A 108736-nucleotide genomic window follows, 5' to 3' on the forward strand; every position below is an offset into this window, starting at 1 on the left:
TAGACTTGCTAAATTATATGCTTAAATATAAAATACCTCAGATTGTTACGTTGACCCGTTTTTACGTTGGTCCCAGATTGTTACGTTGCCCCCCCCTCTCTTATGGTCGGGAAACCGGAGGAGAGGAGGGATGAAATAAAAAAGGCTTAACTTCTAAAAGTTAAGCCTTTTCTGTCGGAATGAGGCGACTCGAACGCCCGACCCCTACGTCCCGAACGTAGTGCGCTACCAACTGCGCTACATTCCGATTGCTTTTGAAAAGTGGTGCCACCAGGAATCGAACCGGGGACACAAGGATTTTCAGTCCTTTGCTCTACCAACTGAGCTATGGCACCTTTTTCGTTTGCGGGTGCAAAGATAAAGAGTTTTTTTTATACCGCAAGGCTTTTTGAGGAAAAATATCTAAAAAAGGTGCCTCTTGCTCTATGGAGCGAGGCACCTTACTTCTAAAAATCATTTGCTATCGAAGACATCAGTCGATATTCGGATTGATGCTGTGCCAGTCTTTGATGGCAGGCAGTACTCCCATTTCTATCACTTCGTCACGAAGTTTGCAGAGGTGGGCATAGCTTTCTTTCAGTTTGGCTTCTTCTTCGGGTGTGCCGTTCAGTTCCTTGTAGTGTACACCGTCTTTGGTAATTTCAGTTTCCATTGCCATCATGATGTGGTCGAAGCCGTGGCTGTGTACATATGTACCGGCAGGCCAGCGGAACGGTTTGCCACCCATCGCTGCAGCTATCATTTCGATAGAGACGTATGCCGGACTCTGGAAGGAAGAACGTCCACGGAGGGCGATGATGTTGGCACCGCCTTTGGTTACCTTAGTCTGGATTTCGACCCACTGCTCTTTAGTCAGGGCAGGGGTACCGATGATATCAAGTAACGGTTTACCGTCCACCTTGGCGGTAGAGGCATATACAGCCATCTGTTCACCATGACCGCCGTAGGTACGGCAATTTTCGATTTTGTCGGGGGCAATGCCGAAGTGCTTGGAAAGTTCACTGCGCAGGCGGGTGCTGTCGAGGGCAGCCAGTGTGGTCACTTGTGAAGGTTTCAGGCCGGAATACAATAGGGTAATCAGACCGGTGATGTCGGCAGGGTTGAAAATGACAACCACGTGCTTCACATCCGGACAGTAGGCTTTTACATTCTTACCGAATTCTTCGGCAATAGCGGCATTGCCTTTCAAAAGGTCTTCGCGGGTCATGCCGGCCTTGCGGGCGGCACCGCCTGATGATACCACATACTTGGCACCGGTCAGCGCTTCTTTGATATCGGAGGTAAATGTGATGTTCATTCCTTCGAATCCGCAGTGGAACAGCTCTTCGGCCACACCTTCCAGTCCGGGAGCATAAGGGTCGTACAGACATAGGTTGGGAGTGAGATGCATCATGATTGCAGTCTGTGCCATGTTTGAACCGATCATGCCGGCTGCGCCGACGATTGTCAATTTGTCATTTGTCAGAAATTCCATAATCTTTTTTATTTAAAGGTGAGTAATATCTTTTCTTGCTGATTGTCACGATACAAAGATAACCCTTTTTGAAGAGAGTTGTTCATAGAAAAAAGTTATCTTTTAGAGCAAAAAGTTATTTCTTCTTTCCGAACTGCTGTATTGTACCTAAATTACTTATCTTTGTTGGGAAAATGAAGATAAGTAAGAAACTATGAGCATTAAGTTAGGAAAGTACAATACGCTGGAAGTGGTGAAGGAGGTAGCCTTCGGCATGTATCTGGACGGTGGCGAAGAAGGTGAAATTCTGCTTCCGTCGCGTTATGTCCCCCAAGACTGTAAGGTGGGAGCCAAACTGAACGTTTTTATATATCTTGATAACGAAGAACGCCTGGTAGCCACTACTCTGACACCATTAGTGCAGGTCGGGCAGTTTGCCTGCTTGGAGGTGGCGTGGATAAACCAGTATGGCGCTTTCCTTAACTGGGGATTGATGAAGGATCTTTTCGTCCCCTTCCGCGAACAGAAAATGAAGATGCAGGTGGGAAAGAAGTATGTGGTTCATGCCCATTTGGATGATGAAAGCTATCGTATCGTGGCATCGGCCAAGGTAGACCGTTATCTTTCCAAAGAGAAGGCCGCCTATGAGTCGGGGCAGGAGGTGGATATCCTGATTTGGCAGAAGACGGATTTGGGATTCAAGGCGATCATCAACGATGAATATAGCGGCTTGCTATATGAGAGCGAGATATTTCAGCCACTGCACACGGGCATGAGGATGAAAGCCTATGTGAAGCAGGTACGTGAAGACGGCAAGATAGACCTGCTGCTTCAAAAAACGGGGCAGGCTAAAGTAGAAGATTTCTCAGCTACGCTGCTGGACTATATCCGTGAACAGGGCGGACGGATAGCTTTGAATGACAAGAGTCCGGCAGAAGAAATCTATGCAACTTTCGGTGTCAGCAAGAAAACCTTCAAAAAGGCTGTGGGAGATTTGTACAAAAAACATCTGGTTGTATTGGAGGAAGATGGAATCAGGATTAGGAATTAGTCCCAGTCATTAGGAATTTCCCTACTTGTAAATAGAGACAATCATTAGGGAGGGGAATTTCCTCTCCCTATTTTTGTCGTACAATAAAAAAGAAAAGTCATGATACGTCATTTGATATTAAGTGTTTGTCTAGTTCTGGTAGCGTTTCCCGCAATAAAAGCGGCGCCCATAGACGGAATCCGTATAGAAAGTCCATACCGTAGAGTGGTGGTATTGGTTGACGGACAGCAGGTTTGCCTGCCTACTTTCAGTTGTTTTGTAGCCAATCTGCGTGGTAGTTGTCGGGTGGAGGTTTATGAAGCGCCATCCCGTGGGGGGAATCCTCGAAGAGGAAAACTCCTATATGATGAACGTGTGCATTGCTCCATCAATGAAGTGGAAGATATTTTCATTCCAGAGGACAAAAGACCTGGTGGAAACTGGGGTACTTCTAATCATCACAAGCCTGGCAGACCCGGTGACAGACCGTCAGGGGGCGGGCAGTATGAACGGGTAATGTCTCCCTCTGCCTTCGAACAGTTTATGGGGCTGATGGAAAAACAGAGTTTCGATTCAGACCGTAAGGAAGTGCTCGACCATGCCTTGCTGACCTCTTGGTTCACTACTGACCAGTGTATCCGTCTGATGGATTTTTATCGTTTCGACAGTGAAAAGAAGCAGTTGATGAAGAAGATTTATCCTAAAATAGTCGATAAACCGAATTTCTATTATGCGATAGACAAGCTGACCTTCTCGTCGGACAAGAACGAGATAAATGCCTTCATCAAACAATATCATGAGAAGAATAACTAAAAAAAGGAGGGATTATGAAACGGATTATATTTATATTTCTTGCCGCTATGATGAGTACAGCTGTTTGTAGTGCGGCAATGAGCAACAGCAAAGTGCGTAAAGAGACCCGTTTTCTTACGGACAAGATGGCCTATGAATTGAACCTGAGTACAGAACAGTATAATGACGTGTACGAAATAAACTATGATTTCATTTCCGGTATACGTTATCTGATGGATGACGTTCTTCGGGGGGAGGAATGGGCCTTGAATCGCTATTACGATTATCTGGATGTGCGCAATGACGACCTTCGATGGGTGCTGAATAACCGGCAGTACGGCCGTTTCATGCAGGCCGCCTATTTTTACCGTCCGGTTTATGTAAGTGGTGGTCGTTGGTCTTTTAGGGTTTACATCACTTACACCAACCATAATCATTTCTATTTCCCGCGGCCGTATCATTACCGTACATATTGCGGTGGGCATTATCGTACGCACTATCACAACAGCTATTATCGCGGTCGTTACCATCATCCGCACTATACTGGTTCGTGGAGTATTCGGAATGATAAGTCGTACCACACTAGCCGCCGTTCAGATTTCGGTTCGGTGAACATCCGCCCTAATTCGCATAAGCGTCCGGCAGGCAGGGATGATGTATATACCACGCGACGTAGCAACAGTAGTAATAATCGCATTAGCACAGGTACACGTAACAGCAGTACGCGACGTAGTAGTGTGGATAGTGGCAGAAAGTCGAGTAAAGAGAAAATAGAAACCACAAGAACTAAAAATAATGATAAGAGCCCCAGCCGTAGCAGGGTAAAGACGGCAAGCAAGGAAAGAAGAAATGCTTCCGGCGTACGGAGTTCCGAAAGCCGTCGCAGCAGCTCTTCAAGCACTACCCGCAGTTCTACCGGCAGTAGCTCTTCCCGCTCTTCGGAAAGGAGATAGAAGAACAAAAAACTCCCCTCTTGTCAGCCTGGAGGCAGGGAGAGGGGAGAATCAAACACAACAACTAAAATTATACTTCTTTTTTTATTCAATCGGTTCTCCCTTATAGAAATCCAGAATCTTGGTACGGAACAGATAGTCATACTTGGCTTGCAATTCGTCTGATTGGGATTTCATAAGGTTCTGTTTTGCTTCATTGTATTCTACGGCATTTGCTTTTCCGTTCTCATACTTTTCGCTCATCAGCTTGAAAGACTCTTCGCTGGCAACGGTGGCTGTATGGCTACTGGTATATTTGCTTTCGGCAGCAGCGGCGTTGTACCATGCTTGTTGGATTTCTTTATAAAGTGTCTTCTTGGCATTATCCAATTGCAAGGCATAGTTTTCACGTTGCAGGCGTGCCGTGCGTACCCGGTTACGGGTAGAGAGACGGTTGAAAATAGGTACGCTGAGGTTGAATCCTACATATTTGTTGAAGTTATCGTTCATCTGCTGGCTGAAAGTACGGTCGATGGTAGAATAGTAATTCGTACCGAGACTACCGTTCAGGCTCAGTTGCGGGTAGTAGTTGCTCTGGGCAATACGGATATTGTGTTTACTGCCTTCCAAGCGGAACTGTGCAGCTTGTATGGAAGCCTTACTCACCATGGCTGTTTGGAATATCTCATCCGGAGGAGTGAGAGGGACTAAATCCAGATTGACTGCCGGAGATTCCAGATTGAACCCTTCCGGTGTTGCCAGTTCGATAAGCTGGCTAAGGTCGAGCAGGGCCAACTTATAGTTGTTGTTTGTCTGCACTACATTCATCTCGTCTTGTGCCACACGTGCTTTGGCTTCTGCCAGTTCTGCCGGAGAGGCTTTTCCCAAGTCGGCAAGCCGGCTGATGCGGACATATTGCTCTTTGCTCAATTGCACTTGCCCCAACGCCACCTGGTGGAGCTCTTCATTGAACAGCACCTGAAGGTAGGCCGAAGCTATATTGATGGCAATGTCTTCCTTGGCTTTGTCCAGGTCGGCAATGGCAGCTTTGAGGTTTAGTTTGGCCAATGCATACTGGTGGGGAATTTCCAGACCGGTAAAGATAGGTATGCTGGTATTGACAGACATATTAGTGCCGTGGCTGCTGGTGTTGACGTATACAGTGGAATAGTCTCCCGTATCCTCATTTTTGATGGCTGTTTGCGTACGTCCCCAGTTCCAGCTCTGGCCGGCACTGGCATTCAGGTTCGGCAGTCGTGCCCATTTGGCTGTATTTACTTCGACAGCACTCTGTTCGGCAGCGTTGGCTGTCTGGCGGATACTGATGTTATGCTCGATGGCATAGTCTATGCATTGGCGTAAAGACCATCGTTCCTGCGCCTGCACTGAGATACTGCCGAATATTGCGAGGTATAAGAATATCTTTTTATTCATATCGTATATCTTTTTAAGCTATTCCGTTTGTTAATCCTTTTTCTCTGCACCGCGAATCTTATCCTGGGCACTGATACCGCTTTTGATGGCAATCTTTATGCCGTCACTCATGCCGACCTGGATGGGGCGGCGTTCGAACTTCTGTACCGGTACGCTGTCCGTCATTACGTATACAAAGGTGCTGTCACCATTGAATTCAATGGTACTTTCCGGTACGGCAAGCGTTTTCTGGGCACGGTCCAATACGATTTCTGCGTTGGCAGAATAGCCGGAACGTATCTGTACGCTGTCCGGTGCGGCAATGGCAGCTTTGATTTCAAACTGGTTGGCACCGTTTTCTTCCACACCCTTCGGAGATATGTATTCCAGTGTGGCATCGAACGAAAGATTCTGCAGGGCGCCGATTGTTAGTTTCACCGGCATGCCTTCGTGCACACGGCCCACTTCCGTTTCGTCAATGTTGCCGCGGAAAATCAAATCGTTCATGTTGGCAACGGTAGCGATGGTGGTTCCGTCATTGAAAGTGTTACTCATGATAACCGAGTTACCGACTTTGATGGGTACATCCAGAATCAGACCGGTAATGGTGGAACGGATCAGGGTACTACTGAAAGAGGCGCTGTTCTTGGTGATGCCTTCCTTTACAATTTCCAGGTTATCTTTTGCTGTCTGCAGTTCCTCGCGTGCCTGCTTCACGCTTACTTCCCCTTTTTCGTACTCTTCAGCGCTGATAAGCTTGTCGTTGTACAGTTTCTGGGTACGGGCGAAATCCGTTTCGGCTTGGGCAGCGTTGATTTCCGCCAATCGTACGCGGCTTTCGGCAGAGTTCAATTGTCCCAGTTCGGGTATCACCTTTACTTTGGCAAGCACTTCCCCTTGCTTCACACTTTGTCCTGCTTCCTTGTATACTTCGGCAATGATACCGGAAATCTGCGGCTTGATAAGGACTTCATCTCTCGGTTCCACTTTGCCGGTGGCTACGGTAGTCTTTTCAAGGTCTGTCACTTCCGGAACTATCGTTTCGTATACTGTTACTTTAGGTTGGGACTTCTGGTACAGAAAAACGAATGTCCAAATGAATAAGGCAGCAATTACTACCAATAATGCGATTTTCAGAAACTTCTTTGTTTTCATCTTATATTTACGATTTAATTATTTACGATTGATATAGCCATTATTTCATGGCTTACGGTTAGTGGTCTCTCTATAAGTTTATTCATCCCTGATGGCTTCAATTGGCTTGATTGCCATGGCGCGATAGGCAGGTGCCAGTCCGGCAAGCACTCCTAATGCGATGAGGAGGATGCAGGTTCCGATAGCCAGTCCGAATGAAACCTGGTAGTGGGTTTTGATAACTCCAGGGTCATTGGCGGCCTTTTCAAGTATTTGCAGTACAAATACGGCAAAAGAAATACCTGCCATACCCGCTATAGTGGTCAGCACCATGCTTTCCGAAAGAATTTGTTGCAGAATGTCTTTAGGACGGGCACCTATGGCGCGGCGTATGCCTATTTCCGTTGTGCGCTCCTTGACGGTTACCATCATGATATTCGATACGCCGATAGCTCCGGCAAACAGCGTCCCCAAACCTACCATCCAGATTAGAAAGCGCACTCCAATCATCAGGTTGTCCATCATGGAGAACATAGCTTCCGCATTCAGAAGCATGACGGCTTGTTTGTCATCGGGAGCAATGTAGTGCGCTGCTTTTACAAGACGTTCCACTTCGGGCTGCACGTCTTTCACTTTTACTCCCGGTTTCATGATGAAACATACTACATGCAGTTTCTTTCCGAGGTTGTAGGTCTGTTGCATGGTGGAAAAAGGCAATGTAATGGCTTCAGAGGCCTGCCCTTGTATATTGACATTGCCTTCGGATGAACACATTCCGATAACCCGGTAATAGATACCATTTACCCGGATATATTTGCCGCAGGGGTCTTCACCGGGTTTGAAGAGGCTTTCATAAACACGTTTGCCGATTACACACACTTTACGCGACTCTTTAATGTCGACATCATTGATGAAACGTCCATAGGTCATCTCTTGATGTTCTATCTGTTCATATTCGGGATACAAGCCTTTCACACTACAGTCGTACTTGTTGTCTCCGTAGACAGCCACTTGTCCCCATAAGGCAATGGAAGGCGTGGCAAGCGCCACACCGTCCACATTGCGTACACGGTCTACATCTTCCATCTCCAAATCCCACCATCGTCCTTTGCGAAAACCTTTATAAGCCTCGCTTGTCTTTTGTGCAGCGATAAAGCCCGAGTTGGTTGCAAATCCTTCGAACTGGGATTTTAGTTCTTCCTGCATGCCCTGGCCGCCACCGATAAGCGCCACCAGCATAAAGATACCCCAGAATACGCCGAACGCCGTAAGCAGGCTTCTCGTTTTGTTCCTTGTTATTGTGATGAGGATTTCCTCACACGTATCTATGTCTATTCTCATAATCTTTAATCTGCTCTAAGTGCTTCAATAGGACTGATACTTACCGCTTTCTTAGCCGGGAAGAACCCAGCCAACGTACCCGCTATGATAAGGGTCAGGGTAGCTTGGATAGCAATACTGAGGTCTACGGTGGGATCGGAGAACATGGTCTGCTGGAACATGCCGGCATCCATCGTCTGGCTACCGAAAGCAGAGTTCATCCATTCCGTCACCCCGATGCCTGCCACCATACCGATATAACCGAATAGCGTAGTGATAGTCACGCTTTCCACAATAATCAGCCAAAGGATGGAGAAAGGTTTTGCTCCCAATGCCTTACGGATACCAAATTCCCGGGTACGTTCTTTCACGGTAATCAGCATTATGTTCGACACGCCGACAATCCCACTCAACAGTGTAAAGATACCGATAACCCAGATTGCAGTCCGGAGGATACCCATTGCATTCTGTGTCTGCAGATAGTTGGTGAAACGATTCCATATCCATATGGCGCTCTCATCTGTGGGGTCAAAGCGGTGATTGGTGGCAATAGCCTTGCGGTATTCTTTTTCAAAGGCTTCGTTACTTTCTATGCTGTGCAGGTTCTTGGTTGTAAAGATGATGTTATTCAGCTTGTCTCCTTTATTATAGATGGTCTGCAAGGTGGAGAAGGGGATATACGCTTCGTTTGCCTCGCGGTCTCCCTGGTCATTGTAGAGGCCTACTACTTGATAGGCCACTCCACTGGCATTGACAAATTGTCCGATGGGTTCAGTATGCGTTTTTCCGAAAAGGATATCTGCAGATTTCTTATGGAGGATGATGACTTTACGTCGGTCTTTCAGGTCGTTGTAGTTGATGAAACGTCCGTCCGCTGTTTTCACGGTTTCCACTTCGGTGTAGTTGGGATATACGCCCAGCAGAGAGATATTGATATATTCTTGTCCGAAGCTGACGTTTACATTACTTTGACGCACGGTGGCACCGGCACTGATGACATTTTCGGTGAATTGCTTCTCCGTGTCATCCATGTCCCGGTTGTCCAGTTGGACGCGGCGTCCTTCTTTCAGACCGTCGTATGACTTGGTGGTCCAGCCGGGGAAGATGCGGATAGAGTTCAAGGCACGCTCCGACGCATTTTGCTCGAAGGCATGTATGATACCGTTTCCGGCTCCGAGCAGCACGATGAGCATGAAGATTCCCCATGCCACGGCAAAGCCCGTCAGGAATGTACGCAGTTTGTTGCGTTTGATGGTTCCGTATATTTCTTGCCAAAGGTCTATCATTGATAATTAAAAATTAAGAATTAAGAATTAAAAATTAAAGGGGGAGGGGCTCTTCCTTTATTATTTCATGAGTCCGTCTTTTCCGAACGGGCTTGCATCGTGGTTCAGATTCGTCTCGATGCTACCTATGATACCGTCTTTGATATGGATAATCTTGTCCGTCTGGTTGGCAACACCGCTTTCGTGGGTCACGACTACGATGGTCATGCCCGTATCGTGCAGTTCCTTTAGAATCTGCATCACCTCTACGGAAGTCTTGCTGTCGAGCGCGCCGGTAGGTTCATCGGCAAGGATAATCTGCGGTTGGGTAATGAGGGCACGGGCGATGGCTACACGTTGTTTCTGTCCACCGGACATCTCATTTGGCATGTGGTGTGCCCACTCTTTCAGCCCCAGGCGGTCCAGATATTCCAGTGCCAGCGCATTACGTTTGCGGCGGCTCACTCCTTGATAAAAGAGAGGAAGCGCCACATTCTCCACTGCATTCTTGAAGGAAATGAGATTGAAGGACTGGAAGATGAAACCAATCATACGGTTGCGGTACTCGGCTGCCTTCGTTTCGCTGAGGTTCTTGATGAGGGTACCGTTCAGATAATATTCCCCCGTGTCGTAACTATCCAGAATACCCAGTATATTGAGTAAAGTGGACTTTCCCGAACCCGATGAGCCCATGATGGAAACAAATTCGCCTTTCTGAATGTCGAGGTTGATACCTTTGAGCACATGCAGCGGTGCTCCGTTGTTGTAGGTCTTGTTAATGTCTTTTAGTTGTATCACTGTTTTCCCTGTTTATTGCTTTACTCTTATTAATTTTCACTATTAGACGCAGCAATGCTACGAAAAGTTGCAAAAGTTGCAAACTTTTTTAAAAAAAGATTTTGCAGTGTCGTTTTTCTTTGTGATTTTTGTAACCATGAATGTGATTAACTAACCCTTTAAACAAAAGTAATATCATGAATTCAAACATGGAAAAGCCCTATGTAGTGGGCATTGACATAGGCGGAACAAACACCGTCTTTGGTATTGTAGACGCACGCGGAACTATTATTGCAAGCAGTTCCATCAAAACCGGAGCTTATGAGGACGTCAATGATTACGTAGACGAAGTTTGCAAGAATCTGTTGCCGCTCATTATTGCCAACGGTGGAGTAGACAAGATAAAAGGTATCGGTATCGGTGCTCCTAACGGAAACTATTACAGCGGTACTATTGAGTTTGCCCCGAACCTTCCCTGGAAGGGTGTAATTCCTTTGGCTGCCATGTTTGAAGAGCGCTTGGGTATCCCTACCGCTTTGACAAACGACGCCAATGCTGCCGGTATCGGTGAAATGACTTACGGTGCGGCTCGTGGTATGAAAGACTTTATCATGATAACTCTTGGCACCGGTGTAGGTAGCGGTATCGTTATTAACGGTCAGATGGTATATGGCCATGACGGTTTTGCCGGAGAGTTGGGACATACTATTATCCGTCGTGAAAACGGACGTCTCTGCGGATGCGGACGTCACGGCTGTCTGGAAACTTATTGTTCGGCTACGGGTGTGGCGCGTTCTGCACGTGAGTTCTTGACCAAGAGTACCGAACCGAGTTTGTTGCGCGACATTCCGGCAGAAAACATTACTTCCAAGGATGTGTATGATGCAGCGGTGAAGGGTGACAAGATTGCTCAAGACATCTTTGAGTTTACCGGAACCATCTTGGGTGAGGCTTTGGCTGACTTCATCGCTTTCTCCAGTCCGGAAGCTATCGTGTTGTTCGGTGGTCTGGCAAAAGCGGGAGACTATATCTTCAAGCCTATCCAGAAAGCTATTGACGACAATGTATTGAATATCTACAAAGGTAAGACCAAGTTGCTGGCTTCCGAGTTGAAGGACTCTGATGCTGCAGTGCTGGGTGCCAGTGCGTTGGGCTGGGAGCTGAGAGATATCAAGTAATCAATATTAGGGAAACTGATAAAGGAGGGGATATGTCAAAACTCCCCTTCTATCGAAGTCACCCTCGCTACACCTATCTGTGGCGAGGGTGATTTTTAGTTTATGAGAGTTTCGACACACCTTTTTTTCTTTGGTGGCACATATTCCTCAGCAATAAAGTTATGTCACAAGTTGCTTCCACACTTCCACCCATTCTCTGTATCCCTTTATTCATCGGGGTTGCGGATGCTGTGGAAGCAACTTGAAAAGGTGGAAGCAACTTTTGCTTCCACCTTAAATTTACGCCAAATAATCTATTAATGTCTTGTAGTACAATAAATTAATAGGATATGGGGCAATTTGCCAATATCGTGTAAACAAGCTATTGGTTTCCTGCAAACACGGTATTAACTTCGTAAAAGCCCGTGCGATAATAGGTGGAAGTCAGGTTTTTGGTATGGATAAGATAGGTATTCAGTATAGGCAAGCTATGCATATGAGAGCTGTTTAACGGCCGTGAGGCGTTCGCCTAACGGCCATAAAGCACCTTGTTGACGGTCGTTAGCAGAGCGTCTCACGGCCGTTGGGCGCTGATAAACTAACATATCAGCAAGAAGGAAGGCTTATGTGAAAGGAAAGGAGCGCAGGCTTACAATGTTTTGAATGAGGGAGTAGCAGTAGAGTATCGCATGGTGTGTATGCCTACTGTGTATATCACTAAAAAAGGGAAACTGACAATGTCGGTTTCCCTTTTTTATTTCGAAATAGGAGTCTGGAATTAACCGTTAACTCTTTTTTCTTTGATTCTTGCTTTCTTACCGGTAAGAGCGCGCAGGTAGTACAGTTTAGCGCGACGAACTTTACCCACCTTGTTCACTTCGATGCTGTCGATAGCCGGTGATTCAATCGGGAAAATACGTTCTACGCCTATGGTTCCTGACATCTTACGTACTGTAAAACGCTTCTTGTCTCCATGTCCGGCAATCTTGATAACAACACCACGGTACAGCTGTACACGTTCCTTGTTACCCTCGACAATACGATATGCTACTGTTACAGTGTCACCTGCCTTGAAGCTCGGGTGCTGTTTTCCGGTAGCAAATGCTTCTTCTGCAATTTTAATTAAATCCATTGTTTTTATTATTAAATTGTTTCATCGTTACAACGCAACATACCAGGCTTCTCTCTTGGTGTCCTGACAGCGATTGCGCGAAAGCGGTGCAAAGGAACGAATTATTTGCCAGATACACAAGTGCTTCAAGCTTTTTTTCGCCAGTTGGGATGATTTTTGAGCGTTTCATTCTGCTAAACGCAAGTCTAAATAATCGGTTAATTGTGTGGCTCAGTCGCAAAAGAAAAGTATATTTGTAGCAATTTAAAACTAAATGAATATGAAGAAACAAACTTTCAGTCTCCTTGCGGGGGCAGTGTTGGCGGTTGCGCTTCTATTGGTTTCCTGCCATTCTTCCTACGAAGTGACCAAGGTAGAGGGAGGCAGAATTCCCATGAACTCTGTCTGGGATGCCGAGCCGGATGCCGAAGCCGTGGCTCTGCTGGCGCCTTACAAGGCCCGGATGGACAGCGTTATGTATCATGTGGTGGGAACCGCAGAAATGTCGATGGACAGATTCCGGCCCGAAAGCCTTTTATCCAATCTGATTGCAGATGTACTGCGTGAGGCTGCGGTGGAAGTGCTGGGCAAACCGGCCGATATGGGGCTAATCAATATCGGTGGAATCCGGAACTCCCTGACGGAAGGAGACATCACTACCGAAAACATCTATGAGATATTGCCTTTTGAGAATTCGCTCTGTGTGCTGACGATGAAAGGCTCTGCCATGAAGCACTTGTTTGAAAACATTGCGGTGAGACTTGGTGAAGGGGTGAGTGGTATACAGTTGGAAATCAGCAAGGATGGCAAGCTGCTCCAGGCTTCCATTGCCGGCAAGCCGGTGGAGGATGACCGTGACTATACGGTTGCCACGATTGATTATCTGGCTGATGGAAACGATGGAATGACGGCTTTCCTGCAGGCGGATAAAAGGGAGTGCCCGGATGGGGCTACACTGCGTGGTCTGTTCATGAAGTATGTGGAGAAGCAGACGGCAGCCGGCAAGAAGGTGACTTCGCGCATGGAGGGAAGAGTGGTCGTTAAAGAGTAAGCATTAAAAAAACAGAAGTTCTATGAAACATATGTATTCCTTGGCAGCCCTGCTGCTTTTCATGCTCCCCGCATCGGCACAGCAAGAGGAGCGTGTCATTACTGAAGAACCCCTTTGCCTGGTGTCCGCCGATTCTGTATCGTCCGGCCAATCCGGAAAACAACTGTTTATCCTGCACACCAGCGATACGCACAGCCGTATAGAACCCATCAGCGCCGAGGCTGCCGACGAGTATGCCGGGATGGGCGGTGTGGTGCGCCGTGCCGGTTTTGTAAAGCAGTTTCGCGGCAAGCATCCGGATATGTTGCTGCTGGATTGCGGAGACATCTCGCAAGGCACCCCTTATTATAACTTTTTCAAAGGCGAGCTGGAGGTCAAGATGATGAACCTCATGGGCTATGATGCCATGACGATAGGTAATCATGAATTTGATTTCGGACTTGAGAATATGGCGGAATTGTTCCGTATGGCGGATTTTCCCGTGGTCTGTTCCAATTATGACGTGACGGGTACGGTACTCGAAGGGCTGGTGAAGCCTTATATCACCTTGGTGCGCGAAGGGGTGAAAATCGGAATCTTCGGCCTGGCCCCTAAGATGGAAGGGCTGGTGCAGGCGGATAAATGCATAGGCATTGTCTACAACGACCCGATAAAGGTGGCCCAAGAAATGACAGACTTTCTCAGGGAGAAGGAGAATTGCGAGGTTGTGATTTGCATGTCTCATTTGGGTATCCGCAGTGCAAATCCCGAAGGCGCTTCCGACGAGAACCTGGTAGGCAAGACGCGTGGCATTGATGTCATTTTGGGAGGACATTCGCATACTTTTATGGAAAAGCCTGCCGTTTATCTGAATGCGGACGGCAAGAGCGTTCCCGTGCTGCACACCGGAAAGAGTGGCATCTACGTAGGAGAAATGGTACTTACTTTAACTGAAAAATAGCATGATGAAAAGACTCACCCTCCTTTTATGGGTTGCAGGATTGTTTATATTGGGATTATCTTCACTTCACGCCCAGACGGGAGGCCCGTTTCTTCCTTCGGCTGCAGACAACCGGTGCCGGCAATGGGTGGACTCCGTGTTGTCAGGTCTGAATGTACACGAAAAAGTGGGGCAGCTCATCGTTGCCACCATTCCGGCCAGAGCAGACAAGGCCACGAAAAAGCAGATGCGCGAGCTGGTAAAGAAATACAAGGTCGGTGGCTTGCTGTTTTCCGAAGGTACTCCGGAAGAGCAGGCTATCTTGACCAATATGGCCCGGAAGGATGCCAAGATTCCCGTTATGGTTACTTTCGATGGAGAGTGGGGACTGTCAATGAGGCTGAAAGGCGCTCCGGACTATCCCCGTAATGCCGCCTTGGGATGTATCGAGGACAATGGCCTGATTGAAGAATATGGACGTGAGGTGGCCCGCCAGTTCCGCGAATTGGGGGTACACGTCAATTTTGCACCCGATGCGGATGTCAATACGAATCCGCTGAACCCGGTGATACACGTACGCTCCTTTGGCGAGAACCCGCAGCGGGTGGCGGAAAAGGTGGTGGCATACAGCCGTGGGCTCGAAAGCGGGGGCATACTTTCCGTTTGCAAGCATTTCCCCGGGCATGGCGATACGGATGTGGATTCTCATAAGGCGCTTCCTGCCTTGCACTACGACCGTGCACGCCTGGACAGTGTGGAACTTTATCCCTTCAAGGAAATGGTACGTGCCGGATTGGGGGGTGTCATGGTAGGCCATCTGCAAGTGCAGGCGCTGGACCCGGACGGGGTGACTCCTTCTTCCTTGTCGCGGAATGTGGTGACCGGGTTGTTGAAGGATGAACTCGGCTTTAAAGGGCTGGTGTTTACCGATGCCTTGGACATGAAGGGTGTGTCTGCCATTCCGCAGGTAACTACCAAAGCGCTGCTGGCGGGAAATGATATGGTGCTGGTACAGTTCAATACGAAGAATGCGGTGCAGGAGCTGGTAGATGCAGTGGAGTCGGGACAACTGAGTAAGGACGAACTTGATGCCAAGTGCCGCAAGGTATTGATGTACAAGTATATGCTTGGTTTGAGAAACCGCCAGCCGCAACTTCGGGTCAGCGGAATGAGCTATCGCATCAATACGGAGGAAGCGCAGGCGTTGGCTGCCAAGTTGCGCCGTTCGGCAGTGACTGTATTGAACAATTATTTCGATGTCCTCCCGCTGGCACCGGTGGAAGGTGATATTGCCGTGCTCAGCATCGGAGAGAAGGAGGCAGATGCTCCCTTTGTGGAAGCTATGAAAAAGAATGCAGGCATCGTCCATTTCCACTTGCCTTGGAATGCCGATGAGGCTCTCTGGCAGGAAGTGCAGGGGCAGTTGGCTGCTTTCCGTCGCGTGGTTATCAGCATCACCGGTTCGGCTTATGTCAGCGACCGTGATGTGGCCTTTCTGGAAGGCTTGAACCTGCGTGCTCCGCTGGTCTATACTTTTTTTACCTCTTACCGTACATTGCAACCTCTGATGCCCGCACTTGCCAAATCCAGCGCTGTGGTGCTGGCACATTCGGCAGAGACGGATTTGCAGCAATACGTGGCTGATGTTCTTTTTGCCAAAAAGCCGGCCAGTGGCAGAATGTCGATGAGTATCGGTAAACTGTTTCCAGCGGGAACGGGCTGTATGATTGAGCCGGGCATGAAACCGGGGAAGACTGTTCCGGAAGATTACGGCATGAAATCGTATGTGCTGCAAAGTATCGATGCCGTTGCCCGGAAGGGACTGGAAGCGGGAGCTTATCCCGGTTGCCGCGTGCTGGTGTGGAAAGACGGACTGCCGGTATATGACAAAGGCTTCGGAACCCACTCTGATAAGGATACCACTACTGTCCGTTCTTCGGACCTTTTTGATTTGGCTTCGCTGACCAAGACTACGGCTACGTTGCTTGCCGTCATGAAACTGTATGATGAGGGCAAGATAAAACTGGATGACAAGGTTTCCGCTTATCTGCCCTTCTTGCGCAATGGCAACAAGCGGAGCATTACCATCCGCGAACTTTTGTTCCACGAATCGGGGCTTCCTCCCTATATCCGTTTCTACCTGGACATCATAGACCCGAATTCGGTGCACGGCCCGTACTCCCAGAGTTGGGTGGACGAGTGGCATCGTACGCAGGTAAGCGAGCATAGCTATTATTGTTCCGATTTTAAGTTCCGGAAAGGGATGGTGTCCGACAAGAATACACCGGTCTATACCCTGCACATGGCAGATGGCATGTGGCTGAACAAGAGTTTCAAGAATTCTATCCTTCAGCGGATAGCCAAGTGCGAGTTGGATGGTAAACGTTATGTTTACAGCGACCTTGGCTTCGTGTTGCTGCAGCAGGTGGTGGAGAAGGTGACGGAGCTGCCGATGGATTTGTACCTTGCCCGTGAGTTCTATGCCCCGATGGGATTGCAACGTACTATGTTTCTGCCTTTGACGAAGTTCACCAAAGCGGAAATCATGCCCACGGCATCCAATGACTTCCTGCGTCGCCAGGATATATGCGGATATGTGCATGACGAGACTGCTGCCTGCATGGGTGGGGTGTCCGGTAATGCAGGACTTTTCTCTACGGCCGAAGAGGTGGCAAAGGTTTATCAAATGTTGCTGAACGGCGGTGAATTCAATGGCAAGCGTTTCTTGAGTGAGGCAACCTGCCGTTTGTTTACGACGGAGAAATCTGCCATCAGCCGTCGCGGTCTGGGATTCGACAAGCCGGATGTATCCATTGTGAAGCGCAGCCCTTGTGCTCCTTCCGCTCCGGAAGCGGTATATGGACATACCGGATTTACCGGTACTTGTGCTTGGGTGGACCCGGAAAACAAGACGGTGTATGTATTCCTCAGCAACCGCTTGTGCCCCAATGTATGGAACACGAAACTGGGTGACATGAATATAAGAAGAGATATCCAGGAATTGATTTATAAAAGTATTATTCCGCAAATCCCCTAAAAACAATCTATCTATAAGGAATGAAGAGAATATACCTGCTTGCCATCACTATATTGTGTTGTCTTTGTCCGCTTCTGAAAGCGCAGCTTGGCCCGATGCCGTTTACTCCGGTGCCGCCGAACGACCCTTCGCTTGTACGTCTCTTGAACAGTGACGTGCGGTGCAGGCAGTGGGTGGATTCCGTCATGCAGCGTCTGACTCTGAAAGAACGCATCGGACAACTGTTCATCTATACGATTGCCCCCCGGCAGGACAAGGCCAACAAGGAACTGCTGCGTAAGGTGGTGGAGGACTATAAGGTAGGCGGTCTGTTATTCTCCGGCGGATTGATGCAGAACCAGGTGATGTTGACCAATGAGGCGCAGCGGATGGCGGAAGTTCCGCTGATGATTACCTTTGACGGTGAATGGGGACTGGCTATGCGCCTTCGCGGTACCCCGAACTTTCCGCGAAACATGGTGCTGGGCTGCATACAGAACGATACACTGATTTATGAATATGGGCGCGAGGTGGCCCGCCAATGCCGTGAACTGGGGGTGCAAGTGAATTTTGCTCCTGTAGCGGATGTGAATATCAATCCCAAGAATCCGGTTATCAATACCCGTTCCTTCGGTGAAAGTCCGTTCAATGTGGCGAACAAGGTTGTTGCCTACTCCAAAGGGTTGGAGGATGGTGGTGTACTTTCTGTCAGCAAGCACTTTCCGGGGCATGGGGATACGGATGTTGATTCTCATAAGGCGTTGCCCGTGCTGCCTTTTACCCGTGCCCGTCTGGACAGTATAGAGCTTTATCCTTTCAGAAAAGCCATTCGTGCCGGATTGGGAGGAATGATGGTGGGGCACTTGGAGGTGCCTACCATAGAGCCGCAAAAGGGGCTCCCGTCTTCGCTTTCGCGTAAGGTAGTTTCCGGTCTGTTGGTGAATGACCTCGGCTTTCAGGGGCTTGTCTTTACGGATGCCCTTGCCATGAAAGGGGTATCGGGCAATGAAAGCATCTGTTTGCAGGCGCTGAAAGCCGGCAATGATTTGCTGCTTGTCCCCCGGCGTATTAAGGAAGAAGTGGAGGCTGTGCTTGCCGCTGTGAAAAAAGGGGAGCTGACAGAGAAAGAGATAGAGGCGAAATGCCGTAAAGTACTGAAATATAAATATGCCCTTGGGTTGGAAAAGAAACCCCATGTACAGCTTTCAGGTTTGGGGACCCGCATCAATACTCCGAAAACGCGTGATTTGATGCGCCGGCTGAACTTGGCGGCCATCACTGTGCTGGATAACCGGGACGAGGTACTTCCGCTGGACCCTTCCATCGGTGAAGTTGCCGTGCTCAATGTGGGAGAAGCGCAGGAAATCCAGCCGTTCCTCAAGGAACTGTCGCAGTATACCCGTCCTGTGGAGTTCCGTTTGGGCAAGAATCTGCCGGAGGCTGACGGGAACCGTTTGAGAAATGCGCTGGCCAAGTACAAACGTATTCTGGTCTGTGTCACCGAACACCGTTTGACGCCCTATCAGAATTTCTTTGCAAAGTTCGCTCCTGACGTACCGGTGGTTTATCTGTTCTTTATTCCTGGCAAGCAGGTATTGCAGATAAAACAAGGGGACGCTGCTGCTGAAGCGGTGATTTTGGCACACTCCTCCAACGAGGAGGTACAGCGGCAGGTTGCCCGGATTGTTTATGGCAGCGCTTGTTCAGAGGGACGCTTGTCTGCCAGTATCGGTAGTCGGTTTGCTGCCGGTGCGGGAGTGACGCTGACTCCTCAAAGCGCCCCCCGCTTTGTACCCGAAGAGCATGGTATGAATTCCCGTCTGCTGGCTGAAATAGACAAGATAGCTGAAGAAGGCATTCGTGAAGGGGCTTACCCCGGCTGCCAGGTGGTGGTGCTGAAGGATGGTAGGGAGATGTATAATAAAGCTTTCGGTACCCACGTCTGGAACGAGGCCGGAAGCAAGGCGCTTCCCGTAAAGAAGACGGATGTATACGACATCGCTTCGCTGACAAAGACCACAGCCACGCTGCTTGCTGTGATGAAGTTGTACGATGGCGGACGCCTCAATCTTACAGACCGGGTGTCGGATTATCTGCCTTTCCTACAGGATACGGACAAGAAGAATATTACGGTACGCGAACTGCTGATGCATGAATCCGGTCTACCTTCTACCTTGCTATTCTATCAGGAAGCGATTGATGAAGAGAGCTACACCGGCACTTTGTTCAAGGCACGTCCCGATGCCCGGCATTCCGCACGCATCGGACGGCAGACTTGGGCGAACCCTAAGTTCCGCTTCCGTCAGGGACTGACGTCGAAGGTGCAGACACCGGAATATACGATGCAAGTGTCCGACAGCCTTTGGCTGAACCGTTCTTTCAAGCAGGAGTACTTGCAGAAGATTGTGGATACTCCGCTTAGAGATAAACGTTACCGTTATAGTTGTGTGGGCTTTATCTTGTTGCAGCAGTTGGTCGAGGCGCGCACCGGCATGTCTATGGACGAATATTTGGCCAAGGAATTCTATACTCCGATGGGATTGGAGCGTACGGGGTATCTTCCTCTGCGCTTCTTGAAGAAGGAAGATATTGTACCTTCATCAACAGACCCTTTCTTGCGTAAGACTACCTTGCAAGGATTTGTACATGATGAATCTGCAGCTTTTCAGGGTGGTGTTTCCGGTAATGCCGGGCTGTTCTCCACTGCCGGAGAAGTGGCAAAAGTCTATCAGATGTTGCTGAATGGGGGTGAGCTGGACGGTAAGCGCTATTTGAGCAAGGAGACTTGCAGGGTATTTACTACCACCGTCTCAAGGATAAGCCGCCGGGGGCTGGGATTTGATAAGCCCGACCAGCGTAATCCCCAGAAGAGTCCCTGCGCAGAGTCTGCCCCTGCTTCTGTCTACGGCCATACCGGTTTCACGGGCACTTGCGCCTGGACAGACCCGGAGAATGGCTTGGTTTATGTCTTTTTGAGCAACCGCACCTATCCGGATGTGTGGAATAACAAGTTGATGAGGCTGGATATAAGGACGAGGATTCAGGAAGCTGTATATAAGGCGATGCTGGGAGGAAAAAAATAACTGGTAGAATTAAAAAGAGCCTCCCTTGCTCACGCAGGAAAGGCTCTTTTCTTCTTCAATTTTGAAACAATTAAATTCTATCTGTTAAGCTTTAAGTGTGTGTCTTATCAGAACGCAATACCTACGCGCAGACCGAAATTGCTCAAACCGTCTACGCTGTACGTAAAGAGGTCACCTTTGTTCGTACCGTAGCTGTAATAGGCTGCGAAATGCAAGCCCGGTCCATAAGCCCAAGGATACACATTGAAACCAATTTCAGGAGATACATAGAAACCCCATGTATCTTTGTTGGCTTCGAATACGTTGAAAGTTGACTTCAACTGTGCATATTCAGCACCCAGTTTTACACCGGCATACGGCTGGAATGCACCTCCACGGTTCCATACATAGCGGGAGGCCAGACCGAAAGGCAACTGGAATGCAGTGTGCTGCTGGTCGGTATTCAGACTGCCGCCTTCGCCTACGGGAAGTGTCTGGCGACCGAAATACTCATGGTTGCTATGGTAGTTCAAGAAAGCTCCCAATGCAAAATTGTCTGTCAGGAAGTAACCGCCTTCAAAATTCATACCCCAGCCGCTTGATTTGTCGGCGAAGTTGTTGCTGAGGGGAAAGTTATATTGCCAGTCGATATTGGCATAACCGTTATCGGTCATCTGTGCCTTCGTCGGTAGGGCGAAGACGAGAGCAAGAGCGGCAACCGCAAGTACTCTCAAGGAAAGATATTTTATTGTTTTCATACTTTGTTCTTGTTTTTTGGTTCAATGGCAACTTCCCAGTCCGGAAAGGATGCTGCCGTATTATTCTTGTTACCTTAATATTGGGTAACCCGTCATTTGTCACTTATAGCTCGTAGCTTGTCACTACTTGTTAGTCAGGTAAGTTGATTGAGTGAAAGCTTGGTTCACACCTTGCACGGCAAGTTTGGTATTGACAGAAGTAGAACCACTCAGCAAGCCGCTCATATAGCTGGTCCACAGAACAGGAAGTTTCTCGCTCTGGCCTTGCGGCGCCTCCAGATTCAACAATTCGCTGATAAAGGAACCGGTGCTGTAGGAATAGTTCACGGCATAGGGATAATACCATCCGCCCCAGTTGCCCCAGTAAGGAGCATCCCAGTAGCCTGGATAGTTCCACCACCATTCGGGACGTCCGTAGTCGGTGAAGTAATAGGTACTTCTGACATAGCTTACCTGCAAGCCAAGGTCGGCTTCTTCCCGGTCCTCCACACGGGTGTAGCCGCGGCTGTTCATGTTAGCAACATAAGCGCTGAGAATTTCCTGGGCATTCTCATCTTTCCAGTATTCGGCGTTTTCCTTATCACCGATAACCAGAATGCTGTCCGGCAAGTAATAAGTTTCGAAGGTTTTGAAATCCGCCTTCTTGTCATAGTTGGTATAAACCAGATAATTATTGTCCAGCTTATCCATGTCAGGGTCTTTTTCGCAAGATGCAAGCGTCACTGCAAAGACCGCTAATAATAGGGGAATAAATTTCTTCATACTTTTATAATTGTTTAGGTTTAATATAAATTCCTGCCCTATGGTACCTTAGGCTTTTGTGAGAAAAAACAAGATAGGATATAAAAGGTTCACGTAGAGGTATGTTAAAAGTGATAAAGGAATAGGGTGACAGCACTTTTAACGTAACTGTCACCCTATTGCACTTATCATGTCATTACTTTATCACCCTATCATCTTTTCCATATCCGTGCTGTCCATCCTCCTCCGGGTGCCATGTGTATGTTCAGCTTGTCTCCCGAGGTCACGGTGCGTACTTCTTTCTTGTAGTCGGTTGCTTCCCGGTCGGCATTGATGCCGTCGGAAAAGATTTCGGCTTCGTAACTTCCTTCTCCGAGGAAGGAAAGGTCGATGGTACAGTCGCGTGGTGTCCAGTCGGTCATGGAGGCGATGTACCAGACGTCTCCCTTGCGGCGTGCCAGTGTAAGGTATTCGCCTACTTCACCGTCCAGTGCCACGGTCTCGTCGAAAACGGTAGGCACTTTGGCAATGAAGTCCGTGCATTCCTGCTCCTTCATATATTTGCTGGGGCTGTCGGCAAGCATTTGCAGCGGGGCTTCGAAGAGGGTGTACATCGCCATCTGGTGGACGCGCGTACCCTGGCTCATCGGATGGTCGTTGACGGCACGGAAGGTTTCGCGGGTTGCGTTCATTGTGGCTCCCGGTGTGTAGTCCATCGGGCCTATAAGCATACGCAGGTAGGGAGCAGTCACGTCATAGCGTGGGAAGTTGTGGAGGGGGGCTCCGTTCACTATCGGTTCCCATTTGGCGTTCTCCAATCCCTTTACACCTTCAAAGTTCAGGACGTTGGGATAGGTGCGCTGTATACCGTATGGCTTGAGGCCATGCAGGTCCAATACCAGGCGGTGCTCGGCGGCGCAGGCTACAATACGTTCTACAGACTGTACCAGTGGCTGGTCGTCACGGTCGAAGAAGTCTATCTTGAAGCCTTTGATACCCATCTGTGCATAGTGGCTGAATGCAGCTTCCGTATCTTTGGCAGAGTTTCGCCAGCTTGCCCAGAGAATGATGCCGACGCCCTTCTGGTTTCCGTAGGCTACCAGTTCCTTTAAGTCGATATCCGGATTCAGGTCTTTCAATAAGGATTCGTTTCCGCTCCAGCCGTCATCGATGATGATATATTCCAGGTTGTTGTCGGCGGCAAAGTCGATGAATGCCTTATAAGTCGGGGTGTTCATGCCGGCTTTGAAGTCTACTCCAGTCAAGTTGCAGGTGTTCCACCAGTCCCAAGCCACTTTGCCGGGTTTAATCCAGGAAATGTCTTTGATGCGGCAGGCGGGGGCAAGACGCTGTGCCATGTCGTTGTCGGCAAGCTGCGTGTCCTTTTCGGTGACGAGTACCACACGCCAGGGGAGTTCCTGCTTGGCACAACGGGCGATGTAGTCTGCACGCTTGGTCGGTATCAGGTTCAGCCGGTTGTGTCCGCCGATTATTTCTTCCAGCGGATAGGGAGCAAATGCTGCCTGCACTCCTTGACGTGTCTGGGGATTTACAGTGAGGAACATGCCGGGATAGTTTTCCAATCCGGCTTCCATGATAACGGCTTTCTTTCCTCCGTCCAGGCAAACCATCAGTGGGGTGATGGAGAGTGAGTCGGTGTGCATTTTGGACAACGGGGCTTCGTCGTAGTAAGACTCGAAGGAGAAGCAATAGCGCTCACCGTTGCGGTTGTCGTTTATGTAAGGTACAAATGCCTGGTAATCCTTGTCGAAATTGAAGTCCGCTGTTTCGTTGAGGACGATAAACGGCTTGTTCTGTTCGGAAATGAAGCGATAGGCAGCGCCGTCATCGTATGCGCGGAACTGTACACTGTAGCCTCCGCGGCATTTCAGTGTCAGCTGGTTGTAGACATCCTCCACACTTGCCTTTTTGTAGAGGGGAGTGGGGAAGGAGGACTCCACGGACTTGCGTTCTGCACGGATTACTTTTACATTTTTACCGAAAGTTATTGCTTTCTTGGCTGATTTTTCATCTCTGCCTTGCAGGGCGATGGCAGAGGGTTGCAGCACCGTGGTTCCGTCGTGTGCTATCTGCCAGGTGAGGGCTTCTCCGGCATCTACCGTAACGGATAGTTTTCCGTTGGGTGATGCAAGTTGGTATTGCTGTGCACGGACCGTGCCCAAGCAAAGGAATAATAAACAAAAGGTTTGAATAAGGAGGCTTTTCATGTTGATTTATTTTTGAATGATTTTCTTTATCTTCTCCAGTTCCTCGGCAGAGAAGTCTGTATTTTCAGTCGCTTTCAGGTTATCTGCCAGTTGGGCAACGGAGCTCGCTCCGATGATGACGCTTGTCACCAGGTCGTCCTTCAACAGCCAGGCAAGTGACATCTCGGCAAGGGTTTGCCCGCGTGAGGCAGCAACCTCGTTGAGTGCCTTGATTTTTTGCAGCGTCTCGTCGGTCAGTGCTTCTTTCTTTAGGAAAGCCCCCTTTGCCATGCGCGAATCTTCGGGAATACCATTTAGGTAGCGGTTGGTCAGCAGGCCCTGCGCCAGCGGGGAGAAGGCGATGAAGCCGGTTCCGTTCCCTTTGGCTTGCTGCAGGATACCTTCTTCTTCCGGTTCGCGGTTGAAGAGATTGTATCTGCCTTGATAGAGCAGGCAGTGTACATCCCGTTCTTCCAGGTATTTGTAGGCAAACTCGGCCGCCTCTTTGGGATATTTGGAGATTCCTACATAGAGTGCTTTGCCTTGCCGTACGATATCAACCAGTGCTTGCAGGGTCTCTTCAAGCGGAGTATCCGGGTCGTAGCGGTGGGAGTAGAAGATGTCCACATACTCCAGGTTCATCCGTTTCAGACTTTGGTTGAGGCTGCTCATCAGGTACTTGCGTGAGCCCCACTCCCCGTAGGGGCCGGGCCACATGTCGTGTCCGGCCTTGGTGGAGATGAATAGTTCGTCCCGATAGGGCATGAAGGATTTCTTCATAATCATTCCGAAAGTCTCTTCGGCGGAACCGTAGGAAGGACCGTAATTGTTGGCGAGGTCGAAATGTGTGATTCCACGGTCGAAGGCATAGTGCGCCATGGCCTGGGAATTGGCAAATGTGTTCACGTCGCCGAAGTTGTGCCACAATCCGAGTGATATTTCCGGCAGCAGGATGCCGCTTTGCCCGCAACGGCGGAATTTCATGCCGTTGTCATAGCGTTCGGGCGCTGGAGAATAAATAGGGTTTATCATGATATTGTATTTTGTGGGTTATCCCATTATTACTTCTACTGTATGCGTGCCCGGCAGATGGTTCACCACATTGCCTTCTATCGGCTGGCCGTCTACTGTGACGGACTTGATGCCTTTGCACACACCATCGGGATTCTTCACGGTAATATGATATTCTGCCCCGCGGAACCTACGCTTCACGTTGAAGCCTTTCCAGCCTGCCGGGATACAAGGATTGATTTCCAGACCTTCATACGAAGGCTTGATGCCGAGTATGAATTGCGTGATGGCATACCACATCCAGGCAGCCGTTCCAGTCAGCCAGCTGTTCTTGCCTTCGCCGGGGCGGGCGGCGTCCTTGCCGGCCACCATCTGGCAGCATACGTAAGGTTCTACTTTATGCAGGGCACTGTGCTCTTCGGTGTACGACGGGCATATCTTGCGGAAATACTCCCAGGAACGGTCACCCCGTCCCAGTACGGTTTCTCCGATGATGACCCACGGGTTGTTGTGGCAGAAGATACCTGCGTTCTCCTTGTAGCCGGCGGGATAGGTGGAGATTTCTCCATACTCCACAACATAGCGGGTGAAGGGTGGATTGTTGAGTACAATACCGTGTTCGCAGTCCAGGCGTTCCTTTACGGAGTCCAGCGCTTTTTTTACCATGCCTTCTTCCAGTCCGATGCCTGCCATGGTGCACCAGCCTTGCGATTCGATGAAGATTTGTCCTTCTTCGTTCTCTTTGGAACCTACCTTGTGGCCGAAGTAATCGTAGGCGCGCAAGTACCAGTCACCGTCCCAGCCATGTTTTTTCACGGCTTCCACCATGTTCTCTATATAGGTTTGCGCTCTGTTTGCTTCGTCGTCTTTACCCAGGTGGCGGCACAGCTCCACATAGTCGCGTCCGCATACCACGAACAAGCCGGCAATCATCAGCGATTCTGCTTGGCTGCCTTCCGTTTGGTTTTCCGTGGTCTGGAAGGATTCATTCGGGTCCCAGGAGAAGCAGTTCAGGTTCAGGCAGTCGTTCCAGTCGGCACGGCCGATGAGGGGCAACATGTGGGGGCCGAGGTTCTCGATGACGTGGTTGAAGGAGACGCGCAGGTGCTCGAACAGAGACACTTCCGAACCTTCTTTGTTGTCGAAGGGGACGGGCTCATCCAGGATACTGAAGTCTCCCGATTCCTTGATGTATGCCACCGTACCGAAGATAAGCCACATGGGGTCATCGTTGAAGCCGCCGCCGATGTCGTTGTTGCCGCGTTTGGTCAGCGGTTGGTATTGGTGGTAGCATCCTCCGTCGGGGAATTGGGTAGAAGCTATGTCGATGATTCGTTCGCGGGCTCGTTCCGGTATCTGATGCACGAAGCCCACGAGGTCCTGGTTGGAGTCGCGGAAACCCATTCCACGACCGATGCCGCTCTCGAAGAAAGAGGCGGAACGGGACATGTTGAAGGTAATCATGCACTGATACTGGTTCCAGATGTTCACCATGCGGTCCAGTTTTTCTTCGTCGGTCTTCACGACGTAGATGTCCAGCAGGCGGTCCCAGTAGGCTTTCAGTTCGGCAAAGGCAGCATCTACTTTGGCGGTAGTGTCGAAGGCCGAAATCATCGCCTTAGCCTTTACCTTATTTATAATAGGTGAAGAGGGTACACTCTGCTTGAACGCTTCATGCAGAGATTCTTCACGTTCCTCGAACTTTGCCTCCTGCTTGTTTTCCACATAGCCCAGCAGGAAGATGAAGTCGCGGCTTTCGCCGGGTTGCAGTTCTACTTCCAGATAGTGCGAGGCGATGGGACTCCAACCGTGGGCAATGCTGTTGCCCGGTCTGCCTTCTACTACCCGTTCCGGGTCGGCAAACTCGTTGTAGAGTCCCACGAATGTTTCGCGGTCGGTATCGAAACCGTCTACGGGTGTATTGACACTGTAGAAGGCGTAGTGATTGCGGCGTTCCTTGTATTCCGTCTTGTGGTAGATGACAGACCCGTCCACTTCCATCTCTCCCGTGGAGAAGTTACGCTGGAAGTTCTCCATGTCCGTAGCGGCATTCCACAAGCACCATTCGGCAAAGGAGAATAGTTTGAGTTTTCTCACTTTGGCAGAAGTATTCCGCAAGGTCAGCTTCTGCACCTCTCCCCAGGTCTTCAGTGGGACGAAGAAGAGCAGGCTGGCTTCGATGCCGTCTTTGGCTCCGGTGATACGGGTATAGCTCATGCCGTGGCGACACTCGTAGCTGTCGAGTGCGGTCTTGCAGGGCTTCCAGGTGGGAGACCATACGTTGCCGCCTTCATTGATGTAGAAGTAGCGTCCCCCGTTGTCCATCGGCACGTTGTTGTAGCGGTAGCGGGTGATGCGGCGGAACTTGGCGTCCTTGTAAAAGGAATAGCCTCCGGCGGTATTGGAGATGAGTGAGAAGAAATCTTCATTGCCCAGGTAGTTAATCCATGGCCAAGGTGTCTTGGGATCGGTAATGACGTATTCGCGGTTGTCGTCATCGAAATATCCGAATCTTTTGTCTTGCATATTATTTCTTGTATTTAGTTTGATACATTCTTCGTTAGTTGTGGCATCCGGCCATTTTCCCGGAAGCACGCTTCAAATTTAAAAACTTTTCTCCTATCACCCTTGTTTGCCCAGCGTGTTTTTTCCCCTCGGAAACATGAAGTACCGGAAAAAGATACAAAAGTATCACTGTACGAGTCTATTTCGCCCTATCTTTGTAAACACATTTTATGATTAACCGATATGAAACACTTATTCGCATTTCTGTTCCTTCTTGGAATTACCTTTTCTCTTTCCGCCCAATCTGTCCGCGAACGTATTTTGCTGGATGATGGCTGGCAGTTTGCTTTTGGCAATGCTTCCTCACCGGAGAAAGACTTCGGCTGCGGAACGGAGTACTTCAATTATCTGACCAAGGCAGCCTCTATCCATAATGAGGGCCCTTACTCTCCCAAGTTCAATCCGGAGAAGTGGGGTGTGGACTGGAAGACGGTCAATCTTCCGCATGACTGGGTGGTTGATTTGCCTTATGCCAAAGAGGCGAGCCACAGTCATGGCTATAAAGCCGTCGGCTATAAATTTCCCGAAAACTCTGTGGGATGGTACCGAAAGACCATCACCGTGCCACAAGAGGACCTCGGCAAACATCTTTATCTTCAGTTCGACGGTATCTTCCGTGATGCCCGTATCTGGATAAACGGTTTCTACCTGGGACACGAACCGAGCGGCTATGCCACGCAGGTGTATGACATTACGGAATACTTGAATTACGGAGAAGAGAATCTTATCTGCGTCCGTGCGGATGCCACGCTCGAGGAGGGCTGGTTTTACGAGGGTGCGGGCATCTACCGCCATGTATGGCTGAACAAGACGGCGCCGTTACATGTAGCTCCTTTCGGAACCTTTGTGCACAGCACGCTGGCCGCACCTTTTGACAAGGCCAAGCTGACGATAGAGACCACTGTTGAAAACTCCGGTCTGCAAACGGAGGATTACCGCCTCTGCCATATCCTCCGGGATGCCGACGGCAAGGAAGTGGCACGCTGCGAAACGGCCGGTAAGCCGGTGCTGCCGAAAGACCGCCAGCTCACCGTCGGTGAAATAGCGCTGGACAAACCTCATCTTTGGAGTGTGGATACACCTTATCTATATACACTGCTTACGGAAGTCTATCAGCATGGCAAGCTGGTGGATGCTTATACCACTACTACGGGTATTCGTGACATCCGCTTCGATGCCGACAAGGGCTTCCTCTTGAACGGACAGCCTCTGAAACTGAAAGGTGTGAACATGCACCAAGACCACTCCGGAGTAGGTGCCGGCATTCCCGATGCCCTGCAAGTGTACCGACTGAAGGAACTGAAGAAGTTCGGCTGCAATGCCTACCGTTCTTCCCATAACCCGATGACTCCCGAAATGCTCGATGCCTGCGACAGCCTCGGCATTCTTGTAATAGAGGAAAACCGTCTGACGGGCGTCAACGAGGAACATACCCGCCTGCTGAAACGTATGATAGACCGCGACCGCAACCATCCGTGCATCATCCTTTGGAGCGTAGGCAACGAGGAGTGGGGCATCGAGTGGAAAGAAAGCGGTACACGCATTGCTGCCACGATGCGCGAATATTGCCACCGTTTCGACCCTACGCGCCTCATGACCGTTGCTTCGAGCAGTGGCCCTGCCATTTTGATTCCCGCAGACGTGGCCGGTTATAACTACATCCTTCAGAACCCTGTGGAGCAGCACCGCAAGGATTATCCCGGTCGCCGGGCGCTCGGTTCGGAAGAGACCACGGGCTGTGGTACGCGCGGCATCTACTTTGATGCCCACGGCAAAGGCCACATGGTGGCGCACAACCGTAAACCGAACGGGCCTGACAGCCTGCTGAACTGCATCGAGCGTGGCTGGAAATTCTATGACGAACGCCCCTATCTGGCAGGTCTTTTCTATTGGACGGGTTTCGACTACCGCGGTGAACCCAACCCCATGAAGTTCCCGGCTACGGGCTCACAATTCGGCATTCTGGACTACTGTGGCTTTCCCAAGGACGAAGCCTGGTATCTGAAGTCCTGGTGGACGGATGAGCCGGTGCTGCACATCCTTCCCCACTGGAATCTGCAAGGTCACGAAGGTGATAGCATCGACATTTGGGTATACAGTAATTGCGATGAAGTGGAACTGACTGTGAACGGCAAGAAACTGGAGCGCAAACCGATGCCCCGAAACGGCCATCTTTCCTGGAAAGCCGTTTTCCAGCCCGGTGCAGTGAAGGCTGTAGGCTATAAGAACGGCAAAAAAATATTGGCCCGTACTGTGGAGACTACCGGTGCTCCTGCCCGTATCTCCCTGACGGCAGACCGTTCCGTCATTCAGGCAGACAATCGGGATGTGGCAGTGTGTAACATTGAGTTGCAGGACAAGAAGAAACGTTTTGTCCCCACTGCCTGCAACGACTTGACAATAACCGTCTCCGGTCCGGTACGCATCCTTGGGGTGGGGAATGGAGACCCCGCTTATCGGGCTACGGAACGTCCGGCCGACGCTGATGCACGCACCTATCAGGTAAAGGCATTCAATGGACTTGCACAGGTGCTGTTGCAAAGTACCGGCGAAGTGGGAGAAGCCACAATGACGGTCGTTTCGGAAAACCTGCCGGAAACTTCCTGCGTCTTGAAGCTGCAGAAGTAAGCGACTTATCATTCATATCATCCGGCGAAGCGGAGACCTTTCTTTTGTTTATGGGGCAAGAGAGGGATCTCCGCTTCTTTCTTCCTCAAACTATAGTGTGTAAGTGTACGAGATGCGCATCTCATACATCCTTACATTAGAGCCTGAGGGGGAGAAGAACGGAAGTTTTGCTTTTCCGGGTGGGACTTTCCCGGGTATCTGCTCATATATAACAATTATTACCTCTAAATGTAACAAATGGTACTGTTGTGGGATTAAAAAGAATGAGTATATTTGTGGCATGATATTTTTTTAACCAATGCCTATGGAAAACCAGAACTATATCATGAGGGAAATAACCCCTCTGTCGGAACGTGACTGTTTCTATATTGCCGATCGTCGCAAAACAGAATTTACCTACCCCATCCATTGTCACGCAGAGTATGAACTGAACTTCACGGAACATGCTTCCGGCGTACGTCGTGTGGTGGGCGATTCTGCCGAGATTATCGGTGATTATGACCTGGTGCTGATAACCGGTAAGGAGTTGGAGCATGTATGGGAGCAACATGAATGTACCTCCGGGGATATTCGGGAGATTACCATTCAGTTCTCTCCCGACTTGTTCTTCGGGAACGTTGTCAACAAGAACCAGTTCGACAGTATCCGTCGGATGCTGGAGCGTGCACAGTGCGGACTTAGTTTCCCCATGCAGGCCATCATGAAGGTGTACAACTGGCTGGATAAGCTGGCTTCCGAGGAGCAGGGCTTTTATGCCGTGATGAACTTTCTCCGTATCCTTTACGAACTTTCCCTCTATGACAATGCCCGGGTGTTGTCCAGTTCTTCGTTTGCCAAGATAGAGACTTTCTCTGACAGCCGCCGGGTACAGAAGGTGCAGAAATACATTTCTACCCATTATCAGGAGGATATCCGGTTGGCTTCATTGGCCGATATGGTGGGCATGACCCCGGTCTCTTTCAGCCGTTTCTTTCGCCTGCGCACCGGCAAGACGCTTTCCGACTACATTATTGATATCCGTCTGGGCTTTGCCACGCGTATGTTGGTAGATTCCACGCGTACCATTGCAGAGGTGTGCTATGACTGCGGCTTCAACAATCTGTCCAATTTCAATCGTATGTTCAAGCGGAAGAAGGGATGCTCGCCGAAGGAATTCCGTGAGAATTATCGGAAAAAGAAGCTGGTGATATGATAAAAAAGTATTGGTATTCTTCATTGAAAGTGCCTATTTTTGCACCGATGATTAATACTAATATCTGATATCATGAAAAGAGTTTTTTCCTTATTTTTATGTCTGCTGTGTGTATGTGCTGTGACGGCGCAGATACGCGGCAATGAAATCCGTGTAGTCGTTTCACCTGACCATAGCGATTGGGTGTATCGTCTGAATGAGAAGTGTACGTTTACCGTCCGGGTGCTGAAGGCACAGAACCTCTTGTCCGATGTCAAGATTGACTATGAACTGGGCCCCGAGATGTATCCTACTGAAGTAAAGAAAGACGTGGTGCTGAAAGATGGTACCTTGAAGTTGCAAGGCACGATGAAGACTGCAGGCTTCTTGCGTTGCAAGGTCAAGGCGCATGTGGACGGCCGGACTTATGAAGGGCTGGCTACATCGGCCTATGCTCCCGAGCAGCTGCAACCTGTGACGAAACTTCCTGCCGATTTTCGGGATTATTGGGCCAAGACCTTGGAAGAGGCGCGCAAGACTCCGTTGAATCCCCTTATGACGCTGCTTCCCGAACGCTGTACGGAAACGGATAATGTATATCAGGTCAGCTTCCAGACAAAAGCTTGGGGAGGACGTTTTTACGGTATTCTCAGTATTCCCAAGAAAGAAGGGAAGTATCCGGCTTTGCTGCGTGTGCCCGGTGCGGGTGTCCGCCCTTATGCGGGAGATACGTATACGGCTCCTGGAAAGGTGATTACATTGGAGGTGGGTATCCACGGCATTCCCGTCACGATGCAGCAGTCTGTATATGATGCGCTGGCAGGTGGGGCGCTGAGCAATTACTGGACGTTCGGCCGCGACAGCCGGGATGCTTCTTACTATAACCGTGTGGTGGTAGGCGCTTTGCGTGCTGTGGATTTTATCTGTTCGCTGCCGCAGTACAACGGGAAGGCGCTGGGCGTTACGGGCTCCAGCCAGGGCGGTGCCTTGTCTGTGATTACGGCGGCTCTTGATTCGCGCGTTACTTTCCTGGCGGCTGTTCATCCTGCCTTATGCGACCACGAAGCGTTCTTCAAGAAGCGCGCTTGCGGCTGGCCCCATTATTTCTATTATTACGGTGCTCCCGATGAAAAGCAGCTTGAAACGGTGCGCTATTATGATACGGCAAACTTTGCCCGCCTGCTGAATGTGCCCGGTTGGTTCAGTTGGGGGTATAACGATGAGGTCTGTCCTCCCACTTCCATGTATGCAGCCTACAATGTGATTTCTTCTCCGAAGGAACTGCATCCTTATCTGGAAACCGGGCATTACTGGTATCAGGAACAGTGGGATGAATGGCTGGACTGGATACGGAGACAACTTAATGTGCCAATGTGATTAATCACATTGGCACATTAATCTGATAATATAGTATCATTTTTTATGATATGAGCCGCGTATCTTTGTGTATCGCTTAAAAACTGATAATATGAAGAAACAATTCCTTTTGCTGACAGTACTTTTATTCCTTTTGGGGGCATGTGCCCCTAAGCCTGCGGAGCATTCGTTTATTAAGGTCAATGCCGATGGACAGTTCGTTCGCGACGGAAAACCCTATTATTTTGTAGGTACCAATTTCTGGTACGGTGCCATTCTTGGTTCCGAAGGTGAAGGCGGCAATCGTGAACGGTTGCATAAGGAGCTGGACTTTCTGAAAAGTATTGGCATCAACAACCTGCGCGTATTGGTGGGTGCTGACGGTGAAAATGGCATAAAGACGCGGGTAGAGCCCTCTTTACAAGTGGCACCGGGCGTCTATAATGATACTATTTTAGCCGGATTGGATTATTTTATGAATGAACTGCGTGAACGTGATATGACAGCTGTCCTCTATTTGAACAATTCCTGGGAATGGAGCGGTGGCTATTCCGTTTACCTGCAATGGTCCGGACACGGTGATGCCGTGGTACCTGCCGTAGACGGATGGCCCGCCTATATGGAGTATGTCAAGCAGTTCCCCCAATCGGACAGCGCGAAGGCCTTGTTTGCCAATCATGTCAATTATATTGTTTCACGCACCAATAGGTATAATCAGATAAAATATGTGGATGACCCCACTATTATGTCTTGGCAGATTGGTAACGAGCCTCGCGCTTTCTCTGACGAGAACAAGGAGCCGTTTGCCCGCTGGATGGCCGATATGGCTGCACAAATCAAGTCACTCGACCCGAACCACATGGTGTCTTCCGGCAGTGAGGGCTCGTGGGGATGCGAAATGGATATGAATCTTTTCGAGAAGATTCATGCCGACCCCAACATCAATTATCTGAATATCCACATCTGGCCTTACAACTGGAGTTGGGTGAAGGCGGACAGCCTGAAGGAACTTCTTCCGCGTGCCAAGGAAAATACTAAGAAGTATATAGATGACCACATGGTCATTGCCCGGAAGTACAGCAAGCCGATCGTTTTGGAGGAATTCGGTTTTCCCCGTGACGGTTTCAGCTTCTCCAAAGAGGCACCGACCACTGCCCGCGATGAATATTACCGTTATGTATTCGACCTTATCCGCCAGGACCGTGAGAGCGGCGGACTCTTTGCCGGATGCAACTTCTGGGCATGGGGCGGTTTTGCCGGACAAAATCCCGGCCATGTATTCTGGGAAAAGGGAGATGACTATACCGGTGACCCGGCTCAAGAACAACAAGGACTGAACTCTGTCTTTGCCACAGACAGCACTATTGAAATAATTAAAGCGGAAAACCGGAAGCTGCAAAATTGAACCTATCCGTGCTTTTCCGTGTAATCCCTGCCTGAAAATTAGAATGTAAGCGTGTACAAAGCGTTTGTACCGTTATATAAGAAAGATTATTACTCTAAATACTAAGTATGATATGAAAAGCATATGGAAAGTTATGTTGGCGGTTTGTTGCCTAGGTATGACCATTGGTTGTGGAACAAACCCGTCGAAGAATGAAAATGTAAAGGAAACGCTACCGGCATTGGTGGTCAATGGTACGCAGTTGATGAATACCGAAGGAGACACGGTGGTATTGCACGGTGTCAGCTATGGCTGGCATCAGTTCTGGCCCCGTTTCTACAATGCCTCTTCGGTTGCTTATCTGGTCAATGACTGGGGCGCACAAGTGCTTCGGGCCTCTATGGGAGTGGATTTGGATAGCGCCTGCTATGTGAACAAGCCCGAATTCGGTATTGAGTGTGTTACGAAAGTGGTGGATGCTGCTATCGAGAACGGCGTTTACGTCATCATCGACTGGCATAGCCACAATCTGCGGCAGGAAGAAGCAAAGGAGTTCTTCACCCAAATGGCTACCCGTTACAAAGGGGTTCCTAATGTCATCTATGAGGTTTTCAACGAACCGGTGGAAGACAGTTGGGAGCAGGTGAAGTCATACTCTGTGGAGGTTATCAAGACGATTCGTGCCATAGAACCGGATGCCGTTATCCTCGTTGGTTGTCCGCATTGGGACCAGGACATCCATTTGGCAGCGGACGATCCTATTACCGGATATAGCAATATAATGTATACACTCCACTTTTATGCCAACACCCACGGACAGTGGCTGCGCGACCGCGCCGACTATGCTCTGGGCAAGGGCTTGCCGATTTTCGTTTCCGAATGCGCCGGTATGGAGGCAAGTGGGGACGGCCCCATCAGTAAAGAAGAGTGGGGGAATTGGCTGGAGTGGATGCAGCGGCATTCCATCAGTTGGGTGGCTTGGTCCTTGTCGGACAAAGACGAGACTTGTTCCATGCTTTATCCGTCGGCTTCTTCCGAGGGAAACTGGAAAGATGCAGACATGAAAGAGTGGGGGAGAATGGTTCGTGACGAATTGACGACACTGAAAAAATAGCCCTTTAAAAACAATATGATTTAACCATTAATAATTAAGAAAAAAGAATTGTGCTTATGGAAGAAAAGAAGAATGATGCTGTGAAAACATGAATTGTTTGGAAGTAATTTTAAGTGTCAACGCCTTGATTGCATGTCACGGTTTCTTGACTTACTCTCATTTTGTTAACTAAAAAAATCTTCTTTTGGGAGGTTTTGTGTTTGTTTTAAATCTAAGAAATACAGTATGAATTTGAATTTTAGAAAGACAGCGCTGCTTGCGGGGATATGCTCGGTGTTCAGTCTGGGTTATGCTCCTCAGCTTTTCGCAGTATCATCGACGGATACCGTTGAGGCAGTGCAGCAAACAAAGAAAATTACGGGTGTCGTCAGTGATGCTATGGGCCCTATTATCGGTGCCAATGTATTGGAAAAAGGTACAACGAATGGTGTAATTACCGACATTGACGGTAACTTTGCCTTGAATGTGAAACCGGGAGCTACCATTGTAGTCTCCTTTATAGGCTATGTCAGCCAGGAAATAAAGATAACGAACCAGACAACAGTGAACATCACGCTGAAGGAAGACTCCGAGATGTTGGACGAAGTGGTGGTTGTGGGGTACGGTACGATGAAGAAAAGCGACCTTTCCGGTGCTTCCGTTTCCATGAGTGAAGACAAGATTAAGGGTTCTATTATCACCAATCTCGACCAGTCCCTTCAAGGGCGTGCTGCCGGTGTGACGGCAGTCAGCACTTCCGGTGCTCCGGGTTCTTCCTCCTCTATCCGCGTACGTGGTCAGGCCACTATCAATGCTAATGCCGAGCCGTTGTATGTAATTGACGGTGTGATTGTACAGAGTCAGGGACAAAGCGGTTCATCTTATGGTTTGGGCGATGCACTGGGTAATGGCTCGGTTTCCACCATTTCTCCGCTTTCCACCATCAACCCTGCTGATATCGTCAGTATGGAAATTCTGAAAGATGCTTCGGCAACCGCCATTTACGGTGCGCAAGGTTCCAATGGTGTGGTTTTGATTACGACCAAACGTGGTAAGGCGGGTGAGGCTAAGTTTACTTATGACGGTATGTTTGCCGTTCAACGCCAGACAAAGCGTCTGGATATGATGAATCTGCGTGAGTATGCCACTTATTATAATGATTTGGCAAACATGGGTGAAATCTCTGACCCTAGTAATTATTATGCCGATCCTTCTCTGCTGGGAGTAGGTACAAACTGGCAGGACGCCATCTTCCAGACTGCTTTGCAGCATCAGCACCAGATTTCGGCACAAGGTGGTACAGAGAAGATACAATACTACGTATCAGCTTCCTATATGGATCAGGACGGTACCATCATCGGTTCAAACTTTAACCGTTACAGCTTCCGTGCCAACTTGGATGCCCAACTGAAGAAGTGGTTGAAACTCGGTTTGACCGCCACCTATACAGCAACGGGTGATGACCTGAAACTGGCAGACAGTGATGAAGGTTTGATTAACTACTCGTTGACCACTCTTCCTGATATACCTATCTATAATCTGGATGGCAGCTATGCCACCGTTGTTCGCGAAGGCTACACGAATCCTAACCCGATTGCCCTTGCCATGATGGATGACATTCTGCTGGACCGTCAGAAACTGACGGGTAATATTTTCTTTGAGGTTACTCCGATTAAAAATCTGGTATGGCATGCCGAATTGGGTTATGACATCAGTTCCAGCAAAGGTGAGCGCTACAAGCCGATGGTTGATTTGGGTGGATGGGTACGTTCCAGTAATGAAAGCAATATCCAGAAAAACAGCAGTACATTCTGGCAATTGAAGAACTATGTGACCTATTCCGGAAACATAGGCGACAAGCATCATTATACAGCCATGGTGGGTCAGGAGTGCTGGGAGTCCAGCTATGACTTCACGAGTGTGTTCAATAGCGGTCTGCCTTCGGATGAAGTGCACAATCCTGCCTTGGGTACGGGAACCCCGACTATCAATGCAGGTTTTGGAAGCTCGTCTATGGCATCTTTCTTTACACGTCTGACTTATAACTATGCCGACCGTTATCTGGGTACTTATACCTATCGTTATGACGGCTCTTCAAACTTCGGTCCCGAGAACCGTTGGGCAGGCTTCCATTCATTGGCTACTTCCTGGCGCTTTTCCAACGAAACGTTCTTTGAACCGTTGAAGAAGGTCATCAGTAACGGTAAGTTGCGTCTGGGATGGGGACAAACTGGTAATGCCAACATCGGTGGTTATGCTTGGGGTACATCCATGAGTCGTATGCCTTCCGGTCTGGGTATGGGGTATCGCCCCTCCAATATACCGAATACTTCCATCAAATGGGAGTCCCAGGAGCAATGGAACGTCGGTGTGGATTTGGGATTCCTGCACGACCGTATCAACCTGACGGTAGAGTGGTACAAGAAAACTTCCAGTGATATGTTGATGCCGTTGCAGTTGCCTTCTTATATGGGTACTTCCGGTAATGCCTCTTCTGCATTGGCTGCTCCGAAAGGTAACTATGGTGACATAGAGAATACCGGTTTTGAAATCTCTCTGAACACACATCCTATTACGGGTAAGTTTGAATGGGATTCTGACTTCCAGATTTCTTTCAACAAGAACAAACTGAAAGGATTGGCTGGTACAGCCAATGCGCAGATTGTGGGTTACGGACAGTGGACCGATGTAGTCAGTGTATCCAGTGTAGGCGAATCACTTTATAACTTCTATGGATTTGTTTGTGATGGTGTTTACAAGGACCTGGAGGATCTTCAGACTTCTCCGAAACCTGCCAAGTATCCGGCAAACGGTGTATTCGACCGTACCAATACCGTATGGGTGGGTGATGTGAAATATAAGGATATCAGTGGTCCTGACGGTGTGCCCGATGGCGTTATCGACGACTATGACAAGACCAATATCGGTTCTCCGATGCCTAAGTTTACTTTTGGCTGGACTAATACTTTCCGTTACAAGAACTTCGACTTGTCTGTTTTCATCAACGGTTCCTATGGCAACAAGGTGTACAACTACCTTTCCATGAAGCTGACACATATGAACTCTCCCTGGACTAACCAGCTGAATGCTGTAAACGGACGTGCACAGCTTGTTCCTATCAATCCGAACAAGGTCTACGAAGATGGAACGATGTGGTATAATGATGTGTCTAACGTCATGGTGGCAAACCCGGGAGCTTCCATTCCACGCGCCACTATCAATGACCCGAATGACAACGACCGTATCAGTGACCGTTATATTGAAGATGGTTCTTATATCCGTCTGAAGAACATCTCTTTGGGATATACTTTCCCGAAAAAGACGATTGATAAACTGGGACTGAGCAACTTGCGTATCTATGCCAATATCCAGAACCTGCTGACCATTACCGGTTATGACGGCTATGACCCTGAAATTGGTGCCAGCACTTCAAGCGTCAATGTCTATGGTTTGGACAACGGACGTTATCCGTCTCCTACAGTTTATTCATTCGGCTTGAATGTTTCATTCTAACACTTTAAATTGAAGAAAACATGAAAATCAGATATATTAAATATTGGGCGTTTGCAGCTGTACTCGGTATGGGAACAGTTTCATGCGAGGATTTCCTGAACCGTCCTACCGAAGACAATTATAACGAATCGAACTTCTATCAGAATGACGAACAATGTGTGCAGGGGGTTAATTATCTTTATAACTCACCTTGGTATGACTTTCAGCGCGGTTTTATTAAAGTCGGTGAAATCTTGTCCGGAAACGTATACGAGGGAAACAGCCCTTACTTGAATTTTACGGTGAATGGTACGGATGAAAACCTTGTGAACATGTCCTATTCTCTATGGGCAGTGATTGGCCATGCCAATACTGTATATACTCGTTTGAAGACGGCAAATGCGTCAGAAGCAGTGAAAAATCAGTGTATGGGCGAGTGTCTGGCATGGAAAGCCATGGCTTACTTCTATTTGGTACGTAGTTTTGGCGCAGTACCCATTATCCATGATAATACGGACGAATTGAATTCCGGTAATTATAACTCCAAATTCAAAGTGGAGGCAGCAGATGTGTACGAATATATCATTATGACTCTGGAGAAAGCTATGGAGTTGCTTCCGGCCAGAGGTGAAACGGGACGTATTGACCGCTATTGTGCCGAAGGTCTTTTGGCTAAGGTGTATCTAACTAAGAGTGGCCTTTCCGGTACCCGCAATGCGGATGATTTGGCGAAAGCGGCAGAATATTCCAAGGATGTAATTAATAATTCCGGCCGTAACTTGCTGGCTAACTATTCCGATGTTTTCCGTTTGGCAAACAACAAGAATGAAGAGTGTCTCTTCTCCTGGCACTGGTCGGCAGGACGTGACCCCTGGACACAGCAGAATACGTTGCAGTCGGACTTGGCAATGGTGGGATTCGATGAATTTGGTGATTGCTGGGGCGGCTATGCAGGTCCGTCGGTTGATTTGCAGGATGCATTTGGAATTTCCGCTTTGGAAAGTCCTGAGACGCGTTCGGATACGGATACCCGTCGTAAGGCTACTATGATGATGGCAGGTGATGTATACGATTATTTCTGGCAGGACAAGGGCGGATTTGATTATCTGCGGTTTATTTATGATGCCGAATATGGTAAGGGAGGACCTAATGGCGATTACCAGTCTCCTACCGGTGCCAATCACGTGAAGCATCTCTATGGTAACAATAATGACCATGTATTGGGCCTGGGCGTATCGGCTGGTAATATGTACAGCGGCCTGGCAACCCATATCCTGCGCCTGTCCGATATCTATCTGGTATATGCCGAGGCGAAAATGGGACTGGCTACCTCTACTACAGACCAGAGTGCACTGGATGCTTTCAATGCAGTACGTGGCCGTGCCATTCCGGGAGTTACTCCGAAAACCTCCATTACTTGGGAGGACGTCTGGAAGGAACGCCGGCTGGAACTGGCTTGCGAAGGCGACCGTTGGTATGATTATGTACGTTTGGCATATTATGATTCCCAGCGTGCTATCAATGAGCTGAAGGCACAGCGCCGTGATGTTTATTATAGTCTGGGTACTACTTATAAGGCTTATTATGAAAACGGCAGTTGGACGGTGAATCCGGATGAGACCCGTTACAATCCGGATGCAAAGGCGCCGAATGTGACAGTTTCCAGCTTTACATTGCCGTTTCCGACAGAAGACGTGGTGTTCAATCCTAATTTGATGAAAGACCCGGTACACGTAGATGTACGTTCTGAATTCAGTTATTAATTTAATGCTTGAAAAGATGAAAAATAATAGATATACGAATTGGTTCTTCGCGGCAGCTGTTGTTGTAGCAGGCTTTTCCATGGCGGCTTGTGAGGATGAACCGGATAAATATGAAGTGGCAGGGGGAAAGCCTACCTTGAAATATGTTCGTGTCCCTGATCCGGCAGCGGCAGACTCTTTGCTGACGGGGGCTTATATGGCGAATACGATTTGTCTGGTCGGTGAGAATCTGCGGAGTGTTTACGAGCTCTATTTCAATGACCAGAAGGCGATACTTAATACCAGTTACATCACTGACCATACACTTATGGTAGATGTTCCGAAAGAGATTCCTTCGGTAGTGACCGATAAGATTTATATGGTGACCAAAGCAAAGGATACCATAGATTATGATTTCAAGGTGTTGGTTCCGGCTCCTACCGTGAACTCCATTTCTTGTGAGTTTGCAAAGCCGGGTAGTGAGGTGACACTGATTGGTGACTATTTCATTGATGACCCGAATGTGCCGCTGACCATTACGATGGCCGGTAATGTGGAAGTGACTAATATTACGAACATAACCAAGACTGCGGTCAGCTTTATTCTTCCGGACAATGCTCCTGCAGGCTATATCAACGTGAAGTCCATTTATGGTACCGGACGTTCCAAGTTCCGCTATTATGATACACGTAACATTCTCTTTGACTGGGACGGTTCTCATGGCGGTATGGCTATTGCCCACGGTTGGCGTGATGGTAGCAAGGTGTTGAGAGAAGCCGATGAAAACAGTATTGACGGTGCTTATATCTGTCTCACCGGAGCACTTGACGGTGCTATCGGAGCTACTTGGGCAGAAGATGAGTTCTCGTTCAACTATTGGCCGGAACCGTCTGCCGGTTATCCCGAACTTTCTGCACGTCCTGAGTTTGCAGAACTGCTCGAGGAGTATGGCGTCAATGGCTTGCAACTGAAATTCGAGGTGAATATTCCTTCTTCCAATCCGTGGCAGTCTTGCGCTCTACAAGTGATGTTTACGGGTAATGATGTGGTGACTTATGCGACGGGAACTAATGCTTATTTTAGTGATACGAATGTGCCGCGCGGTTTGTGGTTGCCTTGGAAGAATACGGGTTCGTATGATACGGGTGGTAAATGGACAACCGTTTCCATGAATCTGTCCGAGTTCAACAAGACGCATGAAGGTAATAAGTGTGATAGAACTTTTGACAAGACTATGCTGACCGGATTGACATTCTTTGTCTGGGCAGGTGGTGTGGAAGGTAAGGATTGCAATCCGGTGATTATGATTGACAACATCCGTGTGGTACCTATTGAATAACCTTTTAAATAGAATACTGATATGAATAAAACATATAAATTTCCGGCACTGTGGATGATGTGCCTGATGCTCTTCAGTTGCTTGACGTTTACGGCCTGCGACAATGGGGATGATGAAGATACCAACCAATATAAAGGGGGAATCAGTCTGAATGTATTCGGACCGAGTCCCGTATCCCGCGGCGGTGTACTCCGTTTCCTAGGCAGTGGCATGGATAAAGTGACTGCGGTCGCTATTTCCGGTTGCGACGATATAACAGACATCGAAGTAGTCAGTGATACGGAAATCCGTGTCACTGTACCTCAGACAGCCCAGCCGGGGTTGGTTGTCTTGAAGACTCCGAAAGGGGATATTACAACAAAAACCGAGTTGACATTTACGGAGCCGATTGCTTTGGAGGCTTTTGCACCGGCAGAAGTAAAGCCTGGTAGTGAATTGACCATTACTGGTGAATATTTGAATTTGATTAAAGAAGTGATATTTGCTGACGAGGTAACAGTGCCTGCTGATGAGTTTGTCAGTCAAAGCCGTCAGGAGATTAAAGTTATTGTTCCTGATTCTGCTCAGACCGGTAAGTTCATCTTGTCTGATGGAGCTGAAATCCCCAATTGGATTTATTCTGAAGGGGAACTGGAGGTTACTTTGCCATCGGTAGAGGCTCCACTCGACCTGGTAGATAAGAAGCCGGGGGATGTCATTCGAGTTTCTGGTGAAAACTTTGATTTGGTGAAGAAAGTGCAGATGCCGAATGGGGATGAAGTTGAATTTACGATGACTGCCTCTTCCGAAGGAGATGAACTTACTTTTACATTGCCGGATAATGTCTCGGACGGAGAAGTTATGGTACTTCCTGCTTCGGATGTAAAAGTTGTGGTTGCTACTGTTGTAGTAGCTACGCCTTCGAACGTAGTGGCTGTTCCTGCTGTAAACTTGCGTGGTGGAGATATGATTACCTTGAAAGGTACCAATATGGATTTGGTGACTGATGTAACGTTCCCTGGTGTAGAAGAAGCAGTAAGATTGGAATCACAAAACTCGACTGAAATAAAGGTCTTGATGCCGGCTGCGGCTATTAGTGGTGATTTGCAATTGAATACAAATAGTGGAAAAGCAACTGCCGTATCTATTGCAACGGCAAAGCCGGAAAACATTTCTTATAGTGCGGCGACGGTCCCGGCAGGAGAGGCTTTGACTGTCAAAGGAGTAAATATGGATGTAGTTTCGGCTGTTGTATTCAGTGGTAATGTGGAGGTTACCGTATCCGATGCCACCGCTACTGCCATTTCCTTGACTGTACCCACAACTGCTGAAACCGGGGCCTTACTCTTGAAGATGGCCAATGGTGAATCTGTGGAAGCACCGTCTTTGACAATAGAGAAACCGGTATGTGCCTATTTGCCGGCATTGCCTGACAAATTGGTTCGGGGACGAATTGTGGAACTTGAGATTGTTAATGCTGATAAGCTGACAAATGTATTGCTGAATGAGGCTGCTGTTCAGTATATCAATGATGCAGCTAAAGGGGTATTGATGTTGAATGTACCGGCTGAGCTGGATGGAACTTATAGCCTAAAACTGATTTCTTCAAATGGTGAAATTGCTTATGATGTTCTTGTGGTTGCTAATGAAGAAACAGTTTGGGCTGGTCCGCTCGATATTAGTTGGGGTGATGGAGGACGTGTGTTGGTACCGGCTGTATCTTTTGCCAAGGTAACGGCAGGCACTGTCATGAAAGTCTATTTCGATCAGAAAGACCAGACTTGGGCACAGGCTCAGTTTAACTATGGCGATTGGAGTGGCATAGCTTTCTCTTTGTTTGATACGACTATGGTACCGACAGACATTTACGGCTGGAGTTTCGAGAGCCGTGTGATGGAGTTGACGTTGACTCAGGAGATACTTGATAATATTCAAGCTAAACAAGGAGATTGTGAAGACCAGATAAATGTAGGTATCATTATTCAGGGCAGTGATTTGACGTTTACAAAAATAACGATTGTAAATTGATGAATTGTGGCTTGAAGAATGTGACTATGGATGCCCTGATTAAGAATGAAATAAAATCATAATTAAGATGAAGAAACTGAATATAAAATGGATGCTTTCGTTGATAGCAGCTTTTACTTTTGCCTCCTGCGATACTGATGTCGATCATGATATCCCAGCAGTGGATGCACCGGTATTGGTGTCTACTACTCCTGAAAGTGGAGCAGCCAAAGTGAAAACGGGAGAAATCACTATTGAGGTGAAATATGACAAGAATATATTCTTTGCAACAGACAATCTGAGCGAAATCAAGTTTACCGGTGGTGAACTGATAAGTGCCGATGTACTTGGCGCAAGCAATATACTGACTGTAAAAGTGAATGTTCCCGGGAGAGAGACGGCTTGTTCTCTCTCTATCCCCGAGGGAATAGTAACCGGACCGAACCAGATGCCTGCTCCGGCTGTATCGGTTCAGTTCTCTACTGTTGCTTTGGACAAGACGCTGGTTGCTGCCACTTCGGCCAAAGCTGTGAAACTGTACAATTATCTACTGGATAATTTTGAGACGAAGACACTTTCAGCTATGATGGCCAATGTTGCCTGGAATACGGAAATGTCCGAAAAGGTGTATGGATGGACCGGAAAATATCCGGCTATCAACTGTTTCGACTATGTTCATCTGCCGGCATCTGTAGCTGGAGCAGACTGGATTAATTACGGTGACATTACTCCTGTTAAGGATTGGTCTGACAAAGGTGGCATCGTAGCTGCCATGTGGCATTGGAATGTACCCAAGAAAGCTGTAGGCGAAGCTTCTTCTACCCAAATATGGGAAGGAGAGACAGTAATGCCGGGTGATTGGAGTGGAAATGTACAGATGACGGATGATGCTGCAAAAGTTGTCTTTGCTGATGCACAAGTGGGTCAGGTGATACGCGTGGCTGTGAAGGATGTGGCAGCGGGTGCACAAGGTTCGTTCAAAAACAGTGGTTGGAGCGAGATTGCTTCAGGAACTGATTATTTTGACATATCCGGGGACTATACATTGGTGATTACCGAAGATGTTTTGAAATCCCTGCAAGAAGGTGGTCTCATCATTGGTGGACATGATTATACAGCAGTTGCTGTTTATCTTGAAAATAACGGTACAGCTCTCGACCCGAATAAGGATTATGCCTTTTATAAGGCAGATACGGAGTTTGATGCTACCAATGCCACAGTGGAAGGCACTTGGGAAAACAAGGTGTTTACCGAAGATTTGAAAAATGCTGCCGCTTACTTGAAGCTATTGAGAGATGCGGATATTCCGGTATTGTGGCGTCCATTCCACGAGGCAGCCGGTGGCTGGTTCTGGTGGGGTAAGGATGCTGCCAGCTTTAAATCTCTGTGGATTGCTATGTTCAATTACTTCAAGACTGAAGGATTGGATAATCTTATCTGGGTTTGGACTACCGAGGGCAATGATGCCGATTGGTATCCGGGAGATCAATATGTAGACATCGTGGGACGTGATGTTTATAATAAGGAAACTGCAGATTGTGTTTCAGAATATACTTCCATTGCCGAAAATTATGGAAACAAGATTGTTTCGCTGAGTGAATGTGGTACGGTCGGACTTATTTCCGAACAATGGGCATCTGGTGCACGTTGGAGTTGGTTCATGCCGTGGTATGACGGGACAAATGAGGATGGTAGCCCGGTAGTCCATGCTGATGAAGCATGGTGGAAGGATGCTATGAGCCAGGAATTTGTTGTTTCCCGTGAAGAGCTTCCTTCTATGGAATAGCAATTTTTAATAATAAAATAGAAAGGGTTGTCTCTGGTTAGTATCGGGGCAACCCTTTCTGTCTTTTATAGCTTTTAGTTGTTGGTTATAGAATTCATGCTTTATACTTTTTAGGAAAAATAGTAATGGATGTTAAATGAGTGTCGTTATTTGATAAAATAGTATTATAAGGTTTGCTGCTAAAAGTCTACTTTTGTCAAGCCTAATTAAAATTTGATAATAATCATATAATGTTTAACCGCTAATGAAATGAAAAATGCCTATGAGAAAGGAGTGATATGTATACCAACCACTTTATAGAATAAGGTATATCTAATTTTTCCTCAAAAAGAGAAGTTTAACCTTATATTAAACGGTAGATGCCGCCAGGCAATACCAATTCATTAATCTAAGAAAAATACAAGTATGAATTTAAATTTCAGAGGAACCGCGCTGCTCGTGGGTATCTGTTCGGCTGTCAGCCTGACTTATACTCCGCAACTTTTCGCCGCATCGGTCGATGCAATAGATGCTGTGCAGCAAGCAAAAAAAATCACAGGTACTGTAACAGATGCAATGGGACCGGTCATCGGTGCCAATGTATTGGAGAAAGGAACCACAAATGGTGTCATTACCGACATTGACGGTAATTTCACATTGAATGTTCAGCCGGGAGCAACGATTGTTGTGTCTTTTATCGGTTATCAGCCGCAAGAAATAGTGGTAGGTAACCAGACTAGTTTCAAGATTCAGCTAAAGGAAGATACGGAATTGTTGGATGAAGTAGTCGTAGTGGGTTACGGTGTACAGAAGAAGAAACTGGTGACAGGTGCTACGGTTGAGGTAAAAGGCGAAGACATCGCAAAATTAAATACTACGCAGGCATTGGGCGCTTTACAAAGCCAGTCTCCGGGTGTAAATATTCAGGCCGTTTCCGGTCAGCCGGGTGATGGGTTTAAAATTAATATTCGTGGTGCTGGTACTAACGGAAATACAGCTCCAGTTTACGTTATTGATGGTGTAGCCGGTGGCGATATTAACGCCTTGAATCCTGCCGATATTGAACGTATTGACGTGTTGAAAGATGCTGCATCTTGTGCAATTTACGGTTCGAGCGGTGCCAACGGTGTTATCCTTATTACTACGAAGCAGGGTAAGGTAGGAAAGGTTTCTGTATCTTATGATGGAAACATAGGTTGGGCAAATATATATAAGATGCCTGATATGTTGAATGCCAAAGAATATATGGCGGTAATGGATCAAGTGGCCTATAATAATGGAGGCCAACCGTATGATTGGTCAAAATTCGTAGATGCTGATTTGCTGACTGCTTATCAGAATGGTACCAATCCTGGTACAGATTGGGTAAAAGAATTCCGGAATAAAAATGCTGTGGTTACTAATCATGCGTTGAATGTAACAGGTGGTTCTGAATTCTCCAAATTTTCGACAGGTATAGGCTATCAGTATCAGGATGGTGCATTCGGTGGTCCGGTGAAGACTGACTATCGTCGTTTTACTTTCCGCATTAATTCTGAGCATGTGATATATCGTAAGGGAGATGTGGATGTGATAAAGTTTGGTGAGAATATATATTATCAGCACAAACAGAATCAAGGTGTGCAGTTAGGTAATCAATATTCGAATGACCTTTCTAATGCTTTGCGTGCTATTCCTCTGATTCCTGTATATAATGAAAATGGTGATTTCTTCATGTATGATGATTTGAAGAATTTTGGAACGAGTGCTAATGGTATACTTGATTATACTGCATATGCTTCTAATCCGATGGCTCACATGGTATATAATCAGGCTGGGAATAATAAGAATAAGAATTTTAATCTGAACACAGCGGCATATCTGGAAGTACAACCACTTAAGAATCTTATTTATAAAGGTCAGGTTAGTTACAAACAATGGTCAAGTTCATGGCGTTCATATCTTCCCGTTTACCAAATTAATAATCAGGGAGATAGCCGTGATAAAGACCAAACGATAAATAACGTGTCTTTGGGTTGGAACTGGAGTTTGACTAATACGTTGAGTTATCGGTTTGATATTACAGACTTACATCATTTTGATGTTTTGGCTGGTACAGAGTATTCTAAATCAAGACCAACTTATGGCGAATCAGTAGAGGCAACCGGTTATAATAGTGCTTTTGGTGACTTTACACATGCTTATTTGCATAATACAGAACGTAAAGCTACTGCTACAGTAAATGGTTATCCCTCGGATTATGGTTCTAAGATGTCTTATTTTGGACGTTTGAATTATGACTTTAAGGAAACTTATATGTTTTCTGCTATCATTCGTGCCGATGGCTCGTCTAAGTTTGCGAAAGGCAATCAATGGGGATATTTCCCATCATTCTCTGCTGGTTGGGTTATTTCAAACGAGGCTTTTATGAAGAATACTGCTTCTTGGCTTGGTTTCTTGAAAGTCCGTGCTGGTTGGGGACAGAATGGTAATGACAATATCCCTAATTCAAATTGGCGTGCCGGTTACGAGTTTGGCGATTATGGTCTTTATACATTTGGCTCGGATAAGAATGGAGGTACAACCGGAGCTTACCCGAATCGTTTGGCTAACCCCGATTTGACATGGGAAACTTCAGAACAGACCAATATCGGTATTGATGCCCGTTTCTTGGATAACCGTCTGAGTTTTACCATGGACTGGTATAGCAAGCAGACGAAAGACTTGTTAGTGGAAGTGGGTACCAATGCGGCTTCCGGTTTCGCTACTCAATATCAAAATGCTGGTACGGTAAAGAATACTGGCCTTGAACTTTCAATGGGCTGGAGAGATCAGATTGGTAAGGAGTTCAAGTATGGGGTGAATGTCAATATGGCCTATAATAAGAATGAAGTAACGGAGGTTAATAACGCCAATCATTTTATTGAAGGCGGTAATGATTTGTTGGCTCAAAGTACGGGTCGGTTTGTCCGTATGGAAGAAGGACATCCTATTGGCTATTTTTATGGTTATAAGACGGATGGTGTCATTCAGAACCAGAATGACTTGCAGGCATATCTTGACCAGAATTGTAAAGGAAATGCGGCAAACTCTAAGCAAGGTGCAAGTATTAAACCGGGTGATTTGAAGTTTGTGGATGTTGATGGAAATGGGGTGATTAATGATGACGATAAGACTGATTTGGGTAATCCTCATCCTGACGTGACAATGGGTCTTACGTTAAGTGCGGAATATAAAGGATTTGATTTCTCTGTAACAACCTATGGCGCTTTTGGTGCACAGGTAGCTCGCTCTTGGCGAAAGTTCTCAGATGGACAGTATGAAAACTATACGACAGAAGTTTACGATTACTGGCATGGCGAAGGAACCTCAAACAGATATCCGCTGCTTGCGCCGGGAAATAGTGGACAGAATTTCCAGGCCATTTCAGATATTTATATTGATGATGCCGACTATGTTCGCATTCAAAATCTGACTATAGGATACGATTTCAAGAGAATTTGGAAGAACTGTCCGTTCCAGCAACTTCGTGTGTATGCTGCTGCACAGAATCTATTTACTTTTACCGGTTATAAAGGGATGGATCCGGAGAATGGTAGAGCCCTCAATGACAAAGAACCGTGGGTAACCGGTGTTGATGTAGGTAACTATCCTCAACCTCGTACTTATATGGTAGGTGTTAATGTTAAATTCTAAAATTGATACACGATGAAAAAAATAGCATATTTAATAGGTGCAGCTTTGATGATAGCAGGAATGTTTGCTTCTTGTAGCTTGGACTCGATGAGTCTGACGGAAAAAGATACGACCAATTTTCCTAAAACGGCTGAAGATGCCAATCAGGCTTTAGCTGCCATATATCAGAACCTGAATAATGTCAATGCTTTTCCACAGCAGTCTTTCTTGTATAATTCTCTGCTGGCTTGCGATGATATGTTGGGTGGTGGTGGTCCCAATGATAAGTTGATGCAATCTTTGGACCTTATTTGTAATACGGGTACAAATGCTACGCAGGACTACTGGGTGGCTCGCTATCAAGGAATCAACCGTGCCAATACGTTGTTGGAGGCTCTTGCTGGTATTGAAATGGATCCGGAAGTAAGAGCGCAGGCTGAGGGCGAAGCCAAGTTCCTTCGTGCTTTTTATTACTACGAGTTGGCTTCCATGTATGGGCGCGTACCTTTGGTGATTACTGCTTTGTTGCCCGAAGATACTACTCCTCCGACTGCCGCTGTTATCTGGGGGCAGATTCTGCAGGATCTTCGCGATGCGGCTGCAAATATGCCGGCTGTTCGCAAGTCGGATGGGCATGTTGATAAATATACGGCTGAAGCTATGTTAGGACGTGCTTGGTTGTATTATACTGGTATGTATGGCAATGGTGAAACTCTGAACGATTTGGTTAGTACGAACTATAGTCCGTTGACTTCAGTTGATTTGCCTGATGGGACAACTTTGACCAAGCAGGATGTGGTTGGGTATATTGATGATTGTGTGAATAATTCTGGTTATAGTCTTGTTCCTGAGTTTCGTAATTTGTGGGCATATACCAATAAATGTACGGTAGAAGATTTTCCGTTTACTGCCGGTCAGGGATTGAAGTGGGTAGAAGATGATGCAGCGGTAAATCCCGAATCCATGTTTGCCATTAAATATAATAAACTTGCATCTTGGAGCACTACTATCGGTTATGGTAACGGTTATGCTCTGCATTTTGGTGTACGTGGCAATGATCAGGCCAATTCTTTCCCCTTCGGACAAGGATGGGGTGCCGGTCCTGTAGCTCCCAATTTTTATAATGATTGGAGTGTGGCAGAACAAGATGATGCCCGTCGTCCGGCCTCCGTATTCAAGACGGAGGATATGCCGAGTTATAATAAAGGTGGTGGTGACGGCTTTATCCAAGAAACGGATTATTATCAGATGAAAATAGGTTCTATCATGGCTTATAGTACGGATGCGGCTGGAAATAAAACGATTGAGCCGGTATTTGAGAAGATAATGTATGGTGCCGACGGCTGGATTAATGATAATCTGATGCAAACCGGTTCTATTCATGATTTGGTTTTGATTCGTTTTGCGGATGTATTGTTGATGCAGTCTGAATTGAAGGAAGATGTTTCCGGTATAAACAGAGTGCGTAGTCGTGCCGGACTTGAACCTATTGGTACATATTCGTTGGCTGCATTGCAGAATGAACGCCGTTGGGAATTATGTTTTGAAGGTACTCGCTGGAACGATATTCGCCGTTGGCATATTGCTGCCGATGCCCTTGAAAGACAGACGGGAGCAAAGGTTTATACAAATGGGGCTGAAAGCCGTAATGTGGCGCAGAACGGTGGTTATGCCGCACGTTATAAGGCTACGGCAGGTTTCCAGAAGATTCCCGAAAACCAAGTCCTCCTGAATGAAGGAAAGGTAGAACAAAATGAGGGTTATACGGATGCAAGTGCTGAGTATAATGGTTGGCAAGAATAGAATATGAATTTAAAATGAAAAAAGATATGAAAAAGATATTATTCGCAATACCTTTGTTTGCAATGCTGCTGGTGGCTTGCGATCCGATAGTGGATGAAATCAGTCCGGATCCCAATGTCACACCGGAAAATCTTACTTTTGAACTTGTGGCCAAGAACCAGGGAAACAACAACATTCAGATTGTTCCTACTCCGTCACGTTATGTGAAGGTTTATGATGCTACGTCTGATATCAAGTTGGCAGAAGGTACGGCTCCGTCGGTTCAAGTAGCTCCTCCTAATAAAGAATTGCAAGTATATGTAACAACCATTAATTCGGACGGCTCCATAACAAAATCGGCTTCCAAATCAATAGCAGTAACGGAGTATACAGATCTTCCCGCTATTTATGCTGATGTATTCGGCACAACTCCGGACGGTGGTTATGGAACAACCACTTGGGTCTGGAATACAGAAGCTGCAGACGGTTGTTGGGGTAATGGAGGTTATCTCGGCAATACCGGCCCCGGTTGGTGGATTTGTGATGCTGTGGGAGATGTCGGAAACGGTAGAGGGCAAATTGATGAACAAGCTGTAGGAAAAGGATTGCCTGATGATGGATTAAATGGTTGGTTCTCACTTAGTTTGACTGGTGTTCAGACAAGTCGTGGTGAAAGTGGTTCTGTCAAGGTGTCAGAAGATGTGGTGCAATCCGGTTGGGATGTAGGTACTATGGAGTTCTCTGGTACTATTCCATTGTTAGGTATACAGCCGAATCAAGGAAATGCACGTCAGTATGAGTATCATATTTTGAAGATTACAGAAGATGAACTTCGTCTTTGTGCTCCTGAACCCGGTGCTGGCGCTTGGGGTACGGCATGGTTCTGGAACTTCAAGAAAAAATAGTTAATATTGAAAGGTACGGGTGGGTAACGACCACTCGTATACTTTTATTACTAATTAAAAAAATGCAACAATGAAACGAACTTTCTTTTTGATATTACTGTTCTTCTGTGCTCTTTTTGTTAAAGCGGATGTTTTGGGACCGTATACAATGGATAGTAATGTACCTCCCACACCAACCGGATATGCTCGGGTTGTACTTCCGATAGGAGGTGCTGACGCTTCGGTAGCCGTAAGCATAACTGTTTGTGACGAAAGTGGTCAACAGTATGTTTTGAGAACTACTACCCCAAATGCTGCTCCATATTGTTATTTCTTGGCTTATGGCGTTTACCGCGTGGTCGCTTTAGAGGATTGTACAGCACAATCTAATTGGGGCGCACTTACGGTTGGTACAATTTTCGAAGTGACAGGAGGTGGCTATATTTCTTTAAATTATATAGGAACAATCTCTACTCCAAGTATTGTTCAAGCATCGGGTACTGATGATAATGTTCCTCCTTCCAAAGTAGGTTACAATATAATGAAAGTGTATGGAATAGAGACAAACGGCGGTGGGGTGTTGGTTGATTCTGACAAAAAAGAATATGGTATCTTTAATTATACCGGACATATAGGCGGTGCTCATTACTTTTACATTAAGCCAGGCACATACACTATAAAATCTTTGAGTGCTACCAATGGAAATTATATTTATTTGGAGTATGGAAATGTTAGACAACCGCTTTCTGCTGGTAGGACTTTCACAGTTCCTGCGTCATTCTTCTCCATTGTGTTTTCTAAAAAGGCACTTTAAGAATAATCTATAAATGAATTATTCAACTCAAAGCAGTTGTCGTTACCCCCCCGACTTTATTAGTCGCCCGTAACATCGGATAATTGTAAATGCATTAACCGAATAGTACAATTGTTTAATGGTTAAATCAGGAAAAGGCGAGTCGTGAGATTCGCCTTTTCGCATTCATTCTCTATTGCCTTTCCGGATGCAATTCACATTCCTTTTTGTATTACCCCTGATTTCAGGGCGCAGAATGTTTCTTTTTATCCCTGCATCTCCTTCACCTCCTTCTCCCATCCTCCTGTTCATTGGCTTTCCCGGTGAAACCGCTTTCCACCCTCATCGCCCCGCCTTTGCATCGCGCGACACGCCGTAGTATCCCGGCATGGCCCGGTAGATGGGTTGCGTGGGCTTCCCCACATTCTTCAGCTTGCCCTCTTGCTGCAACCGTTTCAGGTGGACGTTCGCGGTGGTGCGCGCCATGCCGCAGAGCGCTTGGAAGTCACTGCGAATCAGCACGTCGTGGTCGGCAAAGTATTCTTTCAGCTTCATGTCTATCTCCACTTCCGAAAGCTTCAGGGAGTGGCGGGTGTATTTACTGCGGATGGCATTGACTCCCGTCATCGCTTGTTTCAGCCTGACGTCGGGACGGAAGCTGATGCTTTTCAGCCGGAGTTTCAGGTGCTTGTTCGGGGTGCTGCGGGTCACTTTCTGTGTGGCTTCCAGGGTGGGGGCGAAGTAGCCCAGCCCTTCGATGTGCACCTCGTGGCCGTCGCGCAGTTCTTCGCCGCAAATTTGCGCCAGGCAGTCTATCGCGTTCATCACGTCGCCCACCGTGAGCGAGCTGCGGGCATGCACGCGGTTGTAGAGCTGCCGCATGGTTACTTTCCCGTTGAGCAACGGGCGGGGATGGAGGCCTCTCTCTTCAGGGGCTTCCTCATTAGTGCCCGGATTCTCGTACCAGTCATATAGTATTGCCATATCAATAGGTTTTAGTGCGTTCAACATACTTGTTTCTTCCCTCGGAAGTGTCTTCCTGTAAGTGAACGACTCCGGTCGGCCGAACGAATAACCCGGGTCGTTCGATTGAACGACCTAAGTCAGTCGATTGGACGACCCGGGGCGTTCACTTATAAAGAACCGTGCAAAGGTACTGAAAATAAAGGGTTCCGAAGCATAAATAAGTATGTTTGTCGGCAGGAATGATTTTTGAAGAATAAGCGGAGAATGGTTTGCAAAACGCCCTCGGCAGGCAGTAACTTTGGCGAAGAGGCGAGAGGAAAGAAAGGATGATTCCCTTCCTCGAAACCTCCCAATAATCATTTTAATAAAAAATATTTATGAAGAAAAAACTGATGACTTTGCAGCAACACCGGCTCTTGAAGGAAGCGGGACAACTGATAGCCTTTTCCGAAAGGCTGAAACACGCACAAAAAGAAACGACCGACCGAAACTGGAAGGAGCGGGAAGAGCAGCGCCGCCGGAGCGCGAAAGCCGCAAGCACCGTGACTGCACTGAGCGGCGACATCGAGGAGTTCCTCACTTCGCGCTACGACTTTCGCTATAATCTGCTGACGGATGAAACCGAGTTCCGCCCCGCCGGACAACGCTCTGCCGCCTTCACCCCCGTGGGCAAGCGCGAGTTGAACACTTTCTGCATCGAAGCCCATGCCGAAGGTATTCCTTGCTGGGACAAGGACTTGAACCGATACGTCTATTCCACTTACATCCCTGCCTACCATCCCTTCCTGCTCTACATGGACGAACTGCCCGATTGGGACGGCAAGGACCGGCTGACTGCGCTTGCCTGCCGCGTCTCTTCTCGGCCTCACTGGGTGCGGGGATTCCATACCTGGATGCTGGGACTTGCCTCGCAATGGATGGGCGTGTCCGGACTGCATGCCAACAGCGTGGCTCCCGTTCTCGTCAGCCGCGAGCAGGGACGACGGAAATCCAGCTTTTGTCGCGCCTTGATGCCTGACGTGCTGACGCGTTACTACGCCGACAACCTGAAACTGACCTCGCAGGGACAAGCTGAGAGAATGCTGGCGGAAATGGGGCTGCTCAATATGGACGAGTTCGACAAGTATGCCGACAACAAAATGCCCTTACTGAAAAATCTGATGCAGATGTCGGTGCTCAACATCCGCAAGGCCTATCAGCAGAACTTCAGGCAACTGCCCCGTATCGCCTCGTTCATCGGCACCAGCAACCGGTTCGACCTGCTGACCGACCCCACCGGGAGCCGGCGCTTCCTCTGCATCGAGGTGAAGCACAATATTGACTGCATAGGCATAGAGCACGACCAGATTTTTGCCCAACTGAAAGCGGAACTCATTGCCGGGCGGCGCAACTGGTTCACCAAGCCGGAGGAGGAGGAACTGCAATGGCATAACGAGGCTTTCTATCGTGTCAGCCTTGTGGAGGAGGCGGTTCACAGCTTGTTTCGTACCCCGCTTCCGGCAGAGAAGAGCTTCGACCTGACTGCCGCCGACATCTTTGATGAGTTACAAAAAACGCATCCCGCCTTGATGCGTGGCAGCAATCCCATGCAGTTCGGTTCGGTGCTGCTGCGGGTGGGACTGAAACGCCGGCATACGAAGTACGGCAATGTATATGAGGTGGTGAGAAGGAAGAAAGAAGTTTCACCGGAAAGGGTTGAACGATAGGGAAATAATGCGAAAGGTGAAGGGGTGAAGGAAGAGAAAGCCGGTTTATAGTCTCATTACGGATTGACATAGATTCCTATTAATTCAGGTTGTAGATGCCGATGGGATAAATATTTTCGCTCATAATAACTGTATATTTTATAGATTTCTATAAAAGTAACTTTTTTATAAGAACAAAACAAGCGAAAGTTGCGATTTTCACTACTCCTTGTCGGATAAAAAACTTATCTTTGCGATTGAAACAATCTCTTGTTAATGATATGAAATACACATCATACTCTTATCCTTCAGGCAGGGCGGAAGTGGCTGCATTTGTTGTGACCGGCGGAGTGACGGAATACCATGTGATGATACATGCCACTGACCCGAAACAGACCTATCGTGAACAGATGAATGTCGTGTTGGATGCGTATGCCGCTTTACTGAAAAAAGAACTGTCCGGAGCCGTGGCGGTTTTTAAAAGATACTTCCTGAGTGATGCCGCCAACCAAGCGGAACTGTTGCTTGCCGCTACGGCGGAAAGCTCCGATTGCGCGCTGTCTGTGGTGGAACAGCCTCCGCTGGATGGCACCAAGATTGCTTTGTGGGCCTATCTGCAGACCGATGTGCAGACACGAGTGCTGCCGAACGGACTGTATGAAGTGAAACACGGTGCTTACCGCCAGCTCTGGATGGGAGGCAGCTTCAATCGTGCCGCCAATTCGGAATACCAGATGCGTCTTTTGCTCAACGACTATGCCATGCAACTGATGGAGGAAGGGTGTACTCTGGCCGACAATTGCCTGCGTACCTGGATATTTGTGCAGAATGTGGATTGCAATTATGCCGGTGTAGTCAAGGCACGTAATGAGATGTTCGTCACCCAGAACCTGACGGAGAACACGCACTATATTGCCAGTACCGGTATCGGTGGGCGTCATGCCGACCCGAAGGCATTGGTGATGCTTGACGCTTTTGCCGTAGCGGGATTAAAGCCCGGACAAATCAAATATCTCTATGCCCGCACACACTTGAATCCCACTTATGAGTATGGAGTCAGTTTCGAACGGGGAACGGCGGTGGATTACGACGACCGCCGGCAAGTACTCATTTCCGGTACGGCGAGTATCAACAACCGGGGGGAAGTGCTGTATGCCGGAGATGTACGTCGTCAGACAGAACGGATGTGGGAGAATGTGGAAGCTCTGCTGAAGGAGGCTGACTGCGGCTTTGGAGATGTGGGGCATATCATTGTCTATCTGCGTGATATTGCGGACTATGCTGTAGTGAAAGAGATGTTTGACAAGCGTTTTCCCGATATTCCGAGAGTTGTCACGTTGGCTCCCGTCTGTCGTCCGGGGTGGCTGGTGGAAATGGAGTGTATGGCGGTGAAGAAAATCTCTGATTAAAAATATTATCTTTGGTTAATTGAATATTAGGCTGACAGTTGGTAAACGCCTACCTTTGTTGAAATTCTAATGTATAAGGATGAAAACACGTATCTTGTTTTTCTGTATCAGTTGCCTTCTTTGGGCAAGTTGTGAAAATTCCAGACAGAATTATGTGATTGAAGGAACGTTGCCGTCGGTGAAATACGACGGGGAATGGATATACCTCGTGCCGATGGAGAATGCGCCGGGGCGGGTGGATTCTGTAAAGATAACCAATGCCTCTTTTTCTTTTTCCGGACAAGGGGAGGAGATGAGGGTGTTGCGTCTGCGCCATCTGCTGCGTATCTACATCCAGGAACTGCTGGTGGTGACGGAGCCGGGAACCATACATGTGAAGGCCGACTCTGTCGGCTCGGTAACGGGCACTCCACAAAATGATGCCCTTCAGAAATGGAAAGAGGGGAGGGAAAAGATGCAAGAGGCTTACCATTTCATCCGGACGGGACTACGGAATGCCACCGGAAAAGATTCACTGCATCTGACACAGATACGTGAAAGTCTGAGGATGCAGGAGCAGGAAACGAACTTTCTTTTCCTGAAAGAGCAGGGAAACAATACGTTGGGAACATTCATGCGGAAGATGGTGCGTGGCTCCTTGACGGAAGAACAACAAAAACTGTTGGATGAAAGCTTGCAGAAGGAAATACATTGAATGGGGAGCGACAGGAATCGGCGCTTTGGCGTTGTTCCTTTTTTTCTTCCGGATATTGCCCTATCATCTGTTCCATCGGGAGCAGACACAACTCTTTTTGCTTGCCACCGAACCATTGGCCGGGTATCTGCGGCATCCGGCGGCTCTGGCACGTCTGTCAGGAGATTTCCTCACTCAATTCTTTTATTACGAAGGGGGTGGTCCGGCCATAATGGCTGTCGTGCTGTTGCTTTGGGGAGTGGTGGTGTTTCGTTTGTTGGTTCCGTACATGGGACGTTGGGCGTGGGTTCCTACGGTGTTGGCGGTGGCTTGGGAGGCAGGAAGGCAATGCGGATTGAGTTATCCGCTTTCCGGCACAATCGCTTTAACCGGTATCGGAGGTGTTTTGTTGTTGTGTCGTAGCTGCATGCGACGTTCGTGGAAGTCGGGCTTACCGGTAAGCATATTGGCGGTATTGTCCGGCTATTGGCTGTTTGGCTGTGGCGATTGGTCGTCACGATGGTACAATATGCCCGATTTAGGGCGGGAATATCTTTTGGCGTTGGATTCGGAAATGTATTTCGGCCGTTCGGAAAAAGTACGGAAACTGTTGGTGGAGGGTGAATACCGCTCTCCGTTCACTGCCTATTATTATAATTTGCTGAATGCACAGCAGAACCGGCTTCCCGACCGGCTGATGGATGGTTATCAACCGGCTTCGCAAGGGCTGTTTCTGCCCGTGGCTCCCCATTCTACCTACCTCACTATTTATGCAGCCAATGAAGTCTGGTTTGCGTTGGGAGATATGACGATGGCTGAACATGCTGCCATTCTGGGAATGATTTTTTCTCCGCATCATACCGGAGCAAGAGCTGTCAAGCGTTTGGCGGAAATCAACCTGGTGAACGGTGATGAGGCGGCGGCTATGAAATATCTTCGTCTCCTGCAAAAGACAATGTGTTACCGTGATTGGGCAGAACGACGTATTCCCGGAAAACAGACGGCCGAAGTCTGCCAATGGCTGGAACGGAAGCGGTTGTTGTTGCCTGCAACGGATACTTTGCGTTCTTCTGCCGACATTCCGCTTTCACTTCGTCATCTGTTACGTAATAATCCTGATAATACGTTGGCATGCGATTACCTTCTCTGCTTTGATTTGCTGAATAAGGATATTGGGGCTTTCGCCGGAGATTATCGGGAGTTTGCTGCAAAGAAGTTTCCTTCCAGATTGTATGCCGAAGGTTTACTTATCTATCTTGCCGGGAAAAAGGCTTCGTTGGATGAAGTGGAAAAATGGAATATACCGCCTCAAGTATTAGATGAATTTGGCGATTATACCCGACTGTACGAGGCGAATGGTGGTAATGGTGCCCCTTTGCAAGCCAAATACGGAAAAACATATTGGTTTTATTTCCACTATGCTACGATGAAAAAGGGGAAGTGATTTATGATGAACATAGATATGAAATATATACAAGTTGTTGTGGGGCTGTTACTGTGCTACTGCCTATATGCTTGCAGTCCCCGTCCGGAGTCTGTACAGCCTGCAGACCGGTTATTGGTGCTCTATCCGGAATATCAGGATGTAACCATTCCCTACAATGTGGCTCCTTTGAATTTCCTTGTGCGGAATGAAGGGGTGGATGCGGTATGCGTGAGTGTAAAGGGAGCATCGGACAGCTTGGAGATAAATGCGCGCGGGAACAAGGCGATATTCCCCTTGAAAGCTTGGCGTGCATTGCTTGAAACGGAGAAGGAACATACTTTGGAAGTAGTTGTTACTGCCCGTACCGACGGCCGCTGGCTGCGCTATCCTTCCTTTGCATGGCAGGTAGTGGCGGACAAGCTTGACGCCTATGTCAGTTACCGTCTGATAGAGCCCGGTTATGAGGTATGGAATGCCTTGCAGATACGTGAACGTTGTATTGAGAATTTCGAAGAGCGTATTTTGGCGGATAACAGTCAGACAGACGGCAAGTGCATGAACTGTCATGTGCACGGAGGAAATAGTGGCAACTTTTCGATGTTCCATCTTCGGGGTGAGGGAGGGGGGACTGTCCTGAACCGTGACGGCAAGCTCCGTAAGCTTGCCTTGAAGAATGAACAGATGATATCTGCGGCTGTCTACGGGGATTTCCATCCTGACGGGCGGTATGGTGTGTTCTCGTCTAATGTGATTATTCCCATGTTCCATACGGAAAGTAACCGCCGTCTGGAAGTTTACGATACCGTCTCCGATTTGGCTGTCGCCGATTTTGACGGAAACCGGATGATTCTATCTCCGCTTACGGCGGATTCCACCGTATTAGAAACTTTTCCCACATTCTCTGCCGATGGGAAATGGATATATTACTGCTCAGCTCCGACTGTGCCATTGCCGGACAGCGTACAGCAATTACGCTATTCGCTTTGCCGCATTGCGTTCGATGCCAATCACGGCGCATGGGGTGACCGCGTGGATACCCTTTGGAATGCCCGGCTGGAGAAAGGCTCCGTGTGTCATCCGAAAGCCTCACCGGACGGACGCTACCTGCTTTATACCGTTGCTGATTATGGAACATTCCCCATTTGGCACCGGGAGACGGAATTGCAGCTGATGGATTTGCAGACGGGCGCCATCGACTCCCTGCCAATGGTCAACTCCAGCCGTTCGGACACTTATCACAGTTGGTCGTCAGGCAGCCGTTGGTTTGCCTTTGCCAGCAAGCGGGGTGACGGGCAGTACGGGCGGGTTTATTTTGCCTATCTGGATGCTGAAGGGAAGGCGCATAAGCCTTTTGTGCTACCCCAGTCGGACCCTGAAAAAGACGATTTGACATTGAAATCCTACAATATTCCCGATTTGTCGGCTACTCCCGTTCCTTTTGATGCTTCTTCCATCAAGCGGATAAACCGGCAACTGAAGGCTGAGGAATTCAAATGACAAGACATACAGAGAGTACCAAATTGTAAATAATAAATTGTAAATAGTAAATGTTCTTATTTCTGAAAAAGACTTGGAAGATAGGGTTGTCGATACTTTTTGGCGTAGCGGTGCTTCTCTTTTGGGGAAGCGTATATCCGGCCCATATTTCCTATCAGGAGCAGTTCCAGCTTTTCTTGTTCGATGCCGACTACTGGTGGGAACGGATAGTGGTTCCCGGTGGGTTGGCCGATTATATCGCTGAGTATCTGACGCAGTTCTATTATCACGTGTGGGCGGGAGCTTGTATTCTGGCTTTTTTGTACGTGTTGTTGCAACGGTTGGTTTGGAAACTGGCGAAGGAGCAGGGTGCGGCTGATGTGTATTATCCGCTGAGTTTTCTGCCCATCATTGTCTTGTGGCATTTCATGGGTGATGAAAATGCGATGCTGTCATTGGTGGTGGCTCTGCTGTTAGCATTGTCTGCATCCTGCTGGTATGCGGATTTGAAAGGGAAGTGGCAGCGTGTGGCATACATTCTGATAGTCCTTCCGCTGCTTTACTGGACAGCGGGTGCGGCACACTTCATCTTTATGGGCTGGGTGATTGTACGCGAGTTCCGGTTGAATCTTAAAGGTAAGAATTTCTGGGGTGGTGTCGGAGTGTTCTGGGGTGTAGGATTGTGGGGTATCGGTTGTCCGCTATTGGCAAGCATGTGGGTACAATTCCCCATTTACCGTCTGATGGGTGGTATAGGATATTACCGTTTCCCGGCAGTGATTCCCTGGATAGAGATAGGGCTTGCCGTATTACTGGTTGTTCTCCCCTTCCTGCTGTCCGCTTTGCCCGCTTTGAAGAAGAAGCCGGTATTTTATGGAGTTCTGCAAGTGGTGGCGGTAACATTGTTCGGCTATTACTACGTGGCGGCCGGTTGCGATATGGATAAAGAGGAAGCGATGGAGTATGACCAGCTGGTACGTAATAAACAATGGCAGGAGATTATAGAAAAGGCAGAAGAGAAGTCACCGGTTTCACCTTTCGGCGTGACCTGCCTGAATCTTGCTTTGGGAAAGACGGGACAGATGGGCGACCGTATGTTCGAGTTTTACCAGAACGGGACGGAAGGGCTGCTGCCGGAGTTTCAGCGTGATTTTACTTCTCCGTTGCCCACCAGTGAGGCATACTATCATTTGGGTATGGTCAATACGGCACAGCGTTTCACTTTTGAGGCGATGGAGGCCATACCTAACTTCAACAAGAGTGGCCGTTGCTTCAAGCGTCTGGCAGAGACGAACCTGATAAACGGGCAATACGAAGTGGCAGCCAAGTACCTGCGTTTGTTGAGGAAGACAATCTTCTACAGGGATTGGGCAGAGGATGCCATGACCTATCTGTATAATGAGGAAAAAATCAATGCCCACAAGGAGTGGGGTTGGTTAAGGCAGATACGCTATACGGAAGACTTCTTGTTCAGCAGCCAGGAAACGGACATCATGCTGGGGCTGCTTTACCAGCACAACCACCGGAACCGGATGGCATTTGAGTATATGCTGGCCTATGTCCTGCAGCAACGTGATTTGGAACGTTTCATGAAGTACTATCCGCTGGGTAAGCATGCCGGCTACGACCATATTCCCCGCAGCTATCAAGAGGCGTTGATATATGTATGGACACAGACGCACAAGAACTTCCAGGGTATGCCGTGGAGCATTTCGCCCCAAGTGGTGCGGGATGTAACGGAATTTGCGCGGATATATACCTCGCAGCAGAATGCCCGGCAGATGTTGGAGGCGCGTTTCGGCAGTACATACTGGAATTATTTGCTACTAAGAAAGTAAAATGAAAAAGATGAAGAATATAGCTGTTTGCATAATGGCTGCATGGTGGTTTGCCGCTTGCGGCAATCCGGTGACTTCCCCGGAAAGGGTGGATGAATGGCCGGATATCTATCCCGACTATATCGGTGTGACTATTCCTGCAACCATTGCTCCTATGAATTTCAATTGTATTGGTGGAGCGTACGAACGTGTGGATGTGACCGTGACCGGAGGAAAGTCCGGAGAGATGCACGTAAATGATAAAATAGTATCATTTCCGCAAGATGCATGGCAAGAGCTTTTGGAGGAGAACAAGGGTGATAGCCTTCTGTTTACGGTATGTATCCGGAAAGACGGCGAGTGGAAACAGTACCGCTCTTTTCCCATGTATGTCAGTCCGTATCCTATAGATTATGGGGTGGTATACCGCAAGCTGGCTCCCGGATATGAAGTTTATAGCAAGATGGGCATTTATGAGCGTGACCTTGCTTCGTTCGAGGAGCGTCCCTTGCTGGAGAATACCATGGTGCCGGGCATGTGCCTGAATTGTCATGCTTTCAACAAAACAAATCCGGACCATCTGAGCCTGCATATCCGTGGAAAGAACGGAGGGACCTTGATGCAGATAGACGGGAAGCGCGAAATGCTGGATACGAAAACGGATTCCACTCTCTCTGCGGGGGTGTACCCTTATTGGCATCCAAACGGCAAATATATTGCCTATTCTGTCAACAATACGCGCCAGTCTTTCCATGCGGTGAAGGATGAGCGTGTGGAAGTGCTCGACTTGGAATCGGATGTACTGGTCTATCATCCCGAGACACATGAATTACTGCTCTCTCCCTTGCTTCAGAAGAAGGAAGTCTTCGAAACCTTTCCAGTATTTTCACCGGACGGACGCAAACTGTATTTCTGTACTGCGGAGGCCAAGCCGATACCGGCGGAATATAAGGAAATACGTTATAGCTTGTGTAGTATAGATTTCAATCCGGAAGACGGGACATTTGGCGAAAAGATAGATACGCTGGTCAATGCGGCAGCTATGAAGAAAAGCATCTCCTTCCCGAGGCCCTCGTACGATGGCGAGTATATCATGTTTACTTTGTCGGATTACGGGAATTTCTCAATTTGGCATAAAGAAGCCGATTTATGGCTGTTGGATTTGAAGGATGGCGGTATGCGTCCCATAAAGGAGGTGAACAGCGATGATACGGAAAGTTTCCATAACTGGAGCAGCAACTCCCGATGGTTTGTGTTCAGTAGCCGCAGGGGAGATGGGCTTTATACCCGTCTGTATCTGGCAAGTATGGATGAGAATGGGGTGGTGGGCAAGCCTTTCCTGCTTCCTCAGGAAAATCCTTGGGAGTATTACGACCGTCTGGTCTACTCGTACAATGTTCCCGATTTTACAAGCGAACCGGTGAAGCTGGAACGCCGGAAAGTGGAACGGGGAATTGTCTCGCGGAAGCGCGTTCCGGTGAAAGTTAGATGATACGTTTTTTATATTCTGCTTTTTAATACAGTAAAGGGATAAAATTGTATCATTTTCTCTTGGTGCAATCCGCTATCTTTGTGCCAGGAATTAGTGTTACCAATAACAATACCAGATTGAAAAACATGGATATGAGAAAAGTAAAATTTGCTATGATGATTCTGGCGGCAAGTCTGTTGACCGCCTGCGGTTCTTCCAAGAAAGAACAGAGTGTGAATGAAGAGACGGCTGCTGCGCGTACGCAGGAAACGGAGAACTTACTGGCTAACTTGAAAAAAATCCCTTCCAAAGGTATCATGCTCGGCCATCATGACGATACGGTATATGGTATCGGCTGGGAAGGTGAGGAAGGCCGTTCGGATGTGAAAAGCGTGTGTGGCGACTATCCGGCTGTTATCAGCTTTGATTTGGGAGAGCTGGAACTTGGGAATGCCGCCAATCTGGATAAGGTTCCCTTCGATAAAATCAGGAAAGAGATAATCAATCAGTATCAGCGGGGCGGCATGGTTTCGCTCAGTTGGCATGCGCGCAATCCCAAGACGGGCGGTGATGCCTGGGATGTATCGGATACGACGGTGGTGAAGTCCATCTTGCCTGGTGGCGAGAATCACCAGAAATTTGCCGGCTGGTTGGGAGGAGTGGCCGATTTCCTTCATTCGTTGAAGACGGCGGACGGCGTGAAGATACCCGTACTTTTCCGTCCCTGGCACGAACACAGCGGCAGCTGGTTCTGGTGGGGCGAAAAACTGTGTACCCCTGAAGAGTATAAGGCATTGTGGCACATGACAGTGGATACTCTGCAGGCCAAAGGAGTGGACAATGCACTTTATGCTTACTCTCCGGGCACGGAACCCAAGGACACGACGGAATATTTGAAGAAGTATCCGGGCGATGAGTTGATAGACGTTATCGGTTTCGATACCTATCAGTTCGATCGGGATGCCTATCTTGCCGGGATGGATAGGGCACTTTCCATTATCGACAGTGTAGGGAAAGCACACAATAAGGTGATTGCTGTGACCGAAACCGGTTACGAAGGAATTCCCGATGCCAAATGGTGGACTGGTACTCTGCTGCCTGCGTTGGAGAAATATCCGCTTGCCTATGTGCTGGTGTGGCGCAATGCCCGTGAAAAGGTGACCCATTACTATGCCCCCTATCCGGGACAGACATCTGCGGAGGATTTTGTGGAGTTCTATAACAATCCCAAGACGCTGTTTGCAGCTGATGTAAATCTGTATCAATAAACAAACAATCAATATAACAGACATGGAAGCTTTTAAAGAAAAGGTAGAGAGGCTCTTTCAGAGACACGAAGAGTTGATTACGAGAAAGAATGTGGCCGTGGAAGACGGCAATGGCATATTCACCCGCTATAAATATCCGGTAGTGACGGCTGCTCATACACCTGTATTCTGGCGGTATGATTTGGATGAGAAGTCCAACCCGTACCTGATGGAACGTATCGGTATGAATGCGACCATGAATTCGGGGGCCATTAAGTGGAATGGCAAGTATCTGATGGTGGTACGTGTAGAGGGCGCTGACCGTAAGTCGTTCTTTGCCGTAGCCGAGAGTCCCAACGGCATTGATAATTTCCGGTTCTGGGATTATCCCATCACCATGCCCGAAGACGCGATTCCGGCAACGAATGTATACGACATGCGCCTCACGGCTCATGAGGACGGCTGGATTTACGGTATCTTCTGCGCCGAACGCCACGACGACAATGCGCCTGCCGGTGATTTGTCCTCGGCTACGGCTACAGCTGCCATTGCCCGCACCAAGGATTTAAAGAACTGGGAACGCCTGCCCGACCTGAAGACCAAGAGCCAGCAACGCAACGTAGTGCTGCACCCGGAGTTTGTAGATGGCAAATATGCCCTCTATACCCGTCCGCAGGATGGCTTTATTGATGCCGGCAGCGGTGGTGGTATCGGCTGGGCGCTGGTGGACGACATAACCCATGCTGAGGTGAAGGAAGAGAAGATTATCGACCAGCGCTACTATCACACCATCAAGGAGGTGAAGAATGGTGAAGGTCCGCATCCCATCAAGACTCCGAAAGGATGGTTGCATCTGGCTCATGGTGTCCGCGGTTGTGCCGCCGGATTGCGTTATGTGCTCTATATGTACATGACTTCCCTGGAAGACCCGACGAAACTGATTGCCACTCCCGGTGGGGCCTTTATGGTACCCGAGGGTGAGGAGCGTATAGGTGACGTAAGCAATGTACTTTTCACCAACGGCTGGATTGCCGACGAAGACGGAACAGTATTCATCTACTACGCTTCTTCCGACACGCGGATGCATGTGGCTACCTCTACCATTGATAAGCTGGTGGACTATTGCATGAATACGCCTGCTGACGGCTTGTCTTCATCAGCTTCGGTAGAAACGTTGAAGAAACTGATAGACAAGAATTTGCAGATAATGAAATAATAAAAATACAACATACTATGGCAACACTAAAAGAGAAAATCGGTTATGGTTTCGGGGATATGTCTTCCTCTATGTTCTGGAAAATATTCTCCTATTACTTACCGTTCTTCTATTCGAATATTTTTGGCTTGAGCTTGGCTGATGCAGGATTGCTGATGCTGGTGACACGTATTTGGGATGCAGTGTCCGATCCGATGATGGGAGTCATTGCAGACCGTACTCATACGCGTTGGGGTAAATACCGTCCTTATTTGTTGTGGATTGCAGCTCCTTTTGCCATTGCCGGGATTTTACTTTTTACAACGCCCGACATGGGGACAACGGGTAAGCTGGTATGGGCTTATGTCACTTACATCTTGATGATGACGGTATATACGGCAATCAATGTACCATACGGGGCTATGTTGGGAGTAATGACTGATGATTCGAACACAAAAACGGTTTTCTCTTCTTACCGTATGTTTTTTGCATACGGAGGTAGTTTTATCGCTTTGGGAGCATGGGAGCCATTGTGTAATTGGTTTAAATCAATGGACTATAGCAATGCTTCCAGTTGGCAATATGCCATGGTATGCATTGCCACGCTCTGCTTTTTGGGTTTTCTGTTTTGCTTTAGCATGACGCGCGAGCATGTCAAGAGTGTGGCGTCCGAATCCATCGGTAAGGATGTGAAGTCACTGGTGCGCAATTCGCCTTGGTGGATATTGAATGGTGCGGCGTTGTTGTCGAATTTCTTCAATACGGTACGCGGAGCTACTGCCGCCTACTTCTTCAAGGACTATATCAGTGCCAATGCATTCCTCGATTTCGGGGTGTTCAATCTGGTATTGTATGCCGGCTTGTTCCTGATGGTGGGTGAAGTGTGTAATATGATTGGTGTGGCGCTGGCTGTGCCTCTGTCCATGAAGTTTGGAAAGAAGTCCACTTATATCATTTCGCTCGTGTGCCTGGTAGTGCTCAGCGTGCTCTTCTTCTTTGTGCCGAATGACGGGCTGGGATGGTGGCTGATGATGATTTTCCAGGTGCTTATCTCCATCTGCACCGGTATCGTATCTCCGTTGATTTGGAGCATGTATGCGGATGTGGCGGACTATGCCGAGCAAAAGGATGGCACATCCTCTACGGGGCTGATATTCTCTTCCGGTTCTATGGCGCAGAAGTTTGGCGGTGCATTTGCAGGCTGGGCAGTAATGGCACTGTTGGCATTCTTCGGTTACAATACCGCAGAGAATGCCGTGCAGACTCCCGAGGCGCTGGATGGCTTGAAGTATCTGATGAGCTTTATTCCTGCTGCGATAGCCGCACTTTCCATCGTTGTCGTATTCATCTATCCATTGAATAAGACGCGTATGGCAGCCATCAATGCAGACCTGAAAGAGCGCCGTGAGAACCTTTAGCAGAATAACTCATAACTTATAACTCATAACTCAAAAACTTGTGGATATCAAGAAGATGAAACAGGAGATGGAGGAGGAGCTGGTTTCCAATATCCTCCCCTTCTGGATAAATAGAATGACGGATGAAGTGAACGGCGGTTTCTACGGCCGTATCACGGGCCGGGAGGAGGTGAAGCCCGAAGCAGAAAAGGGGGCAATCCTGAACGCCCGCATCTTGTGGACCTTCTCGGCTGCATACCGCTTGCTGAAGAGGCCGGAGTATCTGGAAACGGCTACGCGTGCCAAACGTACTCTTATCGACCGTTTCTATGACAATGAATTTGGTGGAGTTTACTGGTCTCTCGACTATAAAGGCAATCCGCTCGATACCAAGAAGCAGATTTATGCTTTGGGGTTCGCCATCTACGGGCTGAGTGAATATGCTCGTGCCACGGGCGATGATGAAGCGCTGGCATATGCCATCCGCTTGTTCGAGACCGTCGAAGAGCATAGCTTCGACCCCGTGAAAAACGGTTATTGCGAAGCCTTGACCCGCGAATGGGGAGAAATAGCCGACATGCGCCTCAGCGCCAAGGATGAGAACGAGCGCAAGACGATGAATACCCATCTGCATATTCTGGAACCTTATACCAATCTTTTCCGCGTGTGGAAGGATACCCGTCTGGAGAGGCAACTGCGCAATTTGATAGGCCTTTTCACGGAACGGATTCTGAATATCAAGACCGGTCATCTGGAATTGTTCTTCAATGATGATTGGGTTAGTAAATACCGCATTGTCTCCTATGGACACGACATCGAAGCCTCCTGGTTGATACACGAGGCTGCCCTTGTTCTGGGCGATAAGGACCTCCTGGAGAAAGTGGAACCACTTGTAGAATACATCGCTGCCGCTGCCGATGAAGGATTGACGCCCGACGGCAGCATGATATACGAGACTTTTCTGGATAAAGGAAAGACCGATACTGACCGCCACTGGTGGGTGCAGGCCGAGAACGTAGTGGGACATGCCAACCTCTACCAGCACTTTGATGACGAAGTGGCCATGCAGAAGGCTCTCCGATGTTGGGACTTCATCAAGCTGCATCTGGTAGACTACAAGTACGGAGAATGGCATTGGAGCGTGCGTGCCGACGGCACGGTGAACACCGATGATGACAAGGCGGGATTCTGGAAATGTCCGTATCACAACGGACGTATGTGCATGGAAATTATTGAACGTTTTTCATAGGTTTTCTATCATAAGAAGATGAATAGATTGATGGTTTTGGGGATTCTTGTCTGGATGGGGATTGCGCTGCATGCGCAATCTCTTTATCCGGACTTCAGCAAGCTGAACTTCGGGTGCGATGGAAACAGCATTACCGCAGGCGAACAATGGTCTAAGACTGTAGTGGATAAACTCGGATTCGCTACACATCACAACGTGGCGGTCGGTTCTGCCACATGGGCATGCCATCCCGATACTCAGGATTATGGCAGCGAAGCTTTTGCCGGCATCTCCGGCGGTTGGCAGGTTACGGAGGATAAGCATGAGTTACAGATGCGGCACAACAACGTGTCAAAGGTGCATATCCAGAAGTTCATAGCCGAAGTGGAAAGTGGCGCTTACCCTGCGCCCGATGTCTTTGTGTTCTCTATGGGAACGAATGACCGTAACTTGGGTAGTGCCGAAGAGGCCCTTAAAGGGAAGACGCTCGATGAAGTAGATGTCAACACCATGGCGGGCGGTGCCCGTTGGTCCATTCAGACCATTCTGGAGCATTATCCCCAATGCCGCGTATTCGTGTGCACGCCGATTCAGACCGGCAACCCCGAACACAATGCACTGAATCTGCAGAAGATTGCCATCTTGCGTGAGTTGTGCCGGGCGCTTTCCGTGCAGCTGATAGACTGTTACTCCAACTGTGGTATCACCGAAAAGTTTGAGCAGCCTTCCGGTAGCGGGCGCTATCTGCGCGACGGGTTGCATCCCGACAAACCGGGGCAGGAGCTGATGGGCCGTTACATCGCGAAGGAGATACGGAACCATTTCTTTTAGTTCCGTTCAGCATATTCCGGTTGGAATAACTTATCATTTAGGGCTTGTAAAGCCCTTTTTTTGTCTGTATTCTTAATGACGAATGCCACGTCATTATTGCTGCTGCCATATGAAATCATCCGTAGGGGGATGTCCTTTAGCGCCTCCATAATCTTTGCCTCAAACCCGGCATATTCCCATTGCATGTTGCCCACCACGGAGACGATGGTCATGCGGTCTTCTACCAATACATGGGCATATTGGCGTAGTTCGGAGATGATGTTCGATAAACGAGTGCAGTCGTCTATAGCCACAGATACGTCCAGATTGGAAGATACCAGCAGGCAGAGGGGGGTACGGTACTTGGCAAAAATGTCGAAAATCTTGCTGATGAACAGATAGGGACACAGATTATGGTTCGATTCGAACTTTATGTATATGATGTGGTCCTTGGCGGCTATGGCCTTGATGATATTGTCGTCCTGCAGGTTGGAAATTAGCGTGCCTTCTGCCGACGGTTCCATAGAGTTAAGCAACCGGACGGGAATATTCCTTAGGCGTGCCGGGGCGATACAGAAGGGATGCAGTATCTTGGCACCATAGAAGGCCAGTTGTTCGGCTTCGTTGAAGCTGAGGCGTTTCACGGGGCGGGTACCTGACACCTCGCGCAGATCATTGTTGTGCATGCCATCTATGTCCGTCCATATTTGTATCTCGTCTGCTTGGAGGGCGGTGCCAATGAGGGAAGCAGTGTAATCACTGCCGCCGCGTTTCAGGTTATCTGTTTCGTTATAGGCATTCTTGCAGATGAAACCCTGAGTGATGAAGAGATTGATGCCGGGATGGCAGGCAAGCTGTTCTCGGAGTTTCTGTTCTATATATTCCAAGTCGGGTTCGTTGTCGGGGCCGATACGCATGAAGTCGAATGCACAAAGCAGTACATTGGGAACTTTCAGCTCGCGCAGGTAGAAGTGCATTAGGGCGGTACTGATAAGTTCGCCTTGTGCCAGCACTTCCTTCTCTTCGACAGAGGTGAAGGAATCTTTGGTAAATTTCCAAAGTTGCTGGAAGCGGTCGAGGATATAATCTATTGCTTCCCGTTTCTGTTTCTCGTCGGTCAGCAACCCATTGGCAAATTCGATGAATTGGAATTCCAGCCGGGTGATACGGTCGTGAGCTTGTTCTATTTCACGGTTGAACAAGTTGGCGGCAATCTCCTCCAGATGGTTGGTGGTGCCTGCAGTGGCAGACAGTACCACAATCTTGGGTGTTGCATCTTTAATGAGTGTTGCTACATGTTTCATTCTCTCTACGGTGCCGACGGAAGTTCCGCCGAATTTACAAACTTTCATTTCTTGTTTCTTTTTTAACAGTTTCATAATTGCATTCATCCGGATGTTCTTCCTTCCGGCTTTTCATTTCAGGTGGCCTCTTTCCAAAATGGAAGGGGGAGGCATGAGGGGCTTTCACTGGGACTAGGCCTGCATAATGCCGCTGTGGCATTGCTGTGGTGGGATATTCATATCCCGGTTGGTGGCAGGCTCTTGCCCCTTCACCTATAAAAGTTCAAAAGATATGCCGTTGGTATTTGGGAAAAGCCTATATTTGCACACCCTGTTTTTTACCGTTATCAGTTTAAAAACTTATCGAATAGATATGAGTAAGATTCTAATCATTGATGATGAGGTACAAATCCGTACCCTTCTGACACGGATGATGGAGTTGGAGGGATATGACGTCTGTCAGGCTGGTGATTGCAGGGCTGCCCTGAAGCAACTGGAACTCCAAAATCCCGATGTAGTTTTGTGTGATGTGTTTCTGCCCGATGGAAATGGGGTAGACCTGGTGTTGGCTATCAAGAAGGCGGCACCCAATGTGGAAGTTATTCTGCTGACAGCGCACGGCAATATTCCCGATGGGGTGCAGGCCATCAAGAACGGTGCTTTCGACTACATCACCAAGGGAGACGATAATAACAAGATTATTCCTCTGATAAGCCGTGCTGTAGAGAAAGCGCGTATGAATGTGCGGTTGGAAAAACTGGAGAAGAAGGTGGGACAGACGTACTCTTTTGATTCTATCCTGGGAGAATCCAAAGTCCTGAAGGATGCTGTTTCATTAGCTCAGAAGGTGTCAGGGACTGATGTTCCTGTACTGTTGACTGGAGAAACGGGCACGGGTAAGGAGGTATTTGCCCAGGCCATCCACTACAGTAGTAAGCGTGCACGGCAGAATTTTGTAGCGGTTAACTGTTCTTCGTTCAGCAAGGAGTTGCTGGAAAGTGAAATGTTCGGTCATAAAGCCGGTTCGTTTACCGGCGCATTGAAGGATAAGAAGGGACTGTTCGAGGAAGCGAATAATGGGACTATTTTTTTGGATGAAATCGGTGAGATGGCGTTTGAACTGCAAGCCAAGTTGCTGCGTATTCTTGAAACCGGTGAGTATATTAAGATAGGTGATACGAAACCTACCCGTGTCAATGTCCGCATCATTGCCGCTACGAACCGCAACTTGTCCCAGGAGATTGTTGCCGGACGTTTCCGCGAGGATTTGTTTTATAGATTAAGCGTATTTCAGATACATCTGCCGCCATTGCGCGAACGTGCAGGTGATATCCGGCTGTTGGCGAAGGCTTTTATAAAGAGTTTTGCGGAACAGCTGGCGCGTCCGGTGGTTGAAATAGCTCCCGCATTTCTTGAAGCATTGGACTCCCAACCGTGGAAGGGAAATATTCGTGAATTACGTAACGTGATAGAACGCAGTATGATTGTTTGCGAGAGCGGATATCTGGACATTGCTGATTTGCCGTTTGATATTCAGAATGCCCATTATGAACACTCCAATGATTCAAGTCCCGGCAGTTTTGAACTTTCAGCTATGGAACGCCGGCACATTGCCCGTGTACTGGAGTATACAAAGGGGAATAAGACAGAAGCAGCCCGGTTATTGAAAATAGGTTTGACGACGTTGTATCGGAAGATTGAGGAATACAAGATCTCAGATCTATAATAGGGGGCTCAGTATACGACTGAGGTACCTTCGATATAGGACCGTGGCAAGATTATTCTTGAAACAGGCTTAGAAGCAGAAAGTGCCTATGGGCTAAAACATATCAAAACAGGTTGCACCTTTTCATTTTGAAAGGGTGCAACCTGTTTCTTTTTATACTTGTTTAGTATGTATTCTGTTGATAATTAATGGTGTATGGTATATGCGCTCTTTTTGGTACATATTTGGCACATTCCTGGCAGACAAAAATATGTAGTAACATTTTAAAAGGTAAAAACATGGGAATAACAGTATCATTTATTTTTTGCCTATTGAGCGGTTTGTTCGCCTTTTGGCTTTTCTGGAAATGCGTAGATTGGTTTGAGAAGATTTAAAAGAGAGAATTATGTACACAGCTTTATTTGTATTAGGTATTGTAATGTTCGGGTATCTGACTTATGTGCTGATAAGACCCGAAAAGTTTTAATGAATGGAGAGTGGAGAAATGAACACTGAAATTTTAGGTGTAGCCTTGCAGATTGTTCTGCTGATTGTGATATCCTATCCTCTGGGAAAGTATATTGCCAAGGTTTACAAAGGCGAAAAGACATGGTCGGATTTCATGAAGCCGGTCGAGAGATTGATTTATAAAGTGGCCGGAGTCAATCCGGAGGAAGAGATGAACTGGAAACAGTTCTTGAAAGCCCTGCTGATTCTGAATGCCTTTTGGTTTGTATGGGGCATGGTGCTACTCTGTACACAGCAGTGGTTGCCGTTAAATCCGGATGGAAACGCTAACCAGACACCGGATCTGGCATTCAATACATGTATCAGTTTTATGGTGAACTGTAATTTGCAGCATTATTCCGGTGAAAGCGGACTGACATATTTTACACAGTTGTTCGTCATTATGTTGTTCCAATTCATTACCGCCGCTACCGGTATGGCAGCTATGGCAGGTATCATGAAGGGTATGGCTGCTAAATCGACGAAGACTATCGGTAACTTCTGGAAGTTCTTGGTTTTGAGCTGTACCCGTGTATTATTACCGCTTTCGTTGATTGTGGGCTTCATCCTCATTCTACAAGGTACTCCGATGGGATTTGATGGTAAGCTGGAAGTTCAGACGATGGAAGGACAAACCCAGTTGGTTTCACAAGGTCCTACGGCAGCGATTGTTCCTATCAAGCAATTGGGTACGAACGGTGGCGGTTACTTTGGATGTAACTCTTCACATCCGTTGGAAAATCCTACTTACTTGACAGATATTGCAGAATGTTGGTCTATCCTAATTATACCAATGTCTATGGTGATTGCACTCGGCTTTTACATCAAACGTAAGAAGATGGCTTACTCTATCTATAGCGTAATGCTTTTTGCTTTTCTTGTCGGTGTTTGCATCAATGTTTCGCAGGAGATGGGAGGTAATCCGCGCATTGATGAGATGGGAATTGCCCAAGACAATGGAGCAATGGAAGGTAAAGAAGTCCGTTTAGGGTCTGCTGCTACTGCTCTTTGGAGTATTGTGACTACAGTTACTTCCAATGGCTCTGTGAATGGTATGCATGATTCAACGATGCCTCTTTCCGGTATGATGGAAATGCTGAACATGCAGATTAATACGTGGTTTGGAGGTGTGGGTGTAGGTTTCATGAACTATTATACATTCATCATTATCGCCGTATTCATCAGTGGACTGATGGTGGGACGTACTCCGGAATTTCTCGGTAAGAAGGTAGAGGCGCGTGAAATGAAGATTGCTACCATTGTGGCACTGCTTCATCCGCTTATCATCTTGGGCGGTGTGGCACTTTCTTGCTTTTTGTTCGCTCATTATCCTGAATTTGTGGCAGGTGAAGGCGGCTGGTTGAATAATCCCAGTTTCCACGGACTGAGTGAGCAGCTTTATGAATATACTTCGGCTGCGGCCAATAATGGTTCCGGCTTCGAAGGATTGGGCGACAATACTTACTTCTGGAACTACACTACCGGCTGGACGTTGATTTTGGGACGTTTCCTGCCTATCGTAGGTCAGGTAGCCATTGCTGGTCTGTTGGCCGGAAAGAAATATGTTCCGGAGAGTGCCGGTACGCTGAAGACGGATACAGTAACTTTCGGTGTGATGACTTTTGCCGTTATCTTTATTGTGGCTGCCTTGTCATTCTTCCCGGCACATGCATTGAGTACGATTGCTGAACATTTCAGTTTGTAATAGTAGTTTGTAAAAAGTAATTTCATAGGTATGGAAGATAATAAATCAGCTTCTTTGTTTCAGAAGGAGCAAGTAATGGAAAGTTTGAAGCAATCATTCGTGAAGCTGAATCCACGGGTGATGATAAAGAATCCGATTATGTTTACGGTGGAAGTCGTAACAGTCGTCATGCTGATTGTCTGTTTCCTTTCATTGGGTACTTCGGAATATGGAGCATTCGGATATAATTTCTTGGTATTCGTCATCTTGTTTGTGACGTTGCTGTTTGCTAATTTTGCTGAAGCCATCGCTGAAGCGCGTGGTAAGGCCCAAGCTGACAGCTTGCGTAAAACCCGTGAAGAGACTCCGGCTAAAGTGCTGGTTGACGGTAAAATCCATACCGTTAGCAGTTCACGTTTGAAGAAAGGCGACTATTTTATTTGTGAAGCAGGAGATACGATTCCTGCCGACGGTGAGATTGTGGAAGGTTTGGCCTCCATTGACGAAAGTGCCATTACCGGTGAATCTGCTCCGGTTATCCGTGAGGCCGGTGGTGACAAGAGTTCCGTAACTGGTGGTACAAAAGTTCTTTCTGATAAAATCAAGGTATTGGTGACGCAGCAACCGGGTGAGAGCTTTCTTGACAAGATGATTGCTTTGGTAGAAGGCGCTACTCGCCAGAAGACTCCGAACGAGATAGCATTGACTATTCTTCTGGCCGGTTTCACCTTGGTATTCGTCATTGTATGTGTGACGTTGATTCCTATGGCTGACTATACGAATATTGACCATCCGGGAACTTATATCTCCATTGCAGCCATCATTTCTTTGTTTGTCTGCTTGATACCGACTACTATCGGCGGACTGCTTTCTGCCATCGGCATTGCTGGGATGGACCGTGCTTTGCGCGCTAATGTAATCACCAAATCCGGTAAGGCGGTAGAAACAGCCGGTGACATTGATACCTTGTTGCTAGACAAGACTGGCACCATTACAATCGGTAACCGTAAAGCTACTAAGTTTCATTCGGCTTCGGGTGTTGACGAGAATTTGTTCGTAGAGGCTTGCTTGTTGTCCTCACTTTCTGACGAGACTCCGGAAGGTAAGTCTATCATTGAACTGGGACGTGAAAACGGTCATCGTATGCGTGATTTGAATACTACCGGTGCTCATATGATTAAGTTTACAGCCGAAACAAAATGTTCGGGTGTGGATTTGCAGGATGGTACTCAGATACGTAAAGGCGCATTCGACGCTATTCGCAAGATTGTGGAAAATGCCGGAAATAAGTTCCCGAAAGAGATTGAAGAGGTGATTGCTGTAATTACCAGCAACGGTGGAACTCCGCTGGTGGTATGTGTCAATCAGAAAGTTACTGGGGTAATTGAGTTGCAGGATATTATCAAACCGGGCATTCAGGAACGTTTTGAGCGTCTTCGCAGGATGGGTGTGAAAACTGTGATGGTGACCGGTGACAACCCTTTGACAGCCAAATATATTGCAGAGAAAGCTGGAGTAGATGATTTCATTGCTGAAGCCAAGCCGGAAGACAAGATGGAATATATCAAAAAAGAACAGCAGGCCGGTAAGCTGGTGGCTATGATGGGTGACGGTACAAACGACGCTCCCGCCCTTGCACAAGCTAATGTGGGTGTGGCAATGAACAGCGGTACGCAGGCAGCCAAAGAAGCTGGTAACATGGTGGACCTTGACAACGATCCGACGAAGCTGATTGAAATTGTGGAGATTGGCAAACAGTTGTTAATGACACGCGGTACGTTGACTACCTTCTCCATTGCGAACGACGTTGCCAAGTACTTTGCTATTATCCCTGCTTTGTTTATGGTAGCCATCCCTCAGTTGGCTCCTCTGAACATTATGGGACTGCATAGCCCTGAAACGGCCATTCTCTCGGCTGTCATATTCAACGCTATCATTATTCCTATCTTGATTCCGTTGGCTTTGAAAGGTGTTCAGTATAAGCCGATCGGTGCCAGTGCTCTACTTCGTCGCAATCTGTTGATTTATGGTGTGGGTGGCGTCATTGCTCCGTTTGTCGGCATCAAACTGATAGATATGATAGTTAGTCTGTTTTTTTAAAACTTGGATAAAATGAAAACTCTTTGGAAATCATTTAAAATAACAATTGCATTTTGCATATTTTTCTCTCTGTTCTATATCCTTGTTTTGTGGATATTTGCACAGTTCGCCGGTCCCAACAAGGGAAATGCAGAGGTGGCAACACTCAATGGTAAAGTGGTAGGTGCAGCCAATGTAGGCCAGATGTTTACGCAAGATATTTATTTCTGGGGACGCCCATCTGCGGGTAATTATACAGCCGATGCTTCGGGTGGTAGTAACAAGGGACCTACGAACGATGAATACCTGGCAGAAGTGGAAGCCCGTATCGATACTTTTCTGGTACATCATCCTTATCTGAGCCGCAAGGATGTGCCTGCTGAAATGGTAACCGCCAGTGGTTCCGGTCTAGACCCACATATCACACCTGCTTGTGCTTATGTACAAGTGAAGCGTGTGGCTCAGGCACGTGGCATGAACGAGGCTGAAGTGAAAGCCATTGTAGACAAGAACATCAGCAAACCCTTTTTGGGGGTGTTTGGTACGGAAACTGTCAATGTGCTGGAACTGAACATTGCATTAGAAGAAGCCGATCAGAATAAATAATTTTTTAGTTGTGTTTGTCATGTGTTATGGGCAGGAGCGGAAGTATTTCTGTTCAGGCAGCGAAAGACTGTCATTTTACAGGGGGAGCCGAAACTTCCTTCCTGCCTTTCAACGATTGATTAGTAATGGTAAATAAATAGTTGGATATGAAAAGTTTAAAAATATCAATTCTAGTTTTTGCGAGTATGGTAGCTGCTTGTTTTATGGGAACCGGCAAAGTGCAAGCTCAGGAATTTACAATACAAGGTGATTTAGTCAGTTCTTATGTTTGGCGCGGCTTTTACCAGACGGGAGTCAGTTTTCAGCCCACTTTGGGTTTTGGGGTCGGTGATTTTTCTTTGACGGCATGGGGCTCTACCGATTTTGACGGAGTTTCTTCAGGGGAAGGGGCTGCGGCTAAGGAGATTGATTTGACGGCTGCCTATGCTTTGGGAGAATCAGGTCTAACTTTTTCTGTTGCCAGCTTGTGGTGGGGCGGACAAGGAGCAAGAAAGTATTTTAATTTTAAGAGCCACGAAACAGCTCATCACTTTGAAGCGGGATTAGCCTATACATTGCCGGTTGAAAAGTTTCCTTTGTCAATCGCTTGGTACACTATGTTTGCCGGAGCTGACAAAGATGATAAAGGCAGGCAGAATTATTCTTCGTATGTTGAACTCAACTATCCGTTCAGTGTTAAGTCTGTAGATTTGAACCTGACTTGCGGATTTCTGCCTTATGAAGCTGGGGTAGGAGTATATGGCGTTCCTAACAGCGGGTTTGCCGTAACCAATGTGGCACTGAAAGGTATTACGGAAATCAAGATTACTGACAATTTCTCAATACCTGTATTTGCACAAGCCATTTGGAACCCTCGTATGGAAGATGCACATCTGGTATTCGGCTTTACTTTAAGGCCATGATTTATTTAGATATAACTTTAGAACTCATGAATTAGTGTTGGATGCCCGTGGCGGTCGTGATGATCGTTACGGGTTATATGGCATATATAAGACAAGTAAAAAAACAGAAGAAATGAGTAGGGAAGAAAGCGTACAGCATTTTCTTGATTTGATTAAAAAGTCGCGGCGTGGCAAGTTCAAAGTCTACATCGGCATGATTGCTGGTGTAGGTAAATCTTATCGTATGCTTCAGGAAGCACACGAGTTACTTGACAACGGAGTAGATGTGAAGATAGGCTATATAGAGACACACGGGCGTGCCGGTACGGATGCTATGTTGGAAGGATTGCCCGTTGTTCCTCGTCGTAAGATATTCTATAAAGGGAAAGAGCTGGAAGAAATGGATTTGGATGCCATTATCCAGATACACCCTGAGATAGTAGTGGTGGATGAACTGGCACATACCAATGTGGAAGGTAGCCGGAATGAGAAACGCTGGCAGGATGTGATGGATTTGCTTGATGAGGGTATCAATGTGATTTCTGCCGTTAACATCCAGCACATTGAGAGTGTCAATGAAGAAGTACAAGGCATCTCGGGTATTGAGGTGAAGGAACGTATTCCCGATAGCGTTTTGCAAGAGGCAGATGAGGTGGTGAATATTGACTTGACTGCGGAAGAATTGATAGCCCGTCTGAAAGCTGGAAAAATTTACAAGCCGGAAAAGGTCTCTACTGCCTTGAACAATTTCTTTAAAACGGAAAATATTCTCCAATTACGTGAACTGGCTTTAAAAGAGGTGGCTTTACGGGTGGAAAAGAAAGTGGAGAATGAAGTGGTTACCAGTGTGGGAGTCCGTCATGAGAGATTTCTGGCATGTATCAGCAGCAACGAGAAAACACCACGACGCATCATTCGTAAAGCTGCACGTCTGGCAACCCGCTACAATACTTCGTTTGTTGCCCTTTATGTGCAGACTCCCAGAGAAAGTACTGACCGCATCGGTCTGGCAAATCAAAGGTATTTATTGAACCACTTCAAATTGGTGACCGAACTGGGAGGGGAGGTCGTTCAGGTGCAATCGCCGGATGTGCTGGGAAGCATTGTTGATACTTGTAGGGAGAAACAGATAACAACTGTCTGCATGGGAAGTCCGTCACTTTCTTTTCCGAAATCATTGTTCATGATATTGAAATACCGAAAATTTGTGCGTGATTTGGCACAAGTAAACATAGATTTGATTATACTTGCATAATATTAATTCTTAGGAACATTATGAATATTCGTACAAAATTGATACTCAGTGTAGGGGTATTGGCTGGAATGATTATTTTGTTGGTTGCTCTTTCTGTGGTGAATCTACAGATACTGACGGCTACAGAGCCGGATAGTCCTGCTGCTGTACCGGGATTGCAACGTGCATTGCTCTGGATTTCTGTGATAGGTGGGGTATGTATTTTTGCCAGTATCATATTGTTGGTATGGCTTCCCCGTTCCATCAGCAAACCTATTCAAGAACTGACGCGTGGGATTCTTGAAATAGCGAACCATAATTATGAGAAACGTCTGGATATGAGTGGACGCGAGGAATTTCGTGAAGTGGCTGATAGTTTTAATCGGATGGCGGAACGACTGACGGAGTATCGCGCCAGTACGCTGAACGACATACTTTCTGCTAAGAAATTTCTTGAGGCTATTGTGAATAGTATTGATGAACCTATTATTGGTTTGAACCGTAATAGGGAAATTCTCTTTATCAATAATGAGGCTTTAACTGTGCTGAATTTAAAACGGGAAGAGGTAATTCGCCGTTCGGCTGAGGAGCTTTCTTTGAAGAATGATTTGCTCCGCCGTTTAGTTCGTGAATTGGTAAATCCGGGTGAAAAGAAAGAACCGTTGAAGATTTATGCAGACAATAAGGAGAGTTACTTTAAAGCTTCTTACATTACCATTATAAATGCAGAGGCTGATGATGACGAACCTCATAATCTTGGCGATGTGATTTTACTGAAAAATATTACAGAATTCAAAGAATTGGATAGTGCCAAGACTACTTTTATCTCGACTATTTCTCATGAACTGAAAACGCCTATATCCGCTATTCTGATGAGTCTGCAGTTGTTGGAGGACAAACGGGTAGGGGTGTTGAACGACGAGCAGGAGCAATTATCGAACAGCATTAAGGAAAATGCTGATCGCCTTCTTGGGATTACCGGAGAACTACTGAACATGACGCAGGTAGAAGCCGGTAAACTGCAGATGATGCCTAAAATAACAAAGCCCATTGAACTGATAGAGTATGCCATCAAGGCTAATCAGGTACAGGCTGATAAATTCGGCATTCAGATAGAAGTGGAGTATCCGGAAGAAAAAATGCCTAAATTGTTTGTCGATAGCGAAAAGATTGCTTGGGTACTCACCAATTTGTTGAGTAATGCTATCCGCTATTCCAAAGAGAACGGGAGGGTGGTTATCGGCGCCAAGCATGACGAGGATTTTGTGGAAATGTATGTGCAGGATTTTGGAAAAGGTATCGACCCGCGTTATCACCAGAGCATTTTTGACCGTTATTTCCGAGTGCCGGGCACTAAAGTGCAAGGTAGTGGCTTAGGACTTTCCATTTCGAAAGACTTTGTGGAAGCGCATGGCGGTACACTGACTGTTCAGAGTGAGCTGGGTAAGGGGAGCCGCTTCGTTATCCGGTTGAAAGCGTAACGTTTTCTATTTTTTGCGGTACTGTTGCGGAGACATGCCTGTTTGTTTCTTGAAAAATGTACCAAAATAAGAAGCATTGGGAAAATTGAAGAAATCGGCGATTTCCTGGATATTTTTCTGGGTGTTCTTGAGTAGTGAGATGCTTTTGCGGATGATGGATTTGAATATCAGTTCCTGCACGGTGAATCCGCAGACGGACTTGGATAGTGCAGAGAGGTATTTGGGTGATAAGCAGAGTTTGTCTGCATAAAACTCTACACCGCGTTCTTCCGTGTAGTGCGCATCTATCAACTGAATCAGCCGGATAAAAATTTCATGTTTGTGGCCAACCGTTGTTTTAAGGTTCATCAGTTTACGGTTGTAAATGGAACAGATGCGGTATGTGAGTCCCAGCAGAAGCAGCCTTTGTTCGTTGTCGTTGAAGGTGTTGTTGTCTAAGTGCAGGGTATTGTCCAGTAAGGACATGTATTTCAGGACTTCTTCTTCGTCTCCGGTGTTCCATACGTAGCATGGTTCGGTCCGGAGCTGCATGTATAGGTACATGGTTGCCACTGAATTGCCTATGATGTCCCTTATCGGTTCTATCTGGTAAATGAATATGAATAGTTGCAGGTCTTCCGATTCGCTCAGCACTTGGAAGAGGGAATCTTCCGGAATGAAAACTGTTTCGCCTGCCTGGGCCGAGAATACCTTCATGTTGAGCGAAAAGGTGAAGTTGCCCTGGCGGCAGACCATCAGTCCTGCTCCATTAATCATGAAAGGTTTCTTCAAGGAGGCAGGGAAGGAGCAGAGCATACCTTCTGAACTACAAATGTTTTCTCCGTTGGACAATGCGCGGTCCAAGTGGGATAAACGTTCTTGTTGAGTATCCATAACAGACAAAATTACAGGTTGTACCGAAAATTGTCTGCTAAGTTAGTAATTTTCGTTTAGGATACCGCACGACAAGCACAAATATCATGCAAATCAGGCAGGCATAGAGTGTCCATCCTGCCATTTCCTTTACAGCAGAGAGGGTGGCCTGCACCTGGATGCGTCCTTTGGTGGATATGGCAGCCATGTTGATTGCTTCTTGTTTGCTTTTTCCCTGATATTGCATGCCTTGTACGGTTTGGGTAAACGAGGCGGACGCTTCGGGGTGCAACATGTCTACATTCTGTGCATAGCGGGTGACGTAGTGCTGCTGGCGTTCTTGCAGCACATTCGTATAGAGTGCGGCTCCGATGCAGGGAGCCAATACCATGCGTACGGTAATCATGGTACATATCCAGGAAGAAAGATATTTGTAAGGCATGCGTTGGGTGGCGTAGGTTGGAATCAGCGAGTAGAGGAACATCATGCCGGTGGAGCGGATGATGACCGGATACTTCATCCGTTCGTACAGTCCTGCACCTTGTACCTCGAAATACATGAACATGGCGGAAAGCCCCAATAGAAGGAAACCGGCGGCAAAGAGATATTTGAAGTGTACGCCTTTTACGCTGAGCCAGATAGTGGCTATACCGCCGATGAGGTAGCCCAGCATGGACCAGTTGCCCAGGGTGGCATTCTGAAAGTTGTCCAGTTTCATGCCTATGCCCGTGAATACATTGACAAACATGGCGCTGGAATTCAGTACCATTAACAGAAAATAGAATAGGAAACCCATACGGATGGTACGCAGTTTGAATACATCGAGCTGATAGTAAGGATTGCGCTGGGTAGACTCGATATAGAGAAATATGCCGCCAGCAATGATGGCGCAGACTGTGGCCCATTGTATGGTTGGGTCATCGTACCAGTCGAGCACTTTGCCATAAGTAAGCACGTAGGTAATGCAGGCTAGTGTGATGCAGAAGATGGAGGCATTGCCGAACTGCTTGAAGTTGATGGGGAAACGGCGGGTGGTATATTTATGATAAGGCATAGTAATGAAGGTGATGAGGATGCAAAGTAATAGTAGCCCCATCATAAAGTAGTGTATGTACTGCCATTCATATTCAAAAGCGAGCCAGGCGGTGAGCGAGGTTCCCAATTGCCCCAGTACCATGAAGAATAGATAGATGGCGGGTTGTGCCGCACTCCGTTCGATGTCCAGCTTGTCCCAGCCTTCGTCAGTTGTGGGCTCGTTGCCGGGTGTAATTTTGTCGTACGCCTCGATATGCCCTGCATACTTTATGAGGGTGAAGAGGTTGACCATCATCAGCACCATTCGTAGGAATCCCATAAAGATGCTGCATAGTGCCAGCAGGAAAACGCTGTCTGTCTTGGCACAGATATAGCTGAAGATGTACATCAGGGAGAATCCTGCCAGGCACATCATTTTCTGCCGGCGTATGACTACCAGCCTATACAGAAAAGGGCAGAATGCTGCCATGCCAATGGAAGTGGCGAAGTTGGCAAACTGGATATGCTCGGAAATGATGCCGAGTTCGCTCATCATTTCGGTGCTTGCCACCGAGTAGGTACCGCCCACAGTCAGTATCGGCAAAAAGAATACGAATAGGATGATGATACCTACCGGTTTGGGTACCCAGTTGTAGAAAGGATAGTTCTTGGGGTATGAGGGCATGGGGATAAGGGTTAAGGGGTTAGGGATTAAGGGTTAAAGATTAAGGATTAGGGGGTAAGGATTAAGGAGTTGGTTGCCTTAATCCCTAACCTCTAATCCTTAATCCCTATTTTTTTGTTTTCGCTTTGACTATTACCATCATACCGGCGGCAAGGCTGCTGTTGTCTTCTTTGGACAAATCGGTAAAGTCGATGCGGACTGGGATGCGTTGCTGTATCTTCACGAAGTTGCCGGCAGAATTATCCGTGGGCACTAGGGAATATTTGGAGCCGGTGGCTCCGGAGATGGCAGTGATTTTTCCTTTGAATTCTTTGTCGCTGATGGCATCGACGGTAATGACTACTTCTTGTCCCAAGTGCAGATTCTCAATCTGGGTTTCCTTGTAGTTGGCTATAATCCACTTTTGTGTGTCAGGCAGAATGTAGGTGATGGTTTGTCCGGCAGTGATGAATTGTCCTTCTTCAAGAGTACGCCGCCCCAATTTCCCATCACAAGGAGCTACTACTACGGTGTAGGAGAGATTCAGTCGTGCCATTTCGAGTGCGGCTGTTGCCCGTTGTATGGCAGCTTCGGTATTTTCACGGCGATGTGACACTTCGTTCACACCCGACAAGGCAGCTTTCTGTTGTCGTTTCACGGCTTCCAACTTCTTGTGGGTAGCTGCATATTCGGTTTCTATCTGTTCCAATTGAATGGGGGTGGCAGCGTTTCTCTTCACCAGATTCTGGTATCGTTGGCGGTCTTTCTCCAGCTTGGTAAGGCGGATTTCTATCTCTGCTATGGAGGCGTCGTAGACAGAGGCTGTAGTTTGCGTGGTTTGTAGTGTGGCACCAATGACTGTGGCACCGGCTTGTGCATCCTTGAGTGCAGCTTCAGCTTCCATGACTCTGATTTTATATTCCCGGTCGTCCAATATAAGTAAGGTATCTCCTTTGTGTACTTCTTGGTGTTCTGTGAAACAAATTTTCTTGATATATCCTGATGCGCGCAGATTGACGGGAGATATGTATTGTTCAATCTGTGCATCATTACTGGTTTCCGTCCGTTTGTAGTTCAAAAAGAGGCAGACCACTTGAATAATTCCCCAGATAAGGATAACTATTCCTAATAGGCTGACAACGATTTGCCAACGGCGAAGCTTCTTCAATTTCCGTGCTTTTTCTTGGTGGGTACTTGCGGTGTTATTGTTCTCTTTTGTTTCCATATTTTCTATATTATATTGTTTACTTATTATTATATATACATCCGTCCTTGAATACGGGCTCTATTCATCTTCCTCTTTAATGAATTGAGGGGCTCAACGTCTCCAGCTGTCCCGTCAGCTTCAGCAAAGTCAGATTGGTTATCCGGTAATTGTAGTGGGCACTGATATAGTTGTTTTGGGCTTCGCTCATCCGCATTTCGTCCTGCAACACTTCGGTCATTGAGGCGATTCCTTCCCGATAACGGTCCATGGTAACGGTATATACATCTTCAGCAAGCAGATAATTGTCCTTCTGCTTCTTAAAGTTACGCTGGCTGTTCATCAGGTCATTGGTAGCATTCAGATATTGTGTCTGAAGATTTTTTCGGGTATTCTCTTGAGCGAGTTTGATGTTCTCTATGTCAATGGTTGCCTTACGCATCTTGTAGCGTTTGTCCAGTCCGTCGAAAATGGGAATGCGCAAGGAGAGTCCCACTCCATAGGAGCGATACCAATGGTTGGAAGGGCCGGAATGGAACCAATGGTAAGCTTTGTCCGTATAGGCAGAGAACATCCAGCTTCCCGTCAAGCTCAAGGAGGGGATGTAACCGTTGCTGACTATTGTTTTTTGTTGCTCTGCGAGTTGTTTCTGTGATTGCAGCAGCTGTAGTTCATATAGTGTTTCAGATAGCCCGGTGAGTGCTGCGGGCGTAATCATTTCTGTATTCACCGGTACCAGTGCTATATTTTCTTCTGCCGGATAGTCGATGATGTATTTCAGTAGGTTCAGTTGCTGTTCCATCATGGCTTGTGCGTTGTCGTGTTGCACCTTGAGGTTCTCCAGGTTGATGTTGACGCGTTTCACATCTACTTCCATAGCCATACCGTTGTCATAGAAGGCCTGAGTGATATCTCTCAACTCTTCTAGGCGAGTGATGTTGGCTTTTATCAAAATAATCTGTTCAGCTGTAACCTGTCCTAGGTAGTACATTTGACTAATTTGAAGGATGAGGTCTTCTCTTGCCTTTTCATAAGAAAGGCGATTCATCTCATCCATGGTTTTAGCTATGGACAGAGTGGTGTAGAGTGTTTGGTTATAAAGTGGTATCTGCAGCTGTAATCCGAAGTTGGCGTTGTATTGCAAAGTTTGGGTTACATTATAGGGATTGCCATACGCTGAACCATCGGTAACGGATACGGGTGGATCGATATTGTCGTTATAGTTGGCAAAACCATTGATTTGGGGCAGTAGTTTGGCTCGATTCTCAGAGATGCCGTATTTCCCTTTTTGTATTTCCTTCCGTTTGCTTTGTAAGGACAAATTGTTTTCGATACCTATTTTGAGGCAGTCCTCCAAGGTTAGGGTATCTTGTGCTCTTGTACCTAGTGCAAGCAGACACAGAAAGGAAAATGTGAACAGTTGTCTTTTCATAATAGTCACTTGATATTTGCACACAAAGTTAGTGGCTTAAAATGCAAGAGGACTATCCATATATCAACTGTTTGTATTCATATTTTCCTTTTTACTATAATTTGAAAACAAACCATAGTAAAAAACGAGTATTAAAAACAAAAAAGACCGCCAAGAGTGGAAGCCTCCTAACAGTCTAAATCTTCTTTGTAGCGGGACCCGGGATTGAACCGGGGACCTCATGATTATGAATCATGCGCTCTAACCAGCTGAGCTATCCCGCCATCATTTCTCGATTGCGGGTGCAAAGATATAGCTTTTATTTAAATTGCCAAAACTTTTATGGATATTTTCTGCTTTTTCTTTTGCTGATAGGGTGCTGAAGTGGTTTGCAGTACTTTTTATTAAAAGTCTTTGTATAACATTATCAATGAATTAGGGGCGTATGGAAAGGGAGGTATAAATAAATTTGATGATTTATTTTCTGTAATTAGAAAAAAGTATTTATCTTGGCTGGCGCAATAAAAAGCAGAATAGACTATGGAAAGAAAGAAAATACATTTGGAATATCTCTTGAATGCGACTTCTAAAAGTATTCTTTGGGCAGCGATAAGTACCCCTACTGGTTTGGAGGGCTGGTTTGCTGATAGGGTTCAGTCAGACGATAAAACAGTAACCTTTTTTTGGGGAAAAACAGAAAAACGTGATGCCGAGATTATTGCCGTGCGGGCGTATTCATTCATCCGCTTCCGCTGGCTGGACGATGAGAACGAGCGAGAATACTTTGAACTGAAGATGACAAACAATGAGTTGACCAATGATTTCGTATTGGAGATAACAGACTTTGCCGATATAGACGAGGTGGGTGATTCGCGTGAATTATGGGAATCGCAAGTGGATACTTTGCGAAGAACTTGTGGTTTTTAGTTAACTTTAGATTAAAAATTTCCCGTACTCCCTTTTTTGTACTACTTTTGTGCTCTCATTGCATGAAACGAGTAAAATGCTGCGCATAAAAAAGTTAGATATATTTGTTTTGAAGAGCTTTTGCATGCTCTTTATGGGTACTTTCTTCATCTGCCTCTTCATCTTTATGATGCAGTTTTTATGGAGGTATGTGGACGAAATGGTAGGAAAAGGATTGGAGATGACTGTCCTTGCACAGTTTTTCTTTTATTCTGCGCTTTCGTTGGTACCTGCGTCGTTGCCGCTGGCTATTCTGCTGGCTGCCCTTATCACCTTTGGAAATTTCGGAGAACGTTTTGAATTACTTGCCATGAAGGCAGCCGGTATTTCTTTATTGAAAATCATGCGGCCCCTGATTATCTTTATTTGTTTCATCTGTTGTGTCTCTTTCTATTTCCAAAATGTCATAGGACCAAAAGCCCAAACAAAATTATGGACTTTGCTTATTTCCATGAAGCAGAAATCTCCCGAAGTGGATATTCCTGAAGGTGTGTTCTACGATGAAATAGATGGTTATAATCTGTATGTGAAGCATAAGAACCGCAAAACTGGTATGCTGTATGACGTACTGATATATAATTTTGAGAAAGGTTTTGAGAATGCTCAAATTATCAAGTCTGATTCGGGACGTCTGGAGATGACGGCTGACAAACAGCATTTATATTTGCATTTATACAGTGGTGAGCAGTTTGAGAATTTGAAATCGCAGAACATGAACCAAAGGAATGTGCCTTACCGGCGTGAGACATTCCGCGAAAAGCATGCAATCATTGAGTTCAATTCGGATTTTAATATGGTGGATGCAGGTATCATGAGTAATCAGTCCAACAGTAAGGATATGAGAATGCTGCAGGCGGATATTGATTCCATGAAATTGCAGAATGACAGTGTGGGACGTGGTTATTATAAAGAAGCTATGGCAGGAACTTATAAGGTGACAGCCAGCTTGTCTAAAGAGGATACATTGAAGATTGAAAAGGCCTATTTAGGTGAGTACAATGTAGACAGCCTCTACAATGTGGCTACACTGATGCAGAAACAGAAGGTTATATCCACGGCCGTCAGCCGTGCAGAGAGTGCGGGGAGTGACTGGAGTTTTAAGAGCTTTAATATATCGCAGACTGAAAGCAGCCTTCGACGGCACATGACTTCCTGGCATGAGAAACTGACTCTTTCTCTGGCATGTCTCATCTTCTTCTTTATTGGTGCGCCACTCGGAGGAATTATCCGTAAAGGAGGCTTGGGAATGCCGGTGGTGGTTTCTGTATTGATTTTTATTATCTATTACATCATCAACAATACGGGGTATAAGATGGCCCGTGACGGACAGTGGGTTGTCTGGATGGGTATGTGGACCAGTACTGCTGTCTTGGCTCCATTGGGTGCGTTCTTGACATATAAATCCAACAATGATTCAGTGGTATTGAATGCTGATGCTTATATAAATTGGTTCAAGAAGGTTGTGGGTATTCGCAGTGTACGCCATCTGTTCCGTAAGGAAGTAATCATCCATGATCCTGATTATACACGTATTCCGGAAGAGCTGAAGGCTTTGTCCGTAGACTGTCGTGAATATGCTGATAGAAAGGGGTTGAAACGTGCTCCCAATTACTTTAAATTGTGGATGACTGATAGCCAGGATGAGGCAGTGGAAGATATTAACGAACGTTTGGAAAGTCTGATAGATGAGATGTCGAATACAAGATCCGTTACTTTGTTGACAGCGCTGAACACCTATCCGGTCATCCCCATCCATGCGCATGTCCGTCCGTTCCGCAATTATTGGTTAAACTTGCTCTGCGGTATTGTTTTCCCGATAGGCTTGTTCTTTTATTTCCGTATCTGGGCATTCCGTATCCGTCTGAATAAGGATATGGAGCGGATTATCAAGACAAATGAAGATGTGATTGGAATTATAGAAAGGGATCAGAATAAATAAAAACAAAATAGATTATGGAAAATGTAAAGTTGAATACGATAGAAGAGGCCATTGAAGACTTCAAAGCCGGTAACTTTGTGATTGTTGTGGATGATGAGGACCGTGAGAATGAGGGTGATTTGATAATTGCAGCTGAAAAGATTACACCGGAGAAAGTAAACTTTATGTTGAAGCATGCCCGTGGTGTGCTTTGTGCTCCAATTACAGTTTCGCGTTGCAAGGAACTGGATTTGCCGCATCAGGTATCGGATAATACTTCTGTATTGGGTACTCCCTTCACTGTTACTATTGATAAATTGGAAGGCTGTAGTACCGGGGTTTCTGCGGCAGACCGCGCTGCTACTATCCAGGCGTTGGCCGATCCGGCTTCTACTCCGGCCACTTTCGGGCGTCCTGGCCACATTAATCCATTGTATGCTCAGGAGAAAGGTGTGTTGCGCCGTGCCGGACATACGGAGGCTACTATTGATATGGCACGTTTGGCTGGACTTTATCCGGCGGGAGCCCTTATGGAAATAATGAATGAGGATGGTACAATGGCCCGTTTGCCCGAATTGCGCAGAATGGCAGATGAATTTGGCTTGAAATTGATTTCTATCCGTGACTTGATTGCCTACCGTTTGAAGCAGGAGTCTATTGTAGAAAAAGGAGTGGAAGTGGATATGCCTACAGACCACGGTCATTTCCGTTTGATTCCTTTCCGCCAGAAGTCGAACGGTTTGGAACATGTAGCTTTGTTCAAGGGTACTTGGGAATTGGATGAACCGATTCTGGTGCGTGTACATTCTTCTTGTGCCACTGGTGATATATTCAATTCCAAACGCTGTGATTGTGGCGAGCAGCTGCATAAGGCAATGGAGATGATAGAGAAAGCCGGTAAGGGGGTAGTTGTATATCTGAATCAGGAAGGTCGCGGCATTGGCCTGATGGAAAAAATGAAAGCATATAAATTGCAGGAAGAAGGCATGGATACTGTGGATGCTAATATTTGCCTGGGACATCTGGCAGACGAGCGTGATTATGGTGTGGGTGCCCAGATTCTTCGTGAGATAGGAGTGCACAAAATGCGGCTGATGACCAATAATCCCGTGAAACGTGTGGGCTTGGAGGCTTACGGTTTGGAAATAACGGAGAACGTAGCTATTGAGACTACTCCGAATCCATACAACGAGCGTTATCTCCGTACCAAGAAAGAACGTATGGGACATACACTTCATTTCAATAAGTAACTGTCTTTTTGTTTTCTTATATCAAAGAAAATCGCTTATTTTGCAACCGGATTTGCGTAACAATCATTAAATAGTAACAAAATGAACCAATTATCAGATCGTTTAAACAGTTTGTCGCCTTCTGCGACACTGGCTATGTCTCAAAAGAGCGCAGAGCTGAAGGCTCAAGGCGTAGACGTAATTAACCTGAGTGTGGGAGAACCGGACTTCAATACTCCCGACCACATTAAAGAGGCTGCGAAAAAGGCGATAGACGATAACTTTTCTCGCTATTCTCCAGTGCCGGGTTATCCTGCCTTACGTAATGCAATTGTAGAGAAGTTGAAGAAGGAAAACGGTCTGGAATATACCGCCGCACAAATTTCTTGCGCCAATGGTGCCAAGCAGTCGGTTTGCAATGCAATCCTGGTATTGGTAAATCCGGGTGACGAAGTAATTGTACCTGCTCCCTATTGGGTCAGTTATCCGGAAATGGTAAAGTTGGCTGAGGGTACGCCGGTTATCGTACCTGCCGGTATCGACCAGGACTTTAAGATAACACCTGCACAGCTGGAGGCTGCCATCACCCCGAAGACAAAGGCGCTGATTCTTTGCTCTCCCTCTAACCCTACGGGTTCGGTGTACAGCAAGGAGGAGTTGGCAGGCCTGGCCGCAGTATTGGCAAAGTATCCGCAGGTTGTTGTGATTGCCGATGAGATTTACGAACATATCAACTATATCGGCAAGCATCAGAGCATAGCACAATTCCCCGAAATGAAAGAGCGTACGGTCATTGTGAATGGTGTTTCCAAAGCATATGCAATGACTGGTTGGCGTATCGGTTTCATTGCAGGTCCGGAATGGCTTGTGAAGGCTTGCAATAAATTGCAGGGACAGTATACTTCCGGTCCTTGTTCTGTATCTCAGAAGGCTGCTGAGGCTGCTTATACGGGTACACAAGTTCCGGTGGAGGAAATGCGCAAGGCTTTCGAGCGTCGTCGTGATTTGATTGTAAAGTTGGCCAAGGAAGTTCCGGGTTTCGAGGTGAATGTACCGGAAGGTGCTTTCTATCTGTTCCCTAAATGCGATTCATTCTTCGGTAAATCTGCCGGAGAACGTAAAATCAATGATTCAGATGATTTGGCCATGTATCTGTTGGAAGTGGCTCATGTGGCTTGCGTAGGTGGTGCTTCTTTCGGAGCTCCCGAATGCATTCGTATGAGTTATGCAACCAGCGATGAAAATATAGTTGAAGCTATCCGTCGTATAAAAGAAGCACTGGCTAATCTGAAGTGATTCTAACTTCTTCTACAAACTTATTTTAGCAAGACATCTGTCATGCTGTCACGAACAGTTCGTTTCATCAAAGCGGACTGTTCGTTTTGTTATGACGAACACTTTGTTTTGTTATGACGAACACTTTGTTTCATTATAGCGAACACTCTGTTCCATACAGTATAAACACTTTGTTTTATATTATACGAACATTTTGTTTTCTACTATATGAACACTTTGTTTTATACTTATGGAACAAAGTGTTCATGTCTGTGAACTAACGTATTATCCGTATATAGAAAATAACAATGAGGGGGGTGAAGGTACTGAATTTCACGTGGGGGATATAAAAAAGCGCAGGCAGTTTATCTACCCACGCTTTTGTTTTTGATACTGGGATTGTATTATTCTCCCGGATGAATTGCTTCAGAAGGACAAACATCTGCACAAGTACCACACTCTGTGCAAGTCTCAGGGTCGATATGATAGATATCACCTTCAGAGATAGCGCCAACCGGACACTCGTCGATACAAGTTCCGCAAGCAATACAATCGTCACTAATTACGTAAGCCATTTTCTTTTAGATTTAAATTATTATTAGTACTAATTCGTTTGGCAAAAATAGTGGTTTTCTTTATTACTTGCTATCAATCTTGATTAAAAACGTATAATTTGTATGTCGTCTAAATAAGGAGTCGAGAAAGCGACACAGCATACCGCAGAGACTGAAAAATGTTCGTTTTTGAATTTCGTAAACGAATTGCTCTGATACTATTGGCTTTAGCTGGAGCTTAAGCCGATTTTCAACTTTTAAGAAAGAGTCGGATAGGTAAAAGTAATCACTGCGATTTCTCCTTCTTCGACATTCTCGGTTTGATAGGTACCTTTGAAATGTTCAAAGAACAACTGGTTGATTTTCTGTTGCACTGATACTTTTTGAGAGGCAAACCTGGAATCGGCTATAGGACTGTTCTCTATCCGGCATGCGATGATGTGTTTGTCCGGATGGTTGACCAAGAACATGCTGACTTTGCGCGTTTCTTTGCAGTCGTTCGGATAAAGCAGCATACTTGTCACTATTTGTGTAAGGCGGTTGACGTCGGTATGGATACGCACATCTCCCACCTCTACTTGTAGTTCCAGGAGGATACGGCCTTCACTACGCATTTGTATTAGACAACCTAGTTCGTTGCACCATTCTTTTACATTACAATCCTGCAATTGAAATTTCATCATATTCGCTTCCAGGCGTGAGAGGTCCAATACGTCGTTTACCAGTTGGATAAGCTCACCCGAATTGGTCTGGATAATACCGGAATACTCTTTTCGCTCTTCTTCATCCAGTTCGTTGTCGGTGGAAAGCAGTTGGGAGAAACCGACTACATTGTTCAGTGGAATACGGATATTATAACTCATATTGGCAAGGAAACGGCTTTTTACTTCGTTGGCTTCTTCGGCAATAATTGCCAATTTACGCATTTCCTTCTCATCTTGTTGCAGCCGCTTCCTGCTTCTATACATATGTAGGTTGAAAAGTAACAAGGCTATAATGATGATAATGGAAGTGACCAGACAGATACGGTGAAAAGTGGCTTGCCGCTGTTCTTTCTGGAAAAGCAGTTGGTCCATATTATATAGGCTTTGTATCTGTTCTATCTGTGAGGTGGAGAATACTGTATATAACGAATCTCTTGCCTTGGTTATTTGTTTATAGATAGGAAGTGCGTCGTCCGGAAACCCCATCTTTACTAGTATATCCGCTTTCTGAAGTCCATAAATCATGGCATTATCCAGTGAAATAGGGGTTACAAGTTCAATGGCGTCTTCTAAATAAACCAAAGCTTTGTCGTATTCTTTTGTCAGTTGGTAATATTCGGCATATGCTGCCAAACGTATCAACCGATAAGGAAGAAATGAAGATGTACTGAGATGCCGCTCTGCTTTCTGCAAATATTCCCATGCTTCCGCAGGACGTTGAAGGCGGGTATAGTAAAGGGCGTATTGTAAATCTATGAGCAGATACAAATTGGTATAGCCGTTTGTCAGTACGGTGGTGCCTTCTTCCTGCAATCTGTTTTTTGCATTGTTGAGTTCCTCCAGATACCGGAACATGTTGTCATTGTCATGCAGATATGAGTAAGCCAGTACCGCTTTTGTCAATAAATCAATCTGAGTGGCAAGGGAGGAATCCGGACTTGTCAGTTCAAAAGCCTTGTTTAGGTAGGTGATTCCTTCTTTGTAACGTAAGGTATTGAAATATCCAGTCATCAGGCATAGGCATGCTTCGCGCATACCGTCATGGTTGCCAAGACTTTGAGCCTTGTCGTACATGTCTTGTGCTTGTTTGAGGGCTAATTCAATCTTCTGGCTGATGACATAGAATTCTATCATCATCTTTTTGCCTCTGAAGTAATGACGGTAGTAGTTGTGCTCTTCAGACAACTGTTCGAGCCTCTTCAGCCATTGTTCTGCATGTTTTTGGTCCAGTAGGTTGTAGTAATAAATAATGTGCGCATATATGGCCGCACTCTGGTAAGGTATATTTTTCTGGGCGATGGCCTCTTCCAGTAATTTGTTCTCGTAATAGATGAATGTCGGTGACAGTTGGTCAAGCAGTGCTATCTGATATAGGGTTTCCAATCTGGTGGTATCGGCTGGGGAGGCAAGATATATACGTAGCAGGCTATCCTTGGCTTCTGTCCGTCGCACATCTGCGTGTGCGGACGGTAACAGCCAGCATAAGGCAATGAGCAATGTAAATATCTGTTTCATTTCTTATTCTCCTTTCTGCCTGTCTGGCTTATGGGGTGGGTGAAGCAGAAGCGTGAGCCTTCGGCATACTCTGAATCAATCCATATTTGTCCGCCGATATGCTCTATGATAAGTTGGCATATGGAGAGCCCCAACCCACTGCCTTGAGCATTCTCATTCAGCTTTTCAAAACGTTGGAAAATGTTGGCTTGCTTGTCTTTGGGAATGCCGCAACCGGTATCTGTTACGGTGAATAGTACGGTGTCGTCCGTTTCTTTTTCCAGCTTTAGGACAATGCTGCCTTGTGGGGTAAATTTGGTAGCATTTATCAGTAGGTTAATCAGGACTTGCTGCAGGCGTGAGTCGTCAGTCTCGATGGGCATTTCTTCCAGCTCGGTGGTGAATGTAAGTTCAGCTTGTGTCTGTTTCACTTTGTTCACGGTATCTATCACGTTTCTGCAGATGCTTACGGCATCATGTTGTGCAATACAGAATTGCAGTTTGCCGAATTCAAGACTCGATAGATCTATCACGTCGTTAATAAGCTTCAGCAATAGTTCTGAGTTCTGTTGGATAACTTCATTGCACTGACGGCGTGTCTCATCGTCCAGTCCCTCTTCCGTCAATAGGGATGAAAAGCCCGATAATGCATTGAGTGGGGTACGGATTTCATGGCTCATGTTCGAGAGGAACACGCTTTTTGCACGCATGGCATTTTCGGCATTTATCCGTGATGTTGCCAGTTTTTGGGTGGAGAGTTTCACCTTTTCCCGTTGCCTTTTGAGTAGGATGGCAAGTAGAACAAATAACGTTACTAATGCCATCGTTCCTACCAATATGCTGGTTATGATTTTATTGTATTCGTTATTGCTGGCCGTCTCTGCCTTATCTACCTGGTATTTTGCCTTTATCGTATTGATTTGCCGGATATAGCTTTGTGAAGCGAGTGTATCTATAGGAGGATACAATTCCTGGTAGATTCGGCAGGCTTCCATGGCCATGCCTTGTATTTTACAGAGATAGATTTTTTCCAGCGAAGTCCAGCGGTAATACGTGGAGCGCTTATTACCGGAGTATTCTGCTTGCAATTTGGAGTAGATGTCCAGAGCTTGTTTCCAGTATTGTTTGTCCCAATTTCCCATGGCTCTATAGTAGGCGGCAGTGGTATAATCCAAGTGAAACCGATAGAACTTCTCTGGGTGCAGTTGGTAAATGGAGTCCATTTTGTGGAGCCAGATGTTTGCTTCATCAAGATAGTCTTGTGAGAGGTGTCCATGGGAAATGGCAAAATTCGTCTTTTCGATGCAGAAAAAGAAGTCTGTCGGGTAGTCAGGCTCCTGATATAATATTTTCTCCAGCTCTTCCAGGATTTTTTCCGCTTCTTCCAGACGTCCTTTCCGTTGCAGAACGTTGGACATTTTTAAAAGAAGCTGTGCCCTATATGGATTCTGGTCTGAAATGTTGGATAGTTCAGTCAAAGCATCCTGGTATGATTCCAGGGCTTTATCCCCCATGTTGGCTATTGTATTATAGGCGTCTCCGATGGCTTGGTTGGCCACTACCATACCAAATTGGTAGTCTGTTGCTTTAGCTTCTTCGTACATAAGTTGTGCCCGGTTCGTCGCTAAGCTGATATCGCCGCGCAATGTATAGGCATTGGCCAATTGAAGTTGTAATAGAAAATACGTTGTTCTATCTTCATTTGATTGTTGGGTGGGAAGAAGTTGCTCGCTCCACGCAATGACACTGTCTATGGATATGGAGTCATCATAGAGAACTTGTCTTTTGACCAATGATTGCAGAATACTCTGCTTTTCTTGATTGGCTATTGTATGTGCTGATAAGACAGAAGTATACAGTATCTGCCCCAATAGCATCCATATAATCATTTTTGTTCTCAAATGTTTGTTTGCCTCTTTTGTTTATTATTGGCAAAAATAAATATAAATGAATAAATAAAAAATTAAATAGATGCTTTTTTTATCCTTTATACTCAATTTGTTAGCAACTTTATGCAGGCGATTGGAAGGGATTAATACAGTTCCAAACCAAACTCTTCTTTTAGTTGTAATAGGGCACTGTTCTTTTGTGCCATCATCTGGAATTTTTCAACGCGTCCGTAGGCACGTACCTTTTCAGTAGGAGCACTAATCCGGACAGTCATGGTGACTTTGCGGTTCTTTAGCCGGGTACGTAGGTAATTTTGCAGAGTGGGTATCATGCCGGTAAATTCCTTGGCAACGATTTCATTGTCTACCACAGCCTCAAAAGTTGTGTCATTTATTAAAGTGATGCGCATGTTCTGCATGCGCTTGGCTATGGCTACTTGCTCCTTGGGCATACGTCCGGCATACTCCTGCCAGTAATAGTTCAAATCCCTTTCATTGAAGATGTAGTCTTCTTCCGGTTGTGCTGCTTGGTGGGCGGCAGTAGGGTTAGATGAAGGGTTTCTTTGTTCCTCTTCTATATGGGGGCGTTTGATGGAGACCCCTAATCCGGACATTTTCATGACCGGAATTTTTTTCTCTTCTCTCCCTTGCGCCATTAATACGGCAGCAGGTGTGGCATGTGGAGTTGTTGCATTACTATGCTGCGTGGCAGCAGGTTGGGGAGTGCTGTTTGTCTGTACTGCCGGCTGTACGGTTTGTTGGGGCATGGCAGCAGTGGCCTGTGGCTGCTGAGCGGCGGCAGGCTGCGTGAATATGGGTTTTATAGCTTGTTTAGGGCTGCGCCCATTGGCACCGTCGTCCTCCTCGGCGGTCAGTTGTGCCACTTGTATCAGAGTGAGCTCTACCAGTAGCCGTTTGTTTTTACTGGCACGGTAGTTCAGGTCACAATCGTTGCAGAGCTTCATGGCACGGTAAAGAAAAGGGAGGGGGCATTGCTGTGCTTGTGCTTGGTAACGTTCGCGGATGCTTGCGCCCACTTCAAGCAACGGCAGTGTCGCCGGGTCTTTGCTGACAAGCAAGTCGCGCAGGTGGGATGAAAGTCCGGTGATGAAGTGGCTGCCGTCGAAGCCTTTGTTGAGCACATCATTCAGTAATAGCAACGCGTCACTGATTTTGTTCTCAAGAAAGAATCCGGTTAGTTTGAAGTAGTATTCATAGTCCAGCACATTGAGGTTTTCAATCACGCTCTTATAGGTGATGTGTCCTCCGGTGAAGCTTACCACCTGGTCGAAGATGGATAGTGCGTCGCGCATACCGCCGTCTGCTTTGAGGGCAATGACATTCAACGCTTCCGGTTCAGCAGTGATACCTTCTTTGGAGGCGACATATGCGAGGTGTGCTACGGTATCTTCCACACCAATCCGGCTGAAATCATATATTTGGCAGCGTGAAAGGATGGTGGGCAATATCTTGTGCTTCTCGGTAGTGGCAAGGATGAATATGGCATGGCGTGGAGGCTCTTCCAGTGTTTTCAGGAAAGCATTGAAAGCCGAGGCGGACAGCATATGTACCTCATCAATGATATATACTTTGTATTTGCCTATCTGAGGTGGAATGCGTACCTGCTCCACCAATTGGCGGATGTCATCCACAGAGTTGTTTGAGGCGGCATCCAGCTCATGGATATTGTAGGAGCGCTGCTCATTGAAGGCAGTACAGGATTCACATTGGTTGCATGCCTCGCCGTCTGCTGTGGGGCTCATGCAGTTGATTGTTTTAGCAAAGATACGGGCACAAGTTGTTTTTCCCACGCCTCTTGGACCGCAAAAAAGATAGGCATGCGCCAGTTTTCCGGTGGCAATGGCATTCTTCAAGGTAGTGGTCAGTGCACGTTGGCCTACTACGGACTCAAAGGTCGAGGGACGATATTTCCGTGCAGATACGATATAGTTTTCCATATTTGGGATATTCTTTGCTTTTTGTGCAAATGTACACAAAAAAAAGAAATCTTTCGGTTATTCCTCTTATCTTTGTGACGTGAAGTTATATGATGGACAAGCTCCATCATGAATGATAAATTGCTAAATAGTAGATAACGAGATGGATAAACTTGCTTCTCTTTGGTCTTTTGTCCGCAAGCATAAATATCTGATTACGCTTGCGTTGTTTGCTGTAATTATCGGGTTCCTGGATGAGAACAGTGTTGTACGCCGTTTGGGTTACGCCCGGGAAGAAAGCCGTCTGCGCGATGAAATAGAAAAGTACCGCAAGGAATACGAGGAGAATACCGAACGGCTCAATGAGCTTGCCGTCGACTCCGGTGCCATCGAACGGATTGCCCGTGAGAAGTATCTGATGAAAAAGCCCAATGAGGATATTTATGTATTTGAAGAAGATATAGAAGAATGAAACAACTGATACCCGCCCTTTTCGCAGTAGGGGCCGTGATGCTCTTGGCAGGAGCTGCCGTTTATATCACGGGCTGGCCTCTTTCACCTTATATATATACTATCGGCGCTACGATGGTTGCTTTGGCCCAAATTAATTCTCCGTCCAAATGTAAAAGTCCCACTGTCAAACGCCTGCGCCGACAGCAAATATTCGGTGCGCTTTTGCTGGTGCTTACGGGGGCATTCATGCTCTTTACAAGGGGCAATGAATGGATTGTGTCTCTGACGATAGCCGCCATTCTTGAGCTTTACACTTCGGTACGTATTCCACAAGAGGAGGCGAAAGAAGGTTTAAGCTAAATCCGGAACATATATTCTGCATAAACAAGAGGGGCTGAACTCTTTTATAGAGCCAGCCCCTTTCTCATTTAGTTAATCTTCTGCGTTATCCGTCTATCTTTCTACCTTTTCTACTGTCAGAACTGCCGAAGAGACACCTGCCGTTACGTCAACTGTGAACCGGTAAGCGACACCGTTTTCCAGGCTTTTGCCTTCTACGAGGCCCAAGTTGCCGGCATCACGTCCGTTGGTACTGTCACCTATAAATACTAAGTCACTGGTGGTAGACAAGGCATCGTTTTTATATTCACCTCCCCAACCTTGCTGGTGGAAGAACTTGAAGTTGATGTCATCAGATTTGATTTGCTCTCCCGCTACTACTGTTACCTGATACTTCTTCGCTTCAATCTGTGACATGCAGAGACCTTTTTCTGTAGTCCAACCTACGGCATTGGTCGCTACGGAAGGTTTACCGATACCGTCACCGATAATCCAAAGGGCGCCGGTTCCGTCATCGTTCAGAGTGGCGGTGCTTGTTCCGTTCATTTTCAATACTTCCAGATAATTCAGGGCCAGGTTGGCAATGACGCGATAAGTTCCATCGATGGGCAGGAACTTCAGCGAACCGTCTTCATTCTTTTCGAAGAAGTCGGGGTCTATCCAATATTGGTCGAAGTTGGGAATGTCTGCAGTGATGTTGTCCCCTTGCTTCAGATTGAGGTCGATGCTGTAATGGTCATCATCCACCATCTCCATTTCAGAACCGTTCAGCAGTAGTTTCACGAAAGGAGCGGCTGCATAAGTCAACGTATTGAAGGAGATGGAATATTCTCCAGCTGACAGATTGGAGAAGGTAATTTCACTGGAGGTACCTTGTGTAATGGCACCGTTGCTCCATCCGAAGTTGATTTCATTCCCGTTGGCGCCTACTTTAGGAGCTTTGATGTAACCTTTCACTTTTTGTGCAAATTCACCGGTCACGCTATACTGATTGGCTGCGACTTTTTCCATGCGGTATTCTTGGTCTCCGGAAATCAGAGTTAGGTAGGGGAAGTCCGGACGACTCAGCGCCACGTCATAGCTTTTTTCTGTAATTGTGAAATTGATGTTCTGCAGAATGAACTTCAATGTAGCTGTTCCGTTGGGAATATTTGCCAGATAGGGAACATATATTTTCCCGGTATAGTCTTGACCGTTTACTTTTGTACGGATTATAGTCTCTGACACCATTTCGTCGCTGAAGTATAACCGCGCTTTTAACGTGGAAAGGGGTACATCTGCGTCCGATGCCTTGATTGTAAAAGGCAGACTGTCTCCGAACAAGGCTGAAGAAGGTTCTGCCTGAAAGTCCATTGTCGGGTTGCCGGGAACCGGATCGTCATCGCTGCAAGCATTCAGCATGGCTATGCCTGCCAATGCCATTAGATAGTATTTTAAGCTTTTCATTATAATCTTCTGTTTAAATTATTAGTTTTATTTTTTCCAACGGTAAGAAACGACTGCTTTGGCCGGAACTTCGTAGGAAAAGTAGTGTGTGCCGTCGCTTACGGTGATTCGCTTGGCATCTGCATTGTTGTTTGCCAATACGAATGCATAGGTACCGTCCGTATTCTCGAAGGCGGAGTAGGTGATTCCGTTGGCTGTGTAACCGGTCGTTCCGATACGTACAGCTCCCGGTTTCACGACTGAAGACATGTGCCCGATAAGGTAATAATGGGAATTACGGACAATTTTAGAATAGTTTGTATTGTCAATATCCACTGCACCGTAGCAGGTCTTGCAAGAACCATCTGAGGGGCTTACCGGTCCCAGGTCACTGTCTAACATCAGATTCCACACAATGGTGCCGCGGCACCAGTTGTTGGCTGTTCCCAATGCTATTTCTTCCATATCGTTAAGCAGGCGTGCTTCCAAATCGCGACCGGAGTTCCAAGTACCGATGGAGGTTTCCGTAAAAAGCAGTTCCTTGTTGGGATAGAGTTTGTGGATATTCAGCAACTCAGAACGGTTACCGCCATAATTATGGTAGGCAGCGCCCGCAATGTATTGTGAGGCTTCCGCATCATCATAAATCTTGGTAGGGTAACTTTTTTGGTCGGCCAGATTGTCGTAGTTGTAGTTATGGTCGAAAACATAAATCTTTGTAGTAACTCCGGCTTCTTTGAAGGCAGGGCCCAGGCCGGTCTTGATGAAGTCACGGGCTTCTTCCCATCCCATGAACAAGGATGCTGAGTTACCGTGGTTCAGCGGTTCGTTCTGCGGAGTCACAGCGTGGATTTTGATGCCTTCCTTTTCGAAAGCTTGTATCCATTTTACGAAATAGTCGCCATACGTTCTGTAATATTCGGAGTTCAAGTGTCCGCTGGTCCATGAGTCAAAGGGTACACGTTCCTCCAGGCTTTTCACTTTCATCCACTTCGGACATGTCCAGGGAGCGGCAATTATTTTGACGGCAGGATTGATTGCCAGAATTTCCTTCAATATAGGAATCACATATTTGGTGTCTTCCATCGGAAGGGCAAAGTGCTCAAGCCCCTTTTCGTCACAGCAAGTGAATTCACTGAATGAGAAGTCGGAACAACCGATGGCAATACGTACATAGCTGAAGCCATAGCCTTCTTTGTCCGAGAATGTTTCAGTCAGAAACTTCGTGCGGTTCTCTTGTGTCATCTGCATCAGGTTGTAACCGGTAGAGCCGGTGATGGCTGCACCGAAACCGTCCATTTCCTGATAGCGGGTGGCAGGGTCAAGTGTCACGGTAGAAGGTGACATGTTGCTTCCGGTGCCGAAGGCCAGCCCGGACTTTGTCAAATCATAAGTACGACTGGTGTTCGTTACATAGAGGGTAACATCCTTTGCCTCTTCCGTGGGTTGGTCTGGCTTGGGTTCCGGTGTAGGGGTGATGTTACTGTCATTGTCATTGCCGCAGGCTGCCAGTATGGTGAAGCAGCCTAATGCGGTAGTGAATATATTTCTTAAATTCATATTCAATTGATTTTTATATTACTCATTAGTATTAATAGCCCGGGTTCTGTATCAGATTTTCGTTCTGGTCGATGGCTCCTTGGGGAATAGCCAGCAGATAGGAGTTCTCATTGAACAGATTTTCTTGTGCATGGCGGCCGCTGTCTTTGGCGTAAACGGCGTTCATCACTTCTTCTACCTTATTGAGGCGGCAAAGGTCGTACCAGCGCTGTCCTTCAAAGGCAAGCTCCATGCGGCGTTCGTCCATATAAGCTTGGAGCAATGCTTCTTTACTGCTGCGGGTGCTTTGTGGAAGTTTGCCCAGTCCGGCGCGGTTGCGGATGCGGTCGATGATGTCGGCTGCACCGTTCAGGTCGGGAGTCTCTCCCATAATTTTTGCTTCGGCTTTGAGGAGCAGGATGTCGGCATATCGCAGATAGATAATGCTGTTGAACGCAGAGCGGCATTTGTACATGAAGGCATAATGGTCTGCCGGATAATAGTTGCTCCATCCGCAGTCATACCATACAACAGATTCATTGTAACGTTTCGTGTCTCCTTGCTCTTCATAGAGGCGGATAAGGTCACGGGAAGGGGTAATCCATTTGGCCCAGGTGAAACTTTCATCCCAGTTGCTCAAGTTGCGGCCGAACATCCAAGTACACCAGTTGCCGGAGCCGGGAGGAAAGTGGGCTTCGAGAATTGCCTCCTTGGTATTGCGCACCCGGCAGTCTTTTTTTTCCGTATCATACGCCCAAAGGTCACTGAAGTCTTCCACGAGGTCGAAGCCGTCGGCAGCAAGTTCATCGGCATATTTGATAACCTTTGCATAATCGCGCAGAGGTTTTTCTGCATAGACCTTGGCAAGCATGGCACGTGCCACCGATTTGGTAAGTATGCTCTTGTCTGATGTGTCGTTTGTCGGTGTGTTGGGGTTTTCCACTGCTTCAGTCAGGTCTTTCTCTATTTGGGCGTAAGCCTCTTCAGCCGTATTCTGTGGAGGAAAATAGGTCGGGTACATTTCTTCTACGTTGTCTTCGGTAATGTCACCGCCCACGGTAGTGATGACCGGGAAGTTACCCCATAAGCGTACCATATCGAACATGACCATGGCACGGAATATCTTGGCTTGTGACTGATACTTGCCGCGTTCACTTTCACTGAGTGCCTTGAGCTGGTCACAGCCCACGATGATGCGGTTGGCAACGGCAATGTCGCCTAAGAAACGGTCCCAGTCACGTTTTAGTACAGAATTAGAGCCTTCAATGGAGTTGGTTTCGTAAGGCACCACTTCGGCCCCCGTTGTTCCGGCGTAGGCATTATCGGAATGAGCGTCACCGATAAGCAGTTTGTCGACATACCAGTGCTCCTGCTGGTCACGAAATTTTTTGTGAAGGGTTACCATTGAAGTTTCCACGTCTTGCACACTGTTGAAAATAGGCTTTTCATCAGTTTTGTTCACTCCTTCCGTTACATCCGAGTAGGTGTCTACCGGATTATAGTCCAAGTCACATGAGGTTGCGGTCATTGCCAACAATACACCGCAAGCTATACTTTTATATATATGGTTTAGTTTCATAAGTTATTTCTTCCTTTTTTAGAATTCAACATTGATACCGAAAACGAATGATTTGCTCTGCGGGTAAGTTCCATAGTCGATGCCCTGTACAGAACCGCTGTTGCCATATTGGTTCACTTCAGGATCCATACCTGAATAGCTGGTCCAGGTCAGCAAATTGCTGGCGGTAAAATAAGGCTGTACGCGGCTGATACCCCATTTCTTGAACTGGCGGCAACGGATGTTGTAAGAGAGTGAAATGTCTTTGACACGCAGGTAGCTGCCGTCTTCTACAAAGTAAGTGGAGTTCTTGATGTTGAAGTTGGCTTTCGGGACATTCGTAATCTGTCCGGGAATTCTCCAGCGTTTCAATACTTCCGTTGACTGGTTTTTACCGTCATACATACCTTCGGTTTCCATACGGGACACATTGAAGATGTCGTTTCCGTAGCTTCCTTGGATGAAGATGCTCAGGCTGAGGTCTTTCCATGTAAAGGTGTTTGTCAATCCGTAGATGAAGTCGGGATTCGGGTCGCCGATATAGGTACGGTCAGAAGTGGAAATCTTGCCGTCTTCGTTAAGGTCGCGATAAATCAGGTTACCGGTTTCGGGGTCTACACCGTCGCTGATGTAGCCGTAGAAACCACCCAAAGGACGTCCGGGCTCATTGCGTACGATATTTTCTTTCACCACCTCGGCGCTGCTTGCTGCTGTATAGATTTTCTGCAATGACAGCTTGGTCAGCTTGTTCTTATTGAAAGAAATGTTGAAGTCTGTATCCCAAGAAAACTCGCCGGTCAGGTTATGGGAGTTGATGGCGAACTCGAATCCCTTGTTGGTCATCTCGCCTTCGTTACGGGTGATGCTGGTGGTTGCTGCCGCACCAGCAGGCAGACTTACATTCATCAACATGTCTGTAGTTTTCTTGTAATAGTAGTCCATGCTGAAGGTCAGTCTGTTGTTCAGTACAGTCAGGTCAAGACCGATGTTCGTCTGGTTGGTAGTTTCCCATTTCAGGTCACTTGTTCTCAGGTTGGCCTGGCTGATACCGGGAACTGCATGGTCGTTACCTTCTTCAAACCAGGGTATGCGGTTGATGTTGTAACGTTGCAGATACGAGTAATCGCCTATACCGCTTTGGTTACCGGTCTGTCCCCAGCCACCGCGGAGCTTCAAGTCATCAATCCAAGCGATGTCTTTCATGAACTTTTCCGACGAAATGCGCCATGCAGCCGAGAAGGAGGGGAAAATACCCCAGCGATGGTCGGGATGCAGCTTGGATGAACCGTCGGCACGCATGTTCATGGTAAGCATGTACTTGCTGTCATAGTTGTAGGACACACGGGCGAAATAGGAAGAGATGGCCCACTGTGAAGCTCCTGTTCCGGTACCGTCCCATGAAATTTTATTGGCAGCGTTCAGGGTCTGTATTTTATCGTCCCGGAAATGTGAGCCGTTTATCCAGCTGTTGGTATAGTCCGATTTGGTATAGGAAGAACCTGCCATTACGTCGATGCCGTGCTTCTTGATATTGGTATTGTAAGTCAATATATTATCGAAAACCAACACGGTATTCATATTCCGGTTGTCAGAGGCTGTACCGAAGCTGTTGCGTCCGTCGGTGGTCGATATTGGATCGAGGAATGTGGTGCTTACACCGTTACGGCGGTCCAGGGCTACGGATGATTTCAACTTCAGGTTGGGCAGAAAGCTGATGGTAGCGGCTCCGGATGCGATGAGGCGGTTCTCCTTGTTCTTGTTGTTTTTCTGGCGGGCCAGGTTTTCCATCGGGTTCATGATATTTACCCCGTAGAAGTTCTTATTGTATTGATTCGGCTTTTCAGGGTCCCAAATAGGAGCATAGGTCGGTGTGTTGATAACCGAGAGGACTACACCGCCACGGTTGGCACCCGTACCGGAAATGATGCCGGTGTTTCCGATATTGTCGGAGTAGGAGATATTGGCACTTACATTCAGCCAGCTGCGTATTTGGTTGTCGATATTGGCGCGGAAGCTATACCGCTTGAAGTATGTTCCTTCCAAAATACCTTTTTCATCCAGATAACCGGCAGAGAGGAAGTATTTCATCTTTTCATTTCCGTTTGATACGGACACTTGGTAATTCTGGGTTTGTCCGGTCTTGTAAACCTCGTCAAACCAGTCTGTCTGGTCGGTCAGCCCTTCAAGAGCAGTTGGATTTACAGCCCCGATTTCTTCTTGCAATTCGCGGTACTGTTCTGTATTCAGTGCTTCCATGCTCTTGCCTACTTTTGTCATGCCATATTGTACGTTCAATGCTACTTTGGCGTTGCCTGCCGAGCCGCTCTTGGTAGTAATCAATACCACACCGTTGGCTGCGCGCGAACCGTAGATGGCTGCTGATGAGGCATCCTTCAGAATAGAGAGGTTTTCAATGTCGTTGGGAGAGAGAAAGTTAATGTTATCCACGGGTACACCATCCACTACGTAGAGCGGGTCGTTGCTACCGTTGAACGAGGTAGTACCACGTACGCGGATACTCATACCTCCGCCCGGTTCGCCGCTGGGTTGCATAACCGACACACCGGCTGCTTTACCTTGTAGGGCTTGGGCTGCCGATACAATGGGGCGTTGGTCCAAATCCTTTGTAGAAACCGTAGATACGGCAGTGGTTACGTCTTTACGCTTCACACTTCCATAACCGATAACTACCACTTCGTCCAGCAGTTCGTTGTCTTCCTGCAATGTGATATTCATGTTGGTGGCTGCTTTTACCTCTATCGTTTTGTAGCCGATGAAGGATATTACCAGTGTGGCATTCTGTCCTACACTCAGGGAAAACTCCCCATCCAGATTGGTAACAACACCGTTGGTTGTTCCCTTTTCCAATACAGATGCACCAATGACCTCCAGGCCTGCGGCATCTACTACTTTACCCGTAGCTGTCAATCGTTGGGCAAATGCATTTGTTGACATTAGCAGTACGAGTAATGTCAGAAGGAGCTTGTAACTCCGCGTAAGAAGATTTCTTGTAATCATTCTCATAGTACTTTAATTAAAAGATTTAATTTATTTTAGAAAAGTATGTTCTAATAGAGATTGGATGTTTTCCATAGTACACTTTTCTTTCTCTGTTGCAAAGATAGTGGACAACCTTATTCGTCCGATAGGCGGGTAATGTGTAGAAGTAAGTCGGAGTAAAATGTAAATGTCATATATATAGCGAGTTATATTCTTGCTGATTGCTGTATAAAGTAAAGGTCAGCTACTATGGAAGGAGGTCTGTATATGCTGTTTTATCGCTGTAAATGGTCGAAATACCTCTTAACTTTCATGTACTTTTTAGGGTAGAAGTAGCTTATGTTTAGATAGATTAATTTATCTTTGTGCTCTCAGCTTTATATAAATAATAGAAATGAAAAGAAAAATCATAGCTTTACTATTTTTACTGATGGGGTGTACCTTTCTGAATGCGGCACCTTACAGTGAAAAGATAAAAGAACTGCTGGTGCGCCTTGACTCTCTGATTGCGCAAAAAAACACGTTTGCTATGCTTAAAGAGGCGAAGATTGCCCAGTTGCACAAGCTGCAAAAGGATGTGCGTACTTTGGAAGAGAGATATTGGCTGAATAAAAATCTTTATGATGAGTATTGCGTCTATAACGCCGATTCTGCAATGAATTATGTGGTAGACAATTTGGATATAGTTTATAAGCAGAATGATAAATACCGGCAGATGGAGTGGAAGATAAAAAAGTCTTTTCTGTTGGCTGCCACCGGTTTGTTGAAAGAAGCTCAGGATGAATTGCGCGGAGTTTCAGGCGGTTCGCTCCCCAAAGAATTGTTAGTGGACTATTACGGGCAAATGCTGTACCTGTATTCGCATTTCAATCAGTATACCGGTAGTGAAATGGGTACTTTGCATGAACATTATGCACAGTTGGAGCGTGTTTACAAGGACTCTTTGAATATGGTTCTTACCCCTGAAGACCCCTTGTTCTTGTGGTATAAAGGGCAGGTAGTACAAGGTACGGACAGTATGTATGTTTTTAAGGAACGTTTGCAGAAGGGAATTCTTAATTCTGCATTCGACACTCGGCGCGATGCCATGAATGCTTACGTGCTGGCCTGTTTTTATCGCGAGTCCGATGAGCAGGAAAATTATCTGACTTACCTGATATATTCTGCTATGGCCGATGTACGTATCTCCAATAAAGATATTGCTTCGTTGGAAGAGCTGGCGGGGGTACTTTTTAGTTTGGGTGATATTGACCATGCCTATGTCTACATGAGTTACTGCTTACAGAATGCCTTGGCATATCGGAACCGGGTGAGGGTAGTGGGCATCTCTGCGGTGCAGGACACCATTCATCAGATCTATCAAGAACGTAATCAGAGGCAAGAAGCGCGGTTACGTATGTATTTGGTACTGGTCAGTGTCTTGTCCTTGATATCCTTGTTTGCCTTCCTGTATATATATAAGCAGATGAAGCGATTGAAGCAGTCGCGCCAACAGCTGAATGAGGCAAACAACCGCCTGAATAAGCATGTGGAAGAACTTTCGAAAATGCACGGACAAGTGGCAGAAACGAATGTGCAGCTGACTTCTTTGAATGAACAGTTGAGAGATACCAATAATCAGCTTCGTGAATCCAACTATGTGAAGGAGGAATACATAGGTTATGTCTTTTCCATTTGTTCCAATTATATCAGCAAGCTGGATGAGTATCGGAAAAATATCAATCGTAAGCTTAAGGCAAATCAGTTGGAGGATGTGAAAGCATTAACCGATACTCATTCTATGGCACAGAATGAGTTGAAAGAGTTCTATCATAACTTTGATGCTATCTTCTTGCACATTTATCCGGATTTTGTAAGTGACTTCAATGCCTTGCTCCATCCTGACGAGCAGATTGTGCTAAAAGATGGTGAGTTACTGAATACGGAATTGCGCATTTATGCTTTGGTGCGTTTAGGTATCACTGATAGTGTGAAGATTGCCGAATTCTTGCATTATTCACCTCAGACCGTTTATAATAATCGTTTGAAAACACGTAATAAGGCTATCATTCCTCGGGAAGAGTTTGCTGCCGTTGTGCGTTCTTTGGGTAGGGCACAGAAGTGGATTTGATAAAGGCTTCTACTGATTGTCGCTGTATGATGCGTAGATGACACCTAAGAGTTAGGAAAAAAACTGCGATGTACTACCTTGTTCTTCTCTAAAAACTAATCTTTCCACAGCAATGTTCTTTTCTTACCACAGCTGTGGAAAGAAAGAAACGCGGGTGT

General features: G+C 47.0%; 75 protein-coding genes and 3 tRNA genes. 49 read left to right on the forward strand and 29 right to left on the reverse strand.

Annotated features, from left to right (window positions below; all coding sequences use genetic code 11):
* Positions 1-174 precede the first annotated feature (174 nt).
* The 3 genes from DWY55_RS12745 to DWY55_RS12755 all read right to left on the reverse strand — a co-directional run bounded on the left by DWY55_RS12745 (position 175) and on the right by DWY55_RS12755 (position 1474).
* Positions 175-247: transfer RNA gene (locus DWY55_RS12745), tRNA-Pro, on the reverse strand.
* A 15-nt stretch (positions 248-262) separates the two neighbouring features.
* Positions 263-335 (reverse strand) — tRNA-Phe (locus DWY55_RS12750).
* A 137-nt stretch (positions 336-472) separates the two neighbouring features.
* Positions 473-1474, reverse strand: a complete 1002-nt coding sequence (locus tag DWY55_RS12755) for a malate dehydrogenase (protein ID WP_025833211.1) — start codon at positions 1472-1474, stop codon at positions 473-475.
* A 193-nt stretch (positions 1475-1667) separates the two neighbouring features.
* Between DWY55_RS12755 and DWY55_RS12760 the strand changes: the two genes are divergently transcribed.
* The 3 genes from DWY55_RS12760 to DWY55_RS12770 all read left to right on the forward strand — a co-directional run bounded on the left by DWY55_RS12760 (position 1668) and on the right by DWY55_RS12770 (position 4228).
* Positions 1668-2504: a S1 RNA-binding domain-containing protein gene (locus DWY55_RS12760; RefSeq protein WP_117878924.1), complete on the forward strand. Its 837-nt coding sequence runs from the start codon at positions 1668-1670 to the stop codon at positions 2502-2504.
* Positions 2505-2603: 99 nt separating this feature from the next.
* Positions 2604-3296 carry a DUF4476 domain-containing protein gene (locus DWY55_RS12765; RefSeq protein ID WP_117601214.1) on the forward strand — a complete coding sequence of 231 codons (693 nt, stop codon included), beginning with the start codon at positions 2604-2606 and terminating at the stop codon, positions 3294-3296.
* A gap of 14 nt (positions 3297-3310) precedes the next feature.
* The gene (locus tag DWY55_RS12770; protein WP_035449740.1) at positions 3311-4228 is read left to right on the forward strand and encodes a hypothetical protein; all 918 of its coding nucleotides are present in this window, start codon (positions 3311-3313) and stop codon (positions 4226-4228) included.
* An 84-nt stretch (positions 4229-4312) separates the two neighbouring features.
* Here DWY55_RS12770 and DWY55_RS12775 read toward each other — a convergent pair whose 3' ends face one another.
* From DWY55_RS12775 to DWY55_RS12795, 5 genes are all read right to left on the reverse strand, one after another.
* On the reverse strand, positions 4313-5641 hold the full coding sequence (locus DWY55_RS12775; protein ID WP_057256140.1) for a TolC family protein: 1329 nt from the start codon (positions 5639-5641) through the stop codon (positions 4313-4315).
* A gap of 30 nt (positions 5642-5671) precedes the next feature.
* Positions 5672-6775: an efflux RND transporter periplasmic adaptor subunit gene (locus tag DWY55_RS12780; RefSeq protein ID WP_005834785.1), complete on the reverse strand. Its 1104-nt coding sequence runs from the start codon at positions 6773-6775 to the stop codon at positions 5672-5674.
* Positions 6776-6853: 78 nt separating this feature from the next.
* Complete coding sequence (locus tag DWY55_RS12785) at positions 6854-8095, reverse strand: ABC transporter permease (RefSeq protein ID WP_117878922.1); 1242 nt, start codon at positions 8093-8095, stop codon at positions 6854-6856.
* A gap of 5 nt (positions 8096-8100) precedes the next feature.
* Positions 8101-9360: an ABC transporter permease gene (locus tag DWY55_RS12790; protein WP_005825072.1), complete on the reverse strand. Its 1260-nt coding sequence runs from the start codon at positions 9358-9360 to the stop codon at positions 8101-8103.
* A 60-nt stretch (positions 9361-9420) separates the two neighbouring features.
* Positions 9421-10137: an ABC transporter ATP-binding protein gene (locus DWY55_RS12795; protein ID WP_057097731.1), complete on the reverse strand. Its 717-nt coding sequence runs from the start codon at positions 10135-10137 to the stop codon at positions 9421-9423.
* Between the two features lie 176 nt (positions 10138-10313).
* Between DWY55_RS12795 and DWY55_RS12800 the strand changes: the two genes are divergently transcribed.
* Positions 10314-11294, forward strand: a complete 981-nt coding sequence (locus DWY55_RS12800) for an ROK family protein (RefSeq protein ID WP_005825067.1) — start codon at positions 10314-10316, stop codon at positions 11292-11294.
* A 757-nt stretch (positions 11295-12051) separates the two neighbouring features.
* Here the strand turns inward: DWY55_RS12800 and rplS are convergent.
* Positions 12052-12405, reverse strand: coding sequence for a 50S ribosomal protein L19 (gene rplS, locus DWY55_RS12810; protein WP_004292313.1), 354 nt, complete (start codon positions 12403-12405; stop codon positions 12052-12054).
* A 259-nt stretch (positions 12406-12664) separates the two neighbouring features.
* Here rplS and DWY55_RS12815 point away from each other — a divergent pair, with 259 nt between their 5' ends.
* Genes DWY55_RS12815 through DWY55_RS12830 form a run of 4 tightly spaced genes read left to right on the forward strand, consistent with a single transcriptional unit; the run spans position 12665 to position 20453 of the window.
* Positions 12665-13435, forward strand: a complete 771-nt coding sequence (locus tag DWY55_RS12815) for a 5'-nucleotidase C-terminal domain-containing protein (protein ID WP_016273980.1) — start codon at positions 12665-12667, stop codon at positions 13433-13435.
* A gap of 22 nt (positions 13436-13457) precedes the next feature.
* Positions 13458-14375: a bifunctional metallophosphatase/5'-nucleotidase gene (locus DWY55_RS12820; RefSeq protein WP_008662892.1), complete on the forward strand. Its 918-nt coding sequence runs from the start codon at positions 13458-13460 to the stop codon at positions 14373-14375.
* Between the two features lies 1 nt (position 14376).
* The gene (locus DWY55_RS12825; RefSeq protein WP_008662893.1) at positions 14377-17391 is read left to right on the forward strand and encodes a glycoside hydrolase family 3 N-terminal domain-containing protein; all 3015 of its coding nucleotides are present in this window, start codon (positions 14377-14379) and stop codon (positions 17389-17391) included.
* Between the two features lie 20 nt (positions 17392-17411).
* Complete coding sequence (locus DWY55_RS12830) at positions 17412-20453, forward strand: glycoside hydrolase family 3 N-terminal domain-containing protein (protein ID WP_117878920.1); 3042 nt, start codon at positions 17412-17414, stop codon at positions 20451-20453.
* Positions 20454-20560: 107 nt separating this feature from the next.
* Here the strand turns inward: DWY55_RS12830 and DWY55_RS12835 are convergent, their stop codons facing one another.
* From DWY55_RS12835 to DWY55_RS12855, 5 genes are all read right to left on the reverse strand, one after another.
* Positions 20561-21190 carry an outer membrane beta-barrel protein gene (locus tag DWY55_RS12835; RefSeq protein WP_022400890.1) on the reverse strand — a complete coding sequence of 210 codons (630 nt, stop codon included), beginning with the start codon at positions 21188-21190 and terminating at the stop codon, positions 20561-20563.
* A 123-nt stretch (positions 21191-21313) separates the two neighbouring features.
* The gene (locus DWY55_RS12840) at positions 21314-21952 is read right to left on the reverse strand and encodes a DUF4136 domain-containing protein (protein WP_022400889.1); all 639 of its coding nucleotides are present in this window, start codon (positions 21950-21952) and stop codon (positions 21314-21316) included.
* 191 nt (positions 21953-22143) lie between these two features.
* Positions 22144-24159, reverse strand: coding sequence for a glycoside hydrolase family 97 protein (locus DWY55_RS12845; protein ID WP_117878917.1), 2016 nt, complete (start codon positions 24157-24159; stop codon positions 22144-22146).
* Positions 24160-24165: 6 nt separating this feature from the next.
* Positions 24166-25170, reverse strand: coding sequence for an aldo/keto reductase (locus DWY55_RS12850; protein ID WP_005825039.1), 1005 nt, complete (start codon positions 25168-25170; stop codon positions 24166-24168).
* An 18-nt stretch (positions 25171-25188) separates the two neighbouring features.
* Complete coding sequence (locus tag DWY55_RS12855) at positions 25189-27675, reverse strand: GH36-type glycosyl hydrolase domain-containing protein (RefSeq protein WP_117878926.1); 2487 nt, start codon at positions 27673-27675, stop codon at positions 25189-25191.
* Positions 27676-27897: 222 nt separating this feature from the next.
* Between DWY55_RS12855 and galA the strand changes: the two genes are divergently transcribed.
* The 14 genes from galA to DWY55_RS12925 all read left to right on the forward strand — a co-directional run bounded on the left by galA (position 27898) and on the right by DWY55_RS12925 (position 52804).
* Positions 27898-30342 carry a beta-galactosidase GalA gene (galA, locus tag DWY55_RS12860; protein ID WP_117878915.1) on the forward strand — a complete coding sequence of 815 codons (2445 nt, stop codon included), beginning with the start codon at positions 27898-27900 and terminating at the stop codon, positions 30340-30342.
* A gap of 304 nt (positions 30343-30646) precedes the next feature.
* The gene (locus DWY55_RS12865; RefSeq protein WP_009037794.1) at positions 30647-31534 is read left to right on the forward strand and encodes a helix-turn-helix domain-containing protein; all 888 of its coding nucleotides are present in this window, start codon (positions 30647-30649) and stop codon (positions 31532-31534) included.
* A 72-nt stretch (positions 31535-31606) separates the two neighbouring features.
* Positions 31607-32890 carry an acetylxylan esterase gene (locus DWY55_RS12870; protein ID WP_005834805.1) on the forward strand — a complete coding sequence of 428 codons (1284 nt, stop codon included), beginning with the start codon at positions 31607-31609 and terminating at the stop codon, positions 32888-32890.
* A gap of 91 nt (positions 32891-32981) precedes the next feature.
* The gene (locus DWY55_RS12875; protein ID WP_120178098.1) at positions 32982-34274 is read left to right on the forward strand and encodes a glycoside hydrolase 5 family protein; all 1293 of its coding nucleotides are present in this window, start codon (positions 32982-32984) and stop codon (positions 34272-34274) included.
* Between the two features lie 112 nt (positions 34275-34386).
* Positions 34387-35367 carry a glycoside hydrolase family 5 protein gene (locus DWY55_RS12880; protein ID WP_005825023.1) on the forward strand — a complete coding sequence of 327 codons (981 nt, stop codon included), beginning with the start codon at positions 34387-34389 and terminating at the stop codon, positions 35365-35367.
* A gap of 225 nt (positions 35368-35592) precedes the next feature.
* Complete coding sequence (locus DWY55_RS12885; RefSeq protein ID WP_005825021.1) at positions 35593-38859, forward strand: SusC/RagA family TonB-linked outer membrane protein; 3267 nt, start codon at positions 35593-35595, stop codon at positions 38857-38859.
* Between the two features lie 20 nt (positions 38860-38879).
* Positions 38880-40601: a RagB/SusD family nutrient uptake outer membrane protein gene (locus DWY55_RS12890; RefSeq protein ID WP_005825019.1), complete on the forward strand. Its 1722-nt coding sequence runs from the start codon at positions 38880-38882 to the stop codon at positions 40599-40601.
* A gap of 16 nt (positions 40602-40617) precedes the next feature.
* The gene (locus DWY55_RS12895; RefSeq protein ID WP_005834814.1) at positions 40618-41919 is read left to right on the forward strand and encodes a glycan-binding surface protein; all 1302 of its coding nucleotides are present in this window, start codon (positions 40618-40620) and stop codon (positions 41917-41919) included.
* 21 nt (positions 41920-41940) lie between these two features.
* Positions 41941-43926, forward strand: coding sequence for a hypothetical protein (locus tag DWY55_RS12900; protein ID WP_120178099.1), 1986 nt, complete (start codon positions 41941-41943; stop codon positions 43924-43926).
* 67 nt (positions 43927-43993) lie between these two features.
* Positions 43994-45691, forward strand: coding sequence for a glycosyl hydrolase (locus DWY55_RS12905; protein WP_120178100.1), 1698 nt, complete (start codon positions 43994-43996; stop codon positions 45689-45691).
* A 405-nt stretch (positions 45692-46096) separates the two neighbouring features.
* The gene (locus DWY55_RS12910; protein ID WP_120178101.1) at positions 46097-49345 is read left to right on the forward strand and encodes a SusC/RagA family TonB-linked outer membrane protein; all 3249 of its coding nucleotides are present in this window, start codon (positions 46097-46099) and stop codon (positions 49343-49345) included.
* A 12-nt stretch (positions 49346-49357) separates the two neighbouring features.
* Entirely contained in the window at positions 49358-51127 is a 1770-nt protein-coding gene (locus DWY55_RS12915; protein ID WP_005825008.1) for a RagB/SusD family nutrient uptake outer membrane protein, read from the forward strand.
* Between the two features lie 26 nt (positions 51128-51153).
* Entirely contained in the window at positions 51154-52011 is an 858-nt protein-coding gene (locus DWY55_RS12920) for a hypothetical protein (RefSeq protein ID WP_005834823.1), read from the forward strand.
* Between the two features lie 70 nt (positions 52012-52081).
* On the forward strand, positions 52082-52804 hold the full coding sequence (locus DWY55_RS12925; protein WP_005825006.1) for a hypothetical protein: 723 nt from the start codon (positions 52082-52084) through the stop codon (positions 52802-52804).
* Positions 52805-53125: 321 nt separating this feature from the next.
* Here the strand turns inward: DWY55_RS12925 and DWY55_RS12930 are convergent, their stop codons facing one another.
* Entirely contained in the window at positions 53126-53767 is a 642-nt protein-coding gene (locus DWY55_RS12930; RefSeq protein ID WP_005834825.1) for an HU family DNA-binding protein, read from the reverse strand.
* Positions 53768-54126: 359 nt separating this feature from the next.
* Here DWY55_RS12930 and DWY55_RS12935 point away from each other — a divergent pair, with 359 nt between their 5' ends.
* From DWY55_RS12935 to DWY55_RS12990, 12 genes are all read left to right on the forward strand, one after another.
* Entirely contained in the window at positions 54127-55455 is a 1329-nt protein-coding gene (locus DWY55_RS12935) for a VapE domain-containing protein (protein ID WP_005825002.1), read from the forward strand.
* A gap of 260 nt (positions 55456-55715) precedes the next feature.
* Positions 55716-56843, forward strand: coding sequence for a Rid family hydrolase (locus tag DWY55_RS12940; protein ID WP_117887749.1), 1128 nt, complete (start codon positions 55716-55718; stop codon positions 56841-56843).
* A gap of 79 nt (positions 56844-56922) precedes the next feature.
* Positions 56923-57537, forward strand: a complete 615-nt coding sequence (locus tag DWY55_RS12945) for a DUF4369 domain-containing protein (protein WP_119979708.1) — start codon at positions 56923-56925, stop codon at positions 57535-57537.
* Entirely contained in the window at positions 57509-58960 is a 1452-nt protein-coding gene (locus DWY55_RS12950; protein ID WP_057097718.1) for a DUF6057 family protein, read from the forward strand. The genes DWY55_RS12945 and DWY55_RS12950 overlap by 29 nt, the downstream gene beginning before the upstream one ends.
* A 3-nt stretch (positions 58961-58963) precedes the next feature.
* Positions 58964-60439 (forward strand): TolB family protein, encoded by a 1476-nt coding sequence (locus tag DWY55_RS12955; protein ID WP_119979709.1) that lies wholly within the window; start codon positions 58964-58966, stop codon positions 60437-60439.
* Positions 60440-60489: 50 nt separating this feature from the next.
* Positions 60490-62256: a DUF6057 family protein gene (locus tag DWY55_RS12960; protein ID WP_005824995.1), complete on the forward strand. Its 1767-nt coding sequence runs from the start codon at positions 60490-60492 to the stop codon at positions 62254-62256.
* A 10-nt stretch (positions 62257-62266) separates the two neighbouring features.
* Entirely contained in the window at positions 62267-63727 is a 1461-nt protein-coding gene (locus DWY55_RS12965; protein WP_005834841.1) for a TolB family protein, read from the forward strand.
* Positions 63728-63858: 131 nt separating this feature from the next.
* Entirely contained in the window at positions 63859-64974 is a 1116-nt protein-coding gene (locus DWY55_RS12970; protein WP_005834842.1) for a glycoside hydrolase family 26 protein, read from the forward strand.
* A gap of 22 nt (positions 64975-64996) precedes the next feature.
* The gene (locus DWY55_RS12975) at positions 64997-66169 is read left to right on the forward strand and encodes a glycosidase (protein WP_005824991.1); all 1173 of its coding nucleotides are present in this window, start codon (positions 64997-64999) and stop codon (positions 66167-66169) included.
* 17 nt (positions 66170-66186) lie between these two features.
* On the forward strand, positions 66187-67566 hold the full coding sequence (locus tag DWY55_RS12980; protein WP_005824990.1) for an MFS transporter: 1380 nt from the start codon (positions 66187-66189) through the stop codon (positions 67564-67566).
* A 40-nt stretch (positions 67567-67606) separates the two neighbouring features.
* Positions 67607-68794 carry an AGE family epimerase/isomerase gene (locus tag DWY55_RS12985; RefSeq protein ID WP_022400874.1) on the forward strand — a complete coding sequence of 396 codons (1188 nt, stop codon included), beginning with the start codon at positions 67607-67609 and terminating at the stop codon, positions 68792-68794.
* 18 nt (positions 68795-68812) lie between these two features.
* Positions 68813-69604 (forward strand): SGNH/GDSL hydrolase family protein, encoded by a 792-nt coding sequence (locus DWY55_RS12990; protein WP_005824695.1) that lies wholly within the window; start codon positions 68813-68815, stop codon positions 69602-69604.
* On the opposite strand, the gene DWY55_RS12995 is transcribed toward DWY55_RS12990, so the two are convergent.
* Complete coding sequence (locus DWY55_RS12995) at positions 69601-70935, reverse strand: aspartate kinase (RefSeq protein WP_022400873.1); 1335 nt, start codon at positions 70933-70935, stop codon at positions 69601-69603. The genes DWY55_RS12990 and DWY55_RS12995 overlap by 4 nt on opposite strands.
* A gap of 304 nt (positions 70936-71239) precedes the next feature.
* On the opposite strand from DWY55_RS12995, the gene DWY55_RS13000 reads away from it, so the two are divergent.
* The 8 genes from DWY55_RS13000 (at position 71240) to DWY55_RS13040 (ending at position 81043) form a co-directional block, all read left to right on the forward strand.
* Entirely contained in the window at positions 71240-72592 is a 1353-nt protein-coding gene (locus tag DWY55_RS13000) for a sigma-54-dependent transcriptional regulator (RefSeq protein WP_008662930.1), read from the forward strand.
* A gap of 418 nt (positions 72593-73010) precedes the next feature.
* Positions 73011-73058: a potassium-transporting ATPase subunit F gene (locus DWY55_RS22635; RefSeq protein ID WP_353795016.1), complete on the forward strand. Its 48-nt coding sequence runs from the start codon at positions 73011-73013 to the stop codon at positions 73056-73058.
* A gap of 18 nt (positions 73059-73076) precedes the next feature.
* Positions 73077-74783: a potassium-transporting ATPase subunit KdpA gene (gene kdpA / locus DWY55_RS13015; RefSeq protein WP_009037805.1), complete on the forward strand. Its 1707-nt coding sequence runs from the start codon at positions 73077-73079 to the stop codon at positions 74781-74783.
* A gap of 30 nt (positions 74784-74813) precedes the next feature.
* Positions 74814-76862: a potassium-transporting ATPase subunit KdpB gene (gene kdpB / locus DWY55_RS13020; protein ID WP_117878903.1), complete on the forward strand. Its 2049-nt coding sequence runs from the start codon at positions 74814-74816 to the stop codon at positions 76860-76862.
* 12 nt (positions 76863-76874) lie between these two features.
* Positions 76875-77447: a K(+)-transporting ATPase subunit C gene (locus DWY55_RS13025; protein ID WP_005834858.1), complete on the forward strand. Its 573-nt coding sequence runs from the start codon at positions 76875-76877 to the stop codon at positions 77445-77447.
* Between the two features lie 146 nt (positions 77448-77593).
* Positions 77594-78349: a hypothetical protein gene (locus DWY55_RS13030; protein ID WP_034529308.1), complete on the forward strand. Its 756-nt coding sequence runs from the start codon at positions 77594-77596 to the stop codon at positions 78347-78349.
* 112 nt (positions 78350-78461) lie between these two features.
* A complete protein-coding gene (locus DWY55_RS13035) occupies positions 78462-79583 on the forward strand; it encodes a sensor protein KdpD (protein WP_005834862.1) in 1122 nt (373 codons plus the stop codon).
* A gap of 20 nt (positions 79584-79603) precedes the next feature.
* On the forward strand, positions 79604-81043 hold the full coding sequence (locus DWY55_RS13040) for a sensor histidine kinase (RefSeq protein ID WP_005824715.1): 1440 nt from the start codon (positions 79604-79606) through the stop codon (positions 81041-81043).
* A 6-nt stretch (positions 81044-81049) separates the two neighbouring features.
* Here DWY55_RS13040 and DWY55_RS13045 read toward each other — a convergent pair whose 3' ends face one another.
* The 5 genes from DWY55_RS13045 to DWY55_RS13065 form a co-directional block, all read right to left on the reverse strand.
* A complete protein-coding gene (locus DWY55_RS13045; protein WP_034525423.1) occupies positions 81050-81916 on the reverse strand; it encodes a helix-turn-helix domain-containing protein in 867 nt (288 codons plus the stop codon).
* 37 nt (positions 81917-81953) lie between these two features.
* Entirely contained in the window at positions 81954-83594 is a 1641-nt protein-coding gene (locus tag DWY55_RS13050; protein ID WP_117878901.1) for an MFS transporter, read from the reverse strand.
* A 106-nt stretch (positions 83595-83700) separates the two neighbouring features.
* Complete coding sequence (locus DWY55_RS13055) at positions 83701-84798, reverse strand: HlyD family secretion protein (protein WP_117878899.1); 1098 nt, start codon at positions 84796-84798, stop codon at positions 83701-83703.
* Between the two features lie 76 nt (positions 84799-84874).
* Positions 84875-86209 (reverse strand): TolC family protein, encoded by a 1335-nt coding sequence (locus tag DWY55_RS13060; protein WP_005824723.1) that lies wholly within the window; start codon positions 86207-86209, stop codon positions 84875-84877.
* A gap of 189 nt (positions 86210-86398) precedes the next feature.
* Positions 86399-86472 (reverse strand) — tRNA-Met (locus DWY55_RS13065).
* 256 nt (positions 86473-86728) lie between these two features.
* On the opposite strand from DWY55_RS13065, the gene DWY55_RS13070 reads away from it, so the two are divergent.
* The 4 genes from DWY55_RS13070 (at position 86729) to DWY55_RS13085 (ending at position 91597) form a co-directional block, all read left to right on the forward strand.
* On the forward strand, positions 86729-87115 hold the full coding sequence (locus DWY55_RS13070) for an START-like domain-containing protein (RefSeq protein ID WP_005824726.1): 387 nt from the start codon (positions 86729-86731) through the stop codon (positions 87113-87115).
* A gap of 76 nt (positions 87116-87191) precedes the next feature.
* Positions 87192-89093, forward strand: coding sequence for an LptF/LptG family permease (locus DWY55_RS13075; RefSeq protein WP_005824727.1), 1902 nt, complete (start codon positions 87192-87194; stop codon positions 89091-89093).
* A gap of 14 nt (positions 89094-89107) precedes the next feature.
* The gene (locus tag DWY55_RS13080) at positions 89108-90322 is read left to right on the forward strand and encodes a bifunctional 3,4-dihydroxy-2-butanone-4-phosphate synthase/GTP cyclohydrolase II (RefSeq protein ID WP_005824728.1); all 1215 of its coding nucleotides are present in this window, start codon (positions 89108-89110) and stop codon (positions 90320-90322) included.
* An 81-nt stretch (positions 90323-90403) separates the two neighbouring features.
* Positions 90404-91597, forward strand: a complete 1194-nt coding sequence (locus DWY55_RS13085; protein ID WP_005834870.1) for a pyridoxal phosphate-dependent aminotransferase — start codon at positions 90404-90406, stop codon at positions 91595-91597.
* 383 nt (positions 91598-91980) lie between these two features.
* On the opposite strand, the gene DWY55_RS13090 is transcribed toward DWY55_RS13085, so the two are convergent.
* The 4 genes from DWY55_RS13090 to DWY55_RS13105 form a co-directional block, all read right to left on the reverse strand.
* Positions 91981-92151, reverse strand: a complete 171-nt coding sequence (locus DWY55_RS13090) for a DUF362 domain-containing protein (protein ID WP_005834872.1) — start codon at positions 92149-92151, stop codon at positions 91981-91983.
* Between the two features lie 236 nt (positions 92152-92387).
* Positions 92388-94349: a sensor histidine kinase gene (locus tag DWY55_RS13095; RefSeq protein ID WP_005824732.1), complete on the reverse strand. Its 1962-nt coding sequence runs from the start codon at positions 94347-94349 to the stop codon at positions 92388-92390.
* Positions 94346-96217: a sensor histidine kinase gene (locus tag DWY55_RS13100; RefSeq protein ID WP_120178102.1), complete on the reverse strand. Its 1872-nt coding sequence runs from the start codon at positions 96215-96217 to the stop codon at positions 94346-94348. The genes DWY55_RS13095 and DWY55_RS13100 overlap by 4 nt, the downstream gene beginning before the upstream one ends.
* Positions 96218-96360: 143 nt before the next feature.
* A complete protein-coding gene (locus DWY55_RS13105) occupies positions 96361-98175 on the reverse strand; it encodes a DNA polymerase III subunit gamma/tau (RefSeq protein ID WP_005824735.1) in 1815 nt (604 codons plus the stop codon).
* Positions 98176-98317: 142 nt separating this feature from the next.
* On the opposite strand from DWY55_RS13105, the gene DWY55_RS13110 reads away from it, so the two are divergent.
* Together DWY55_RS13110 and DWY55_RS13115 are read left to right on the forward strand one after the other, a co-directional pair.
* On the forward strand, positions 98318-98626 hold the full coding sequence (locus DWY55_RS13110; protein WP_005824736.1) for an FtsB family cell division protein: 309 nt from the start codon (positions 98318-98320) through the stop codon (positions 98624-98626).
* Positions 98623-98967, forward strand: coding sequence for a hypothetical protein (locus DWY55_RS13115; RefSeq protein WP_005824737.1), 345 nt, complete (start codon positions 98623-98625; stop codon positions 98965-98967). The genes DWY55_RS13110 and DWY55_RS13115 overlap by 4 nt, the downstream gene beginning before the upstream one ends.
* A 93-nt stretch (positions 98968-99060) precedes the next feature.
* Here DWY55_RS13115 and DWY55_RS13120 read toward each other — a convergent pair whose 3' ends face one another.
* From DWY55_RS13120 to DWY55_RS13135, 4 genes are read right to left on the reverse strand one after another with little or no spacing between them, the layout of a single operon-like run.
* Complete coding sequence (locus DWY55_RS13120) at positions 99061-100392, reverse strand: DUF5125 domain-containing protein (protein ID WP_005824739.1); 1332 nt, start codon at positions 100390-100392, stop codon at positions 99061-99063.
* 27 nt (positions 100393-100419) lie between these two features.
* A complete protein-coding gene (locus DWY55_RS13125; RefSeq protein WP_117681527.1) occupies positions 100420-101931 on the reverse strand; it encodes a glycoside hydrolase family 30 protein in 1512 nt (503 codons plus the stop codon).
* 31 nt (positions 101932-101962) lie between these two features.
* Entirely contained in the window at positions 101963-103489 is a 1527-nt protein-coding gene (locus DWY55_RS13130; RefSeq protein ID WP_005824743.1) for a RagB/SusD family nutrient uptake outer membrane protein, read from the reverse strand.
* Positions 103490-103507: 18 nt separating this feature from the next.
* Complete coding sequence (locus DWY55_RS13135) at positions 103508-106423, reverse strand: SusC/RagA family TonB-linked outer membrane protein (RefSeq protein WP_369872094.1); 2916 nt, start codon at positions 106421-106423, stop codon at positions 103508-103510.
* A gap of 439 nt (positions 106424-106862) precedes the next feature.
* Here DWY55_RS13135 and DWY55_RS13140 point away from each other — a divergent pair, with 439 nt between their 5' ends.
* A complete protein-coding gene (locus tag DWY55_RS13140) occupies positions 106863-108578 on the forward strand; it encodes a DUF6377 domain-containing protein (protein WP_016273937.1) in 1716 nt (571 codons plus the stop codon).
* The last annotated feature ends 158 nt before the right edge of the window (positions 108579-108736 follow it).

The organism is Bacteroides sp. AF25-38AC, from assembly GCF_003602995.1.
Lineage (GTDB): Bacteria > Bacteroidota > Bacteroidia > Bacteroidales > Bacteroidaceae > Bacteroides > Bacteroides uniformis.

What these genes read in the sequence shown, in the direction of transcription:
- DWY55_RS12830 (WP_117878920.1), top strand. Translation starts at nt 17,412, where the DNA reads ATGAAGAGAATATACCTGCTTGCCATCACTATATTGTGTTGTCTTTGT.
- DWY55_RS12835 (WP_022400890.1), bottom strand. Translation starts at nt 21,190, where the DNA reads ATGAAAACAATAAAATATCTTTCCTTGAGAGTACTTGCGGTTGCCGCT.
- DWY55_RS12865 (WP_009037794.1), top strand. Translation starts at nt 30,647, where the DNA reads ATGGAAAACCAGAACTATATCATGAGGGAAATAACCCCTCTGTCGGAA.
- DWY55_RS13050 (WP_117878901.1), bottom strand. Translation starts at nt 83,594, where the DNA reads ATGCCCTCATACCCCAAGAACTATCCTTTCTACAACTGGGTACCCAAA.
- DWY55_RS13090 (WP_005834872.1), bottom strand. Translation starts at nt 92,151, where the DNA reads ATGGCTTACGTAATTAGTGACGATTGTATTGCTTGCGGAACTTGTATC.
- DWY55_RS12825 (WP_008662893.1), top strand. Translation starts at nt 14,377, where the DNA reads ATGATGAAAAGACTCACCCTCCTTTTATGGGTTGCAGGATTGTTTATA.
- DWY55_RS13110 (WP_005824736.1), top strand. Translation starts at nt 98,318, where the DNA reads ATGGATAAACTTGCTTCTCTTTGGTCTTTTGTCCGCAAGCATAAATAT.
- DWY55_RS12855 (WP_117878926.1), bottom strand. Translation starts at nt 27,675, where the DNA reads ATGCAAGACAAAAGATTCGGATATTTCGATGACGACAACCGCGAATAC.
- DWY55_RS12775 (WP_057256140.1), bottom strand. Translation starts at nt 5,641, where the DNA reads ATGAATAAAAAGATATTCTTATACCTCGCAATATTCGGCAGTATCTCA.
- DWY55_RS12875 (WP_120178098.1), top strand. Translation starts at nt 32,982, where the DNA reads ATGAAGAAACAATTCCTTTTGCTGACAGTACTTTTATTCCTTTTGGGG.
- DWY55_RS12790 (WP_005825072.1), bottom strand. Translation starts at nt 9,360, where the DNA reads ATGATAGACCTTTGGCAAGAAATATACGGAACCATCAAACGCAACAAA.
- DWY55_RS12920 (WP_005834823.1), top strand. Translation starts at nt 51,154, where the DNA reads ATGAAAAAGATATTATTCGCAATACCTTTGTTTGCAATGCTGCTGGTG.
- DWY55_RS12940 (WP_117887749.1), top strand. Translation starts at nt 55,716, where the DNA reads ATGAAATACACATCATACTCTTATCCTTCAGGCAGGGCGGAAGTGGCT.
- DWY55_RS13125 (WP_117681527.1), bottom strand. Translation starts at nt 101,931, where the DNA reads ATGAATTTAAGAAATATATTCACTACCGCATTAGGCTGCTTCACCATA.
- DWY55_RS12785 (WP_117878922.1), bottom strand. Translation starts at nt 8,095, where the DNA reads ATGAGAATAGACATAGATACGTGTGAGGAAATCCTCATCACAATAACA.
- DWY55_RS13045 (WP_034525423.1), bottom strand. Translation starts at nt 81,916, where the DNA reads ATGGATACTCAACAAGAACGTTTATCCCACTTGGACCGCGCATTGTCC.
- DWY55_RS12885 (WP_005825021.1), top strand. Translation starts at nt 35,593, where the DNA reads ATGAATTTGAATTTTAGAAAGACAGCGCTGCTTGCGGGGATATGCTCG.
- DWY55_RS12870 (WP_005834805.1), top strand. Translation starts at nt 31,607, where the DNA reads ATGAAAAGAGTTTTTTCCTTATTTTTATGTCTGCTGTGTGTATGTGCT.
- DWY55_RS12755 (WP_025833211.1), bottom strand. Translation starts at nt 1,474, where the DNA reads ATGGAATTTCTGACAAATGACAAATTGACAATCGTCGGCGCAGCCGGC.
- DWY55_RS12910 (WP_120178101.1), top strand. Translation starts at nt 46,097, where the DNA reads ATGAATTTAAATTTCAGAGGAACCGCGCTGCTCGTGGGTATCTGTTCG.
- DWY55_RS12840 (WP_022400889.1), bottom strand. Translation starts at nt 21,952, where the DNA reads ATGAAGAAATTTATTCCCCTATTATTAGCGGTCTTTGCAGTGACGCTT.
- DWY55_RS12895 (WP_005834814.1), top strand. Translation starts at nt 40,618, where the DNA reads ATGAAAAATAATAGATATACGAATTGGTTCTTCGCGGCAGCTGTTGTT.
- DWY55_RS12950 (WP_057097718.1), top strand. Translation starts at nt 57,509, where the DNA reads ATGAAAGCTTGCAGAAGGAAATACATTGAATGGGGAGCGACAGGAATC.
- DWY55_RS13120 (WP_005824739.1), bottom strand. Translation starts at nt 100,392, where the DNA reads ATGAAAAGCTTAAAATACTATCTAATGGCATTGGCAGGCATAGCCATG.
- DWY55_RS13060 (WP_005824723.1), bottom strand. Translation starts at nt 86,209, where the DNA reads ATGAAAAGACAACTGTTCACATTTTCCTTTCTGTGTCTGCTTGCACTA.
- DWY55_RS13070 (WP_005824726.1), top strand. Translation starts at nt 86,729, where the DNA reads ATGGAAAGAAAGAAAATACATTTGGAATATCTCTTGAATGCGACTTCT.
- DWY55_RS13085 (WP_005834870.1), top strand. Translation starts at nt 90,404, where the DNA reads ATGAACCAATTATCAGATCGTTTAAACAGTTTGTCGCCTTCTGCGACA.
- DWY55_RS12905 (WP_120178100.1), top strand. Translation starts at nt 43,994, where the DNA reads ATGAAGAAACTGAATATAAAATGGATGCTTTCGTTGATAGCAGCTTTT.
- DWY55_RS12850 (WP_005825039.1), bottom strand. Translation starts at nt 25,170, where the DNA reads ATGATAAACCCTATTTATTCTCCAGCGCCCGAACGCTATGACAACGGC.
- DWY55_RS13115 (WP_005824737.1), top strand. Translation starts at nt 98,623, where the DNA reads ATGAAACAACTGATACCCGCCCTTTTCGCAGTAGGGGCCGTGATGCTC.
- DWY55_RS12955 (WP_119979709.1), top strand. Translation starts at nt 58,964, where the DNA reads ATGATGAACATAGATATGAAATATATACAAGTTGTTGTGGGGCTGTTA.
- DWY55_RS12800 (WP_005825067.1), top strand. Translation starts at nt 10,314, where the DNA reads ATGAATTCAAACATGGAAAAGCCCTATGTAGTGGGCATTGACATAGGC.
- DWY55_RS13095 (WP_005824732.1), bottom strand. Translation starts at nt 94,349, where the DNA reads ATGAAACAGATATTTACATTGCTCATTGCCTTATGCTGGCTGTTACCG.
- DWY55_RS13075 (WP_005824727.1), top strand. Translation starts at nt 87,192, where the DNA reads ATGCTGCGCATAAAAAAGTTAGATATATTTGTTTTGAAGAGCTTTTGC.
- DWY55_RS13130 (WP_005824743.1), bottom strand. Translation starts at nt 103,489, where the DNA reads ATGAAACTAAACCATATATATAAAAGTATAGCTTGCGGTGTATTGTTG.
- DWY55_RS12770 (WP_035449740.1), top strand. Translation starts at nt 3,311, where the DNA reads ATGAAACGGATTATATTTATATTTCTTGCCGCTATGATGAGTACAGCT.
- DWY55_RS12845 (WP_117878917.1), bottom strand. Translation starts at nt 24,159, where the DNA reads ATGAAAAGCCTCCTTATTCAAACCTTTTGTTTATTATTCCTTTGCTTG.
- DWY55_RS13135 (WP_369872094.1), bottom strand. Translation starts at nt 106,423, where the DNA reads ATGTCAACAAATGCATTTGCCCAACGATTGACAGCTACGGGTAAAGTA.
- DWY55_RS12975 (WP_005824991.1), top strand. Translation starts at nt 64,997, where the DNA reads ATGGAAGCTTTTAAAGAAAAGGTAGAGAGGCTCTTTCAGAGACACGAA.
- DWY55_RS13035 (WP_005834862.1), top strand. Translation starts at nt 78,462, where the DNA reads ATGAGTAGGGAAGAAAGCGTACAGCATTTTCTTGATTTGATTAAAAAG.
- DWY55_RS12925 (WP_005825006.1), top strand. Translation starts at nt 52,082, where the DNA reads ATGAAACGAACTTTCTTTTTGATATTACTGTTCTTCTGTGCTCTTTTT.
- DWY55_RS13105 (WP_005824735.1), bottom strand. Translation starts at nt 98,175, where the DNA reads ATGGAAAACTATATCGTATCTGCACGGAAATATCGTCCCTCGACCTTT.
- kdpB (WP_117878903.1), top strand. Translation starts at nt 74,814, where the DNA reads ATGGAAGATAATAAATCAGCTTCTTTGTTTCAGAAGGAGCAAGTAATG.
- DWY55_RS12915 (WP_005825008.1), top strand. Translation starts at nt 49,358, where the DNA reads ATGAAAAAAATAGCATATTTAATAGGTGCAGCTTTGATGATAGCAGGA.
- DWY55_RS12760 (WP_117878924.1), top strand. Translation starts at nt 1,668, where the DNA reads ATGAGCATTAAGTTAGGAAAGTACAATACGCTGGAAGTGGTGAAGGAG.
- DWY55_RS12820 (WP_008662892.1), top strand. Translation starts at nt 13,458, where the DNA reads ATGAAACATATGTATTCCTTGGCAGCCCTGCTGCTTTTCATGCTCCCC.
- DWY55_RS12990 (WP_005824695.1), top strand. Translation starts at nt 68,813, where the DNA reads ATGAATAGATTGATGGTTTTGGGGATTCTTGTCTGGATGGGGATTGCG.
- DWY55_RS12980 (WP_005824990.1), top strand. Translation starts at nt 66,187, where the DNA reads ATGGCAACACTAAAAGAGAAAATCGGTTATGGTTTCGGGGATATGTCT.
- DWY55_RS12765 (WP_117601214.1), top strand. Translation starts at nt 2,604, where the DNA reads ATGATACGTCATTTGATATTAAGTGTTTGTCTAGTTCTGGTAGCGTTT.
- DWY55_RS13080 (WP_005824728.1), top strand. Translation starts at nt 89,108, where the DNA reads ATGGAAAATGTAAAGTTGAATACGATAGAAGAGGCCATTGAAGACTTC.
- DWY55_RS13140 (WP_016273937.1), top strand. Translation starts at nt 106,863, where the DNA reads ATGAAAAGAAAAATCATAGCTTTACTATTTTTACTGATGGGGTGTACC.
- DWY55_RS12930 (WP_005834825.1), bottom strand. Translation starts at nt 53,767, where the DNA reads ATGGCAATACTATATGACTGGTACGAGAATCCGGGCACTAATGAGGAA.
- galA (WP_117878915.1), top strand. Translation starts at nt 27,898, where the DNA reads ATGAAACACTTATTCGCATTTCTGTTCCTTCTTGGAATTACCTTTTCT.
- DWY55_RS13000 (WP_008662930.1), top strand. Translation starts at nt 71,240, where the DNA reads ATGAGTAAGATTCTAATCATTGATGATGAGGTACAAATCCGTACCCTT.
- DWY55_RS13055 (WP_117878899.1), bottom strand. Translation starts at nt 84,798, where the DNA reads ATGGAAACAAAAGAGAACAATAACACCGCAAGTACCCACCAAGAAAAA.
- kdpA (WP_009037805.1), top strand. Translation starts at nt 73,077, where the DNA reads ATGAACACTGAAATTTTAGGTGTAGCCTTGCAGATTGTTCTGCTGATT.
- DWY55_RS12935 (WP_005825002.1), top strand. Translation starts at nt 54,127, where the DNA reads ATGAAGAAAAAACTGATGACTTTGCAGCAACACCGGCTCTTGAAGGAA.
- rplS (WP_004292313.1), bottom strand. Translation starts at nt 12,405, where the DNA reads ATGGATTTAATTAAAATTGCAGAAGAAGCATTTGCTACCGGAAAACAG.
- DWY55_RS13025 (WP_005834858.1), top strand. Translation starts at nt 76,875, where the DNA reads ATGAAAACTCTTTGGAAATCATTTAAAATAACAATTGCATTTTGCATA.
- DWY55_RS12960 (WP_005824995.1), top strand. Translation starts at nt 60,490, where the DNA reads ATGTTCTTATTTCTGAAAAAGACTTGGAAGATAGGGTTGTCGATACTT.
- DWY55_RS12815 (WP_016273980.1), top strand. Translation starts at nt 12,665, where the DNA reads ATGAAGAAACAAACTTTCAGTCTCCTTGCGGGGGCAGTGTTGGCGGTT.
- DWY55_RS13030 (WP_034529308.1), top strand. Translation starts at nt 77,594, where the DNA reads ATGAAAAGTTTAAAAATATCAATTCTAGTTTTTGCGAGTATGGTAGCT.
- DWY55_RS12890 (WP_005825019.1), top strand. Translation starts at nt 38,880, where the DNA reads ATGAAAATCAGATATATTAAATATTGGGCGTTTGCAGCTGTACTCGGT.
- DWY55_RS12780 (WP_005834785.1), bottom strand. Translation starts at nt 6,775, where the DNA reads ATGAAAACAAAGAAGTTTCTGAAAATCGCATTATTGGTAGTAATTGCT.
- DWY55_RS12880 (WP_005825023.1), top strand. Translation starts at nt 34,387, where the DNA reads ATGAAAAGCATATGGAAAGTTATGTTGGCGGTTTGTTGCCTAGGTATG.
- DWY55_RS12965 (WP_005834841.1), top strand. Translation starts at nt 62,267, where the DNA reads ATGAAGAATATAGCTGTTTGCATAATGGCTGCATGGTGGTTTGCCGCT.
- DWY55_RS13100 (WP_120178102.1), bottom strand. Translation starts at nt 96,217, where the DNA reads ATGATTATATGGATGCTATTGGGGCAGATACTGTATACTTCTGTCTTA.
- DWY55_RS12945 (WP_119979708.1), top strand. Translation starts at nt 56,923, where the DNA reads ATGAAAACACGTATCTTGTTTTTCTGTATCAGTTGCCTTCTTTGGGCA.
- DWY55_RS12995 (WP_022400873.1), bottom strand. Translation starts at nt 70,935, where the DNA reads ATGAAAGTTTGTAAATTCGGCGGAACTTCCGTCGGCACCGTAGAGAGA.
- DWY55_RS13040 (WP_005824715.1), top strand. Translation starts at nt 79,604, where the DNA reads ATGAATATTCGTACAAAATTGATACTCAGTGTAGGGGTATTGGCTGGA.
- DWY55_RS12970 (WP_005834842.1), top strand. Translation starts at nt 63,859, where the DNA reads ATGAGAAAAGTAAAATTTGCTATGATGATTCTGGCGGCAAGTCTGTTG.
- DWY55_RS12900 (WP_120178099.1), top strand. Translation starts at nt 41,941, where the DNA reads ATGAATAAAACATATAAATTTCCGGCACTGTGGATGATGTGCCTGATG.